Raw genomic sequence first — 112,104 nt, forward strand, 5'->3', positions numbered from 1 at the left:
GCGTCGAACTCCCTCGGCGAGGCCTATCAGGTGGCCGAGCACCTCGGCGGCGCGGCGGGCGACGCCCTGCACCAGGCGGCCCGGCACGCCTTCGTGCACGGTCTGCACGTCACGCTCTGCGTGAGCGCCGTGCTGCTGCTGGTGGGCGCGGTGATGGCGCGGCGACTGCCGCGGGTGATGGAGTGCCCGGCGGTGGAGACCGACGCGAAGGTGGCCGACGCGGTGGCCGGTGCGACGGTGACCGACGCGAAGGTGACCGGCGCGGTGGCCGGTGAGGTCCGTGCGTCCGACGAGGTCGCCGGGGCGATCGCTTCGGGCGGGGTCGCTGCGGCGGACGTGGCTGCCGGGTCCGCGGTGCCGCCGCGGGTGCCCGCGACCCGGGAAGCCGTCGAGCCCGCCGGCTCGGGACGCCCGGGGCACTGACCCGATTCCTCGGGTGGTGCCCGGCGGGCGGGAGGCCGACGGACCCGCTCAGCTCTGGTTGAAGAAACCGTCCTGTCGGCCGCGGCGGCTCTCTCCGCCGACGATCTGGGTGTCCGCGGGGGTGAGCAGGAAGACCCGCGTCGCCACGCGCTCGATCGAGCCGCGCAGACCGAAGGCGAGACCGGCGGCGAAGTCGACGACCCGCTTGGCGTCGTCCGGCTCCATCGCGGTCAGGTTCACGATCACCGGCACGCCCTCACGGAAGAGCTCGCCGATGCCCCGGGCGTCCCGGAAGCCGTCGGGGGAGACGGTGGCGATCCGACGGCCGTGTTCCTGGGCGGTGTCCGTGGCCACCCGGACCCGGGGGTCCGTCACCCACGGCTCGCCGGCGGTCTCGGGCCCGTCGGCGTACTCGTCGTCGTAGTAACGCTCGTCGTTGTCCTCGACGAGTCCCAGCCAGGCGCTCGCCTTGCGCACCGATCCCATGGACGCCTCCTTTCAGCGCGGTCACTTGTGGTTCCGCAATACCTATCGTCCTTCATGATGCGGATCGCGCGCCAAGTGGATAGTCGGCGCGCAGGGGTTTCGTGACGGTACTGGTGCACAACGTGAGGCCCGATTTCTGGCGATACGTCAGGAAACTTGCGGTCTGCGGGGCCTGACGGAGAGGTCCGCAACTTAAAATATGAAAGTCGGGCCAGAAGGGTGATGCTGGGCGCGTACGGGTGAACGAAACGGCTCGCTACGATGCCGTTCGCGCCGCACGGCGGCGCCGCGCACGGCTCACGGGGGGCACTTCATGTTCGGCATCGTCAGACCCTGCACGCACCGGCTCACGGAGGGCCTGAAGACCGCGTGGATGGCCCACCTCTGCGGCCTCTGCCTGGCACTTCGCGCCGACCACGGCCAGTTCGCCCGGGTCGTCACCAACTACGACGGGCTCATCGTCTCGGTCCTGACGGAGGCTCAGACCGGTGTGACCGAGGCCGGACGGCGCACGGCGGGACCCTGCGCGCTGCGCGCCCTGCGGACCGCGCCCGTCGCCCGGGGCGAAGGCGCCCGCCTCGCCGCCGCCGTCTCCCTCGTCCTCGCGTCGGCGAAGGTACGGGACCACGTCGCCGACCGGGACGGCCTGTTGGCCCGCAAGCCGGTCGCGGCCGCGGCCCGCCGGGTCGCCCGCTCCTGGGACAGGGCCGGGGCACGGACCGGCGCCGCGCTCGGCTTCGACACCGCCGTCCTCGTCGACGCCGTCGACCGCCAGGCCGGCATCGAGTCCCTCGCCGGAATCGGTACGCCCCTGCTCACGGTCACCGAGCCGACCGAGACCGCGACCGCCGCCGCCTTCGCGCACACCGCCGTCCTCGCCGGACGCCCGGCCAACGCGGCGCCGCTCGCCGAGGCCGGCCGGCTCTTCGGCCGCCTCGCCCATCTCCTCGACGCCGTCGAGGACCAGGCCGCCGACGCGGCGGCGGGCGCCTGGAACCCGCTCACCGCGACCGGCACCGCCCGCGAGGAGGCCCGCAGGCTCGCCGACGACGCGCTCCACGGCATCCGTCTCGCGCTGAAGGACGCCGAGTTCGCCGACGGCCGGCTCGTCCACGTCCTCCTCGCCCACGAACTCCGCACCTCGGTCGACCGCGCCTTCGGCACGACGAGCTGCGCGCACGGGACCCAGGCCTCGTGGCAGGGGCAGGGCCCGGTGCCGGGGAACCCGTACGCGACCCCCGGCGGCCCCGGTGGTCCCGGCGCGCCGCTCCCGCCCGAGCCGCCCAACCGGCGCGGTCTGATCGCCGGATGCGCCCTCTGGGTCGGCCTGGCCTGCACCTGCCAGATGTGCTGCGGCTCGTTCGAGGACCCCTGGAGCGGTCAGCGGCGCGACGGGCTGTGCCAGCAGTGCGACCCCGGCAGCTGCTGCGACTGCTGTGACTGCTGCAGCAACTGTTCCTCCTGCTGCGAGGGGGACGGCTGCTGCGGCGACTGCGGCTGCGACTGCAGCTGCTGACACCCCGTCGGGGAACCCGTACCCCGGCGCCGAACCCCCGGCCCCGCCCCCGTACCCGGTGCCGCTACTTCGTCGGCGCCGGGATCTCCGGCGGGGAGATCTGCGACTTCTCGATGCCCGAGGCCGTCACCCCCCACTTCTTCAGGATCCGGTCGTACGTCCCGTCGGCCTTCAGGCCGTTCACCGCCGCCTGGAAGGCGGGCGCGAGCGAGGTGCCCTTCTTGAAGGCGAAGCCCACGTCGAGTCGCCGGTACTCGTTGAGGAACTTGATGCCCTTCTGCTGCGTCACCGCGTACCGCACGCCGTTGATCGTGTTCATCACGACATCGGCGCGGCCCTGCTGGAGCGCCATCCAGACCGCGCCCGGCTCGCTGAAGACGTTCACCTCGTACGGCTGCTTCCCGGCCTCCGCGCACCGGCCCTTGTTCTGCTCCAGGGTCCGTTCGAAGGTGGTGCCCGCGCCCGTCGCGACCTTCAGGCCGCACAGCTGGGTCAGGTCGGTGACGGCCTTCAGCGAGGAGTCGGCACGGGCGGCGAAGCCCTGGCCGTCGTTGACGTACGTGACGAAGTCGAGGGTCTTGCGCCGCTCCTCGGTCACGCCGAAGTTGCCGGTGCCGACGTCGTACTTGCCGCTGCCGAGCGCGGGCAGGATCGCCTCGAAGCCGGCCACCTCGCGCTTCGCCTCCAGGCCGAGCGCCTTCGCGACGGCGTCCCCGAAGTCGACGTCCACTCCGGTCAGTGTCTTGCCGTCGGGCAGATAGGCCGAGCTGGGCGGGGCCCCCGCGGCGGAGGCGATCGTGAAGGAGCCGCGCTGCCGCACGTCGGCGGGGAGCAGCTTCGCCGCGGCCTCGTTCTTCTTCACGGCCGACACGACGTCCTCGGTGGGGAGCGTGCCCTTCGCCGCGCCGGACGCGCTCGCCCCGCCCGGGGCCGCGGCTCCGGCCGGCTTCGTCGCCGGCTCGCCTCCGGCGCAGGCGGTGAGGGTGAGCGCGGCGGTGGTGATGAGCGCGAAGGCGAGGGTGGTGCGGGTGGTGCCGGAGATCGTGCGTGTGCTCATGGTTTCGGGTTCTCCAGGAGTTTCTCGAACGGCAGCGGGCCGATCGACTCGGGGTCGACGGACACGTCGAAGAGCGGCCGGTAGCCGGTCGCCAGGTAGAGGCCCTTGGCCTCGGGCTGGCGCGGCCCGGTCGTCAGGTAGATGCGGGAGTAGCCGCGGGCGGCGGCCTCCCGTTCGAGCACGGTGAGGACGCGGCGGGCGAGCCCGCGCCGCCGGTGGGCCGAGTGGGTCCAGATCCGCTTGAGTTCGGCGGTGCGCTCGTCGTACCGGCGGTAGGCGCCGCCCGCCACCGGCCGGCCCTGCTCCAGGAGGAGCAGGAAGGCGCCGTGGGGAGGGGCGAACTCCTCGGACGGGTAGCGGTTCAGGTCCTCGGCGGTGCCGTACCGGGTCGTGTACTCGTGTGCCAGCTCGTCGAGGAGCGGGCGGGCCAGGGGGTCGGTGGTCGTGGTCCGGTGCACGGACAACGTGGAGGTCATGACAGCCCTTCAGGAAGGAAGAGGGCAGGGCAAGGCAGGGCAAGGCAGGGAAAGGCGGGTCAGGCAGGGCAAGGCGAGGGGAGGGGTGAGCTCAGCGCTCGGCGACCCGTGAGGGGTACGCGTGTGAAGGCACCGCGGTGGACAGGCGCGGTCAGGGCCCGAAGGGCCGGGGAAAAGCCGGGGAAAAGCCGTGGAGAGGCGGGACCGGTCAGACGTGACCGGGGCAGCGCAGGGGTCGGCTCAACAGGAAGAGGACCACACGCGACCGAAGTCGATGTGGGAGCGCGTGACCAGCTGCTGCGGATGCATGGCCCCAGTGGAACAGGCATCCGATCCCACGTCAACCACGATGAGACGCACGACTCACACTCTGGACACCCTTGACAGAGGCCGGTGTTGACCGCATAGCCTCGAAGGGCGGATCGGGCTGAGGGGCCCGGATCCGCGGCTCAGCTCAGTGCGCGTGAAGGCGCATCCCGTGTTCGATCCGTCGTCTTCCGGCATCCACGGAGCCTTCGCATGTCCGCGACCACCCTCGTCGAAACCGCCTCCCCGGCCCCGCCCGTCGAACCGCCGCCCCGTGTCGTCCCCGCCCGCCGCGCGGGTCAGTGGGCCGCCGCCGGCGTCGTCCTCGTCCTCCTCGTGCTCGGCCTCGTCTCCGTCGTCCGCAACAAGGCCTTCCAGTGGGACGTCGTCGCCGAGTACTTCACCTCCGCGTCCGTCCTGCGCGGCCTCGGCCTCACCCTGTGGCTGACCGCCGTCGTCATGGCCCTCGGCTTCGTCCTCGGCACCCTGCTCGCGGTCCTCCGCATGTCCGCCAACCCCGTTCTGCGCGCGGTCAGTTGGGGATACGTGTGGTTCTTCCGCTCCACCCCGATCCTGGTCCAGCTGCTCTTCTGGTTCAACGTCGGCGCGCTCTACCCGACCATCCTCGGCGTCCACACGGTCAACCTCCTCGGCCCGGTCTCCGTCGCCGTCATCGGACTCACCCTCCACGAGGCCGCGTACGCCGCCGAGGTCGTCCGCGGCGGCATCCTCTCCGTCGACCGCGGCCAGATCGAGGCCGCCCACTCCCTCGGCCTCGGCCGGTGGCGCCGGTTCGGCCGGATCGTGCTGCCGCAGGCGATGCGCGCGATCGTCCCGCCCGCCGGGAACATGCTGATCGGCACCCTCAAGGGCACCTCCATCGTCTCCGTCATCGCCGTGCAGGACCTGCTCTACTCGACGCAGCTCATCTACCACCGCACGTACGAGGTCATCCCGCTGCTCCTCGTCGCCACCCTCTGGTACGTCGCCGTGACCTCAGTCCTCAGCCTCGGACAGCACTACGTCGAGCGGTACTACGCCCGCGGGGCGGGGGGCGCGCGATGAGCGGACCCGAAGCGGTCACCCCCTCGGTCGTCATCGTCGGAGCCGGGCCGCGCGGCACCGGATTCCTCGAACGGCTCGCCGCCAACCTGCCCGAGCTGTACGGGGACCAGCCCCTCGACCTCCACCTCGTCGACCCCTACCCGCCCGGCCCCGGCCGGATCTGGCGCACCGCGCAGTCCCCGCTGCTCTGGATGAACTCCCAGGCCGAGGACGTCACCATGTTCACCGACGAGACCGTCCGCCTCGAAGGACCCGTGCGCCCGGGCCCCACCCTCGCCGACTGGGCGGGCATCGAGGGCCGCAGCTTCCCCAGTCGCCCCCGGCAGGGCGCCTACCTCCGCTGGGTGTACGAGCGGGCCCTCGCCGCCCTGCCCGCCTCCGTCACCGTCCACGAGCACCGCACCAGCGCGCTCCGCGTCGGCGGCCCCCGCGACGGACGCCAGCGGGTCTGGCTGGAGCGGGGCGTCGAGCCGCTCGACGCCGACGTCGTCGTCCTCACCGTCGGCCACCTCGGCGCCGAACCCGACCCGGAGCAGCGGGAACTCACCGCCTTCGCCGCCCGTCACCGGCTCCTCCACCTCCCGCCCGACTTCACCGCCGACACCGACCTCTCCGCCCTGCCCGCCGGCGAGCCCGTCCTCGTCCGCGGCTTCGGCCTCGCCTTCGTCGACCTGACGGTGCTGCTCACCGAGGGCCGCGGCGGGCGGTACGAGGGGGAGGGCGACGACCTCGTCTACGTACCCTCGGGGCGGGAGCCGGTGCTGTACGTCGGATCGCGGCGCGGCGTCCCGTACCACTCCAAGATCGGGTACGTCCTCGACGGCGAACGGCCCCCGCTGCCCCGGTTCTTCGGGCCCGAGCAGACCGACGGGATCCTCGCGGCGGCCGGGGACGGGCCGGTCGACGTGCGCCGCGACCTGTGGCCGCACATCCGCAAGGAGCTCGCCTGGGCCCACTACCACCGGCTCTTCGCCGCCCACCCCGAGCGGACCTCCCTCCCGTGGGACGTCTTCGAGAAGGCGTACGCGCAGGCCGCGCCGGACGGCCCCGAGATCGGCGCGCTCGTCGCCGACGCCGTACCCGACCCCGCCGACCGGATCGACCTCGACGCGCTCGACCACCCCCTCGACGGGATCCGCTACGGCTCCGCCGAGGAGCTCCAGGACGGGCTGCGCGGCTACATCACCGAGGACCTGACCCGCCGCCACGACCCCGCCCACAGCCCCGACGCCGCCGTCTTCGGCGCGCTCCTCTCCGTCTACGGGCAGCTCGCGCGGCTCGGCGACCGCGTCGACCCCGGCGGCTGGTGGCACGGCTTCTTCAGCTACCTCGCCTCCGGGCCGCCCGGACCCCGGCTGCACCAGCTCCTCGCGCTCTCCCGCGCCGGGATCGTCCGCTTCCTCGGCCCCCGGGTCACCGTCGAGGCCGACGAGACGCGCGGTGTCTTCCGGGCCGCGTCCGCCGCCGTACCGGGGGAGTGGACCGAGGCCCGCGCCCTCGTCGAGGCCCGGCTCCCCGACGCCACCGTCGAGCACACCGACAGTCCGCTGCTGCGCGCGCTCCACGAGGACGGGGCCCTGGCCACCGCCAGCGGGCTCCTCGTCGTCGACCCCGCCGACGGCCGGGTCGTCGAACGCGAGGAGGGCCCGCACCCGCGCCGCTTCGCGCTCGGCCCGCACACCACCGCCCGGGCCGGCGCGGCCTTCACCCGGCCCCGTACCGGCGGACTCGCCTTCGGCCAGAACGACTCCGCCGCGCGGGCTGCGCTCTCCTTCCTCCGGGAGGGGGCCTGTCGCCTCCCCGTCCCCCTGAGCGCCTGACCCGAGCGCCCTCCTGCCCGATCCGAGCGCCCGCCCGACCCGAGCCCTCTCCTGCCTGACCCGTTCCCGAGGAACCGCCATGTCTCTCACCAGCGATCCGCCCGTCACCCTCCCGGTGGCGAGAACCGAACCGGAGACGCTCGTCGTCGTCCCCGTCCGCCACCCCTGGCGCTGGGTGGCCGTCGCCGTCACCGTCGTGCTGCTCGCGCAGTTCGCCCACGGCCTCGCCACCAACCCCGGCTGGGAATGGGACGTCTTCGCCGCCTTCTTCACCACCGAGACGATCCTGCACGCCGTCCTGATCACCCTCCAGCTCACCCTGTACGGCACCGTCCTCGGTTTCGCGCTCGGCGTCGTCCTCGCCTTCATGCGGCTCTCGGCCAGTCCGTTCCTGCGCGCGGTCGCCTTCGGCTACATCTGGGCCTTCCGCTCCATCCCGCTCATCGTCCAGCTCCTCTTCTGGTTCAACCTGGCCTACCTCTACAAAGAGATCAGCATCGGCATCCCCTTCGGGCCCGGCTTCTTCGCCTTCGACACGATGGGGCTCGTCGGCGAGATGAGCGCGGCCGTCCTCGGACTGGCCCTGCACCAGGCGGCGTACGCGGCGGAGATCGTCCGGGGCGGTGTCCTCTCCGTCGACGAGGGCCAGCTGGAGGCGGCCTCGTCCCTCGGCATCCCGAAGGTCCGCCGGCTGCGCCGGATCGTGCTGCCGCAGGCGATGCGGTCGATCCTGCCCAACGCCGCCAACGAGATCATCTCGCTCTTCAAGGGGACCTCGATCGTCTCCGTCATGGCGATCGGCGAACTCTTCTACCAGGTCCAGGTGATCTACGGCCGCAACGGCCGGGTCGTCCCCCTCCTGATGGTCGCCACCGCCTGGTACGTCCTGCTCACCACCGCGCTCTCCGTCGTCCAGCACTACGTGGAACGCCACTACGCGAAGGGGAGCACTCGATGAGCTCCGCCACCCCCGTCCTCGACACCGCCCCGGTCGCCGACGACACCGCCAAGGTGCGGATCCGTTCCGTCCACAAGCACTTCGGGCAGCTCCACGTCCTGCGCGGCATCGACCTCGACGTCCGCGCCGGCGAGGTCACCGTGATCCTCGGCCCCTCGGGCTCCGGCAAGTCCACCCTCCTGCGGACCGTCAACCACCTGGAGAAGGTCGACAGCGGCACGGTCAGCGTCGACGGCGTCCTCGTCGGCTACCGCCGCTCCGGGAACAAGCTGTACGAGCTCCGCGAGCGCGAGATCCTCAAGCAGCGCACCCGGATCGGCTTCGTCTTCCAGAACTTCCACCTGTTCCCGCACCTCACGGTCCTCGCCAACATCGTCGAGGCGCCCATCTCCGCCCTCAAGCGCCCCCGCAAGGAGGCCGAGGCCGCCGCCCGCAAGCTCCTCGAACGGGTCGGGCTCGCCGACAAGGCGGACGCGTACCCCAAGCAGCTCTCCGGCGGACAGCAGCAGCGGGTGGCCATCGCCCGCGCGCTCGCCCTCGAACCGGGGCTGCTCCTCTTCGACGAGCCGACCTCCGCGCTCGACCCCGAGCTGGTCGGCGAGGTCCTCGACGTCATCAAGGACCTGGCGGCCTCCGGTACGACCATGATCGTCGTCACCCACGAGATCGGCTTCGCCCGCGAGGTCGCCGACACGGTGGTCTTCATGGACGAGGGCCGGATCGTCGAGCAGGGCCCGCCGGCCGAGGTCCTCGACAGCCCGCGCCACGAGCGCACCCAAGCCTTCCTCTCCAAGGTCCTCTGACCCCTCCGTTCTCCCTTCTTCCCTTCGGCCTTTCCTCCCTTCTCACGCACAGGAGCACTGCCATGACCGCCCGCCGTACCCTCCTCACCGCCCTCGCCTCACTCACCGCCCTCGGGCTCCTCACCGCCTGCGGAGAGGGGGACGCCTCCAGCGCCATCACGTCCGGGACCTCCGACCAGAAGAAGGAGGGCGGCCTCAACCTGGGTCCGGAGCAGAACCGCGTCCACACCGCCAAGGTCGACGCCCTCGCGGCCAAGCTGCCCGAGGCCGTCCGCAAGAGAGGGACGCTCGTCCTCGGCGTCTCCTCGGGCGGTGCCGCGCCGCTGAACTTCCGCGCCACCGACGACAAGACGCTCATCGGCGTCGAGCTGGACCTCGCCACCCTGGTCGCCGACGCCCTCGGCCTGAAGCCCGAGTTCAACGCGGTCTCCTGGGAGAACCTCTTCGTCGGTCTCGACAGCGGCAAGTACGACGGGGTCTTCTCCAACGTGACGGTCACCGAGGAGCGCAAGGACAAGTACGACTTCGCCACCTACCGCCTCGACGACCTCGCCTTCGAGGCGAAGAAGGGCTCCGGCTGGAAGGTGAAGGGCCCCGAGGACGTGGCCGGGAAGACGATCGCCGTCGACTCCGGCACCAACCAGGAGAAGATCCTCGTCGACTGGTCCGCGCAGAACGAGAAGGCCGGCCGCAAGCCCGTGGACATCAAGTACTTCCAGACGCCCTCGGACTACTACCTGGCGCTCCAGTCCGGCCGGATCGACGCCTACCTCGGCCCGAACCCGGTCGCCGCCTACCACGTGCTCTCGGCCGGACAGAGCGAGATCGTCGGCAAGCTCTCGGGCGCGGGCGACAAGCTCCAGGGCAAGATCGCGGCCACCACGAAGAAGGACAGCGGTCTCGTCGAGGCCTACGCGGGGGCGATCGACCACATCGTCGGGAACGGGACGTACGCGCAGGTCCTCAAGCGGTGGGGTCTTGACAGCGAGGCGGTGCCGAAGTCGGAGATCAACCCGCCGGGCCTGCCCCGCACCAAGAACTGACGCGCCGTCGTACGTCGGGCTCCCCGGGCCCGTATGGAAAGGTGAAAACCATGAGCACGGATCCCCAGCAGGACTGGCAGCACTGGCACGAGCAGCGTGAGGCCGCGGTCGCCTCGCCGTACGGGCCGCTCTCCCTCACCGGCACCCACTGGCTCGCGGACCACCCCGAGGGTCGCGTTCCCGCCATTCCCGGTGAGTGGCGGGAGGACGGCGACGAGGTGGTCCTGACGGCGGACGCCGGGGACGCGATCACCGTCGACGGCAAGCCGCTGATCGGCACGGTCCGGCTGACCGCCGACCACGGTCCGATCCACGAGTCCCGGGTCGAGTCCGCCGGGCGGCGGCTCGTCGTCCTGAGCCGCGAGGGTCTCTGGGCGGTACGGGACTTCGACCCCGACTCGCCCGCGCGCCGCGCCTTCGCGGGCATCGACGCCACCCCGTACGACGAGCGCTGGGTCGTGCCCGGCGTCTTCCGGCCGTACGGGGAGCGGCGCAGCGTGCGCGTCGAGAACGCGGACGGCAAGGAGCGCGGGCTCGGGCTCGCCGGGGAGCTGGTCTTCGAGCTGAACGGCGGCGAACAGGCGCTCCAGGTGGCCGTCGAGGACGACGGTTCGCTGTGGGCGGTCTTCGCGGACGGCACCAGCGGCCGGGACAGTTACCGCTTCCGCTTCCTGCGGCCCGAGGCGCCGGCGGCCGACGGCTCGGTGACGGTGGACTTCAACCGCGCGCTGCTGCCGCCGTGCGCCTTCGCGGACCACTTCATCTGCCCGTTCCCGCCGCCGGGGAACACGCTCGACACGTCCGTCCCGGCGGGGGAGCGGCTGCTCAACCCGGTGTGACCTGGGCTTTCTTCGTGAGGGGCGCCCCCGGCCAGGACAGCCGGGGGCGCCCGTGCGTGCGGCGGTCTTGTGCGCGTGCCTCCGGAGGGCCACTATCACTGGCGGTGCATGTCAGGGACACGTCACCTGATGGCGCCTCACGGGCCCGCCACCCCCGGGCCCCTCCGTTTTCCGGAAAGGAGAACTGTGAGGAACCTTCGCACTCGTCTGCTCGCCGTCGCCGCCGGTATCGCCGCCGTCACGGCCCTCGGACTCCCCGGCGCCCAGGCGGCCCCCACCCCCGGCGCTGCCGCGGCCGCCCAGCTGGCCCGCGCCGACGCCGCCGTCGACGCCGCCGGAGTCGGCGGCACCGCCTGGTACGTGGACAAGGCGGCGGGCAGGATCGTCGTCACCGCCGACTCCACCGTCACCGAGGCGGGGATCGCGAAGATCCGTGCGGCGGCCGGTGCCGACGCCGGCGCCCTCCGCGTCCAGCGCACCCCCGGCGTCTTCACGCCCCTGCTCGGCGCGGGCGACGCCATCTACGGAGGCGGCTACCGCTGCTCCCTCGGCTTCAACGTGCGCAGCGGCTCCACGTACTACTTCCTCACCGCCGGCCACTGCGGCAACGCGGTGAGCACCTGGTACACCAGCTCGGCGCAGTCGACGCTCATCGGCGCCACCGTCGGCTCCAGCTTCCCGGGCAACGACTACGCCCTGGTCCGCTACGACAACACCTCGCTCTCCCACACCGGCGGCTACACCGCCGCCAACGCCTACGTGGGCGAGTCCGTCAAGCGCACCGGCTCCACCACCGGCACCCGCGGCGGCACGGTGACCGGGCTCAACGCCACCGTCCGCTACTCCGGCGGCGGCACGGTCAAGGGGCTGATCCAGACCAACGTCTGCGCCGAGCCCGGCGACTCCGGCGGCGCGATGTACGACGGCACCAAGGCGCTCGGCCTGACCTCCGGCGGCAGCGGAAACTGCTCCACCGGCGGCACCACCTTCTTCCAGCCGGTGCCCGAGGCCCTCGCCAAGTACAACGTCACCCTGCTCTGAGCACGTACGTTCCGACCTTCCCCCGTCCTCCCCAGCCACCCCCCACGCCAGGAGGAGCACGAAGTGAAGATCACGAAGAAGCTGTCCCTGCTCGCTCTCACCGCCGTTGTCGCAGCGCTCGGCGTCCCGTCCGCGAACGCGGACTCCGCCGGGACGTACAGCGCATCCGAGCTCACCGCCGCGAGCGAGGCCGTCCTCGCCGCCGACGTCGCCGGCACCGCCTGGCGCGTGGACGGCGCCACGGGCCGGGTCGTCGTCACCGTCGACTCCCGGGTCTCCCCGGCCGACATCGCGAAGATCAAGCGGCAGGCGGGCGCCGACGCCGGCGCGCTGCGCGTCGAGCGCACCCCCGGCCGGTTCACCAAGCTGATCTCGGGCGGCGACGCCATCTACGCGAGCGGCTGGCGCTGCTCGCTGGGCTTCAACGTCAGGGACGGCGCGGGCAACTACTACTTCCTGACCGCCGGGCACTGCACCGACGGCGCCGGAACGTGGTGGTCCAACTCGGCGCGCACGACCGTGCTCGGTTCCACGGCCGGGTCGAGCTTCCCGACCAACGACTACGGCATCGTGCGCTACACGAACAGCTCGGTGACCAAGTCCGGCACGGTCGGCAGCGTCGACATCACCAGCGCCGCCAACGCCACCGTCGGCATGTCCGTCACCCGCCGGGGCTCGACCACGGGCATCCACAGCGGCTCGGTGACCGGGCTGAACGCCACCGTGAACTACGGCGGCGGCGACATCGTCTACGGCATGATCCAGACGAACGTCTGCGCCGAGCCGGGCGACTCCGGCGGCCCGCTCTACTCCGGCAGCAAGGCGATCGGCCTCACCTCGGGCGGCAGCGGCAACTGCTCCTCGGGCGGGACGACCTTCTTCCAGCCGGTGACCGAGGCGCTGAGCGCGTACGGCGTGAACGTCTTCTAGCCCTTCCGCGCACGGGGAAGTCCCTTTGTGAAAGCTTTCACAAAGGGACTTCCGACCCCTCCCCGCAGGTCCTTTTCCGATCCTTTTCGCAGGTCATCGGGTGTCGAATGGAGACATCAGAGACATAGGGATCCGATAAAAGGAGAGCCTGCGATGGACGCCAAGGAGATGGTCGACGGACTGGTCGAGAGGGCCCTCGCGGCGCTCACCCGGTTCGAGACCCTCGACCAGGAGCAGGTCGACCACATCGTCAAGAAGGCCTCGCTGGCCGCGCTGAGCGCCCACGGAGAGCTCGCGAAGCTCGCCGTCGAGGAGACCGGCCGCGGCCTCTTCGAGGACAAGGCCGTCAAGAACCTCTTCGCCTGCGAGCACGTCACGAACTCGATGGCCGGCCTCAAGACCGCCGGAGTCATCCGCCGCGACGAGCTGAACGGCATCACCGAGATCGCCGAGCCCGTCGGCGTCGTCTGCGCGATGACCCCGGTCACCAACCCCACCTCGACGACGATCTTCAAGGCGCTGATCGCCCTGAAGACCCGCAACCCCATCGTCTTCGCCTTCCACCCCTCCGCGCAGAACTGCTCCGCCGAGGCCGCCCGGATCGTCCGCGACGCCGCCGTCGCCGCCGGTGCCCCCGCCGACTGCGTGCAGTGGGTCGAGGAGCCCTCCATGGAGGCCACCGGCCTCCTCATGAACCACGAGGGCGTCTCCACCATCCTCGCCACCGGCGGAAACGCGATGGTCCGCGCCGCCTACTCGTGCGGCAAGCCCGCCCTCGGCGTCGGCGCCGGCAACGTCCCCGCGTACGTCACCAAGAGCGGCAAGCTCCAGCGCGCGATCCACGACATCGTGCTCTCCAAGGCCTTCGACAACGGCATGATCTGCGCCTCCGAGCAGGCCGTCATCCTCGACAAGGAGGTGTACGAGGAGGGCATCGCCGAGTTCGAGCGGCTCGGCGCCTACGTCGTCACCGCCGCCGAGAAGACCAAGCTGGAGGAGTACGTCTTCGGTACCACGGCCTACGGCAGCAACTGCGGCGGCGCCAAGCTCAACGCGGCCGTCGTCGGCAAGTCCCCCCAGTGGATCGCCGAACAGGCCGGCTTCGAGGTCCCCGAGAACACCTCGATCCTCCTCGCCGAGTGCGCCGAGGTCGGCGAGTCCGAGCCGCTCACCCGCGAGAAGCTCTCCCCGATCCTGGCCGCCCTCAAGGCCGACTCGACCGAGCACGGCCTCGAACTCTCCGCCGCCATGGTCGAGTTCCACGGGCTCGGCCACAGCGCCGCCATCCACACCGAGGACGAGGAGCTCGCCGAGGAGTTCGGCAAGCGCGTCAAGGCGATCCGCGTCATCGTCAACGCCCCCTCCACCTTCGGCGGCATCGGCGACGTCTACAACTCCTTCCTCCCCTCGCTCACGCTCGGCTGCGGCTCGTACGGACACAACTCCGTCTCCAACAACGTCACCGCGGTCAACCTGATCAACGTCAAGCGGATCGGACGGCGCAACAACAACATGCAGTGGTACAAGATCCCGCCGAAGATCTACTTCGAGCGCAACGCCATCCGCTACCTCGGCGAGATGGACGACGTCCACCGGGTCACCATCGTCACCGACAAGACCATGGGCGCCATCGGCTTCGTCCAGAAGGTCACGGACATCCTCAACGGCCGTCAGGAGCCGGTGACCATCCAGGTCATCGACAACGTCGAGCCCAACCCGGAGCTCTCCACCGTCCAGGCCGGCGCCGCCGCCATGCGGGACTTCCGCCCGGACACCATCGTCGCCCTCGGCGGCGGCTCCCCGATGGACGCCGCGAAGATCATGTGGCTGATGTACGAGCGGCCCGAGGTCGAGTTCGCGGACACGAAGGAGAAGTTCTTCGACATCCGCAAGCGCGCCTACCGCTTCCCGCAGCTCGGCGAGAAGGCCAAGCTCGTCGCCATCCCGACCACCTCGGGCACGGGCAGCGAGGTCACCCCCTTCGCGGTGATCTCCGACCCCGAGGCCGCGCAGAAGTACCCGCTCGCCGACTACGCGCTCACCCCGAACGTCGCCATCGTCGACCCGGTCCTCCCGCTCGACCTCCCGGCCACCGTCACCGCCGACTCCGGCTTCGACGCCCTGACCCACGCCACCGAGGCGTACGTCTCCGCCTACGCCAACGACTTCACCGACGGCCAGTGCCTCCAGGCCATCAAGCTGATCTTCGAGAACCTGGAGACCTGCGTGAAGGAGGGCGGCAAGGCGCCCGAGGCCCGCGAGAAGATGCACAACGCGTCCACCATCGCCGGCATGGCCTTCGCCAACGCCTTCCTCGGCCTGGTCCACGCCATGGCCCACACCCTCGGCAACACCTTCCACGTCGCCCACGGCCGCACCAACGCGCTGCTGCTCCCGCACGTGATCCGCCACAACGGCACCGTCACCCACAAGGCCGTGCCGTGGCCGAAGGCCGAGGTCTACAAGGCCCCGGAGCGCTTCCAGGAGATCGCGAAGATGCTCGGTCTGCCGGCCGCGACCCCGGAGGAGGGCGTGGAGTCCTACGCCCGCGCGGTCGAGGAGCTCCGCACCCGCTGCGGCATCCCGGCCTCCTTCCAGGAGGAGGGCGTCGACGAGGCGGCCTTCCTGGAGGCCCTCCCGCAGCAGGCGATGAACGCCTACGCCGACCAGTGCGCGCCCGCCAACCCGCGGATGCCGATGATCGACGACATGAAGGCGCTGATGACCCGGGCGTACTACGGCAAGTAAGCCGCACGACGTCCGTACGAGACACGAAGAGGGCCCCCACGGCCGGTGGGGGCCCTCTTCGGCGTACGCGTGCGTTCTCTCAGGCCTTGGCCTCGTCCAGCTCGGCGGCGAGCGCGCTCTCCTCGATCTTGGGCTTCAGCGAGGACATCACCAGGGTGACGGCGGTGCCGAGGACCGCCCAGGCCGAGAGGACCAGCATCGAGGCGGTCATGTCGTTGCCCTTGAAGTACGCGATCGAGCGCGCCGCCCAGGTGCCCGCGCCCGGCGGCAGGGCGGGGCCGATCGCCTTCCAGAACGGCGGGAGCATCGGCAGCGGGAAGGCGCCGCCGGCGCTCGGGTTGCCCGCGACGACGATCAGCAGGATCGCGAGGCCGATGCCGACGATCCCGAAGACCGACTGGAGGGCGAGGGTGGCGGCGCCGACGGCGAAGACCACCAGGGTGCCCAGGCCCCACAGGGCGGCGATGCTGCCGGGCAGGGCGTTCAGGATCGGGCCGACGATGATCGCGCCGCCGAGGCCGCCGAGGGCGGAGTAGAGCGCCAGGACGCCGAGGCGGATGACCGCGCGCTCGCGGTTCGCGGGCCGGGAGCCGGCGCTGATCGCCAGGATGGCGGCGCAGATGTAGCCGCCGACGCACCAGCCGACGACCAGGTAGAAGGCGGAGAGCCCGTCGAAGTCCTCCGGCGACGCGGGCGCCACGTCGACCGTCTTCACGGTCCGCTGCTGCGTGGCCTCCACCTTGGTGAAGATCTGTTCGAGTGCGCTGGACAGCACGGTGCCGCCGCCGGAGGCGACGAGCAGGGTGTCGGTGCGGCCGGCCGGGTCGACGATCAGGGCCCCGTCGATGTCCCGGTTCAGGATCTGCTTCCGCGCCTCGGCCTCGTCGGTGACCGCCCGGGTGTCGAGCGGATCGCCCGGGAGCTTCTCCAGCTGCCCGACGAGCTGCGCCGAGACCTGTTGCGGGGCGACGACGCCGAACGGCACGTCGGTCGGCTTCGGATGGTGCAGGGCCCCGACGTACGAGGTGATGAACAGCAGCTGGAGGGCGAAGACGCCGACCACGAGCAGGGCGGCTCGGGGGGTGACGGCGCTTTTCAGTTCATCGACGAGGCTCATGCCCCCCAGGTTCCGGGGGAGGGGGTGTTTCCGCAGGTGGGAGGGGGCCGAACGGGTTATCGCACGAACGTTCGAAAGTAGGCTACGCTGGGTTTCGCGGGGTGGGAACGTGTGTACGAATACGAGAGCGGGCGCGAGAAGCGGGAAGGCGGAGATGGGCCATGCCGGGATTCACGCACCTCCACACCGCCTCGGGCTTCTCCCTGCGGTACGGCGCCTCCCACCCCGAACGACTGGCCGCACGCGCCGCCGAGCGGGGCATGGACGCACTGGCCCTGACCGACCGCGACACCCTCGCGGGCGCGATCCGCTTCGCCAAGGCCTGCGCGAAGGAGGGCGTCCGCCCGCTGTTCGGAGTGGACCTGGCCTACGAGGAGGGCACCGGCCCCGCCGGCGCCCCGCCGGGCGGGAACCCGGCACGCCGGGGCGCGTCGGGCGCGGGGGCGCCCGGCGGGGGCGTGTCCGGCTCGGGGACGCCCGGCGCGGGTTCGTCCGGCCGGGGGCCGTCCGGCCGAGGCCTGTCCGGCACGGGTTCCTCCGGTCAGGGGTCGTACGGCCTGGGTTCCTCTGCTCCGGGTTCGTCCGGCTCGGGCTTCTCCGGTCAGGGGCCGTCCGGCGCGGGTTCCTCTGCTCCGGGTTCGTCCGGCTCGGGTTCCTCCGCTCCGGGACCGTCCGGCCTGGGTTCCTCAGGCGTGGGCTCCTCTGCTCCTGATTCGTCCGGCGCGGGCTCCTCCGTTCCGGGGCCGTCCACCTCGGGCTCCTCCGCTCCGGGACCGTCCGGCCTGGGTTCGCCAGGCGCGGGTTCATCCGGCTGCCCTGGTGTGTCCGGCCCTGATGTGTCCGGCTCGGGTGTGTCCGGCCCGCGCGGGTCTGGCTCGGACGGGTCCGGCTCGGGCGTGTCCGGCCGGGGTCCGTCCGGCTCCGGACCGTCCGGGCTCGGCCTGTCCGGTCCGGGCTCGGCCGGGTCAGCCGGCTGGGCCAGTTCGGCCAGTTCGGCCAGTTCGGCCAGTTCGGCCAGTTCGGCCAGTTCGGCCAGTTTGGCCAGTTCGGCCGGGTGGGCTGGGTCGGCCGGACCGGCCGGGATCGGGCGGAGTGCGGCCAGGCAGGGGGCCGTGCGGCGGGTGCCCGTGCGAGGTGGGGCCTTTGTCGACGAGTCCGCGCCCCGTGTCCTCTTTCTCGCCCGCTCCCGCGCCGGCTGGGCCGCGCTCTGCGCGCTGGTCACCGCCGCCCACGCCGGGGGAGGGGCGCGGCCCGTGCTGCCCTGGTCCGCCCTGGACGGCAGTGGCGCCGACGACCTGTTCGTCCTCCTCGGCCCCGACTCCGACGTCGGCCGTGCCCTCGCCGCCGGCCGCCCCGACCGGGCCGCCCGCCTGCTCGCCCCCTGGCGCGAGCGGTACGGCGACGCGCTGCGTCTGGAAGCCGTCCACCACGGGCGCCCCGGCGCGGGCCCCGGCTCGCTGCGGCTCGCCGCCCGTACCGTCGGCTTCGCCGCCGAGCAGGGCGTCCGGCCCGTCCTCGCCCACGCCGTCCGCTACGCCGACCCCGGCCAGGGGCCCGTCGCCGACGTCCTCGACTCCGCCCGGCGCCTCGTCCCGATCGACCCCCGCAAGGGCCTCGACAGCGGGGAGGCCTGGCTCAGGGGCGCCGACGACATGCGCGCCGCGGCCGAGCGGATCGTCGAGGCCGCGGGCTTCGGCCGGGCCGCCGCCCGCCGCCTGCTCGAACAGACCGCGGCGGTCGCCGAGGCCTGCCGCGTCGACCCCGAGGACGACCTCGGCATCGGCTCCGCGCACTTCCCGGAGCCGTACCTCGTCGGCGCCGGGCACCGCACCGCCCAGCGGGTCCTCGCCTCGCGGGCCGCCGCCGGGATGGTCCTCAAGGGGTACGAGAAGCGGCGCGCCTACTGGGACAGGATGCACCGCGAGCTGGACATCATCGCCCACCACGGCTTCGCCACGTACTTCCTGACGGTCGCCCAGGTCGTCGACGACGTGCGGGGCATGGGGATCCGGGTCGCCGCCCGGGGTTCGGGCGCCGGCTCCCTCGTCAACCACCTCCTCGGCATCGCCCACGCCGACCCGGTCGAGCACGGCCTGCTCATGGAGCGCTTCCTCTCCAAGCGCCGTACCGCCCTGCCCGACATCGACATCGACGTGGAGTCCGCCCGCCGCCTGGAGGTCTACCGGGCGATCGTCGACCGCTTCGGCACCGAGCGGGTCGCCGCCGTCGCCATGCCCGAGACCTACCGGGTCCGCCACGCGGTACGGGACGTGGGCGCCGCCCTCTCCATGGACCCGGCCGAGATCGACCGGATCGCCAAGTCCTTCCCGCACATCCGCGCCCGGGACGCGCTCGCCGCCCTGGAGGAACTGCCCGAGCTGCGCGAACTCGCGGGCGAACGCGAGAGGTTCGGTCGTCTCTGGGAGCTGGTCGAGGCTCTCGACGCGCTGCCCCGCGGCACCGCCATGCACCCCTGCGGGGTCCTCCTCTCGGACGCCTCGCTGCTCACCCGTACCCCTGTGGTCCCCACCAGCGGCGAGGGGTTTCCCATGTCCCAGTTCGACAAGGACGACGTGGAGGAGCTCGGGCTGCTCAAGCTCGACGTCCTCGGCGTGCGGATGCAGTCCGCGATGGCCCACGCCGTCGCCGAGGTCGAACGCGCCACCGGCACCCGGCCGGACATCGACGCGGTCCCGGACGGCGACCCCGAGACGTACCGGCTCATCCGCTCCACCGAGACCCTCGGCTGCTTCCAGATCGAGTCGCCGGGCCAGCGCGACCTGGTCGGCCGGCTCCAGCCGGCCACCTTCCACGACCTCGTCGTCGACATCTCGCTCTTCCGGCCGGGCCCGGTCGCCGCCGACATGGTCCGCCCCTTCATCGAGGCCCGGCACGGCCGCGCCCCCGTCCGCTATCCGCATCCCGACCTGGAGGGGACGCTGCGGGAGACGTACGGCGTGGTCGTCTTCCACGAGCAGATCATCGAGATCGTCCGGATCATGACGGGCTGCGACCGCGCCGAGGCCGACCAGGTGCGGCGCGGGCTCTCCGACCCCGAGTCGCAGGGCCGGATCGAGGTCTGGTTCGCGCGGCGGGCGGCGGAGCGCGGTTACGCCGCCGAGGTCGTCGCCCGTACGTGGGAGATCGTCGCGGCCTTCGGCTCGTACGGCTTCTGCAAGGCGCATGCCGTGGCCTTCGCCGTGCCCACCTACCAGTCGGCCTGGCTCAAGGCGCACCATCCGGCGGCCTTCTACGCGGGGCTGCTCACCCACGATCCCGGCATGTACCCCAAGCGGCTGCTGCTCGCGGACGCGCGGCGGCGCGGGGTGCCGGTGCTGCCGCTGGACGTGAACCGTTCGGCGGTCGCCCACCGTATCGAACTGGTGTCCGATGAACCGGCAGTGTGGGGCCTCCGCCTCGGCCTGACCGACGTCCACGGCATCGGCGAGACCGAGAGCGCCCGCATCGAAGCGGGACAGCCCTACGCCTCCCTGCTCGACTTCTGGGAACGGGCCCGCCCCCGCACCCCCGTCGCCGAACGCCTCGCCCAGGTCGGCGCCCTCGACGCCTTCGGCGCCAACCGCCGCGACCTCCTGCTCCACCTCACCGAACTCCGCCGCATCCACCGGGGAGCCGCCTCCCACGGCGCCCAACTCCCGCTCGCCCAGGGCGGGAAGACCGCCCCCGTCGGCCTGCCCGACCTCGACGAGTCCGAACGCCTCAGCGCCGAACTCGGCGTCCTCGGCATGGACGCCTCCCGCCACCTCATGGAGGACCACCACGCCTTCCTCCGCGAGCTCGGCGTCGTCTCCGCCCAGCGGCTGCGCTCCGCCGCCCACGGCCAGACCGTCCTCGTCGCGGGCGCCAAGGCCGCCACCCAGACCCCGCCGATCCGCTCCGGGAAGCGGGTCATCTTCAGCACCCTCGACGACGGTACGGGCCTGGTCGACCTCGCCTTCTTCGACGACGCCCACGAGGCCTGCGCCCACACCGTCTTCCACTCCTGGCTGCTCCTGGTCAGGGGCGTGGTCCAGCGGCGCGGCCCGCGCAGCCTCAGCGTGGTCGGCTCGGCCGCCTGGAACCTCGCCGAACTGGTCGAACTGCGGGCGTCCGGGGGCCTGGAGGCGGTCGGGGAGCGGCTGGCCGAGCACGCGCGGGAGACCGGACCGGCCGACCCCGGCCGGCGGATCACGATGCCCACCGGCTACGAGATGAACCCCTGGGCCGACCTCAGGCCGGCCGGGGAAGGCACCGCGACGCCGTCGCGGAAGCTCTGGCACAGCAGTCCGGGGAGCGCGGGATGATCCTCTGCGTACGGTTCGACGTCGACCCGGCGGGAGAATCGGTCCTGCCCCGACTGGTCGCCCTCCTCGGCGAGTTCACCCCGACGATCGAGACCGCCCCGCCCGGCGAACTGCTCGCCGACGTGCGCGGCGCGCTGCGCTACTTCGGCCGGAGCCCCGCCGAACTCGCCGCCGTGATCCGGGTCCGCGCGCTCGCCCTGTACGGCGTCGACTGCGTCATCGGCGCCGGGCCCAACCCGATGCTGGCCCGGATGGCGGCCCGCGAGGCCAGGCCCGGCGTCACCCTGGTCGTCGACGATCCGGCCGCCTTCCTGGGGGACCGGCCGGTCGTCGCGCTCGACGGCGTCGGCCGCGCCACCGCCCGCACCCTCTGCGGGTACGGGCTCGACTCCGTCGGCCGCGTCGCCGCCGCGCCGCTCGCCGTGCTCCAGCGGCTCGTCGGTGCCAAGACCGGCCGTGAGCTGTGGGAACGGGCGCGGGGCATCGACCGCACCCCCGTCGTCCCGAACGCGGCCTCGCGCGCGACGGCGGCCGAGCGCTCCTTCCCGTACGACGAGACCGACCGCGTCGAACACCGCCGGGCGCTCCTCTCGCTCGCGGACGAACTCGGCGCCCGGCTGCGGTCGGAGGGGCAGGTGTGCCGGGGGCTCGCGCTCACCGTGCGGTACGCGGACCGGAGTACGACGACCCGCACGCGTACCCTGCCCGAACCGACAGCCCACTCGGCGGCGTTGACCTCCCTCGCGTACGCGCTCCACGACTCCCTCGGCCTCCAGCGGGCCCGCGTCCGGGGCATCGCGCTCCGGGCCGAGGGCCTGACGGGCGCCGAAGGCGCCGCCCACCAGCTGTCCTTCGACCCGGCGGACGAGAAGGCGCGGCGGATCGAGGCGGTGGTGGACCGGGCGCGGGCGAGGTTCGGCCCGATGGCGGTACTGCCGGGCGCGCTGGCGAGCTCTGTGGCAGGTTCGGTGACAGGTTCGGTGACAGGTTCGGTGACAGGTTCCGCGGCGGCCTGACATCCCCACGACACTTCCGCACTTCTGCCGGACGACACTTTTTACCGACGCGTAACTTCCCACCGAAGCTACCGGTACGTAGCTTGGCGGGAGCGCGGCCCCACCGCGCATCCCCACTTGTGGTCCGGACCGCAGGGCACAGCACCCCCACCTTCCCCTTGAGCCGCAAGGAGATCGCCCGATGCTGCCCTGGAAGTCCCGCGCGTCACGTGCCGTCAGAGCCCTGTCCGTCAGAGCCCTGTCCGTCCTGGCGCTCGCCGCCGTCGCGACGCTCGCCCCCACCGCCTCCGCCTCCGCCCAGGCCGACACCCTCACCTCGACGAGCCGGGGCTGGAACGACTGGAACTGCAAGCCCTCCGCCGCTCACCCCCGCCCGGTCGTCCTCGTCCACGGCACCTTCGGGAACTCCGTCGACAACTGGCTCGTCCTCGCGCCCTACCTGGTCAACCGCGGGTACTGCGTCTTCTCGCTCGACTACGGTCAACTGCCCGGCGTACCGCTCTTCAACGGCCTCGGCCCGATCGCCGCGTCCGCCGGCCAGCTCGACACGTACGTCGACCGGGTCCTCGCCGCGACCGGCGCGCCCGAGGTGGACCTCGTCGGGCACTCGCAGGGCGGGATGATGCCCCGCTGGTACCTCAAGTTCCTCGGCGGCGCCGCGAAGGTGAACGCGCTCGTCGGGATCGCGCCCGACAACCACGGCACCACCCTGCTCGGCCTCACCAAGCTCCTGCCGCACTTCCCCGGCGCCGAGGACGTCATCAGCGCCACGACGCCGGGCCTCGCCGACCAGATCGCCGGCTCCGCCTTCATCACGAAGCTCAACGAGGGCGGCGACACGGTCCCCGGCGTCCGGTACCACGTCATCGCCAGCCAGTACGACGAGGTCGTCACCCCGTACCGCTCGCAGTTCCTCGTCGGCCCGAACGTCACCAACGTCCTCATCCAGGACAAGTGCGCGCTCGACCTCTCCGAGCACGTGGCCATCGGCACGGTGGACCGGGTCACCTTCCACGAGGTCGAGAACGCCCTCGACCCGGCCCACGCGACCCCGACCACCTGCCTGTCGGTGATCGGCTAGCACTCAGCCCCGGGCACGCCTCCGGACGGCCCCGAGAAGCAGCGCGGCACCGAGAGACAGCGCGGCGGCGCCCCCCACGGCGAAGTACGTCCGGGAGGCGCCGCCCCCGGTCTCGGCGAGCTCGACGCCGGGGGCGGTGGTGGCGGTGGGCTCGGTGGCGGCGGGCGCGGCCACGGTGGTGGAACCACCGGCCGGGACATGCGAGTTGCCCGCCTCGCTCTCCTCCTCGGCCCCGGTCTCCTCAGGCTCCGGCTCCGGCTCCGGCGCGGCGGACGTCTCCGCGTGGTGGTGCCCGGCGGTCGACTCGTCGCTCGGCTCGTCGCTCGGCGCGGAGGCGCTGGGCGCCGGAGTGGTCCCGGCGCCGCCTTCGGTTCCGAACACCACGTCCGAGCAGGAGTAGAACGCCTCGGGGGAGTCCGAGCGCTGCCAGATCGCGTAGATCAGATGGCGCCCGGACCTCGCGGGAACGGTCCCGTCGAAGACGTAGGCGCCGTTCTCCATCCTCGGATCGGTCACGGTCACGAACGGCTCGCTCTCCAGGTCCGACCAGGCGAGCGGCTTCGTCGGGTCGTACCCGTCCTTCGTCACGTACAGCGCGAAGGTGCCCTTGTGCGGGGCGGTTCCCTTGTAACGGAAGGTGTGGGCACCGGACTTCATCCCGCTCGCCGGCCAGTCGGCGCGGGCGAGGTCGAGCCCCCGGTACTTGTCGTTGCCCGCGCTGCACAGCTTGCCGTCCGGGATCAGCTGCCGGTGCTTGCCCGCGGCGGCGGCGATGTTCACCGCGTTCCAGTCGTAGAACGCCTGCGGCCCGCTCGCCGCCACCGCCGCCTGGCAGGCCGCCGACTTCGGCGCCTCGGGCCCCTCCGCGTAACAGGCGGCGACCCGGCTCACGGGATCCGTCATCGACCCGTGTGCGTGCGCGGGCGAGACGGCGAGCCCGGACAGACCGAGCAGGGCGACGGCGGTGACGGCCGGGGCCGTACGGCGAGAGGTCATGGGGGACAACTCCTTCACGAGGGTGAGGGTGTGGGGGGTTGCCCAGAAACTAGCCCGCCCTCTCCGTGAAAAAGCCGCCGATGAGCGGCAGTCGAGGATCCTTAGGACCGCTTTAAGGCGCCTCTAAGCGGTGCCTCAGGAACTACCATCCGCGGACATGTCAGCTACCGTGATCACCGTCGCCCTGGCCTTCGTCGGCTACCTCGTCACCTACCTCAACGGCCTCAGGCTCGCCCAGCGTCAGGAACGCCTCGCCCGGGTGAACCGGCAACTCGGCGAGTTCTACGGCCCCTTGTACGCCCTGACGGCGACGAACCAGCGGCTGTTCCGCGCGTTCATGGCCGGCCACGCCCGTCCGAACGGGCTGTCGCCGTTCCGCGACGACGTACCGCCGACGGACGAGGAGAAGGCGGAGTGGCGGCTCTGGGCGACCACGGTCTTCCTGCCGAACATCCGGGCCATGCGCGACGTGGTCGTGCGCCACGCGGACCTGCTCGACGAGCCGGGGCTGCCGCCCGTCCTGCTGGAGCTGTACGCGCATGTCGCCGGGTACGAGGTGACCTTCGCCCGCTGGGAGAGCGGCGACTTCGACGAGCACCTCTCCGTCGTCCCCTTCCCGGCCGGCGGGATAGGCCGGTACGCGGAGGAGGGCTTCCTCCGGCTCCAGGGGGAGCAGCGTGCCCTGCTGGGGCGCCGCAAGCGGCGTCGTACCGTGGCGGTATGACAGACGTACTGATCCGTCCGGCGGTCGCCGTCGACGTGCCCGCCGTGAAGGGTGTCATCGACGCGGCCTTCCATCACTACATCGAGCGCATCGGGCTCGTGCCGTCCCCGATGGAGGGGGACCACGCGGCGAACGTCGCCGGGGGGCTCGTGTTCGTCGCCGAGGCGGGCGGAGTCGTGCGGGGGGCCGTGGTCGTGCTGCCCGAGGCGGACCACCTGTACCTCGACGCCGTCGCCGTCCACCCCGACGCCCAGGGCACCGGCGTCGGGCGGGCCCTCATGGCGTGGGTGGAGGAGCGGGCGCGGGAGCTCGGGCTCGGTGAGGTGCGGCTGCTGACCAACGCGATGATGTGGGAGAACCAGAAGCTGTACGAGCGGTACGGCTACGAGGTCGTCGAGCGGCGGCTCGACGGTGCATACGATCGTGTCCATTATCGGAAGGTCCTGCCGGAGGCGCTCAACTCGCCCCCGATGGGGTGAGTTTCGGACATCGGGCGGCTTGATCCGGTATCCCTGGCGGGCAGCACCACACACCCCCCACCCCGAAGGGACCCCCGTCCATGCGCGTCCGTACCGCCCTCGCCGCAGGCGTCCTGCTCGCCGCCGCCTTCGCCCCCCTCGCGTACGCGGGAGAGGGCGACGGGCTCTCCGTCGACGGGCACGGCACCGTCGCCGCCGACAGCACGGTCACCCTCTCCGGCCAGTACCGCTGTGTCGACGACAGCCAGGGCCCGGTCTTCGTCAGCTCCACCCTCGTCCAGGGGGAACGTTCCACCGGGATCGGCGGCACCCGGGCCGTCTGCGACGGGCAGGTCCACGAGTGGGTCAACTCGGCCGTCGTGAAGGACCCCGCCTACACCCCGGGCGAAGCCCATGTGCAGGCCGGCCTGATGCAGCTCACGCCCACCGGCGAGATGGAACTGCCGACGCCCGGCTTCCTCGCCCGTGAGGAAGCCGACGTCGAGCTGCACTGACCCCCGACAGCGGGGGCTCAGGCCAGCAGGTCGCGCAGGCCCTCGCGGCCCAGCGCCTCCAGCTCGTCGAGCGCCACGACCGCCCGGGCCGCCGCCTCCGGATCGGAGGCGGCGAGCCCGCTCGCCGCGAACTCGTCCTCGTCGAGCCGCAGCACCTCGCTGCCGTCCGCCGACACCCACAGGTCCAGGTCCAGGTCCTCGACGACCACCTCGGCCCCGCCGATCTCGGCCGGCCGGGTGATGTCGCAGTACCAGCCCTTGAGGGTGGCGTCGGCGGACCACACCTCCTTGACCGTGTACCAGCGGTCGGCCCAGTAGTGCTCCACGAAGACGTCCCCCGGCTCGAACCGCACGAAGCCGAAGTCCCGTACGCCCTCCGCCGCCCACGGCGCGCGGACCGACAGCCGGCCGCCCCGCTCCGCGAGGACCTCGGCCGGGTAGCGGATCTTCGTCCTGCCCGCCTTCGTCAGGGTGACCTCAACCGATCGTCCGGACATGCCGTACCTCCGTCGCCGCGATCTCGTACCCGAACCACTTGTTGACCGCCAGCATCGGCCCGTTGCCGGCGTCGTTCCCCGTGAACGCCACCGTGTGGCCCGCCTCCCGGGCCCGGTGCAGCGACGCGGTCTTCACCAGCTTCGCGAGCCCGCGGCCGCGGAACCCGGGCGCCGTGCCCGTCATCCCCGTGCGGTACCGGCCCTGGCGGTCAGACTGCGCCGCCGTGAACGCCGCCGGCACCCCGTCCACCACCGCGACCGTCGTCAGCGACCGGTCGTGGATCGGGTGGTCCCAGGTGGTCGCCCGCCAGTGGTCGAAGTCGTCCAGGTCGAAGGCGACGTCGCCCGGCTCGTCGGCGGTCGTCAGCGCGTCCAGCTCGAAGAGCGGCCGCGGGTCCGCCGCGAAGTCCTCGCCCGTCCGCAGCTCCACGCCGTCCGGCAGCTCGCCGAGCGGCGGCAGTTCGGCACCGGCCAGATCGAGCCGGAGGAAGTACGCGGAACGGCTCGGCGCGTACCCGCGCCGCTCGGCCCACGAGCGGTTCGACGGCTCGTCGAGGACCCAGCTGAACAGGGTGTGCGCGCCGTGCGCGGCGAGGTGCTCCTCCGCCGCGCCCAGCAGCGCCGCCCCCGCGCCGAGGCGCCGGTGGGCCGGGTCCACGTACACGTTGGCGTAGCCGAGGCCGGGCTCGGTCGCGTCGTGGGCGATCCCCACCTGCGCGGTCCCGACGACCGTCCCGTCCCCGGCCACGGCCATGAGCGGCCGGTAGTGGCCGTCCGGGTGGGTGTGCGCCCAGTCGAAGGCGAGCTGTTCGGCGGTCACGAGCATGAAGGGCAGCACGGCCCGGCGGGCCCGGGCGAACGCCTCGGCGTCCCCGGCCTCCGCGGCACGGATGATCAGAGTCATATGCACGGACGCTACGGGCGGAGGACCGACCCGCGCCTCCCATTTTCCGGTGGGGTGGGGGCAGAATCGGAGGGGTGACACTCACCATCGCCGTGGACCACGAATCCACCACCGCTCCGTACGAACAGCTGCGTGCCCAGATCTCGGAGCGGGCCCGGTCGGGCAGACTGCCGGTCGGATACAAGCTGCCGACGGTACGGGGGCTCGCGGAGCAGCTGGGGCTCGCCGCGAACACCGTCGCCAAGGCGTACAAGGCGCTGGAGTCCGACGGGGTGATCGAGACCCGCGGGCGCCACGGGACCTTCGTCGCGGCGGCCGGCGACGCGGCTACCCGCAGGGCCGCCACCGCCGCCGCGCAGTACGCCGAGGAGGCCCGCCGCCTCGGACTCAGCCGCGAGGCGGCCGAGTCCGCGATGAACGAGGCGCTGCGGGCGGCGTACGACGTCTCCTAGCGGGACGGTGCCCTGCAGGTAGAGCTACAGACAGAGCTGCAGACAGAGCTACAGACAGAGCTACAGATAGAGGCCCGCCCCCGCCGTACGGGGTTCCGGGAGGTCCGCCGGGGGCGTGCCGCGGCGCAGCGCGAAGAGCTCCGCCAGCGTCGCGCCCTCGTGCGGCACGTCCGCCTCGTGGCCGAGCCACGCCGCCGACTCGGCCCGGGTCAGCGGTCCGACCTCGATACGGGCCAGGCAGCGCCCCGGCCTGACCACCGCCGGGTGCAGCCGCTCCAGGTCCTCGTTGGTGGTGACGCCCACGAGGACGTTGCGCCCCTGCCCGAGCAGCCCGTCGGTCAGGTTGAGCAGCCGGGACAGGGCCTGTCCCGCCGTGTGCTTGGCCTCGCCGCGGATCAGCTCGTCGCAGTCCTCCAGGAGCAGCAGCCGCCAACGGCCCTTCGCCGAGCCCTCGTCCTCGCCGATGGCGATGTCCATCAGGTACCCGACGTCGTTGAAGAGCCGCTCCGGGTCGAGGACGCAGTCCACCTGGCACCACTCGCGCCAGGACCGGGCCAGGGTCCGCAGCGCCGAGGTCTTGCCGGTGCCGGGCGGCCCGTGCAGCAGCAGGAGCCGGCCGGAGATGTCCTCCGGGGTCATCCGCATCAGCCGGTCCATGGACGTGGCCACCGGCGCCGAGTAGTGGTGCCGCACCTCGTCCCAGGTCCCGGCGCTGATCTGACGGGTGGTCCGGTGCGGGCCGCGCCGGGGCGACACGTACCAGAACCCCATCGTCACGTTCTCCGGCTGCGGTTCCGGCTCGTCCTTCGCCCCGTCGGTCGCCTCCTTCAGGATCCGCTCGGCGAGTTCGGCGTCGGCGGCCGTCACCGTGACGTCCGCGCCCCGGTTCCAGCGGGAGACGAGCAGGGTCCATCCCTCGCCCTCGGCGAGCACGGCGCTGCGGTCGTCGTCCTTCGCGGCCCGCAGGACCCTCGCGTCCGCCGGGAGGAGCGTCGCGTCGGGCTTCACCCGGTCCAGGGTGGTGCTGTGCGCGTGCGGCTGCTCGCCGGTCGCGAAGCGGCCGAGGAAGAGCGCGTCGACGACGTCCGAAGGGGAGTCGCTGTCGTCGAGGTTGAGCCGGATCGGCAGCGCGCGCTGCGGCTCGGACGGTGCCGGTGCCGGAGCCGGTGAGGGTGCCGGTGGGGTGTCAGCCATGGCGCCCATGATCCGGCAACCGGGCAGGCCGCGCACGGTGTTTTGCCCCGGGGTGTTCCCTGGCTGGAACTCGACGGTGGAAGTGGGGGTTTCGACGGCACTCCACCCCCAGTTTTGTCATGGACACTTCCGGTCTCTCGAGTCCGCTGCTACTACCTGGTAACGCAGAGATCCTGCTACAGGGAGGTTCCATGAGACTGTCCCGCATCGCGGCTCTTTCGTCCTCACTCCTGCTCGGCGCGGTCCTCGCCCTCACCGGGGCGAGCGCCGCCCAGGCGGCCGAGACCGCCGCCCTCGACTACGTGGCGCTGGGGGACTCGTACTCCTCCGGTGTCGGCGCCGGCAGCTACGACAGCGCCAGCGGCGACTGCAAGCGCTCCACGAAGGCCTACCCGGTGCTGTGGAAGAACGCGAACGCCCCCTCCTCGTTCGCGTTCACCGCCTGCTCGGGCGCCCGAACGGGTGATGTGACCGCCAATCAGCTCGGCCCCCTGTCCGCCGCCACTGACCTGGTCTCCCTCACGATCGGGGGAAATGACGCCGGTTTCGCCGACGTCATGACGACCTGTGTGCTCCAGTCCGAATCCACCTGCATCAACCGTGTGAATCAAGCCAAGGCGTACGTCGACTCCACGCTCCCCGGCAAGCTCGACTCCGTCTACACGGCCATCCGCAACAAGGCCCCCGCCGCCCACGTCGTCGTCCTCGGCTACCCGCGCTTCTACAAGCTCGACGGCACCTGCATCGCCGGCCTGAGCGAGGCCGAGCGCCGTGCCATCAACGGCGCCTCCGACTACCTCAACGCCGCCATCGCCAAGCGCGCGGCCGACCACGGCTACACCTTCGCCAGCGTCGTCCCGCCCTTCACCGGCCACGAGATCTGCTCCGGCTCGGCCTGGCTGCACAGCGTCAACTGGCTCAACATCGGCGAGTCGTACCACCCGACCGCCTCCGGACAGTCCGGCGGCTACCTGCCCTCCTTCAACGGGGCGGTGTAGCGGACGTCCCCCCGCTCCCGGCCGGGGTGACGGTGCTCGTCACCCCGCCCCGCCCGGGACCGGTGTCCTCGTTCCCCTCCCGTACGTACTCGTACGTCAACGCCCCCGCGAGCAGCACGGCCCCGACGACCCCGGCCATCAGCACCGGGCCCCGGCGGGGCCGCGCCGAACGCCGGGGCGGCCGCGCGCCCCGGCCGGGCGTGCCCGGACGCCCGGAACCGTCGCCCGACGGGTCGGTCCGTACGGACGCGGGCGGAGACGAGGCACTCCGCCTCGCCTCGCCCCTCACCTCGCCCCTCGGTCCGCCCGAGGCCAATCGCCGCAGCGCGCTCTCCATCTGATCGGCCGTGGGGGGAGCGTCCCCGCGGAGCCCGTCCAGGGCGGGGCTCAGCGCGCCGGCCCCGCCGTCCGTCGCCGCGTCGAGGAGCGCGCCGAGATCCCGCAGCTCGGCCTCCGGGGCAGGTGCCTCGTCACCCGTGCCGCCCGCGCCGAAGCCCGTACCGAAGCCCGTGACGACGACCCGGCCGTCGTTGGCGAGCAGGACGTGCCCCGGGCTCACGCCCCGGTGCGGCGCGCCCGCCGCCCGCGCGGCCCGCAGCGCGGCGAGCACCTCGGCGCCGATCCGCGCGGCCTCGGCGGGCGGCAGCGGGCCGCCGGCCTCCAGGGTCTCGGCGAGGGTGAGGCCGCGGACCAGCTCCATGACCACCCACGGCCGGCCGTCCTCGGTGGCCACGCCGTGCACGGTCACCACCGAGGGGTGGGAGACGCGGGCGGCGGCGCGCGCCCCGCGCTCCAGGCGCGCGTACAGGAGGGGGAGTTCGTCGGCGGGGACCCCGTCGGGGGCGCGGAACTCCTTGAGGGCCACCTCGTGGACGCGCGTCTCGTCGAGCGCACGCCAGACGGTCCCCGTCGCGCCTTCCGCAAGCACGTCCAGAAGCCGGTAACGACCCGCGATCACCGTCATGGATCCACGGTAACCGAGCGGCTCGTCCTTGGCTCCGGCGCGTACGGGGCGCGTGCGCGACGTGCGCGCGACGCACGCGCGACGCGCGCGGGAACGATCATGGTGGCGGAGATCACATCATCCTCCGTACGGGGAGGTGGCGGTCCTGGGTGCAGGATGGTTCATGACGGTTCGGCAGGTGTTCGAGCCCTGTCCAACTCGCCCTGGAATCAGATGGATTCGCACGGTGACCGTCAACCCTCGTACGGGTGCGGTGAATCCCGACGGCGGGATACACGAGTGTGACAGTGGAGCGATAGGGTTAACCTGCCCGGGCCGGGTGCCCTCGTACGGGTGGGGAGTGACATGGAACAGATAGCAATGCGCAGCAGGCCGCGAGTGCCTGCAATCACCTGCGGGAGCAGCGCGACCAGTTCGCGGCTCGACCGCCATCTCGCGGTGCTCGGCGGACCCGCCGTGCCGCAGCGAGAGGTGGCCGAGGCGACCCTGCTGATGCGGGAACTGACGACGCGTCCGCGCGAGGTGCCGGTGCACAGCCACCGCAGCCGCAGTGCGAGGGTCTCGCTCTTCGCCCCGCTCCGCCGCCTGCGTCGCTCGCTCTTCGGCACCCGCCGCTAGCAGACCGGGCGCCGGGCAGCGCACCCCGAGGCCACCCGCCCGCTTCCGCCCGGCAGCCCCGGTCTCCCGTACCACTCCGCCGACGAGAACGCCGGACGTGTCTCCCCGCCCGTCCGGCGTTTCGTCATGCCCGGGCGCCCTTCCGCCTCCCGCCTCCCGCCTCCCGCAGGGGATCCGCGGGGGCGTCAGGCGACCACGCCCGCGCCCCTGAGCTCCTTGACCTCCGCCGCGGGCACCCCGAGCTCGTCGAGGACGGCGTCCGTGTCCTGGCCGAGGGCGGGGATGCGTTCCATCCTCGGCTCGGGCCCGTCGGGGAAGACGACGGGCGGCAGCAGCGAGCGCAGCGGACCCACCGGCGAATCCACCATCCGCCACCGGTCACGGGCCGTCAGCTGCGGATGGTGCGCGAGCTCCGCGACCGAGTTGAGCCGGGCGCAGGCGATGCCGGCCGCGTCGAGCCTGGCCAGCGCCTCGGGGGCCGTCAGCGGCGCCAGGGCCTGCGCCACCGCCCCGTCCGTCGCCGCCCGCCCCGCCACCCGGGCCGCGTTCGTCGCGAAGGCCGGGTCGTCGGCGAGGCCGGGCCGCCCGAGCACCTGCTCGGCGAGCCGCCGCCACTCGCGGTCGTTCTGCACGGAGAGCAGCACCAGGCCGCCGTCGGCCGTCGGATAGGCGTCGTACGGCGCGATCACCGCGTGCGCGAGCCCCGTGCGCGCCGGGGCCTCGCCACCGTGCGCCCCGTGGTGCAGCGGGTGCCCCATCCACTCGGCGAGCGCGTCGAGCAGCGAGACCTCCACGGGGCCGCCGCGCCCGGTCGTGCCGCGCCGGACGAGCGCGGCGAGGACGCCCGAGAACGCGTACATCCCGGCCGCGATGTCGGCGGCCGGGATGCCGGACTTGACCGGCCGGTCCGGGGTGCCCGTCACCGACACGAGTCCGGCCTCGCACTGGACGAGCATGTCGTAGGCCCGCTTGTGCGCGTACGGCCCGTCCGGCCCGTACCCCGAGACGTCCACGGCGATCAGGCGCGGGTGCGCCGCGCACAGGGTGGCGGCGTCCAGGCCGAGGCGGGCGGCGGCGCCCTGCGCCAGGTTCTGCACGAAGACGTCGGCGCCGGCCACCATGCGCCGGACGAGCGCCAGGCCCCGCGAGTCCTTCAGGTCGATCGCGACCGACTCCTTGCCGCGGTTGCACCACACGAAGTGCGAGGCGAGGCCGCGCGCGGCGGTGTCGTAGTCCCGGGCGAAGTCGCCCCCGTCGGGGCGCTCGATCTTCACGACGCGGGCGCCGAGATCGGCGAGCTGCCGGGTGGCGAAGGGGGCGGCGACGGCCTGCTCGACGGCGACGACCGTGATCCCTTCGAGGGGCAGCGGCTGGGCGTCGCGGGGGTCTGGCTGAGTGCTCATGACCCCCCTGCCTACCGCTCCCGGCGTGCTCCTGTCATCAGGACGTGCGTCACGGCGGGCCGTCACCCGCGCGCGTAGCGCCGTACCGCGAGCGGGGCGAAGACGGCGGTCAGGCCGAGCGACCAGAGCAGCGCGCCCGCGACCGGGTGCGCCACCGGCCAGGCCGCGTCCGCCGGGACGGCCGCGTTCCCGAAGAGCTCCCGCACGGCCGTGGTCACCGCCGAGATCGGGTTCCACTCGGCGACCGTCCGCAGCCACCCCGGCATGTCGTCGGTCGGGATGTACGCGTTGGAGAGCAGCGGCAGCATGAAGGTGGCGCTGCCGAGCTGACCCGCCGCCTCCTCGCTCTTCGAGGCGAGGCCGAGGAGGATGCCGACCCAGGTCGTCGCGAAGCGGAAGAGCAGCAGCAGACCGAAGGCGGCCAGGGCCTCGGGGAGCGTGCCCTCGATCCGCCAGCCCATGGCGAGGCCGACGAGGAGCAGCGGGACCGTGCCGACGGCGCTCGCGAGGAGGTCGGCGAGGGCCTGTCCGAGGGGGACGGCGGCGCGGCTCACCGGCATGGTCCTGAAGCGGTCCATGACGCCCCGGTGGGAGTCCTGCGCGGCCTGGAACATGCCGGTCATCAGGCCGCCCGCCGCCGTCGCGACCAGCATGCCGGGCACCAGGAAGGCCCGGTACTCGGCCCCCGGGGCGGCGAGCGCGCTGCCGAGGACGTACCCGAAGAAGAGCAGGAAGACGATCGGCATCGTCTGGGTCATGACGGTGATCGCGGGCGCGTGCCGGATCCGCAGGAGGTGGCGGCCGAGGACGGCGGTGCCGTCGTGGGCGAGGGCGAGGGCGCTCATGTGACGAGCTCCTTCCGGTCGGTGGGCCGGTGCGTGAGGCGCAGGAAGACCTCGTCGAGGGTGGGCGGGCGCAGCGAGGCGTCGACGAGGAGGACCCCGGCGGCGTCGATCTCGCGGACCAGGCGGGGGAGGGTGAGCGTGGGGTCCGTGGTGCCCGCGCCGGCCGTGCGGCGCTCGACGTCCAGGACCGGAGCCGAGCCGGTGAGCCGGTCGAGGACGGCGGCGGCCGCTTCGAGGGAGGCGGGGTCGGCCACGACGACCTCGGCATGGCTGCCGACGAGCGCCTTCAGCTGGGCGGGGGTGCCGCGCTCCGCGACCCGCCCCTCGTCGATCAGGACGATGTCGTCGGCGAGCCGGTCGGCCTCCTCCAGGTACTGCGTGGTCAGCAGCACGGTGGTGCCCCGCCCGGCCAGCTCCCGGACGGCCTCCCAGATCCCGTTGCGGCTGTGCGGGTCGAGCCCGGTCGTCGGCTCGTCGAGGAAGAGCACCTTCGGCTCCACGATCAGGCTCGCCGCGAGGTCGAGGCGCCGCCGCATGCCGCCGGAGTAGGTGCGGGCGGGCCGGTCGGCGGCCCCGGTCAGGCCGAACCGTTCCAGGAGCTCGTCGGCGCGGGAGCGCGGGGCGCGCAGGAGCCGGGCGAAGAGCCGGAGGTTCTCGGCGCCGGTGAGGTCGCCGTCGACGGAGGCGTACTGCCCGGTGACCGCGATCCGCTTCCGTACCCCGGCCGGATCGCGCACCACGTCGTGGCCCGCGACGCGCGCGCTGCCCGCGTCGGGCGCCACCAGGGTGGTGAGGACGCGGACGGCGGTGGTCTTCCCGGCGCCGTTGGGGCCGAGGACGCCGCAGACGGTGCCCTCGGGGACGGCGAGGTCGAGGCCCTGGAGCGCGTGGACGTCGCCGTAACGCTTCCGCAGACCTTCACTAAGTACAGCGTACGTAGTTGTCATGAGGCGACCATAGCTCACTACGTACGGCGTACGTAACTACGATGGTGAGCGAGGTGATGATCGATGGCGGGCCGAGCGGCCGAACCGGAAGTGATCTGGGCGCGGCCCGAGCGCGCGGGCCGCGGCCCGAAACCGGCGTACAGCCGGCGGGACGTCGTGGACGCGGCCGTCCGCATCGCCGACGCCGACGGCATCGACGCGGTCTCCATGCGCCGCATCGCCGCCGAACTCGGCTGCGGCACGATGTCGCTCTACAACTACGTCCCCCGCAAGGAGGACCTGTACGAGCTGATGGTCGACGCGGTCAGCGGCGAGTACGAGCTCCCCGAGGAGCCCAGCGGGGACTGGCGCGCCGACATGACCGCGATCGCCCACCAGACCCGCGCGATCATGTACCGGCACCCGTGGCTGCCCCGGGTCATGACCACCGCCTACGGCTTCAGCCCCAACGCCCTGCGTTTCCTGGAGTGGTGCCTCGGCTGCCTCGTCCCGCTGGACGTGCCCGCCGGGCTGAAGATGCAGCTCATCGCCATGGTCAACGGCACGGTCATGGCGACCGTCGCCAACGAGCAGGCCGTCGCCGAACGGGCCCGCGGCCTGCCCTGGAGCGAGGCGGAGGAACAGGCGGTGCGCGGTGCCTACCTCATGGGACAGCTGGCGAGCGGGCGTTACCCGCACCTCGCGGGGCTGATCGCCGAGGCCCCCGCCGCGCCGGTGGACGCCGACGAGATCTTCGCGCTGACGATCGCGCGGCTCCTGGACTCGTTCGACACCCCGGGAAGCGTCCTCACAGAAGCATGAACTGCCCCTCCGGGCCCTCCTCCTGGTGGTCGAGGACGGAGGCCGGGCGGCGGGCACGGTCCGGTACGGGCAGGACACCCGCCGCCCGCAGCTCCTCCCGGCCCGCGGCGGGTACGGCGGCGAAGGCGGCGCGCTCCCGTTCGCGCACGCCGAGCAGCGCGAGGACCGTGATCAGGTCGAGGAGCTCCGAGGTCCACTCCTGCGGCCACGCGGCCGGGCCGATCGCCTCCAGGGAGCCGGGCTCCGCCCGCGCCGTCCGGTGCGCGAACCACTGCTCCAGGACCCGCACCCCGCCGACCCGGTACTCCCAGGCCTCCGCCGGTACGGGCGACACGCGGCCCTCGCCGACGGCCAGGGCCTCGTCATCGGCCTCGTACACCAGCTCCTCGGGGCGCGCCGGGACGGCGGCCCGCACGTAGGGGCGGCGGCCGCCCGGCAGCCGGGGCTTCGAGCCGCTCTCCGCGCCCCGCAGCTGCACGTCGGCGAGATCCCGGCCCAGCGCCACGCCCGCCGCCCAGACCTCCGGGTCGGCGGGGAGCGGGACGCGGCAGCCGGCGGGGGAGGGGCGGGCGGCGGCGAGGGTCCAGGCGAGCCACTCCCGGGCGTCGACCTCGTGCCCGTACCGCCCGGAGAGGAAGGGCAGGAGACCGGGGGCGAGGTTGGGCTCCTCGCCGCCGGGGCGGCGGAACAGCGGGCGGATCCGGCCCGGGCGGCCGGCTGGGGAGCGGCCCTCGGGGAGCGCCGCCGTCACGAGGAGGGCGGGGCCCTCGGCGCCGGGGACGTACCCCTGCTCGACGGCGAAGAGCTGCGACGCGTCGGCGACCCGCCACAGTTCGGGGCGGGCGGTGTCGATCAGCCGGTGGTCGGGGAGCAGCCACTGCTCGTCGAACGGCCCGAGCGCGACCCGTACCGGCGCGGGGCACGGGCCCGACTCGCGGGCGAAGCGGCCGGTCCCCGTGCGCTGGCCGGGCAGGGCGGCCACGGCGCTCGACGGGGTACGGGCCCGGCTCGGCCGGAACAGGGCCTCGCGCTCGGGGCCCTCGGCCGCGGTCAGCCGGTCCCAGCGGGCCCGCAGGGTACGGGGGTCGGGCGCCACGACCCAGGACCGGCCGAAGCGCAGCGGCGCGACGGACCAGGGCATGAGCTCGTCGAGGAGCGGCGCTTCAGGCGCGTCGCCGGTGCTTCCGGGGGCTTCCGTCACGCCCCGCATGCTAACGACCGCCCACGGTCAGTGCGCTTCCACCGTCACCGTGAAGGAGAACCGGTCGCCGCGGTACCGGATGCGGGCCACGTCCACGACCCGGCCGTCCTCGTCGTACGTCACGCCGGTGTAGTGGAGGATCGGCGAGAGCAGCGGGACCTGGAGCAGCGCGGCCGTCTCGGGGTCGGCGAGGCGGGCCTCGACCGTGTCCGTGATGCGGCTGATCCGGACGCCGACCACGTCCCGCAGCACCTTCGTCATCGGCCAGCGCTCCAGGTCGGCCGGGTCGATCGCGGCGGCGAGCTCGGGACGTACCGCGTTCTCCGCCCAGTTCGTCGGCTCGTCGCTCTCGCCGTCACGGCGCAGCCGCCGGTACGTCACGACCTCCGTCGCGTCGGGGAAGTACTCCAGGAGCTCGCCCGGCACCGGCTCGGCTCCGTGGCCGAGGACCGTCGTCCGCTCGCCCGACTGCTGGGCCACGATCGCGTCGATCGAGCCGAGCAGCCGGCGCGGGGTGGAACGCCGGGCGCCCGGCTCGATGAAGGTGCCGCGCCGCCGGTGGCGGCTGATCAGCCCCTCCTCCTCCAGCTCCTTGAGGGCCTGGCGCATGGTCAGCACGCTCACGCCGTAGTGGGTGGCGAGCTGCTCCTCGGTGGGCAGCCGCAGCGATGCGTCGGGCGTGCGGCCCAGTATCGAGGCGCGCAGCGACTGCGAGACCTGATACCAGAGCGGCAGCTTGCGGTTCAGGACCAGCGAGTCGGGTGCGAAGGCGGTCACGGGTTCTCCGTACGGGGGCTACGGCTTACGGCTTACGGCCGAGACACTACGGCCGGAAGTGGCGCTCCAGACCCTGCCATACGTCGTCGTATCCCCGCTGAAGGTGGTCGGCGTCCCGCGCCTGGGGGGTCAGGGACACCGGCCAGCGGGTCTCGAACATGAAGGCGAGGCCGTCGTCGATCTTCTGCGGCTTCAGCTCGGCGGCACTGGCCCTGTCGAAGGTCTCCCGGTCGGGGCCGTGCGCGGACATCATGTTGTGCAGCGAGCCACCGCCCGGGACGAAGCCCTCCGCCTTGGCGTCGTACGCGCCCTCGATGAGGCCCATGTACTCGCTCATCACGTTCCGGTGGAAGTACGGCGGACGGAAGGTGTCCTCGCCGACCAGCCAGCGCGGGGCGAAGACGACGAAGTCGACACCGGCGAGCCCCGGGGTGTCGGAGGGCGCCGTGAGGACCGTGAAGATCGACGGGTCGGGGTGGTCGTAGGAGATCGTCCCGATGACGTTGAAACGGCGCAGGTCGTACACGTACGGCGTGTGGTTGCCGTGCCAGGCGACGACGTCCAGCGGCGAGTGGCCGTACGTCGCCGACCAGAGGTGGCCGCAGTACTTGTTGACGACCTCGACCGGGCCCTCGACGTCCTCGTAGGCGGCGACGGGGGCGCGGAAGTCCCGGGCGTTGGCCAGGCCGTTGGCGCCGATCGGGCCGAGGTCGGGGAGCTGGAAGGGCGCGCCGTAGTTCTCGCAGACATAGCCGCGGGCGGTCTCGTCGAGCAGCTCGACGCGGAACCGGACACCGCGCGGGATCAGCGCGACCTCGCCGGGGCGGGCCGCGAGCAGGCCGAGCTCGGTGCGCAGGAGGAGGCCGCCGTGCTCGGGGACGATGAGGAGCTCGCCGTCGGAGTCGCCGAAGACCCGCTCCATCGAGGCGTTCGCGTGGTAGAGGTGCACGGCCATGCCGGTGCGCTGGGTCGCGTCGCCGTTGCCGCCGAGGGTCCACAGGCCGGCGAGCCAGTCCGTGCCGGGCGCCGGCGCGGGCAGCGGGTTCCAGCGGAGGCGGTTGGGGTCGGGGACGGTCTCGGCGAAGGGGGCGCCGCGCAGCGCGCCGTCCTCGACGCGGGTGAACGGCGGGTGCGCGGCCGAGGGGCGGATCCGGTAGAGCCAGGAGCGGCGGTTGTGGGCGCGCGGCTCGGTGAAGGCGCTGCCGCTGAGCTGCTCCGCGTACAGCCCCAGGGGCGCGCGCTGCGGCGAGTTGCGGCCGTCCGGCAGGGCGCCGGGGACCGCCTCCGAGCTGTGCTCGTTGCCGAATCCGGTGCTGTAGGTGAGCGCCTCGGCCGTCTTCCTGGCCTGCTCCGTGGTCATCCGCCCGCTCCTGTCCTGGGCCCGCGCGGGGTGTGCGCGGGGTCTGTACGGGGTGTGTACGCGGTTCCGCGAGGAATCCTATGGATGACCGTAGGATTCCGCGCCGCTCCCGTCAACGGGGACGGACCGCGCGAGACGGGCCAAAGGGTGGGAGGGGTACGGACGGGACCGGAATCGATGCCGGAATCGATACCGGTATCGGCAGGGGAATCGATACCGGCTCGATACCTGCACGAGGGGGCCGGAAAAGATGAACAATGCTCTACTCTCTCGCGCATGTCCTGGTCCCGAAGACTTCTCCTCGCGCTCTCGGCCGTGCTCGCGGCCCTCGCCGCCACCCTCCTCACCGCCCCCGGGGCCCAGGCCCACGAAGAGCGGCCCGTCACCTTCCCCGACGGCTCGGGCAGCGTCCCGAAGCTCCGCTCGGGCGAGCCCGACCTCCTCGTCTGCAAGACCGACCGCGCCGACTTCGCGCGCCGGATCGCCGCCTTCCCGGCCGGCCTCAAGGCCCGGAACCTCGCCCTCCTCGACCGCTGCGCGCGCGAGGGATACCGCCACCTCCAGGAGGCCGTCGACGCCGTCGACCGGCCCGGGATGACGATCGCGATCCTCCCCGGCCTCTACGAGGAGGAGCCCTCGCTCCCCAAGCCCACCGGGGAGTGCGCCTCGCTCAAGGCGCCGAACTCCTCGCTCGGCTACCAGATCCTCAGCTACGAGCAGCAGGCGAAGTGCCCGCACAACCAGAACCTCGTCGCGATCCTCGGCAAGAAGAACCTCCAGGTCGAAGGCACCGGCGCCACCCGCCTCGACGTGATCATCGACGCCAAGTACCAGAAGCTGAACGGCATCAGGGCCGACGGCTCCGACGGCGTCTACTTCCGCAACTTCACCGCCCAGCGCACCACGTTCAACTCGCTGTACGTCCTCGCCGCCGACGGCTTCGTCATCGACGACGTCCTCACCCGCTGGAACGACGAGTACGGCTTCCTCACCTTCGCCTCGGACCACGGCCTCTACAAGAACTGCGAGTCCTACGGCAACGGCGACTCCGGCATCTACCCCGGCTCGGCCTCGAACATCAACGACGGCCGCGGCTACGACGTCCCCCGCTACTCCATCGAGATCACCAACTGCCGGAGCCACCACAACATGGTCGGCTACTCGGGCACCGCCGGTGACTCCGTCTACGTCCACGACAACGAGTTCGACCACAACATGGGCGGCGCGTCCATGGACTCCGCCTTCCCCGGCCACCCCGGTCTGCCCCAGAACCACGCCCGCTTCGAGCGGAACCTGATCCACGACAACAACGAGGACTACTACCGGTACGTCGCCGACGGCACCTGCGCCAAGCCGCCCGTCGACCGCGGCTACGAGCGCGGCGTCGTCTGCCCGCAGATCTCCATGCCGCCCGGCTCCGGCATCATCACCGCCGGAGGCAACTGGAACCTCTACGAGGACAACTGGATCTACGGCCACCAGCGCACCGCCTTCTACCTGAACGCCGTCCCCGCCTTCATCCGCGGCGAGTCCGCCTGGGCCAAGCAGTTCGACACCTCCCACGACAACCGTTACGCGGGCAACCGCCTCGGCGTCGACAAGGCCGGGAACTCCCGCCCCAACCGCACCGACGTCTCCTGGGACGGCCAGGGCAGCGGCAACTGCTGGCAGTCCGACGCGGGCGCGTCCAGCCCCGGCGCCCTGCCCGAGTGCGGCTCCCGGCGTGGCGACGTCTCCGGCGACGTCGACCGGATCGTCGGCGAACCCGTCAAGCTCGCCCAGCTCCTCGTCTGCGCCGACTACAACGTCCAGGCCCGCCGCCTCCCGGCCGGCTGCGACTGGTACGGCGCCCGCGGCCTCCAGCGCGTCGAGACCCAGATCGCCCTCGGCGCCGCCCTCGTCCTCGCCCTCACCGGCTTCGCCCTCTGGTGGCGCCGCCTGCGCGGCAACCGCCTCGCGGGCCTGGCCACCCTCGCCGGCCTCGCCGGCCTGGCCCTCGACGTCGCCGGCTCGACCCTCGCGCTCACCCCGACCGTCGTCCCGGCCCTCGGCCTGCTGCTCACCGGTGTGTGGTGGACCGTCATCGGCCTCGCCCTCCGTCCCTCCCGTCCCGTCTTCGCCTGGACCACGGTGGTCCTCGGCGCCCTCACCCTCCTCGACGCCTTCGACAAGGCCGTCCTGATGGTCCCGGGCATCCCCCTCAGCCCGGCCTGGTTCCGCCTCGTACTCGGCGTCGTCTGGGTGCTCTGGGCGGTCATCGCCGCAGGCGCCCGCACCCAGGAACCCGCGGACCCGGAGACGGACCCGGAGACGGACCCGGAGGCCGCCCACGAGTCCGAGCCCGAGGCCGAGTCCGCCCAGGACTCCGGGACCGTCCACGAGTCCGAGCCCAAGGCCGAGGCCGCGTCGGGCGAGGCGCGGGCGCGAGAGGAGGGGACGGCGTGACCCGTCCGCTCCGGGGGACGCCCCTCGTCTCCCTGGTGTTCGTCCTGGCCGCCGCGCTGCCCCTCGCGGGCTGCGGCGGCCGGGCCGCCACCCACCACAAGCCCGGCACCAGCCACGAGCAGGCCACCGGAACCAGCGGCACCCTGCTCGACGCCCGCGACGAGACCGGCCACCGCCTCCGGGAACTCCCCGCGGCCACCGCACCCACCGTCCGGGTCGAGAGCCGCCCCGACACGGAGGGCGGCTGGAACGTCCACCTCACGGTGGAGAGGTTCCGCTTCACCCCCGACAGCACCGGGGGAGCCGCCCTTCCGGGGCGCGGCCACGCCCGCCTCCTCGCCGACGGCAAGGAGATCTCCCGCCTGTACGGCACCTGGGGCTACGTACCGCCCGGCGTCCGCACCCTGACCGTCCGCCTCCACGCGGACGACCACACCGTCTGGGCCGTCGCCGGCGCCCCCGTCCAGGCAACCGTCCGCCTGGGCGCCGCCGCCTCCGCCTCAGCCACAGCCCCCGCGGCCCCGAGCTCGCCGCCGTCGGCGTCCGCCGCGACCTCCGCCCCGACGGTCCCGACGGCCGTGCCGACGTCCACCCCGTCCGCCGACGCCGGACGGACCGTGACCCTCTCCATCACCGGCAAGACCGTCCAGCCACCCCCTTCCCGCATCGAACTGAAGAAGGGCGAGCGCCTCACCCTCCGCATCACCGGAGACCGCGCCGACACGGTCCACGTCCACGGCTACGACCGTGAAGTCCCCCTCTCTCCCGGCACCCCCGCCACCCTCACCCTCACCGCCGACCGCACCGGTCTCTTCGAGGTCGAGACCCACGAGTCCGGACTCCTCCTGACCCAACTGGTCGTCCGGTGACCGGCGTCCCGGCCCCGGGCCTCGGCCTTCCCCTCGCCCACGGCGTGGGCTCCCGCCACGACCTCCCCCTCTCGCCCTTCTACGCCTACGCGGGCGCCTTCGCCGCGCTCCTCGTCTCCTTCCTCGCCCTCGGCCTGCTCTGGTCCTCGTCCCGCTTCCGCGGCGACGAGGCCGGGCGGCCCCTCCCGATGTCCGTCCAGCGGGTGGCCGACGCGCCGGCCACCCGCACGGCCCTCCGCCTCCTCGGCGCCGCCGTCGCCCTCTTCTTCCTGCTCCACCTCCTCCTCGGCCCCGACGACCCCGACCGCAACCCCGCGGCCGGCGCCCTCTACGTCCTCCTCTGGGTCGGACTCGTCCCCGCCTCCCTCCTCCTCGGCCCCGTCTGGCGCCTCCTCAACCCGCTCCGCGCCCTGCACGCGCTCCGTCCGCCCCGGAACCCGCGCCCGCTGCCCGCCGCCGTCGGCATCCGCCCCGCGGCCGCCGGTCTCCTCCTCTTCACCTGGCTCGAACTCGTCGCCCCCGACAACACCGCCACCACCACCCTCCTCGCCGCCCTCGCCGTCCATCTGGGCGTCCAACTCCTCGGCGCCGCCCGCTACGGCGACCGCTGGTTCGCCCACGCCGACCCCTTCGAGGTCTACTCCTCCCTCCTCGCCCGTCTCTCACCCCTCGGCCGCCGCGCCGACGGCCGGCTCGTGCTGCGCTCCCCCTTCCACGGCCTCGACTCCACCCCGGGGACCCCCGGCCTGGTCGCCACCGTCTGCGTCCTCCTCGGCTCCACCGCTTACGACGGTCTCTCCGACAACCCCCGCTGGATCACCACCCTCCAGACCTCCTCCCTCGGTCCCACCGTCACCGCCACCCTCGGTCTCCTCGCCGTCGTCGCCCTCGCCGCCGCCTGCTACGGGCTCTGCGCCGGCGCCCTCCGTCTGATGGACCGGTCCCTCACCACGCCCCTCACCTCCTTCGCGCACTCCCTCCTCCCCATCGCCCTCGGCTACCTCGTCGCCCACTACTTCTCACTTTTCGTCACCGAAGGACCACGTACCGTCATCATGGCAGGGGGCACTGACAACGCCCTCGCACCCGCTCCACCACTGGGCCCCGGCGGCCTCGCGACCCTCCAGGTCGCCGCGATCGTCACCGGCCACGTCCTCGGAGTCGTCGCCGCGCACGACCGGTCCGTCCGCCTCTTCCCGCCCGCCCGCGCCGTCGCGGGGCAACTCCCGCTGTTCGTGCTGATGATCGCGTACACCCTCGGAGGCATCGGCCTGCTCATCGCCTGACCCGACCGGAGCGGCATCATGGTCCCCGTGCCCCACAACAGCCCCCACAACAGTTCCCGCGGCGGCCCGCGTTCCGCTCCGGCGCTCCGGCGCGCCCCCGTGCAGCAGCGCAGCGCGGAGCGGCTCGCCCGGATCCTCGACGCCTGCGCCGCGCAGCTCGACGAGACCGGCTACGAGCAGCTCAGCACCCGCGCCGTCGCCGCCCGCGCCGGAGTCCCCATCGGCTCCGTCTACCGGTTCTTCGGCAACAAGCGGGCGATGGTCGCCGCGCTCGCCCACCGCAATCTCGACCGGTACACGGAGCGGATCTCCGCCCGCTTCGCGGAGTCGCCGCACCTCGACGCGTACGGGGCCATCGACGGCGTCCTCGACGAGTTCATCGCCATGAAGCGGACCGTCCCTGGCTTCGCGCTCGTCGACTTCGGCGTCCCGGCCGCGACGTCAGGAGAGCCGTCGGAGTCGCCGGAGTCGCCGGAAGGCGCTCCGGTGGCTGAGGAGTCCGCGTCCGCGCCCGACGCCGACGCCGCCGTGGACGACCCCAACCTCCTCGTCGCCGAGAGGATCTGCGGCCTGCTCGCCGCCCACCTCGGCCACACCGCCGACGAGACCCTGCGCCGCAAGGTCCGTGTCGGCGTCGAGACCGCCGACACGCTGGTCCGTCTCGCCTTCCGGGCGGACCCGGAGGGCGACCCCGCCCTCGTCGACGAGACCCGCCAGCTCCTGTACGCCTACCTCACGCCGGCCCTCGCGAGCTCGTCGCCTTCGACATTGCCACAGTCCTGACCTGGGCTTTTGCTCGTATTGCTCACACGTCAACGTCTTGTTAACGCCGAAAGGGGGCACCTAGCGTCATCCGCACCGCCGCTCGGCGGGAGTTCAAGGGTGAACGTGAGGTGTCCTCCATGCTGACCGTCCTCGGCTTCGCCATGATCGCGACCTTCCTGGTCCTGATCATGACGAAGAAGATGTCGCCGATCGCGGCGCTCGTACTGATTCCCGCGCTCTTCTGTGTCGCGGTCGGGCAAGGGGCCCAGCTCGGCGACTACGTCATCGAGGGGGTCGGCAAGCTCGCGCCGACCGCCGCGATGCTGATGTTCGCGATCGTCTACTTCGGCGTCATGATCGACGTCGGCCTCTTCGACCCGATCGTCCGGGGCATCCTGCGCTTCTGCAAGGCCGACCCCGTCCGCGTCGTCGTCGGTACGGCGGTGCTCGCCGCGATCGTCTCCCTGGACGGCGACGGCTCGACCACCTTCATGATCACCGTCTCGGCGATGTATCCGCTGTACAAGCGGCTCGGCCTGAGCCTGGTCGTCCTGACCGGTGTCGCCGCCACCGCCAACGGCGTCATGAACACCCTGCCCTGGGGCGGCCCCACGGCCCGCGCCGCGACCGCGCTGAAGCTGGACGCCGCCGACATCTTCGTACCGATGATTCCCGCGCTCGGCGTCGGCCTGCTCTTCGTCTTCGCCCTCGCGTACGTCCTCGGCCGCCGCGAGCGCAAGCGGCTCGGCTACCTCACCCTCGACGAGGCGCTTGAGCCGGAGACCGAGACCGTCCTGGTCGCGGCAGGAGGCGGCAGCACCGCCGGCGCCGCCGCAGGTACGGGTACGGGTACGGGTTCGGGTGTGGGCACGGGTGGGGGCGCCACCGCCGGCGCCGTCGACGGATTCCAGGGCCTCGACCCGAACCGCGCGACGCTGCGCCCCAAGCTGTACTGGTTCAACGCCGGTCTCACGGTCCTGCTCCTGACCGCGATGATCCTCGAACTGCTGCCGATCCCGGTGCTCTTCCTCCTCGGCGCCGCGCTCGCGCTCACCGTGAACTACCCGAACATGGCCGAGCAGAAGGCCCGGCTCGCCGCTCACGCGGACAACGTCCTCAACGTCTCCGGCATGGTCTTCGCCGCTGCCGTCTTCACCGGCGTCCTCACCGGCACGGGCATGGTCAAGCACATGGCCGACTGGCTCGTCGACGCGATCCCCGCGGGCATGGGCCCGCACATGGCCGTGGTCACCGGCGTCCTGAGCCTTCCGCTCACCTACTTCATGTCGAACGACGGCTTCTACTTCGGCGTGCTGCCGGTCCTCGCCGAGGCGGGCGCGGCCCACGGGGTGTCTCCGCTGGAGATCGCGCGGGCCTCGCTGGTCGGCCAGGCGCTGCACATGTCGAGCCCGCTGGTCCCGGCCGTGTACGTCCTCGTGGGCATGGCGAAGGTGGAGTTCGGCGACCACACCCGGTTCACGGTGAAGTGGGCGGCCCTGACCTCGCTGGTCGTTCTCGCGGCGGGAATCCTCTTCGGGATCATCTGAGGCCCGGGGGCCTGTGCCGGACGGGGACCCCGCCGGACGGGGGCCTGCGCCGGACGGGCGACTTCGGAGGGTGGCGACGCATGTCGCCACCCTCTGTATCGGTTTCGTCACGGATAGTCGCATTATCGGTTGAACTGTCCGACGCGCTCTTCCGGAGGAACCCCGCATGGCTGCACGCCTCATCCGCCCGCTCGCCGCCACCGCCGCCGCCACCCTGGCCTTCGGCGGCCTCGCCCTCACCGGCGCCCCGTCGGCCTTCGCCGCCCCCGGCGACAACGGCGACGTCAAGATCCACGAGGTCGGCACCGACCCCGACGACCAGAGGGACGAGCCGAAGGTCTGCGACTTCTACCTCGCGGCCTTCAACTTCGACACCCTCCAGGAAGTCGACTGGGAGATCACGCCCCAGCCACCCAAGGCCGACGATCCGAACCTCAGCGGCCACATCACGCTCACCAGCGGCAAGGGACACACCGGCCCGCTGTCGCTGCCCGACGGCATGTACAAGCTCGTGTGGACCTTCGAGGGGGAGAACGGCGCCGGCAAGCAGAAGGTCTTCAAGGTCGACTGCCCCGACACCAACCCGACCCCGACCCCCACCGCCACCAACGGCAACGGCGGTCCCGGCGGAGGCCCGGGAGGCCCCGGCGGTAACGGCCACGGCAAGCCCCCGCACGGCCCGGTCGGCGCGGGCGGCGGCGGCAGCGCGCCGATCGCGGCGGAGGACTCCTCGGCTTTCGGTATCGGGGCCGCCGTCGCGGCAGGCCTCGCCGGTACGGCCGGACTGGTCCTGATCCGTCGCTCGCGCCGCCGCGACAATGGCGCCGCGTAGGTCCCGCCTCACGACCGGGCCCCGTCCCGCGCCCCCGCTCCGCCCCGTGCGCCGATCCCGTCTCGCGCGCCGGCGGAAACGGCTCCTCCGGCTCACCAGGACTGTCACGGTCACGTGCGTCCTGGTGGCCGGGGTGGCCTGGTGGGCAGGCGACGGGGAACCCGCCGGTCCGCCGCTCGCCGCCGGTCAGGTCGCGGCGGGAGCGGCGGCCGGCGCCCCGGCCGCCCTCGACCACAAGGCCAGCGACCTGCGGACCGCCGGCGTCAAGGCCGCGTCCCGGGCGCTCGCCAAGCCCAAGCCCCCGCCCAAGCCGGCACCCCCACCCGCACCGCTGGCCCGCTCGCGTCCCACGGTGCTCGCCGTCCCCGCCATCACCATCGAGGCACCGGTCACCACGCTCGGACTCGACGGCGACGGCCGGCTCGCCACCCCGCCCGTCGACAACCCGCGGATCGTCGGCTGGTACGGGAAGGGCGCCACGCCCGGGGAGCGCGGCACGGCCGTGGTCGTCGGCCACCGCGACACGCTCAGCGGCCCCGCCGTCTTCCTGAACCTCGACTCGCTCAGCGCCGGCAACACCGTGCGCGTCGGGCGCGCGGACGGCAAGGTCGCCGTCTTCACGGTCGACCGGGTCAAGACGTACGCGAAGGACGCGTTCCCCGACAAGGAGGTGTACGGCCCCACAGGGCGGCCCGAACTACGGCTCCTCACCTGCGGCGGAACGTTCGACCGCAAGAAGGGGTACGAGGCGAACATCGTCGTCTTCGCCCACCTCACCGACGTCGACCGGGAGATCTGACGGTCGGACCGACGGGAGGGCGGCGGGGCCCAGCCGCCCTCGCCGCCCTCCACCACCCCTCGACATTCCCACCCCTCGGCATTCCCCTGCTCAGTCCCCTGCGCGGGCGCCCGCGACCCGGCGCGCACCCGCCGGGTACGGCAGGGCCACCGACAGGGCCGCCGCCCGGTCGAAGCCCTCGGCCGCCTCCCCTTCGCGGCCGAGGGCGGCGAGGGCGGCGGCCCGTACCGTTCGGGCCTCGACCTCCGCGAGCCGCTCCCCGGCCCGCTCCGCCCGGTCGACCTCGGCTCCCGCCACGTCGGCGGCCTCCCCGGCCCGCCCGCAGGCCAGCAGCGCCCACGCGCGCAGGTGGGCCGTCCCGGCCTCCCGGTAGCCGTCGAGCAGCGCCAGCGCCTCCTCGGGCCGGCCTTCCCGTACCGCCAGTTCGGCGCGCGCCGACCTGACCTCGTACAGCGCCTGGTGGTCGCCCTGGGCCAGGGCCGTCCGCTCGGCCGGGTCGAGGAGCTCGCCGCCGCCCGGCTCCTCCTCCCGCATCCGCACGCGCGCGCGTGCCACGAGGGCGTAGGGCGCGCACCAGGCCGTCGGCGGCTCCGCGTCCCGTACGGCCGTCTCGGCGAGCTCGCGGGCCTCCGTCACCTCCTCCATCAGAAGGTGGAGCTCGGCCAGGTTGGCCCGCTCGAAGACCGTGGCCGTCGAATCGCCCGAGCGCTCCGCGAGCGCGAGGGCCCGGCGGCCCGTCGCGATCGCCTCGCGCAGCCGCCCGCTGCGGCGGGACGTCTCGCGCAGGACCGAGAGGACCGAGCCGAGCAACTGCGGATCGCCGTACGCCTCCGCGTGCGGAAGCGCGCGGTCCGCGACCGGGCGCGCCTCCCCGAACCGGCCCGCGAGACCCAGCGAGGTGGCCCGCAGGGCCAGCGCCCTGGCGAGCAGCCCGCGCCGCTCGGGTCCCGTCGCCGCCCGCGCCGCGTCCTCCGCGGACCGCGCGGCGACGACCCCGTCCTCGTACCGGCCGGTGACGAAACACAGCACCGCGCGCGCGAGATGGTGCGCGCTGGCCACGGCGGGCGGGGTGGCGGGGCCGGGCGGGGAGGCGTCGAGGAGCCGGAAACCCTCCTCCGTGCCGCGGGTCTTCGGCATCAGCTCCGCGAGCCGCGCCGCCGCCAGGACCCGGCCGTCCGCGTCCCCGCGCCGGGTCAGCTCCTCCAGGGCCTCGCCGAGCAGCCGCGCCGCCTCGTCGAAGCGGCCGAGGCGGCGCAGGACGGCACTGCGGTCGACACGGGCCCGCGCGGACTCGGCGGCGAGCGCGTCGAGCCGGTCGGTGAGCTCGGCGTAGTAGCGGTCGGCGGTGTCGTTCGCGTACAGCGCGGCGGCGCGCTCGGCGGCCTGGCGCAGGTAGTCGGTGGCGCGCGGGTCGTCGGCCCGGGTCAGATGGGTCGCGAGCGCGTCCACGGCGTCGGGGCGGCGGCGGAGCACGGCCTCCGCGTACGCCGAGTGCAGGAGCCGGCGACGGGCGGCCGAGAGGCCGTCGTAGCAGGTCAGACGCACCAGGGGGTGACGGAACACGAGCCCGGCGACGGGCCGTCCCTCGCAGACCACCGGCCGTTCCTCGACGACCGAGGCGGCGACCGCCGCCTCCACGCCCTCCGTCGCCTCGGCCGCCGAGAGTCGCGGGTGCCCGCCGCGGCGGGCGACGTCGAGGACCTCGCCGAGGGCGGCGTCCTGCCCGGCGACGGCGACCGCGTCGACGACCCGGCGGGCCGCCGGCCCCAGCCGGGCCAGGCGCTCGGCCACCAGCTGCCGTACGCCTTCCGGGGCACTCGGCCGCCCGTCGCCGTCGCGCACCGCGCGGGCCAGTTCGAGGGCGAAGAGCGGATTGCCGAGCGACAGCTCCCACACCCGCTCCGGTACGTCTCCGTCGGCGCCCAGCGCGTCCGCCGTGAGGGCCAGAGAGGCCTCGCGGGAGAGCCGGGGCAGTTCGACCCAGGCGGCCAGGGACTGACGGAGCAGCAGGTCGAGGGCCTGGCGGCGGGGGTCGGACGCGGGAAGTTCCTCGGGACGCACCGTGGCGAGAAGTCGCCAAGGCCTTCCGCCCTCCCTCGCCCGTCGCGCAAGATGGCTGAGGAGCTGGAACGAGCCCGCGTCCGCCGCGTGGAGGTCGTCCAGCACCACCATCACGGGCCGCTCCGCCGCCAGTTCCCCGAGCAGCCCCGCCGTCGCCCGGAACAGCCGGTCCCGCTCCTCCTCGGGACTCCGTCCGCTCTCGGGGCGCACCCGCCCCAAGGACGGCAGCAGCGAAGCCAGTTCGGGATACTCCGCCCCCGCCCTGGCCCGCTCCGCGGTCGGCCGGTCCGCCAGCCAGCCGTCCAGCGCCTCGGCGAACGGGCCGTACGGCGTGTGCCCCTCCGCGTCGTGGCCCGCACCCCACAGCACGGCCGTACCCTCCGCGGCCGCCCGCCGGGCGGCCTCCCCGGCAAGGCGCGTCTTGCCGAGGCCCGCCTCGCCCGTGAGGAGGAGGACGGGCGGGGAGCCGGCGGCGAGCAGCCGGGCGAGCAGGTCGTCCCGGCCGCGCAGCGGGGCGGTCGGCGGCTGCCGCACCACCGCCGGCAGCGCCGGTCCCACGGAGCGGGGGGCCGGGACGGGCGCCGCGAGGGCCGCGCGGTGCAGCCGCTCGGTCTCCCGGCCCGGGCGGACGCCGAACTCGGCGTCCAGCGCCTCGCGGCACAGGTGGTACTGGGCGACCGCCCGGCGCCGCAGGCCCTGGCGGACGTAGGCCCCGATGAGGATCCGGTGCGCCTCCTCCTCGGCGGGGGACGCCGCGAGGACCTGCTCGGCCGCCGGGATCGCCTCCTCGGGGGCGCCCGCGGCCAGGTGGGCGGAGGCGAGGGCGAGCAGGGTGCGCTCGCGGAGTGCGGTCAGCCGTTCGCGGCGGGGCTGGGCCCAGGGGGCGTAGCGGTCTTCGGGGAGCAGTTCGCCCGTGAAGGCGGCCAGGGCGGCGGCGAGCTCGGCGCGCCCGCCGAGGGCCAGTGCCGCCTCGGCGAGGGCCTCGGCCTCGTCGGCGTCGATCCGTACCGTGCGCGGATCGAGACGGAGAAGGGAGCCCTCACTGGTCAGATAGGAGGAGGTGGAACGAGGTGCCAGTTCGGGTTCGATCGCCCGGCGGGCGGCGTGCAGCGCCACCCGCAGGCTGCCGAGGGCTGCCTGCGGATCGGCGTCCGGCCAGCAGATCTCCATGGCCTGCTCTCGGTGGAGGCTGTGGCCGGGGGCGACCGCGAGCAGCTTCACCAGCGTCCGGGCGCTCGGGCGCGGCCACCGCTCGGAGAGCGGCGGCCCGCCGTCCCTGTCGACCCGGAACCCGCCGAAGAGTCGCACGCGCAGCGTCGTCGCCGCGCCCGCTGGTATGTCTGCGCTCATGAGGGCGCCCACTGTAATGGGTGCCCCGAGCAACGGAATGGTGCGTCCGGAAAGCGGACGCGACGGCCCCCGCCCGGTCGGGACCGGACGGGGGCCGTCATGAGGGGGGCAGCGGCCCCGGGGATCAGGAGGCGGTCAGCCGGCCCGTCACCATGCCGTGCAGCTGGTTGTCCTGGACGAGGTAGCGTCCGCCGTTCAGCTCGATCGTCCGGTCGAAACCGGTGTCGTCCTTGCCCAGGCCGACGAACTCGTCCACCCCGTCGCCGTCGAGGTCGGCGACGACCAGGTTCTGGCTGGCGTAGCCGGTCAGCTTGGCGAGGTGGTCCGGGTAGTTGCGGCCGGCGGAGAGCACGGCCGGGTCCCAGAGGTACGTGGCGCCCTCGGTGCCGCCGACGATCAGGCGTCGGCCGCCGGGGCCGTTCGCGAACTCCGCCCGGTGCAGGGTCGGCAGGGTGAAGACGCTGTACTGGGAGCCGTCCTTGGCGTACTGGCGCAGCGAGGCCGTTCCGGCGAGGACGAGGCCCTCGTCGGCGCCGGTGAACCAGTTGCCGACCGTCCAGACGCCGCCGCCGACCGAGGTGCGCACGACCTCGCCGGTGCGGACGTCACGGAACTCGAAGTACGTCACGAGGTTGGCGCCCTGTCGCACGATCCAGGAGTAGACGGCCGCGTGCCCGTCCGCGTACGGGATCTCGGGCGAAGCGTACACACCGTGGTAGAGCTGGGCGCCGTAGATCGTGGTGTCCGCGTCTCCGGTCCAGGTCGGGTCCGCCGACCAGAGGGCCTTGCCGGTGCGGCCGTCGAGGGCGGTGCCGCCGACCGTGCCCGTGCCGTCGAGCACGTCGGGCGTCTGGTACGAACCCAGGACCTTGCCCTCCGTGACGGCCAGGTCGGAGAAGGCGAGGCCGGGGGCGGGGGAGTACTTCCACAGGAGCCGGCCGTTGCCGCCGTAGGCGCGTACCGCGTCGGTCGGGACGAGGATCTCGTCGTCGCCGTCCCGGTCCAGGTCACCGACCGTCACGGAGCGGACGAACGCGCCGCCGCCGTCGATGGTCTGACGGACCCGGCCGGTGCGGGCGTCGACGACCGCCGTCGCCGTGTCGGCCGCCACGACGAGGTCGTCACGACGACCGTCGCCGTCGGTGTCGGCGATCCGGATGTCCCCCTGCACGGAGCCGGGGAGGGTCGTCTGCCACAGCACGCGGGGCTTCCCCGACGCCAGCGACGGGCCGTCGTAGGCCCACAGGCCCTGGGACTGGCCGCCGACGACCACGTCCTTGAAGCCGTCGCCGTTCACGTCCGCCGCGAGCCCGGTGCTCAGGTCGCCCTGGAGGGGGTCGACGGAGGCCTGCTTGCCGTTGCCGAGCCGGTAGGAGCGGATGTTCTGGTCGCTGTCGACGGTCCGCACCCGCCACTCGTCGCCCGCCCGGTACGGCTCCGCGTAGACCGGGGAGGCGACCGCGCCCTTCTGCTGCCAGCGCACCTCGCCGCTCCGGCCGTTCAGCGCGGTCAGGGTGCCGTAGCGCCCGGCGCCCGGGTTGGCGGCGGTCTCGACGCCCTCGGTGGTGACGTACGAGGCCAGGACCTTGCCGTCCACGACCCTCAGGCCGAGCGCCGAGTCGCCGTCCTTGAAGTTGTCGGCGGCCCGCTTGACGGTGTGCGCCCACAGTTCGGACGCGTCGTCGCCGTTCACCGCCCGAACCATGGAGGCGTTGATCCACAGGTTCTCGTCGAGCGTGGACTCGCTGAGCACGTACTCCGGTGCCGCGTCCCCGCTCACCTGCCCGATCCGCAGCCCGATGCCGAGCGCGTTGACCCGGGTGTCCAGGACCGCGCGGGTGCCGTCGGCCGGGTCGTAGGCGACGAGCTCGTACCGTACGCCGTCCCGGGAGTCCGCCTGCTCCAGGGCGACCAGGCGTCCGCGTGCCGCGTCCTGGGCCAGCTGGCGGGAGTAGAGGCCGGCGTCCGTCGTCCACGCCACCGAACCGTCGGCGGTGTCGAGGACGAGCGTGTGGCCGGCGGCCGGGGCGGTCGCGGTCTTCCGCACGTACCAGGAGACGGCGACCCGCCCGTCCCCGAGCGGCAGGGTGGAGCCCCACCGCCCGTCGCGCTGCCCCGTCTCGTACGACCAGACGGTGGTCGCCGCGAGCTTCCCCTCGGCGTACGAGAAGCGGAACGCCTGGAGGGAGGCGGTCGCGGTCTTCGGGGCGTTGACGTTGGTGGACGGCTGGTCGCCGACGAGGAGGGTGTCGCCGACCAGCGTGACCTGCTGGGCGTCGGCGAAGATCCTGGACCACAGGGTCCGGCCCGTCGCGCCGTCGAGGACGGTGACGAAGGTGCCGGTGGTGAGGGTCGAGCCCGGCGAGGTGAACGGGCGGTACGGGCTGGTGCCGACCTCGGCGGTGAAGACGACGTCCGCGACCCCGTCCCCCGTCAGGTCGCCCTGCGTCCAGCCCCGGTCGGAGCTGTCCGCGTACGGGCTGTTGGCGTGGAAGCCGGTGGTGATCCGCGCCGGGTACGCCTCGGTCTGCCACGGCCGGATGTTCTTGACCTGCCAGTCCGCGTACAGGGAGGCGTTGTCCCGCTTCCAGACCGTGCGGCCGTCCTCCGTGAGACGGGTGACGGTGCCGAGGCTGTGCACGGCGAGGAAGTCGCCCCGCCCGCCGCCGAGCTGGGCGGTGTCGGCCAGGCCTCGGTAGGTCTCCAGGGCGGAGGTCTGGGTGACGGTCAGGCCGGCGGCGGTGGTCCCGGCGGTGTCGGAAGCGCCCTCGGCGCTCTGGAGCGAGGCCCCCGACTCCTGCGAGGCGCCCGGCCCCTGCGGGGTGACGTCGAGCGGCGCGGCCGGTTCGGCGCGCTGCTCCAGGGCGTCGGCCTGGGCGTCCGTGAGGACCCGTCCGAGGGGTTCGTCGTCGGCGTACGCCGTGGTGGCGGGCAGCGCGGTGAGCGCGAGGCCGGCCGCGACGAGGGCGGAGGCGAGGCGCAGGCCGCGCTGGGAACGGTGGGTCATCACGCCGCCTTCGGGGAGCTCGGGAGGATCCGGATGGCCGAACGGTCCGTGAGGACCGACTGGTTGAAGGAGTACGGGAGGGCGTCCGTGCCCGCCTGGTTCTCGATGCCGACGGTCGCGCTGCCGCCCGCTTCGAGGGCGTTCGCTCCGATCGACTGGTACTGGAGGACGATCGCGCCGGTCGCCTCCTCGAAGACCGCCTCGAAGGTGACGCGCTTGGAGGTGTCGGCGACGAGGGCCGCGTTCTCCCAGACGATCGCGAACCGCCGCTGGCCGGCCGTGCCGCTGACGGCGGTCTTGACCGAGGCCTTGGAGTCGAGGGTCAGGTCGTCCCAGTACGCGGCGAGGATGCCGTTGGGCTGGCCCGGCGAGGGCAGCGCGGTGTTGGCGTAGTCGCCGAGGCGCGGGGACAGGAAGTTGACCAGGCCGTTGGTGGTGACGCTCGCCTGGCTGTAGTTCACGCCGTAGAAGGAGACGGGGAACGGCAGGGCGATCGTCTTCGCGTTCTCGTCGCCGGACAGGGCCAGCTTCGTCGACGCGGAGGTCCAGGCGTAGGTGGCCGGCCGGCAGGAGTTCCCGGCGGCGTCGGTACGGGCGGGCAGCGCGGCCGTCACGGTCTCGGCGGCGTCCACGGCGAGGACGGCGCTGTAGACGCCGTTGCAGAGGACGGGGGCCGCCGGGGTGGCGGTGAGGGTGAACGAACCCTCGGCGACGGCCGGGAAGCGGAAGGCTCCGGCGGCGTCGGTGACGACCGTGCCGAGCGGGGCGTCCGTGAGGCGGACGGTGGCGCCCTTGAGCGGCTTGCCCGTGACGTCGAGGACGGTGCCGCCGACGGCGTGCGTGGGGACGGCGTCCAGACCGAGGTCGTGGGAGAGGGTCTGGCCGGTGGTGAGCGCGAGCCCGTCCGCGACGACGTCGCGGTAGCCGTAGCCGCTGCCCCGGAGGGTGTACGTGCCGGCGGGGAGCGTGAGGCGGTACGCGCCGGAGGCATCGGTGGTCACCGAGCGGCGGGACTCGCCGGCGGTGGCGGAGACGGAGATCCCGGCGAGCGGGGCGCCGGTCGCGCGGTCGGTGACCGTGCCGGAGAGGGTGGCCGCGGTGTGCGGGGCGCGGTCGACGGCGGTGAGGATGTCGAGCTTGCCCTCGCCCCAGACGTTGTTGGCGGCGGCGGTGCCGCCGCAGTGGGTGTCGTCGACGTCACGGGCCGAGCCGTTGAGTGCGGCGCGGGTGCCCTCGATGTCGCCGATGAGCGAGGGGGCCGAGGACCAGAGCAGGGCGACGGCTCCGGCGACGTGCGGGGTCGCCATGGACGTACCGGAGATGGCGCTGTAGGTGCCGCCCGGCCAGGAGGAGCGGACGTCGACGCCCGGGGCCGAGATGTTCGGCTTCATCGAGCCGTCGACGAGGGACGGGCCGAAGCCGGAGAACGAGGCGATCTTGCCGTTCACGTCGTAGGCGCCGACGCCGTAGGCCGGGGCCTGGGCGCCGGGGGCCTCGGTGGTGGAGCAGGAGGTGCCGTTGCCCGCGTTGCCGGCGGCGAAGGCCTCGAAGATCCCGGCGGCGTTCCAGGAGGTGATGATGTCCTGGTAGAAGGTCGTGTTCCCGCCGCCCCAGGAGTTGTTGACGATGTCGGGGGCGAGGTCCGGCCGCGGGTTCTGCCCGGTGCGGTCGGTCGGCGCCAGGATCCACTGGCCCGACTTGAGCAGCGAGGAGTCCGAGCAGCTGCGGGCCTCGCAGCCCTTGGCGGCGATCCAGGTGGCGCCGGGGGCGACGCCGATGCCGCCCGCGCCCGCGATCGTGCCCATGGTGTGGGTGCCGTGGCCGTTGTTGTCGCAGGGCACGCCGCCGGTGCACTGCCCGGTCGGGTCGTACCAGTTGTAGTCGTGGCTGAAGGTGCCGTCGCCGAGGTTGCCCCGGTAGTTGCCCTTCAGGGCCGGGTGGTCGAACTGCACGCCGGAGTCGATGTTCGCGACGACGATGCCCTCGCCGCGGTTGTCGTACTGGGACCAGACCTGGTCGGCCTTGATGTCCTTGACGCCCCACTCGGCGGTGGTGGAGTCCTCGGCAGTGGTGGGGTCCTCGGCGGCCGCCGTCGCGCTCGCCTCGACCGTGTCGAGGGCGTAGTGGCGCTCCTGGCGGAGGGAGGCCACGTCCGGGCGGGCGGCGAGCCGCTCGACGAGTTCCTTGCCGCCGGTGACCTTGACGGCGTTGGCGATCCAGTACGACTCGTAGCCGACCTTGGCCCGGTCGAGGAAGCGGGTCAGGGAGCTCTGGCTTCGGGTGGCCTCGGTGCGCAGCGCGTCGAAGGCGGCGCGGGCCTTCCGCTCGTGGCCGCGCTCGGTGCGGGCCTTCGCGAGGTCGGCGCGGTCGGCGAGGACGACGAAGAAGGTCGCCTCGCCGCCGGCCTCGACGGTCGCGGTGACGGCGGGGTCGACGGTCGCGCCGGGCGCCTTGGCAGAGGGTGCCGCGGACGGCGCGGCGGCCACGGCGGGGGCGACGAGCAGCGCCGTGAGCGTGGCGGCGGCGGTGGCCCAGGCGGTGGTTCCGCGCCGGATCGGTGAGCGGGGCAGGTGCATGTGAGTGGCTCCTCCAACGCTGGTTCTGGGGGGAAGCCGACGCCCCGCCACCCCCATGCGGGTGGCCCGGGGGAAGGGCCTGGAGGGGCGGGGCGGGCTCGGTCGGCGACGCTAGGACCAGGGCGTTACTGAGGAATTACCGAAGGGCGGGGGAGCCGGGGCGCGGCCCCGGGTACGCCGGGCGGGGCGGGGGCAAGGTGACTTCCGCCAGATCCGGAGCCGTACGCCTGTACGGGACATCCGTGGACACTTCGCTTCCGGAACGGCACGATCGGCGTGACCGGTCCGGCCCGCCCGCACCCGGCGCGGCGGAGCCCGTACGAGACCCAGGGCACTCCCGCCGACCCTGGCGCCAGAAAACTAACGGCGCTAGTTTGGGTGCGGACGACGAACCCGTCGGTAACGTGAGGAGACAGCGGATGAAGGCCCACGACGCGATGTACATCGGCGGGGAGTGGCGTCCCGCCTCCTCGACGGAGACCATCCCCGTGATCAACCCCACCGACGAGCAGGTCATCGGCCATGTCCCGGCCGGTACGGCCGAGGACGTCGACGCCGCCGTACGCGCCGCCCGCGCCGCCCGCGCCGCCCTCCCCGGCTGGGCCACCACCCCGCCCGCCGAGCGGGCCGCCCGCATCGCCGCCCTCCGCGACGCGCTCGCCGCCCGCGCCGACGAGATCGCCGCCACCGTCACCGCCGAGCTCGGCGCCCCGCCGCAGCTCGCCGCCGCCGTCCACGCCGGACTGCCGATCGCCGTCGCCGGGACGTACGCCGAACTCGCCGCCACCCACCCCTTCGAGGAGAAGGTCGGCAACTCCACGGTCTACGCCGAGCCGGTCGGCGTCGTCGCCGCGATCACCCCCTGGAACTACCCGCTCCACCAGATCGTCGCCAAGGTCGCCCCGGCGCTCGCCGCCGGCTGCACCACCGTCCTCAAGCCCGCCGAGGACACCCCGCTCACCGCCCAGCTCTTCGCCGAGGCCGCCCACGAGGCCGGCCTGCCCGCCGGCGTCTTCAACCTCGTCACCGGCCTCGGCCCGGTCGCCGGACAGGCGCTCGCCGAGCACCCGGACGTCGACCTCGTCTCCTTCACCGGCTCCACCGCCGTCGGCCGCCGCATAGGCGCCCTCGCGGGCGGCGCCGTCAAGCGGGTCGCCCTCGAACTCGGCGGCAAGTCCGCCAACGTCATCCTGCCGAGCGCCGACCTTCCCAAGGCCGTCGCCGTCGGCATCGCCAACGTCATGTCCAACTCCGGCCAGACGTGCAGCGCCTGGACCCGGATGCTCGTCCCCGCCGAGCGGTACGAGGAGGCCGTGGCGCTCGCCGCCGAGGCCGTCGCCAAGTACGTCCCCGGCGAGCGCGTGGGCCCCCTCGTCAACGCCAAGCAGCAGCAGCGCGTCCGCGGCTACATCGAGAAGGGCATCGAGGAGGGCGCCCGCCTCGTCGCCGGCGGCCCCGAGGCCCCCCGCGAGACCGGCTACTTCGTCTCCCCGACCGTCTTCGCCGACGTCACCCCCGAGATGACCGTCGCCCGCGAGGAGATCTTCGGCCCGGTCGTCTCGATCATCCGGTACGAGGACGAGGCCGACGCCCTGGCCATCGCCAACGGCACCGAGTACGGCCTCGCCGGAGCCGTCTGGGGCGAGCCCGAGGCGGCCGTCGCCTTCGCCCGCCGCATGGAGACCGGCCAGGTCGACATCAACGGCGGCCGCTTCAACCCGCTGGCCCCCTTCGGCGGCTGGAAGCAGTCCGGCGTGGGCCGCGAGCTCGGCGCGCACGGCCTGGCCGAGTACCTCCAGACGAAGTCCCTCCAGTTCTGACAGCTCTGGCAGTTCAGCCAGTTCAGCCAGTTCAGCCAGTTCAGACCGCTCTGACAGTTCCCAGTCACGAGGAGCACAGCACGTGAGCCTGATCCGCGCCGCCGTCCTGCCCGCCGTCGGCTCCCCCCTGGAGATCACCGGCATCGAACTCCCCGAGCCCGGCCCCGGCCAGGTCCGGGTCCGGCTCGCCGCCGCCGGGGTCTGCCACTCCGACCTGTCGCTCTCCAACGGCACCATGCGCGTGCCGGTCCCGGCCGTCCTCGGTCACGAGGGCGCCGGGACGGTGGTCTCCGTCGGCGAGGGCGTCACGCACGTCGCCCCCGGCGACGGCGTCGTCCTCAACTGGGCGCCGTCCTGCGGCGACTGCCACCCCTGCTCGCTCGGCGAGGTCTGGCTCTGCGCCAACGCCCTCGCCGGGTCGGCGAACGTCCACGCCCGCACCGAGGACGGCACCGAGCTCCACCCGGGCCTCAACGTCGCCGCCTTCGCCGAGGAGACGGTCGTCGCCGCGAACTGCGTCCTGCCCGCCCCCGACGGCGTCCCGCTGACCGACGCGGCCCTCCTCGGCTGCGCCGTCCTCACCGGCTGGGGCGCGGTCCACCACTCCGCCCGCGTCCGCGAGGGCGAGACGGTCGCCGTCTTCGGTGTCGGCGGCGTCGGCCTCGCCACGCTCCAGGCGGCCAGGATCGCGGGCGCGTCGACGATCGTCGCCGTCGACGTCTCCCCGGAGAAGGAGGCGCTGGCGAGGGCGGCGGGAGCCACCGAGTACGTCGTCGCCTCCGACACGACGGCCAAGGAGATCCGGAAGCTGACGGGCGGACACGGGGCCGACGTGGCCGTGGAGTGCGTCGGCCGCGCCGTGACCATCCGTACGGCCTGGGAGTCCACCCGGCGCGGCGGCCGCACCACGGTCGTCGGCATCGGCGGCAAGGACCAGCAGGTGAGCTTCCACGCCCTGGAGCTCTTCCACTGGGGCCGTACGCTCTCCGGCTGCGTCTACGGCAACTCGAACCCGGCCGTCGACCTCCCGGTCCTCGCCGAGCACATCAGGGCCGGACGCTTCGACCTCGGCGCGCTCGTCACCGAGCGGATCACCCTCGACGGCATCCCCGGGGCCTTCGACAACATGCTCGCGGGCAAGGGCGGCCGGGCCCTGGTCGTCTTCCCGTAGGGCGTCCGGTAGGCCGGTTTCCGCGAGAACGGGAACGAGAACGGGAACGAGAACGGGAACGAGAACGGGAACGAGAAGGCCGCGCCACCCGGGGGGAGGGCGCGGCCTTCCTCGTACGCGTCAGCGGGCCGTCTCGGCCGCCACCGCCCGCGGGCGCGACCGAGACACCGCCACACCCGCCAGGCACAGCGCGCCCCCGGCGAGGGTCAGCGCGCCCGGCAGCTCGCCCAGGAACACCCAGGCCAGCAGCACGACCAGCGCCGGTACGGCGTAGGTCGTCGCGCCCATCCGCCCCGCCGTCGTACGGGCCAGGGCGTAGGCCCAGGTCGTGAACGCGAGCGCGGTCGGGAACACGCCCAGGTAGATCATGTTCAGGGTCGCGCTCAGCGGCGCCCGCCCCGCCTCCTCGACCAGCTGTCCCGCGAACGGCAGGCAGGCCGCCGCGCCCACCAGGCACCCGAAGGTCGTCACCTGGAGCGCGCTGCCGTGGGCCAGCGCCGGCTTCTGGGCGACGACCCCGCCCGCGTACGCCACCGCCGCGACCAGGCAGAGCAGGACGCCGAGCACCGAGGCGTGCCCCTCGCCGGACATCGACAGGCCGACCGTCACCGCGCCCGCGAAGGAGACGGCCATGCCCGCGAGCAGCCGGGGAGGCAGCGACTCCTTCAGGAAACGGGCACCGAGCAGGGCGATGAGGATCGGGCCGATGTTCACGATCATCGCCGCCGTGCCCGCGTCGACCTCCTGCTCGCCCCAGTTGAGGACCACCATGTAGACCCCGAACCAGAGCAGCCCCGAGGTCAGGATCCCGGGCCAGGCGGCCCGGGGAGGCAGGCCCTCGCGCCGGACGACCAGGACGGCGACGAGGACCAGGGCCCCGGCGAGCAGCCGCCCGAGGGCGAGCGCGCCGGGGGAGTAGGCGGCCCCGGCGCTGCGGATGGAGACGAAGGCGGACGCCCACAGGACGACGGTGACACCGGCGGCGGCGAGGGCGAGACGAGCGGATCGGTTCTGCATGCCCCGACGGTAGGCCGAGAACCCTTCGGCGCTCACCGCAATATCCGCGGGCCGCTGCCCACGGGTTCCTATGCCAGCGCCCCCGCCTCGATCCCCAGCGTCTCCCGCAGCGCCCTCTCGCCCTCCGCCGTCACCTTCACCGCCCGTTCCGACCCGATCCGTACGCACCAGCCGGCCTCCAGCACGTGCGCGCACAGCGCCGCGCCCGCGACCCCCGCCAGATGCGGCCTGCGCTCGGTCCAGTCGAGGCAGGCGCGGGCCAGGGGCCGGCGGCCCTTCGGCACGACGGCGATGCCGAGGTCCTCGAACCAGCCGAGCCCCCGGTCCGTGAGCGCGAAGCCGGTGTCCTGGCGCAGGAGCCCACGCGCGGTCATGGCCTCGGTGACGGCGATGCCGAGCCGCCCGGCGAGGTGGTCGTAGCAGGTACGGCCCCGGGCCATCGCCGCCCCCGCGTTCGCGGCCCGCAGCGAGCGGGGCGGCGCGGGCGTCGCAGGCTCGGAGCGCGCGGCGAGGTCCTCGACGAGGTGGGCGACCCCCGGGTCGGCGAGGCGCACGTACCGGTGCCTGCCCTGCCGCTCCTCGGTCAGCACCCCTCCCGCGACGAGCTTCCCGAGGTGCTCGCTCGCGGTGGACGGCGCCACGCGCGCGTGGCGGGCGAGTTCCCCGGCGGTCCAGGCGCGCCCGTCGAGCAGGGCGAGGACGAACGCGGCACGGGTCTCGTCCGCGAAGAGCGCCGCGAGAGCGGCGAGGTCACTGGCAGCCATGCGTCCAGCCTGCCGCACTCACCCTTCGGCGGCGGCCGAACTCTCCGTGGTCGAACCCTCCGTGGCCGAACCGCCCGCCGAACCCTCCGCCCCCGGACCCTCCGGGCGCGGGAACTGCGCCGCAAGCCCGTCGAGCAGCGCCCGCAGCCCCGTCTCGAAGGCGCGGTCGTCGACCTTCTGCCGGTGCTCCGAGAGGAGGTGGGCCTGACCGAGGTGGGGGTAGTCGGCGGGGTCGTACGCCGCCTCGTCGTCGACGAATCCGCGCGCGAAGGAACCGAGGGCGGAGCCGGTGATGAAGTACCGCATGAGCGCGCCGATCGAGGTGGCCTGGGCGGGGGGCCAGCCCGCGCGGACCATCGCGCCGAAGACCGCGTCGGCGACCTTGAGGCCCGCCGGGCGGCGGCCGGGGCCCTGGGCGAGCACCGGGACGATGTGCGGGTGGTCGGCGAGGGCCGCGCGGTAGGAGACCGCCCAGTCGCGCAGCGCCGTGCGCCAGTCGCGCCCGTCGGCCTCGTCGAACATCGTCAGGTCGATCTTCGCGCTGACCGCGTCCGCCACCGCGTCGAGGATCTCGTCCTTCGTGCGGAAGTGGTTGTAGAGGGACGGGCCGCTGACCCCGAGTTCGGCCGCGAGCCGTCGGGTGGAGAGCGCGGCGAGCCCCTCCGCGTCGACGAGGGCACCCGCCGTTCCGACGATGCGGTCACGGCTGAGCAGGGGCTTGCGCGGTCGGGCCATGGCGCACATAGTAGGCGTGGCACAAAAAACTAGCAGTGGTAATTAATTGCGAGTGGGGTGGCACGGGCATGAATCTGGAGCTGAGCGAGGAGCAGGAGGCCGTACGGCGGCTCGCCGAGGAGTTCGTGGCCCGCGAGGTCACCCCGTACTCCACCGCCTGGGACCGAGCCGAGGAGGTCGACCGGTCGATCGTGAAGAAGCTCGGCGCCGTCGGCTTCCTCGGGCTCACCATCCCGGAGGAGTACGGCGGTTCGGGCGGCGACCACCTCGCGTACTGCCTCGTCACCGAGGAGCTCGGACGCGGCGACTCCTCCGTGCGCGGCATCGTCTCCGTCTCCCTCGGCCTGGTCGCCAAGACCCTCGCGAGCTGGGGCACCGAGGAGCAGAAGCAGGCGTGGCTGCCCCGCCTCGCCTCCGGCGACGCGCTCGGCTGCTTCGGCCTCACCGAGCCCGGCACGGGCTCCGACGCGGGCAACCTGACCACCCGCGCGGTCCGCGACGGCGACACCGGGGACTACGTCGTCAACGGCACCAAGATGTTCATCACCAACGGCACCTGGGCCGACCTGGTCCTGCTCTTCGCCCGGACCAACGACACCCCGGGCCACAAGGGCGTCTCCGCCTTCCTCGTCCCCACCGACACCCCCGGCCTCACCCGTCGCACCATCCACGGCAAGCTCGGCCTGCGCGGCCAGGCCACCGCGGAACTGGTCTTCGAGGACGTCCGGGTCCCCGCCTCCGCGATGCTCGGCCCCGAGGGCAAGGGCTTCGCCGTCGCCATGTCCGCCCTCGCCAAGGGCCGTATGTCGGTCGCCGCCGGCTGCGTCGGCATCGCGCAGGCCGCCCTCGACGCGGCCCTGCGGTACGCGGGGGAGCGCGAGCAGTTCGGGAAGTCCATCGCCTCGTACCAGCTCGTGCAGGAGCTGATCAGCGACATCGCCGTCGACGTGGACGCGGCCCGGCTGCTGACCTGGCGGGTCGCCGACCTGATCGACCGGGGGCAGGACTTCGCCACCGCCGCCTCCAAGGCGAAGCTGTACGCCTCCGAGGCCGCCGTCCGCGCGGCGAACAACGCCCTCCAGGTCTTCGGCGGGTACGGCTACATCGACGAGTACCCCGTCGGCAAGCTGGTCCGCGACGCCCGCGTCATGACGCTCTACGAAGGCACCAGCCAGATCCAGAAGCTCATCATCGGCCGCGCGCTGACGGGGGTCTCCGCCTTCTGAGCGCTGGATCTCCCGGTCGTCTGAGTACGCGACTGAGTATCCGGGCGGATGTGGCCCCGGCCACATCCGCCCGATGCTGTCCGGCATGAGCGACACACCGGTCAAGCAGCAGAACACCGCCGCCTACTACACGCAGGCCGTCATCTCCTTCGGCATCGCCCTCGCCGCCGTGGCCGTCGGCATCTACCAGCTGGAGGCCAGCGGCTGGGTGCGGGCCTTCCTCGCGATCGCGGTCCTGTACCTCACGACCTCGGCCTTCACGCTCGCCAAGGTGATCCGCGACCGCCAGGAGGCCGGCCAGATCGTCAGCCGGGTCGACCAGGCCCGCCTGGACAAGCTCCTCGCCGAGCACGACCCCTTCCACAAGCTCTAAGCGCTTGCTCACCCTCGTTGTATGGTGTTCGTCCTGACGGGGTCGAGAAGGAGTGTGGGATGAGCGTGGCGGAGGAGACGCCCGGGCACGAGGACGTGCCCTGGGCCGAGGTCACGCCCGAGGCGGCCAGACGGCTGCTCGTGGCCGCCGTCGACGCGTTCGCCGAACGCGGCTACCACGCGACCACTACCCGGGACATCGCCGGCCGCGCCGGCATGAGCCCGGCCGCGCTCTACATCCACTACAAGACCAAGGAAGAGCTGCTCCACCGGATCAGCCGCATCGGTCACCGTCGCGCCCTGGAGATCCTCAGTGCCGGGGCCGACGGCGAGGGCACCGCCGCCGAGCGGCTGGCCGACGCCGTCCACTCCTTCGTCCGCTGGCACGCCGAGGGCCACGCCACCGCGCGCATCGTCCAGTACGAGCTGGACGCCCTCAGCCCGGAGCACCGGGCCGAGATCGTCGAGCTCCGCAAGGAGTCCGACGCCGCCGTGCGGCGGATCATCGAGGAGGGCGTCGCGGCGGGCGAGTTCGACGTGCCGGACATCCCCGGCACCACCGTCGCCGTGCTCTCGCTCTGCATCGACGTCTCGCGCTGGTTCACCACGCAGGGCCGCAGGACGGCCGACGAGGTCGGCGCGCTCTACGCCGACCTCGTCCTCCGCATGGTCGGAGGGGCCCGGAAGTAGCCGGACCCCCGACCGTCGTTCCGGCTCGGAAGTGGTTCAGAAGTAGTAGCGGGAGACCGACTCGGCGAAGCAGACGGGCTTCTCGGAGCCCTCGCGCTCGACGGTCACCGCCGCCGTGACCTGCACGCCGCCGCCGGCCTCCTCGACCTTCGTCAGGACGGCCGTGGCGCGCAGCCGCGAGCCGACCGGCACGGGAGAGGGGAAGCGGACCTTCTCGGTGCCGTAGTTGAGACCCATCTTCATGCCTTCGACCCGCAGGATCTGCGGGACGAAGAGCGGCAGCAGCGAGAGCGTCAGGTAGCCGTGCGCGATCGTCGCGCCGAACGGGCCCTCGGCGGCGCGCTCCGGGTCGACGTGGATCCACTGGTGGTCGCCGGTGGCGTCGGCGAAGAGGTCGATGCGCTTCTGGTCGATCTCCAGCCACTCGCTGTACCCCAGCTGCTCGCCGACCCCCGCGCGCAGCTCGTCGGCGGAGGTGAAGATCCTCGGCTCGGCCATGTTCCCGCTCCCTCAGATGGACTCGTCTACTACTCGGACTAAGCGCTTGCTCAGCATTGTGGTGCGAGCGGTCTCCTGTCAACGGACGTAGGTAGGGTTCGGGGAGTGGCGCAGCTTCCAGAGAAGATCAACGAACTGACCGTCGGCCAGCTCTCGGCCCGCAGCGGGGCCGCCGTCTCCGCCCTGCACTTCTACGAGGCCAAGGGGCTCATCCGCAGCCGCCGCACCCCGGGCAACCAGCGCCGCTACAGCCGCGACACCCTCCGCCGGGTCGCCTTCGTCCGGGCCGCGCAGCGCGTCGGCATCCCGCTCGCCACGGTCCGCGAGGCCCTGGCCCGGCTCCCGGAGGAACGCACCCCGACGAAGGAGGACTGGGCGCGGCTCTCGGCGGCCTGGCGCACCGAACTCGACGAGCGCATCCGGCAACTGGGCCGCCTCCGCGACCACCTGACGGACTGCATCGGCTGCGGCTGTCTCTCCCTGGACAACTGCGTCCTGTCCAACCCCGACGACGTCATCGGCGACCGGATCGTCGGCTCGGTCCTCATGCCGGTCCGCCGCCCCGGCGAGGACAGCTCGCCCTAGGACGGAAGAATCCGGAGGTACGAGCTCCGCTCCGCGCCGCCCGCCGAGGGGCCACGTCCCTCGGGGCGGCGCGCTGGGTCCCGCGACCCCGCCGGGCCCGGGGAGCCGTACCGCCCTACTCGTCCCCCCTCGTCGGACCGCCCGATGCCGGCGGAGACCATGCCGGGCCGCCCCTCGGGGGAGCGCGATGCTTCCGAGCCGGCAGGGCCGGAGGAGGCCACCGTCACCGGGCCGCGCCTCAGGCCGCTGGTCGTACCGTCGGCCGTACCGCGGTCCGTACGGCGGGGTCTCCGAGCCGTGGCTCAGGCCGTCAGGTCGTGACTCAGGCCGCCGCCGAGGCCAGTGGGCGGTGTCCGGCCCGTGCCCGGGCCAGTGCCCCGGAGGTCAGCGCCGCGCGCGGGACGCCGACACCGCAGTCCCCGCACACCGGGCCGAGCCGTGTCTCGTACGCGTCCCCCGACCCGCTCCGCCACTCGATCCGGGGTCCCTCGCACACCGGACACCGGTCGCCCGGACCGTCCTCCAGGGCGGTGACCAGACGACGGATCACCTCCGGCAGCGGGTCCGAGGGGTGCACCTCCGGGTCGCCGCACCGCACCACCCCGTTGCCGCCCCAGACGCGCCGGTGCCAGTCGTCGACCGCGCCGAGCCGCCGCAGCCCCTCGTGCTTCTCGCGCCGCCGCCGCGCGGCGAACTGCTCCTCGTACGCGAGCCACACGGCCCGCGCCTCCTCCAGCTCGTCCAGAGCGGCCACCAGCCGCCCCGGGTCGAGCTCCCGGTCCTCGGGCCCGAACCTGTGCCTCCGGCACAGATGGTCCCAGGTCGCCCGGTGCCCGTAGGGTGCGAACCGCTCCAGGCACTTGCGCAGCGAGTACCTGCGCAGCGCCGTGTCGCACCCGGGATCGCGCACCTGTCTCGCGAGACTCCGGAAACCGGCCATCTCTCGCCACCTCCGTCGCTGGTCCTACCGCGGTATCAGGTGGACGAACGAGCGGCCCGCCGTGTTCCGGCGACACGCGGGAAAGCGTCAAAGTCCCGCCCGGGCCGCCGCCACGACGATCCGGGCGAGTTCCGGGCGGCGGATCTCGCCGTGCGAGCGGACCACCTCGGCCGCGTCGACGCTCACGCACCCCGCGCCCGGCACCCCGTCGCGCAGCGCCTCCGCCAGGGTCAGCGCCATCGTCCCCGGCACCGCGAGGACGCCGTCGTACCCGATCGCGCCCCAGCGCGGATCCCGCGCGCCGAGTATCCCGGCCGGAGAGAGGGCGGCCGGAGCCGCCACCGGGCCCGCCATCGGACCCGCCACCGACTCCGCGTCGCCCGCCAGCCGCGACGCCAGCGGGTACATGACCCCGAGCGCCGTGTCGTGCCGCGAGTAGCAGGCCACCACGGGCCCCCGCACCCGGTCCTGCGTCCCGCGGAGCGCGCCGGGGCGGCCCGGGTCGTGCGGCAGGCGCGGAGCGAAGGCGTAGTGCGAGAAGGCACCCTGAAGCAGGGTCACGGAGGCCACGGGCCGGGTCCCCGCCGGCAGCCCCCGCAGCGCGTACGCGACGAGCCGGGCGCCCATGCTGTGCCCCACCAGGTGGATCCGCAGACCGGGAGCCGCGCGGGCCACCTCGCCGAGCAGCGGTCCGAGCCCCGCCTCGCCGACCCGCCCGGCCCGCCGCTTCATCACGTAGTACGTGGCCTGGCGCAGCACCTCCTTGGCGCCCTTCCAGTACCGGCCGATCCCGCCCCCGAAGCCTGGGTCGAGCCCCGGACCGAAGCCGGGACCGAGGGGGGTCTCGCCGGTCTCCTCCAGCGCCTCGGTGAACACCGCGCAGACCTCCACCGGATCCGCGACCAGGAACTCCGGCACGGACGCCCCGCCCCCCACCAGGCCCTCCCCGTCCCCGGGCACGTCCGTCAGCTCCCGCAGCAGCTCCCCGAACTCCGCGAACGCCGCCTCCTCCGGCGGCGCCAGCGAGAGCAGCTCCGTGATCCGCCCGATGACCGCCTCCTTCTCCGGGAGGGCCGTCACGAGCGCCCGGTAGTCGCGCACCGGCTCGTCCGCGAAGATCATCGAGGGCCACATCACCCCCGCGTACCCGGCCTCGACGCCCGGCCCGAAGAGCCCGGGGAAGGGGGCGAAGAAGTCCGAGCAGAGCCGGGTGGCACCGGAGGGGGAGTTGTTCCATCCGTGCGCGAGCAGGACGAGGTCCGTCACCCCCTGCCGGGCCAGCGCGACCAGGGTCGCGGACTGCCCCGCGGGCCCGTCGCCGTCCTTGTCGAAGGTGAGCTCCCGGTGCGGCTCCACACTCATCCCGGTCACGGCACGACCCGCCCCTCCACGTCGAGGTGGCCGCGCGCGGCGGCTCCCTGGCAGCATGCCCGCGCCGGGCCCCGCCCAGACCTGTGACGGGGACGGGCCGTCAGCGGTAGAGCAGGTACGCGCTCCGCACCGCCCGGAAGGCCGCGAGCCCGGGCTCCCAGGCCCCGACGACCTCGTCGGTGTCCGCACCCGCGTCGATCAGGGTCCGTACCCGCGTCGAACCGGTCAGCTTGTCGATCCACTGGTCGGCCCGCCAGGCGAAGCCCGGCCACGAGCCGCGGGCCGTGACGAGGAGTCCGATCCCGGTCCGCACCGGGTCGAAGGCCTTCCGGTCGTCGACGTGCAGCTGGACCCCGCCCACCGTCCTGCCCTGGAACTTCGAGAACGTCGGCGCGAAGTACGCCTCGCGGAAGTGGACCCCCGGCAGCCCGAGCGCGTTCGCCGCCTCCGCCCACCGGCGGTCGATCCCCTCGGCGCCGAGCAGTTCGAAGGGCCGGGTCGTGCCCCGCCCCTCGGAGAGGTTCGTCCCCTCGAAGAGGCAGGTGCCGGAGTAGACGAGCGCCGTGTCGGGCGTCGGCATGTTGGGGCTCGGCGGCACCCAGGGCAGTCCGGTCGCGTCGAAGAACTCCCCGCGCCGCCACCCCGCCATCCGGACCGTCTCCAGCTCCACCGGTTTCGCCAGGAACTCCGCGTTGAAGAGCAGCGCGAGCTCGGCCACCGTCATGCCGTGCGCCTGCGCGATCGGCTCGCGCCCGACGAAGGTCGCGAACGCCCGCTCCAGGACGGGCCCGAGCGCGGCGCGCCCGGTGACCGGGTTCGGCCGGTCGAGGACCACGAACCGCTTCCCGGCGAGCGCGGCCGCCGCCATGCAGTCGTACAGCGTCCAGATGTACGTGTAGAAGCGCGCGCCCACGTCCTGGATGTCGAAGACGACGGTGTCCACGCCGGAGGCGGTGAAGACGTCCGCGAGGGCCTGCCCGCTCTTGAGGTAGGTGTCGTGGACGGGGAGGCCGGTGGCGGGGTCGTCGTACCGGCCCTCGGAGCCGCCGGCCTGGGCGGTGCCCCGGAAACCGTGCTCGGGGCCGAAGACGGCGACGAGGTCGACCCGGTCGTCGGCGTGCATGACGTCGACGACGTGCCGGGCGTCGGCGGTGACGCCGGTCGGGTTGGTGACGATCCCGACGCGCTCGCCCGCGAGGAGCGCGTACCCGTCCGCCGCGAGCCGCTCGAAGCCGGTCCGCACCCGGCCGTGACCGGGCGGCGGGGAAGAGGCGGACGCGGTGGACGTGGTGGAGGCGGTGGCCACCACCGCCCCTCCCGCGGCCAGCAGACTCCGTCGCGACAGACCCATGGGACCTCCTCGGAACGACCGGGGTGACATGCGCACGCACGCTAGCGCCCGGCGGCGCTCCGGGGAACGAGGCATGCGGAAGAGGCCTTCCGCACCGCCATACCGACCGGTTAGTCTGCCCGCGTCGACGCGTCGGAAAGCCGACCGGCCGATCAGGGGAAGGCAGGCAGGCCCATGGAGAAGGAACACCGCCTCGAAGGCACCCGCGTCGTCGTCACCGGCGCCGCCGGCGGGATCGGCGCGGCCCTCGCCCGCCGCTTCGCGGCCGAGGGCGCCCGCGTCGTCGTCAACGACCTCGACCCGGCCCGTACCGCCGCCATGGCCGAGGAGATCGGCGGCCTCGCCGTCCCGGGCGACGCCTCAGCCGTCGTCGAGGAGGCCCGCGAGGCCCTCGGCGGATCCGTCGACATCTGGTGCGCCAACGCCGGGCTCTCCTCGCCGGGCGACGCCTTCGCCGACGAGGACGTCTGGGCCGCCGCCTGGGACGTCAACGTCATGGCCCACGTCCGCGCGGCCCGCGCCCTGCTCCCGGAGTGGCTGGAGCGCGGCGAGGGCCGGTTCGTGTCCACGGTTTCCGCCGCCGGGCTGCTCACGATGATCGGCGCGGCCCCGTACAGCGTCTCCAAGCACGGCGCGTACGCCTTCGCCGAATGGCTCTCCCTCACCTACCGCCACCGCGGTCTCCGGGTCCACGCGATCTGCCCGCAGGGCGTCCGTACGGACATGCTCACCGCCGCCGGATCGGCCGGCGAGCTCGTCCTTGCCCCCACCGCCATCGAGCCCGAGGACGTCGCCGACGCCCTCCTCGACGCCATCGCCGCCGACCGCTTCCTCGTCCTGCCCCACCCCGAGGTCGCCGGCTACTACCGCAACCGCGCCACCGACCCGGAGCGCTGGCTCGGCACGATGAACCACGTGCAGCGGGCCTGGGAGACGGGCACCCGCTGATCGGGTGGGAAGATGAGCGCACAAGTACGTCACGAGGGAAGGCGGCGGAGCATGGCCAGGACGACGGACGAGAGCGAGGCGCCCGTCCCGCAGAGGCTGCTCGCCGCCGCCACCCGCCTCTTCGCGGAGCAGGGGTACGACCGCACCTCCGTCCAGGAGATCGTGGAGGCCGCCGGGGTCACCAAGGGCGCGCTCTACCACTACTTCGGCTCGAAGGAGGACCTCCTCCAGGAGGTCTACGCCCGGGTCCTGCGCCTCCAGCAGGAGCGGCTCGACGCCTACGCGGATTCCGACGCGCCCATCGAGGACCGGCTGCGCGGAGCCGCCGCCGACGTCGTCGTCACGACCATCGAGAACCTCGACGACGCCGCCATCTTCTTCCGCTCCATGCACCACCTCAGCCCGGAGAAGAACAAGCAGGTGCGGGCCGAGCGGCGCCGCTACCACGAGCGCTTCCGCGCCCTGGTCGAAGAGGGCCAGAGCTCCGGCGTCTTCTCCTCGGCGACCCCCGCCTCGCTCGTCGTCGACTACCACTTCGGCTCGGTGCACCACCTGTCCACGTGGTACCGCCCGGACGGCCCGCTGACCCCGCAGCAGGTCGCCGACCACCTGGCCGACCTCCTGCTGCGGGCCCTGCGCCCGTGAGGTCTCACAGGTAGCGCTTCAACTCCCGCCGCGCCAGCGACCGCTGGTGCACCTCGTCCGGGCCGTCCGCCAGCTTCAGGGTCCGCGCGGCGGCCCAGAGTTCGGCGAGCGGGAAGTCCTGCGAGACCCCGCCGGCGCCGTGCAGCTGCACGGCCTTGTCGATGATGTCGACGATCGCGCGCGGGGTGGCGATCTTGATGGCCTGGATCTCGGTGTGCGCGCCCCGGTTGCCCACGGTGTCCATGAGCCAGGCCGTCTTGAGGACGAGCAGCCGCAGCTGCTCGATCGTCACCCGAGCGTCGGCGATCCAGGTCTGGACGACGCCCTGCTGGGCGAGCGTCTTCCCGAAGGCGGTACGGGAGACCGCGCGGCGGCACATCAGCTCGACCGCCCGCTCAGCCATGCCGATGAGCCGCATGCAGTGGTGGATGCGGCCGGGGCCGAGCCGGGCCTGCGCGATGGCGAAGCCGCCGCCCTCCTCGCCGATGAGGTTCGAGGCAGGGACCCGTACCCCGTCGAAGACCACCTCGGCGTGGCCGCCGTGGTAGTGGTCCTCGTACCCGTACACCGTCATCGCGCGCCGCACCTCGACGCCGGGGGTGTCGCGCGGCACGAGGATCATCGACTGCTGGCGGCGCGGGTCCGGGTTGTCGGGGTCGGTCTTGCCCATGACGATGAGGATCCGGCAGTCGGGGTTCATGGCCCCGGAGATGTACCACTTGCGGCCGTCGACGACGTACGCGTCCCCGTCCCGCCGGATCCGCGTCTCGACGTTGGTCGCGTCGGACGAGGCCACCTCGGGCTCCGTCATCGCGAAGGCGGAGCGGATCTCGCCCGCGAGGAGCGGCTCCAGCCACTGCTTCTTCTGCGCCTCGTCGCCGAACTGGGCGAGCAGCTCCATGTTCCCGGTGTCCGGGGCCGCGCAGTTGAGGGCGGTCGGGGCGAGCTGGGGGCTGCGGCCGGTGATCTCGGCGAGCGGGGCGTACTGGAGGTTGGTCAGGCCCGCCCCGTACTCCGCATCGGGAAGGCTGTGCTGGTCTACGAAGAAGAGATTCCACAGACCCTGCCGCTTCGCCTCCGCCTTGAGGTCCTCCACGATCTGCGGGGTGTCCCACGGGGAGGCGAGCAGCGCGCGCTGCCCCTCGGCGACGGCCTCGGCCGGGTACACGTGCTCGTCCATGAAGGCCAGGAGCCGGGTCCGGAGCTCCTCGGTGCGGGCGTCGTACGCGAAGTCCATGGGGGATCAGCCTTCCTGAAGGGTCGTGAGGCCGTGCTCGATGAAGACGGGGACGAGCTCGCCGATCCGGTCGAAGCCCGCGCCGACCGTCTGTCCGAGGGTCCAGCGGTAGTGGATGCCCTCCAGGATCACGGCGAGCTTGAACCAGGCGAAGGCCGTGTACCAGGCGAGGGCGGAGGTGTCGCGGCCCGAGCGGGCGGCGTACCGCTCGACCAGCTCGGCGACGGCCGGATGGCCGGGGGCCGTGGCCGTGGTCGAGATGGGGGAGTCGGGGAGGTCGAGCGGCGTGCTGTACATCGCGAGGAGGCCGAGGTCGGTGAGCGGGTCGCCGAGCGTCGACATTTCCCAGTCGAGGACGGCCCGGATGCGGTCGTCGGGACCGATGAGCACGTTGTCGAGCCGGTAGTCGCCGTGGATCACGGTGGACGCGGGAGAGGCGGGCAGCGCCCGGCCGAGCGCGGCGTGCAGCTCGTCGATCCCGGGCAGTTCCCGGCCGCGCGAGGCGTCGAGCTGCTTGCCCCAGCGGCGCAGCTGCCGGTCGAGGAAGCCCTCGGGGCGCCCGAAGTCGCCGAGGCCGACCGCCGCCGGGTCGACGGCGTGCAGGTCGACGAGGGTGTCGACCAGGCCGAGGACGGCGGCGCGGGTGCGCTCGGCGCCGAGCGGCGCGAGCTCCTCGGCCGAGCGGTACGGCGTCCCGTCGACGTGCTCCATGACGTAGAACGGCGCGCCGAGCACCGACTCGTCCTCGCACAGCACGAGCGCCTCGGGGACGGGGACGTCGGTCGCGTGGAGGGCGCTGATGACGCGGTGCTCGCGGCGCATGTCGTGCGCGGTGGCGAGGACGTGGCCGAGCGGCGGGCGCCGGACCACCCAGCGGCCGGTGCCGTCGGTCACGACGTACGTGAGGTTCGACCGGCCGCCCTCGATGAGGCGGGCGTCGAGCGGGCCGGCCACCAGACCGGGCCGCTCGCTGTCGAGGAAGCGGCGCAGCCGCTCGGGGTCGAGACCTGGCGGCGGCGGGACGGGACTCATCGTGGACGTACCTCCGTGTCGGCTGCGGCTGTCGTTCATGATGACCGACCAGTCGGTATGTCGTCCAGAGGGGTTTGCGGCGGACGGAAATCGGGGGCCACGCGCGCGCGTGGCCCCCGGCTCCCCTGCTCGATCAGGCGTGGCAGGCCACCGGCACCCCGCCGTTCATCGCCGCCATGTCCCCGAAGACCGTCACCGGGTTCAGCGGGTGCCCCTCCGGCAGGCCCTCCAGCTCCGCGTACGCCCGGTGCAGGTTCGCGACGAGCCGCTCGCTCTCGCGCCACGCGGCGAACTCCCCGAGCTCCGCGCGCCGCGCCGTCTCCAGCGGGCCGTCCCCCTTCGCGTACCCCTCCGAGGCCAGGTCGAGGACCCAGCGCAGGTACCGCTCCGTCGCGTCGTACGCCGAGGGGTCCGTCACGGGACCGTGGCCCGGCACCACCGTGGGCGCGTCGAGCGAGCGCAGCAGGTCGAGCGCGCGCAGCGAGCCGGCCAGCGAACCCATCGGCAGGAACGGCGTCCCGCCCTGGAAGACGAGGTCGCCGGTGAAGACGACGCCCTGCTCGGGGAGGTGCACGATCGAGTCGCCGGTGGTGTGCGCGGGACCCGGGTGGACGACCCGCACCTCGATCTCGCCGACGTACAGCGTCAGCCGCTCGCGGTAGGTGAGGGAGGGCGGCAGGATGTCGACCTTCCCGAAGTCGGTCCCCGGCCACAGCAGGTGGAGTTGGTGCCCGGCGTCGAGCTGCTCGGCCCGGCAGTTCTCGTGGCCCACGACCCGGGCCTCCGGCTGGAACACGCCGTTGCCGTAGGTGTGGTCGCCGTGATGGTGGGTGCTGACGATCGTCCGGGGCAGCGGCAGCCCCTCCGCGAGCACCGCCTCGCGCAGCAGCCGGGCCCGGCGCTCGGTCGCGGCGGTGTCGACGAGGAGCGACTCGCGGGCGTCGCCGAGGAATCCGGCGTTGTTCAGGCACCAGCCGCCGTCGGGCTGGACGTAGGCGTGGACGTTCGGCGCGAGTGCGACCACGTACGGGTCGGTTGCGGACAAAGCTGTTCCCCCGGCTAGGAGTTCGACTGACAGGGGAAGAGTGCCAGGCGGCCCGGGGCCGGGGGAATGCCGAACCGGTCGTTCAGCAGGGTCGGTGGTTCGGGATCAGCGGTTCAGGATCAGTGGTCGTCCCAGTGTCCGTCGTGCGGCGCGTGCCGGTGCCCGTCGTGCACGTAGTCCACGTGGTCCCCGTGGGTCACGGCCTCGTGCCCGCACTCCGGCCCGTGCTGGTGCGCGTGCTCGCCGTGGGAAACGTGCTCCGTCGTCTCGCACTCGTCCCAGTGCCCGGAGTGCTCGCGGTGCAGATGGCCGTCGTGCGCGTAGTCGACGTGGTCCCCGTGCTCCACGGCCTGGTGCCCGCAGGCGGGGCCGTGGACGTGGGCGTGCGTGGGGTGCTCTTGGTGCAGGAGGGTCATGACCTGTGCCTCTGTGCGGGGGCGGGGGCGACTGACCCCTTCAGGCTAGTCCCGTATGCCCGACTCGTCCTGATCGGTGCGGGCGCCACGCGTCCGCGCTCACCCTGCTCACCCCGCTCACCCTGCTCACCAGATGACGGCCGCCCCGAAGACGGCCAGCGCGATCGTGCACCCCGCGGCGAGCAACGCCCCCCGGTGGGAGAGCGGGGCGGGGCGCGCGGTGTCCAGGGAGCGGATCCGCCGATGGGCGACGGCGAGGAAGGCGATCCAGACGAGGGCCGTCAGCGCGAAGGCGGTCACCGCGACCGCCGAGACGGACTCGTCGAAGGTCAGCTTCAGGGCCAGCACGGCCGCGACCGTGCAGGACAGGGTCGTACGCCGCCACGCGAGCCGCGTCCGCTCGGGCTGGAGCCCGGGGTCCCTGACCGCTTCCGCGTCCACTACCCGGCCCAGCCGAAGACCACGACCACGACCATCGCGATCGCCACGACGGCCACCACCAGGCTGAGCACGGCCGGGAACCGGGACGACGGCAGGTCCTCGCCGCGCCGCATCGCCCGCTCGCAGCGCACCCAGTGGTTCACGGCCCGCAGCGCGCACAGCACACCGGCCGCGAGCAGGGCGAGCGAGAAGCCGACCCGGATGCCCCAGCGCAGGTCCGGCAGGAACTGGTCGACGGCGAAGCCGCCGCCGACGAGGGCGAGCGAGGTGCGGATCCAGGCCAGGAAGGTCCGCTCGTTGGCGAGGGAGAAGCGGTAGTCGGGGGTCTCGCCCTCGTCCCGGATGCGCTGGGGCGCGAACCACAGCCGCAGGCTCTGCACAAAATCGCTCACACGTGCACCCTAGCGGCCGTGTGTTCGCCCTGCCCGACGCGTCAGGGGGGGTGAACGCCCGTGCTCAGCGGTCCCGCAGCCGCTCGTACGCGGCCAGCCCGTCGGGCACCCACTCCCAGGTCCCGAGCCGCTCGGCCAGCTCCTCCTCCGTCAGGAAGGCGTGCCAGGCGACCTCCTCGACCTGCGGGTCGACCGGCCCGTCCCAGCGGGCCTCGTAGACGGCCGACCACCACTTCCCCTCCGAGCCCCCGTCGAAGAGGAACGTCAGGACCGGCTCCGGCCGGGGCAGTCCGGAGACCCCGAGCTCCTCCTCGGCCTCGCGCAGCGCGGCCTCGTCGTAGGACTCGCCCGTGCCGACGACACCGCCGACGAACATGTCGTACAGGGAGGGGTACGAGAGTTTCGTCGCCGTCCTGCGATGGACGAAGGTCCGCCCCTCGGCGTCCCGGACCCGGATGAAGACGCAGCGATGGATCAGGCCCCGCGCGTACACCTCGCCGCGCGGAGCCTGCCCGATCACCCGGTCGTTCTCGTCGACGACGTCAAGGATCTCTTCAGCGCTCATGCGCCCATGAAATCACCGCCGTACTCGTACGACGGACGAGCTCTACTGCCCCATGACGTACTTGACCGTCGGACCGGTGGTCCAGCCGCCGTCCACCGCGAGCTCCGCGCCCGTCACGTACGAGGCGGCGTCCGAGAGCAGGAAGACGACCGCGCCCGCGATCTCGTCGGCCTCGCCGACCCGGCCCATCGGCGTGTTCGGGTACTTGCCCTCGCCGCGCTCGATGCCGACGGAGGCGGTCATCGGGGTGTACGTCATGCCCGGGTGGACGGAGTTGACGCGGATCCTCGACGTGCCGAGCTCCACCGCGCCGATCTTCGTCAGGCCGCGCACGCCCCACTTCGAGGCGCCGTAACCGGCGGTCAGGGCCAGGCCCATGAGGCCGGCGGCCGAGGAGATGTTGACGATCGAGCCGCCACCGGCCTCCTTCATGGCCGGGATCGCGGCCTTCATGCCGATGAAGACGCCGGTCAGGTTGATGTCGAGGACCTTGCGGAAGTGCTCGACGGACTCGGTCTCCAGGAAGGCGCCGGTGGAGATGCCCGCGTTGTTCACCAGGCCGTGCAGCCCGCCGAACTCCGCCACCGCGTAGGCGACGGCCTCCGCCCAGCCCTCCTCGGAGGTCACGTCGTGGTGGAGGAAGCGCGCGCGCTCGCCGAGCGCCTCGGCGGTGGCCTTGCCGTCCTCGTCCAGGACGTCGGTGATGACGACGTTGGCCCCGGCGGCCACGGCCTGCCGGGCGGCCTCGGCGCCCAGGCCGCGGGCGCCGCCGGTGATCAGGACGGTCTTGCCGGTGAGGTCGTTCATGAAAGGGGTCCCTTCGAACAGCTGATGATCTTCAGACGCTCCGGGGCTGTGCGGCCCGGAGAAGCGCGGTGGTCGTCTCGACCAGGTCGGCGAGGAAGAGCGGCTCGTCCGTGAGCGGCTCGACGCCCGCCAGGTACTGCCGGGCCCGGTCCGCCATCGCCGCGCCGACCACGGTCAGCGCCAGGTCGAGGCGCTCCAGGAGCAGTGGCTCGGGGAGGCCGTCGGCGGCGAGCCGGCCGGCGATCCGCTCGATCAGCCGCCAGTAGACGGTCCCGGCGAGCGTGGGGTGGGGGGTGCGGGCGCGGACTCCGCTCTCGTGGCTGAGCTGCGCGGAGATCCGCAGGCAGCGCCGTCCCCGGTCGTCGGTCAGCTCGCTGGCCTCGGCGGTGACGAGGGCGGCGACCAGCTCGCGGAGGTCGTCGCCGGCCCGCTCGAAGAGGGGCGCGAGGACCTTTTCCGTACGGGCCTGGCGGCCGGCCATGACCGCGTCGAGGAGTCCGGCGCGCGAACCGAAGTGGTACTGCACGGCCGAGGGGTTCGCCTGTCCGGCGAGGGCCACCACGTCCCGCAGCTGGGCGCCGTCGACGCCCTGGGCGGCGAAGAGTTCCTCGGCCGCTCGGATCAGTTTGTCCCGGGTCTCGGGCCCTGACGTCCTTGCCATACGACCATATTAATGCTCGACATTAGAAAACGGGAGGGGGGTGAGGTCTGCACCGGATGGACGAGGTCGGCGAGGTCGACGAGGCGAAACGGTTGACTGGATACATCCGTGTATCCAAGATGCGATCCATGTCCTACGACGCTGACGTGATCGTCATCGGGGCCGGCCTCGCCGGTCTCGTCGCCACCGCCGAGCTGGTCGACGCCGGCCGCACCGTGATCCTCCTCGACCAGGAGCCCGAGCAGTCCCTCGGCGGCCAGGCCCACTGGTCCTTCGGCGGGCTCTTCCTCGTCGACTCGCCCGAGCAGCGCCGGATGCGCGTCAAGGACAGCCACGCCCTCGCCCTCCAGGACTGGTACGGCACCGCCGGCTTCGACCGCACCGAGGACCACTGGCCGCGGAAGTGGGCGGAGGCGTACGTCGACTTCGCCGCCGGCGAGAAGCGTTCCTGGCTGCACGCGCGCGGGGTGCGGTTCTTCCCCGTCGTCGGCTGGGCCGAGCGCGGCGGCTACGACGCCAACGGCCACGGCAACTCCGTCCCCCGCTTCCACATCACCTGGGGCACGGGCCCGGGCCTCGTCGCCCCCTTCGAGCGCAAGGTCCGCGAGGGCGTCGCCCGCGGCCTCGTCCAGCTCCGGTTCCGTCACCGCGTGACCGGCCTCGGCCGCACCGCCGGAGCCGTCGACACCGTCTCCGGCGAGATCCTGGAACCCTCGGCCGTGCCCCGGGGCACCGCGTCCGGCCGCGAGGCCACCGGCGCCTTCGAGCTGCGCGCCCAGGCCGTGATCGTCACCTCGGGCGGCATCGGCGGCAACCACGACCTCGTCCGCGCCCAGTGGCCCGCCCGGCTCGGCACCCCGCCCGCCCGCATGCTCTCCGGGGTCCCGGCCCACGTCGACGGCCTCATGCTCGGCATCGCCGAGAAGGCCGGCGCCCACCACATCAACCGCGACCGGATGTGGCACTACACCGAGGGCATCGAGAACTGGAACCCCATCTGGGCCCGGCACGGCATCCGCATCCTCCCCGGCCCGTCCAGCCTCTGGCTGGACGCCACCGGCAAGCGCCTGCCCGTGCCGCTCTTCCCCGGCTTCGACACCCTCGGCACGCTCGAACACATCATGCGCACCGGGTACGACCACACCTGGTTCGTCCTCGACAAGCGGATCATCGGCAAGGAGTTCGCCCTCTCGGGCTCCGAGCAGAACCCCGACCTCACCGGGAAGTCCGTCCGCGACGTCCTCGGCCGCGCCCGCGCCGACGTCCCCGCCCCGGTCCAGGCGTTCATGGACAAGGGGGTCGACTTCGTCGTCGAGAACGATCTGTCCGCCCTGGTCAGGGGCATGAACGCGCTCACCGAGGAGCCTTTGGTCGACGAGGCGGCGCTGCGCCGCGAGATCACCGCGCGGGACCGCGAGATCGCCAACCCGTTCACGAAGGACCTCCAGGTCACGGCGATCCGAGGGGCGCGCAAGTACCTGGGCGACAAGCTCATCCGTACGGCGTCGCCGCACCGGATCCTCGACCCGAAGGCGGGCCCGCTCATCGCGGTCCGCCTCAACATCCTCACCCGCAAGTCCCTCGGCGGCCTGGAGACCGACCTCGACTCGCGCGTCCTCACGGAGAGCGGCGAGCCCCTGGAGGGCGTGTACGCGGCGGGCGAGGCGGCCGGCTTCGGCGGCGGCGGCGTCCACGGCTACCGCTCGCTCGAAGGCACCTTCCTCGGCGGCTGCGTCTTCTCGGGACGGGCCGCGGGCCGGGCGGCGGCGAAGGCGGTCAGCTGACCCTGGGCGGGCGGGGCGGCACCACCGTACGCATCAGGGAGAGCCGCTCCACCACCCGGAACCGCTCCACGACCACCATCGTCGAGTCGTCGACGGTGAAGTGCGGGTCCCCGAGGCCCTCCCGCATCTCCTCGCTGTGCCAGAACCGCTCGTGCGCCTCCCGCCACTGGGCCACCGACGTGTACCCCTCGCCCTCGTCGAGCGCGAGGCGCAGGTCGGCCTCGCCGAGCGGCAGGACGGCGACCTCGGTCACCTCGACGACGGCGACCTCGCGGCCGTCGGAGTCGATCAGCGCGGAGCGCTCGCCCGCCTCCGGCAGGTCCTCGTTCTCGACCCGCCACTCCGCGAGGAGACCGGTCGTGGCGACCTTCTCCCCGGCGAGGACGGCGGCGACCAGACGGTCCCGCAGCGGGCCGGGGTAGGCGAGGAGCAGGGGCTTGAGCGCGTGAGGGCCGGTCATGGCGACAGTCTGTCAGCCACGACCGGCCCGCACCGGGTTACGCCACTCGGGTCACAGCACCAAGGAGAGCAAGAGCACGAAGACGATGCCCACGACCGAGATGATCGTCTCCATCACCGACCACGTCTTGATCGTCTGGCCGACGTTCATCCCGAAGTACTCCTTCACCAGCCAGAACCCGGCGTCGTTGACGTGGCTGAAGAAGAGCGAACCCGCGCCGATCGCGAGGACGAGCAGCGCCGTGTGGCTCGTGGACATGCCCTCCGCGAGCGGGGCCACGAGCCCCGCCGCCGAGATCGTCGCCACGGTCGCGGAACCGGTCGCGAGCCGGATGGCGACCGCGATCAGCCAGGCGAGCAGCAGCGCGGGGATCGACCAGCTCTCGGAGAAGTCGAGGATCATCTGACCCACGCCGATGTCGATGAGGGTCTGCTTGAAGCCGCCGCCCGCGCCGACGATCAGCAGGATGCCGGCGATCGGGGCGAGGGACTTCTCGACGGTCGAGGAGATCCGCTCCTTGGTGAAGCCGGCCGCGCGGCCCAGGGTGAACAGGGCGACTATGACGGCGGCGAGCAGCGCGATCAGCGGCGAGCCGATCACGTCGGTGACCTTCTGGAGGCCGTTCTCCGGGTCGTCCACGACGATGTCGACGAGCGCCTTCACCAGCATCAGGACGACGGGGAGCATCACGGTCGCCACGGTGGCGCCGAAGCCGGGACGCTTGTCCAGCTCCTGGGAGGGCCGCGTGGGGATCATGTTCTCGGGGGCCGGGATGTCCACCCAGCGGGCGGCGTACCGGGAGAAGACCGGACCGGCGATGATCACGGTCGGGACGGCGACGACCAGGCCGAGGGCGAGGGTGACGCCGAGGTTGGCGCCGAGCGCGTCGATGGCGACGAGCGGACCGGGGTGCGGCGGGATCAGGCCGTGCATCACGGAGAGGCCGGCCAGGGCCGGGATGCCGATCCGCATCAGCGAGTAGTTGCCGCGCTTGGCGACGAGCAGGACCACCGGGATCAGCAGCACGATGCCGACCTCGAAGAAGAGCGGCAGGCCGATCACCGAGGCGATGAGGACCATCGCCCAGGGCATGGCCCGCCCGCTCGCCCGCGCCAGGATCGTGTCGACGATCTGGTCGGCGCCGCCGGAGTCGGCGAGCAGCTTGCCGAGGATCGCGCCGAGCGCGATGAGCACGCCCACGCCGGCCACCGTGTTGCCGAGACCGGTGGTGAAGGACTTGATGGTGTCCGCGAGCGGGGCACCGGCGAACGCGCCGAGCGCGAGCGACCCGATGGTCAGCGCGAGGAACGCGTGCAGCTTGAACTTCGTGATGAGCAGGACGATGACGGCGATGCCGGCGAGTACGGCGATCCCGAGCTGGGCGTTGCCCGCCGAGGTGATCGGTTCGGCGGCGTCCGCTGCCAGGATCTCGACGCTGAGACTGGTCACGGTGGGTCCTTGGGGAGTCAGTGGGCGAGCCGGCGCAGCGCGGCGACGGCCCGGGTGGCGATGTCTTCGGGGGTGCCGGCGACGTCGACGGCGACACCGGCCTCGTCGTCGGCGAGCGGCTGGAGCGTGGCGAACTGCGAGTCGAGGAGCGCGGTGGGCATGAAGTGCCCCTTGCGCGCGGCCATCCGCCCCTCGATGAGCTCCCGGTCGCCGGTCAGGTGCAGGAAGACGACCCCGGGGGCGGCGGCGCGCAGCCGGTCCCGGTAGCTCCGCTTCAGCGCGGAGCTGCTCACCACCCCGCCGTGCCCGGCGCGCCCGGCCGCCCAGGCGCCGATCGCGTCGAGCCAGGGCGCGCGGTCGGCGTCGTCCAGGGGGATGCCGGCCGACATCTTGGCGACGTTGGCGGCCGGGTGGAAGTCGTCGCCCTCGGCGTACGGGACGGCGAGGGCCTCGGCGACCAGGGGGCCGATCGTGGTCTTGCCGGTCCCGGCGACGCCCATCACGACGACGACCTGCCGTGTCTCGGGCTGGGGGGTGGTGCTCATGAGGTGGTGCCTCGCTGTCTTCGTCGACATCGATCCGTCGCGCCCATGAAACCCATTGGGTACGACGTATTCAAGAGGCTGTGACGTAAAAGTAGTACTTTTAATTCCCGAGGTGATCATTGACGCGGCCCCGCCTAGGCTGGCCCTCATGACGACACCGGCCCAGGGGCTCCACTCCCACGTCCTCGCCGCCCTGGGTCTCGCGATCACCGCGGGGGAGTACCCGCCGGGCACCGTGCTCCGCACCGACGAGATCGCCCAGCGCTTCGACGTCTCCCGGACCGTGATCCGCGAGGTCGTGCGCGTCCTGGAGTCCATGCACCTCGTGGAGTCCCGCCGCCGCGTCGGCGTCACCGTCCTCCCCACCGCCAGCTGGAACGTGTACGACCCCCAGGTCATCCGCTGGCGACTGGCCGGCGCCGACCGCCCCCGCCAGCTGCGCTCCCTCACGGTGCTCCGCTCGGCCGTCGAACCGGTCGCCGCGGGCCTCGCCGCCACGCACGCCACCCCCGAGCAGTGCCGCGAGCTCACCGAACAGGCCCTCGGCATGGTCGCCACCTCCCGCGGCCGGCGACTGGAGGAGTACCTCGTCCACGACATCGCGTTCCACCGGGTCGTCCTCACCGCCTCGGGCAACGAGATGTTCGCCCGTCTCGGGGACGTCGTCGCCGAGGTCCTCACCGGCCGCACCCACCACCACGTGATGTTCGAGGACCCCGACCCGGCCGCCGTCACCCTCCACGTCCAGGTCGCCGAGGCCGTACGGGAACGGGACGCGGCCCGCGCCGAGGAACTCACCCGCCGCATCGCCGTCGGCGCCCTCAAGGAGCTGGACGTCCTGGCTCCGTGAAGCCGTGGCGGTGAAGCACGGTGAAGCTCTGAACTAGCTCAAATAAGGGCGTTCAGTGACATCCGCCACAGTCATCCGCCGCTCGTGACGTGAGGATGTGCGCGGGCCGCGTCCGGGGACACCCCCCGAGCCGCGACCGCTCCACCCCTCCCCCCCCCCACGAAGGCGAACAACTCCATGACTGACCGCGTCACCGCGGCCGAGCCGCTGTCCGCCGCACCGGCGAACACGGCCGCCACCCCCCACGTCGACGCAGGCGACGCCGGCTACCGCAAGGACCTCAAGTCCCGCCACATCAACATGATCGCCATCGGCGGCGCCATCGGCACCGGCCTCTTCCTCGGCGCCGGCGGCCGGATGTCCCAGGCGGGCCCGTCCCTCTTCCTCGCCTACGCCGTCTGCGGCGTCTTCGCCTTCTTCGTGGTGCGGGCCCTGGGCGAACTGGTCCTCTACCGCCCCTCATCCGGCGCGTTCGTCTCGTACGCCCGCGAGTTCATGGGCGAGAAGGGCGCCTACACGGCCGGCTGGCTGTACTTCCTCAACTGGTCGACCACCGCCGTCGCCGACATCACCGCCGCCGCCACCTACGCCCACTTCTGGTCGATGTTCAGCGACGTCCCGCAGTGGATCCTCGCCCTGATCGCCCTCGCGGTCGTCCTCGCCGCCAACCTCATCTCCGTGAAGTACTTCGGCGAGATGGAGTTCTGGTTCGCGATCATCAAGGTCGCCGCCCTGGTCGCCTTCATGCTCGTCGGCATCTTCCTGATCGTGACCTCGCACGACGTCGGCGGCTCCACCCCCGGCCTCGCCAACATCACGGACAACGGCGGCATCTTCCCCAACGGCGTCATGCCGATGCTGCTGCTCGTCCAGGGCGTCGTCTTCGCCTACGCCTCCGTCGAGCTCTGCGGCGTCGCCGCCGGCGAGACCGAGAACCCCGAGAAAATCATGCCGAAGGCGATCAACTCGATCATGTGGCGCGTGGGCCTCTTCTACGTCGGCTCCGTGATCCTGCTCGCGCTGATCCTCCCGTACACCGCCTACTCCGCCGACCAGAGCCCCTTCGTCACCGTCTTCGACAAGCTGGGCATCCCCGGCGCCGCCGGCGTGATGAACCTCGTCGTCCTCACCGCCGCCCTCTCCAGCCTCAACTCCGGCCTGTACTCCACCGGCCGCATCCTGCGCTCCATGTCGCTGGCCGGCTCCGCGCCGAAGTTCACCGGCGTCATGAACAAGGGCGGCGTCCCCTACGGCGGCATCCTCCTCACCGCGGGCTTCGGCGTCCTCGGCGTCGCCCTCAACTACGTGATGCCCGGCGAGGCCTTCGAACTGGTCCTCAACTTCGCCTCCATCGGCATCATCGGCACCTGGGCCATGATCATGGTCTGCTCGCTCCTCTTCTGGCGCGCGGCCCAGCGGGGCAAGGTGACCCGCCCCGGCTACAACCTGCCCTGGGCCCCGTACACCCAGATCGTCACCCTCGGCTTCCTCGCCTCCGTCCTCGTCCTCATGTGGCTGGACGGCGGCATCGGCCGCACCACCGTGAACTGCCTCCCGCTCATCGCGGCCGCCCTCGTCGGCGGCTGGTTCCTGGTCCGCGGCCGGGTCCGCAGCACCTCCGCGGCCGACCGCGACTGACCCCCACCGATCTCCCCCCACGGGAGCCGCGAGACCCCCGCAGGCAGCACCTGCGGGGGTCTCGCCTTTTGTCAGGAGATAGTGGTACCCAAGAGGCTTACAAGATCCGGGCGGAGGAATCCGTTCGGAGGAAGGGAAGTTCGCGATGCCGCAGCACGTCCAGGGGGTCATCGCCCCCGGCAGGAACGAACCGGTACGGGTCGAGACCATCGTCATCCCCGATCCCGGCCCCGGCGAGGCCGTCGTGAAGATCCAGGCGTGCGGCGTCTGCCACACCGACCTGCACTACAAGCAGGGCGCGATCAACGACGAGTTCCCCTTCCTCCTCGGCCACGAGGCCGCCGGCGTCGTCGAGTCCGTCGGCGAGGGCGTCACCGACGTCACGCCCGGCGACTTCGTCGTCCTCAACTGGCGGGCCGTCTGCGGAACCTGTCGCGCCTGCGAGCGAGGCCGCCCCTGGTACTGCTTCGCCACCCACAACGCGAAGCAGAGGATGACCCTCCTCGACGGCACGGAGCTCTCCCCGGCCCTCGGCATCGGCGCCTTCGCCGAGAAGACCCTCGTCGCCGCCGGCCAGTGCACCAAGGTCGACCCCACCGTCGCCCCCGAGGTCGCGGGCCTCCTCGGCTGCGGCGTCATGGCCGGCATCGGCGCCGCCATCAACACCGGGAACGTCGGCCGCGGCGACACCGTGGCCGTCATCGGCTGCGGCGGCGTCGGCGACGCGGCGATCGTCGGCTCCCGCCTCGCCGGAGCCGCGAAGATCATCGCCGTCGACATCGACGACCGGAAGCTGGAGACGGCGAAGGGCATGGGCGCCACCCACACCGTCAACTCCCGCTCCACCGACCCCGTCGAGGCGATCCGCGAGCTCACCGGCGGCTTCGGCGCCGACGTCGTCATCGAGGCCGTCGGCCGCCCGGAGACGTACGAGCAGGCCTTCTACGCCCGCGACCTCGCCGGCACCGTCGTCCTCGTCGGCGTCCCCACCCCGGAGATGAAGCTCGAACTGCCCCTCCTCGACGTCTTCGGCCGCGGCGGCTCCCTCAAGTCCTCCTGGTACGGCGACTGCCTGCCCTCCCGCGACTTCCCGATGCTGATCGACCTGCACCAGCAGGGCCGCATCGACCTCGCCGCCTTCGTCACCGAGACCATCGGCCTCGGCGAGGTCGAGAAGGCCTTCGCCCGCATGCACGAGGGCGACGTCCTCCGCTCGGTGGTGGTGCTGTGATGAGCGCCCGCATCGACCACCTCGTCACCTCCGGCACCTTCAGCCTCGACGGCGGCACCTGGGACGTCGACAACAACGTCTGGATCGTCGGCGACGACACCGAGGCCGTCGTCATCGACGCCGCCCACGACGCCGAGGCCATCCTCGCCGCCCTCGACGGCCGCGCCCTGCGCGCCATCGTCTGCACCCACGCGCACGACGACCACATCGACGCGGCCCCGGCGCTCGCGGCCGCCACCGGAGCCCGCATCCTGCTCCACCCCGCCGACCAGCCGCTCTGGAAGCTGACCCACCCGGACCACAGCCCGGACGGCGACCTCGCCGACGGCCAGGTCCTCACCATCGCCGGCATCGACCTCACGGTCCTGCACACCCCGGGACACGCCCCCGGCGCGGTCTGCCTGTACGCCCCCGAGCTCGGCACGGTCTTCACCGGGGACACCCTCTTCCAGGGCGGCCCCGGCGCCACCGGGCGTTCCTTCTCGGACTTCCCGACGATCGTCGACTCGATCCGCGAGAAGCTCCTCACCCTGCCCCCGGAGACGGAGGTCCGCACCGGCCACGGCGACCCGACCACGATCGGCGCCGAGGCCCCCCACCTTCAGGAATGGATCAACCGGGGCCACTGAGGCCACTGAGGCCTTCGAGAGTCAGCCGGCTCTCGAACCGCATCTCCCCGCCCGTGACCGGGTCGGTGAACTCCAGCGTCCGCGCGAGCAGTTGCAGCGGACGCGAGAAGTCCTCCGGCCCGTCCTCACGCACCACCGGATAGACCGGATCGTGCAGGATCGGCAGCCCCAGCGCGTTCATGTGGACCCGCAGCTGGTGCGTCCGCCCGGTCACCGGCACCAGCCGGTACCGCCCGAGCCCGCCCCGCCGCTCCACCAGCTCGATCCGGCTCTCCGCATTCGGCTCGCCCGGCACCTCCCGGGCGGCCATCACGCCCCGCTCCTTCTCGATCCGGCTGCGCACGGTGACGGGCAGCTCGACGGCCGGATCGTACGGCGCCACCGCCTCGTACGCCTTCCGCACGGCCCGGTCCCGGAACAGCGTCTGGTACGCCCCCCGGTCCTCCTCCCGTACGACGAAGAGCACGAGCCCCGCCGTCAGCCGGTCGAGCCGGTGCGCGGGCTGGAGCCGCGGCTCCCCGAGCTCCCGCCGCAGCCGCGCCATCGCGGTCTCGGTCACGTGCCGGCCGCGCGGCATGGTCGCCAGGAAGTGCGGTTTGTCGACCACCACGATCCGCTCGTCCCGGTGGACCACCCCGATCCCGAACGGCACGGGCGTCTCGGCCGGAAAATCCCGGTGGAACCAGAGATGCCGCCCCACCGCGTACGGCTCGGAGCCGTCGACCGGCCCTTCGACGGCCACGAACCTGCCGTCCCGCAGCATCTCCCCGACCCGCCCGACGCCGATCGCCGCCCCGTACCGGTCCCGCAGATGATCGCCGACGGTCGCCCAGGCCCCCTCGGGATCCTCCGGCAGCCGCACCCGCACCGCGTCGATCCCGTCCCGCTGGGGGAGGGGCGAGGAAGGGGCCTTGACTCTGCGTCGCACCGGTCCCACCGCCGTATCGCCGTAAACGAGAAGGACCCCACAAGATGTGGGGTCCTTCGCTGGTGTCCGAGGGGGGACTTGAACCCCCACGCCCGATAAAGGGCACTAGCACCTCAAGCTAGCGCGTCTGCCATTCCGCCACCCGGACAAGGTGTCTTGTCTTCCGGGCCGCTCGGCCCTTCCGACGAGGAAAACAATAGCAAACATCTGAGGTGGTCGATCACCACCCCCGTCCCGCCCTCCCCACGGGCCCCTCGTGTGTGTCGGCGGCATGTCGTCCGGCGGTCGCCCTTGGGAGAGGAGGGGGCCACGCGGGAGGATGGGGTGATCACAGGAACCGCGTGGGCACCGAGTGGGAGGAAGCAGCGTGAGCGAGTCGAGCACGGCCCGGAGGATCACCGGTGAGGACGAGGTGGTCGACCTCTGCCGCGACCTCATCCGCATCGACACCAGCAACTACGGAGACCACTCGGGCCCGGGCGAGCGGGCGGCGGCGGAGTACGTCGCCGAGAAGCTCGCGGAGGTCGGTCTCGAACCGAAGATCATCGAGTCGCACAAGGGGCGGGCCTCCACGGTCGCCCGCATCGAGGGCGAGGACCCGTCGAAGCCGGCCCTCCTCATCCACGGCCACACCGACGTCGTCCCGGCCAACGCCGAGGACTGGACCCACCACCCGTTCTCGGGCGAGGTCGCCGACGGGTGCGTCTGGGGCCGCGGCGCCGTCGACATGAAGGACATGGACGCGATGACCCTCGCGGTCGTCCGCGACCGCATGCGCAGCGGCCGCAAGCCCCCGCGCGACGTCGTCCTCGCCTTCCTCGCCGACGAGGAGGCCGGCGGCACGTACGGCGCCCGCCACCTCGTCGACCACCACCGCGACCTCTTCGACGGGGTCACCGAGGCGATCGGCGAGGTCGGCGGCTTCTCCTTCACCGTCAACGAGAACCTGCGGCTCTACCTGGTCGAGACGGCCCAGAAGGGCATGCACTGGATGCGCCTCACCGTCGAGGGCACGGCCGGTCACGGCTCGATGACCAACAACGACAACGCCATCACCGAGCTCTGCGAAGCCGTCGGCCGCCTCGGCCGCCACCAGTGGCCGGTCAGGGTCACCAAGACCGTGCGGTCCTTCCTCGACGAGCTCTCGGACGCCCTCGGCACCCCGCTCGACCCCGAGGACATGGAAGGCACCCTCGCCAAGCTCGGCGGCATCGCCAAGATGGTCGGCGCCACCCTCCGCAACTCCGCCGCCCCGACCATGCTCGGCGCCGGCTACAAGGTGAACGTCATCCCCGGCCAGGCCACCGCCCACGTCGACGGCCGCTTCCTGCCCGGATACGAGCAGGAGTTCCTCGCCGACCTCGACCGCATCCTCGGACCCCGCGTGAAGCGCGAGGACGTGCACGGCGACAAGGCCCTGGAGACCAGCTTCGACGGCGCCCTGGTCGACGCCATGCAGCTCGCGCTGCGCGCCGAGGACCCGATCGCCCGCGCCGTGCCGTACATGCTCTCCGGCGGCACCGACGCCAAGTCCTTCGACGACCTCGGCATCCGCTGCTTCGGCTTCGCGCCGCTCCAGCTGCCGCCGGAACTCGACTTCGCCGGCATGTTCCACGGCGTCGACGAGCGGGTGCCGGTCGACGGCCTGAAGTTCGGCGTCCGGGTCCTGGACCGCTTCCTCGACGCCTGCTGAGCCGCCGAATTCGCCCGCCCTTTCGTATGTGACCGGAAAGAGTGAATGAACTCGGGGGCTCGTAGCCCCCTCCCTTCCCCCTCGTTACAGGTGGTGCGGTCCGCGGCTGGGATCGCATTGCCAACAAGGAGGAATAATGATCAAGAAGGTCGTCGCTGCTGCGGCTGCCACTGGCGGTCTCGTTCTCGCGGGTGCGGGCATGGCCGTTGCCGACGCCGGCGCCCAGGGTGCCGCCATCGGTTCCCCCGGTGTCCTCTCGGGCAACGTCGTCCAGGTGCCCGTCCACGTTCCGGTGAACGTGTGCGGCAACACGGTCTCCGTGATCGGGCTGCTGAACCCCGCCTTCGGCAACACCTGCGTCAACGCCTGACGTTGTGCCTCGCCCCGTGAGGGTGTGAGCCGGTCCGGCCCCGGAGTGCGTGCCATGCACTCCGGGGCCGGTGGCCATTTCCGCCCCGGGCTCATCCCCCGGTGGCCCTCTTTTTCGAAGCCGAGAAGGCGACAGGCCGAGAAGGCAGGCAGTAAAACATGCGACAGGTCACACGCAAGGGTCTTATCACCGTCGCGGCGGCGGGCGGCGTTTTCGCCGCCGTCGGTGGCGGTTACGCGCACGCCGGTTCCGGCGCGAGCGGCACGGCCTCGAACTCCCCGGGCATCGCGTCCGGCAACACCGTCCAGGCCCCGGTGCACGTCCCGGTGAACGCCTGCGGGAACACGGTCAACGCCGTCGGACTCCTGAATCCGTCGGTCGGCAACAAGTGCGCCAACACCTCGACGCCCGGCGGCTCCGCCGCGAGCGGTCACGCGAGCGACTCTCCCGGCATCGCGTCCGGCAACACGGTCCAGGTCCCGGTAGAGGTCCCGGTGAACGTGTGCGGCAACAGCGTCACGGGCGTCGGCCTGGGCAACCCGGCCGCGGGCAACGACTGCGGCAACACGAACGGGGGAGGGGACACGGGCTACGGCGAGGAGACGCCGGAGACCCCCGGTACGCCGGGAACGCCCGGCACCCCTGGCACTCCCGGGACGCCCGGCACTCCTGGGACCCCGGGCACGCCCGGTACTCCGGGCACGCCCGGCACCCCTGGCACCCCGGGCACGCCCGGTACTCCCGGGACGCCTGGGACCCCCGGTACTCCGGGCACGCCCGGCACCCCGGGTACGCCCGGCACCCCCGGTACCCCGAGCACGCCCGGTACGCCTGGCGGTCCGGGCGGTGACCACGGCTCGTACACGCCCGGTGGGAACACCCCCGGCGCGCACGAGGGCACCCCGCCCCGCGCCGGAGAGGAGCTCGCCGAGACCGGCTCCGGGCCGCTCGGCCTGATCGTCCCGGCCGGCGCCGGGCTGCTCCTCGCCGGCTCCCTGATCTACCGTCGCGCGCGCGGCGCCGCCTGATCACCGCACCGCACGCACCGCACGCACCGCACGCACCGCACGCACAAGGGCCCCGCACACGGCGGGGCCCTTTCTCGTCTACCAGGTCGCCCGGATCTGGCGGATGATCCGCCGCTTCAGCCGCACTCTGCGGCTGCCGTCCCGGTGCAGGCTCAGGCGGTCCAACTCCCAGTGCCCGTACTCGGCATGGTCGGTCAGGAGCCGCGTCGCCTCCTTGCGGGAGACACCGCGCGGCACGTACACGTCGACAAATTCGTATTCCGGCATCGCATCTATTGTGCGGGCACGGGCCCGGTACGGATAGCGTCTGTCCCATGTCTGATGCTGCGCAGCCCACCGCTGCCGAGGTACGAGCCGCCGCCGAGGCGGTCAAAGCCGCACTGGACCGTCACCTTGCGGCGGTCGAACGCCGCACGGGGGACGACGACAAGGCCGTCTACGAGGCGTTCAACGCCCTCGCCGCGGCCGCCGAGGAGTACGACGAACTCCTCTACGACCGGTACGACGAGGTCACCCCCTTCGAGATCCCCGGTGCGGACGACGCCCTGCCCCCCTACGCCGGACCTGACGAACCTCACGCCCTCAGCCTGTTGATTCGGCGCGACTACGCGGTGGCGGATCCGCAGCGGCTCTTCGCCCAGGCGCGCCGGGTGGCCGAGGCCGAGGGCGAGGACGACCGGGCCGCCGGGGTGGCGGCCAGGGCCGGTGTCTCGCCGCTCGCCGCGCTCGGGGTCCTCTTCGGCGAGTACGAGCCCGACGAGATCGCCTCCCGGCACGCGGAGTTCGGCCTCGAGGAGGGCGACTCCACGCTCTGGGTGACCGCCGCCGACGAGCTGCCCGAACCGGGGGAGTGGCTGGACGCCCCCTTCGAGCACGCGGACCCGGAGCGGATCGTCTGCCGCTTCGACGTCAGCTCCGTCTTCGACGAGCACCACGACGGGGACGACGAGGACGGGCACGGGGGCCCGGACAGCGACGACTGAGCCCGAGGACACCGAGGGCACCGAGAACGACGAGGACACGAGGGAGGGCCGGAACACCCGCACGGGGTGTTCCGGCCCTCCCTCTTCCGTCCTCGTGTCCCCGCGCGCTACCGCTCCTCGGGCGTGGCCAGGAGCCCTTCCAGGAGCGGCCGGAGCCGCGTGGTGCGCTCCGGGGTCACCCCCTCCGCCACCGCGCGGGCCAGCGCCTGGTCCACACCGTGCACGACCGACAGGTGGCGCTCCGCCCGGCCGAAGGCCGTGTAGACCCACGCCCGGCTCAGACCCGCCGCCGCGTCGCCCGGGAGCACCACGACCACGGCGGGCCAGCGGGCCCCGGCGGCCTGGTGCGCGGTGAGCGCCCAGCCGTGCCGCAGCGCCGACTCCACCCGGTCCTTCGGTACGAGGACCTCGTCGTCACTGCCACCGCCGTTGCCGCCGCCGCTCGTGCAGCGCAGCCGCAGACCCTCGGCGTCGGCGCCCAGGACCGTGCCGGTCACCGTGCGGCCCGGCACCGGCGCGTACGCCACCCGGTCCCCGGGGTCGTAGCCGCCGAAGCGGCCGGGACCGGGGTTGAGCCGCTGCTTGAGAGCCGCGTTCAGCGCGCGCGTGCCCGCCGAGCCGCCGTGGCCGACCGTGACCACCTGGGTCTGCTCGGACGGCACCCCGATCGCCCGGGGCACCGAGTCGGCGACCAGCTGGACCGTACGGTGCACGGCCTCGCCCGCGTCCCGCACGGGGACGATCACGACCTCCTTGCCGGGTGCCTCGACCTGGTTCAGCTCGCCGACGCCGATCCCCGAGACGAGCTCGCCCAGCGGGCCCGGGTCGGGCAGGCGCGAGGCGATCCGGGGACAGACCCGGGCCGCGAGCGCGTCGTCGAAGACCCGTCCGGCGCCCGGCGCGCCCAGGACCTCCGGGTCGCCGCTCAGGACCAGCCGGCAGCCGTCCGGGAGCGACTCCACGAGCATCGCGGCCGTCTCCACGTCCAGCTGCGGGGCGTCGAGGACCGCGAGCAGGTCGAGGGCGAAGGCCCCGTCCTCGTCGCGGCCCGGCCCGGCCGCGCCGGAGAGCAGCGCGGCGACCGTGACCGCGTCCGTGCCTGCCGGGCCGAGCGCCCGGCGGCCGGTCTCGCCGTGGACGGCGACCAGGGCCCGCAGCCCGCGCGCGCGGGCCGCCGCGACGAGCGCGACCGGTTCGGCACGGGCCGCCTCGCCGCCGGTGTGCAGGACGAGACCGTGGGCGCCCGCGGCCCGTTCGAGCTCGGGGCCCTCCCAGGTGTCGGCGGTCGCCGTCCTGACCAGCCGGGCGAGACCGTCGGCGAGGCTCTCCTCCGCCAGGGCGTACCGGTCGAGCCCGAGCAGCACGGGCGCGGCCGGCTCCTCGCTGGGCGCGGCCTCCGCCGCTTCCTCTTCGTCCTCGCCGGCCTCCTCGCCGGACTCGTCCGCCGTCTCCTCGTGGAAGACGAGGACCGCGCCCCCGGAGACCGCCACCTCGACGGCCTTCTCCGGGTCGGGCACGTGGTGCCGGGCGAGACCGGCGCGTACGGGTTCGAGCTCCAGCGCCGTGTGGCCCCGCAGCGCGGCCTGCTCCAGGAGCCAGACCGTCAGCGCGACGGCCCGTCGCGGGTCGTCGGGGCCGCAGTCGGCGCCGAGCAGCGCCCGCGCGAAGCCGTCGGCCTGCTCCGGTCGCACCCCGGGCACGGCGAGGAGCTGCCACGGGTCCTCGGCGAGGGCCCCGGCCGCGCCCTCGCCGAGCGCGGCGGCGACCTGTCCGGCCAGCGACTCGGGGGCGCCGCCCCGGGCCAGTACCTCCCGCACGGCCTGCGTGGTGCCGGGCGCGGGGGCCGGGGCGGCGGCCTGGACGGGGGGCCGCACGGTCACGGCGGGAGCGGCCTCGGCCGCGGGCCGTCGGGGCGCGGGCTCCGCGCTCTCGTAGAACGCGCTGCCCTTGGCCGCGCCGCCCTCCACGGCCCGCACGGCGGCGAGCAGATCGGCCGCCGTGCCGCTCAGCTTGGCCCCGCTCGCCAGGGGCCCTTCTTTCTCGGCCTTCCGCGCCTCGATCCGCGCCCGCAGCTCCCGCTGCGCGGCCAGCTCGGCCTGCGCCTCACTGACCTGGGCCGCACCTTCCCCGTCCCCGGCCTGCCCCTCGCCCCCTGCGGCGCCCTCGCTTCCGCCCTCGGCAGTGCCCTCGCCTTCGGCGGCGCTCCCGCTGCCGGCAGTGCTCTCGCCTTCGGCCCCGGCACCGGCTGCGCCTTCGACCTCGACGGCGCCCTCGCCTTCGGCTCCGGCGGTGCCCTCGGGCCCGGCACCGGCTTCGCCTTCGTCTCCTGCCCCGGCCTCGGCCCCGGCCCCGGCCCCGGCCTCGAACTCGGCCCCGGCCCCGGCCCCGAACTCGGCTTCGGCCTCGGTGCCCGGACCTGCGTCCTCGCGTACGTCCTCGCCGGACTCGGTGGCGACCCCCTCCTCAGGCGTCTCAGGGGCCTCGGACGCCTCGGGTGCGGTCTCCCCGGCAGGCTCGGTCACAGGGTGCTCCAGTCGTGATCCGGATAGCGGTGCACGGGCGCCGACACGTCGTCCAGCGCCCTGCAGATCTCGTCAGGAAGACTAAGGCTCTCCACTGACAAAGCGGCCGTGAGCTGCCGCGCCGTGCGCGCGCCGACGATCGGCGCGGTCACGCCGGGCCGGTCGCGGACCCAGGCGAGCGCGACCTCCAGAGGGGTCGTCGCCAGCCCGTCGGCGGCCGTGGCGACCGCGTCGACGATCCGGCTCGCGGGGTCGTCGAGGTACGGCTCGACGAACGGCGCCATCGTCTCGGAGGCGCCCCGCGAGTCCGAGGGGGTCCCCGTGCGGTACTTGCCCGTCAGGACCCCGCGGCCGAGCGGCGAGGAGGGCAGCAGACCTATCCCGAGGTCGAGCGCGGCGGGCAGGACCTCCCGCTCCACGCCCCGCTGGAGCAGCGAGTACTCCAGCTGCGCGCCCGCGAGCCGGGTCCGGTCGCCGGCGAGCTGCCAGGTGCCCGCCTTGGCCAGCTGCCAGCCGCAGAAGTTCGCCACGCCCGCGTACCGCGCGCGCCCGCTCCGTACCGCGATGTCGAGGGCCTGGAGGGACTCCTCCAGGGGCGTGTGCGGGTCGAAGGCGTGCAGCTGCCACAGGTCGACGTGGTCGGTGCCGAGCCGGGCGAGGGAGGCGTCGAGCGCGGCGAGCAGATGTCCGCGCGAGCCGTCCGTGCGCCGGTCGGGGTCCGGCACGCTGCCCGCCTTGGTGGACAGGACGAGGTCCTGTCGGGGCACGAGGCGGTCGAGGAGCTGCCCGAGCACGTACTCGGCCTCGCCGCCGCCGTACACGTCGGCGGTGTCGACGAGCGTGCCGCCCGCGTCCCAGAACGCCTTCAACTGTTCGGCCGCGTCGTGCTCGTCGGTGTCCCGCCCCCAGGTGAGCGTGCCGAGTCCGATGCGCGACACGCGCAGGCCGGTACGTCCGAGATGCCTCTGCTCCATGGCCGCGAGATTACTGGCCGTGGCGCGACCCGGAGTGACCCTGTGGACAACCAGCCCCTGACGGATGCCGGGACCGCGCGCTAGAGTCCGGCACACAGGGACGTTACCGATGGGTAAGGGGTGTGTGGAATGCGGCTCGGCATCAACCTCGGCTACTGGGGCGCCGGCATGGACGGCGACAACCTCGCCGTCGCCCAGGAGGCGGACCGCCTCGGCTACGACGTGTGCTGGGCCGCAGAGGCGTACGGCTCCGACGCCCCCACCGTCCTCGCCTGGGTCGCGGCCAAGACGGAGCGCATCGACGTCGGCTCGGCGATCATGCAGATCCCGGCCCGGCAGCCCGCCATGACGGCGATGACCGCCGCCACGCTCGACTCGCTCACCGGGGGCCGCTTCCGCCTCGGCCTCGGCGTCTCCGGCCCGCAGGTCTCCGAGGGCTGGTACGGCGTGAAGTTCGACAAGCCGCTCGCCAGGACCCGCGAGTACGTCGAGATCGTCCGCAAGGCGATGACCCGCGAGCGCCTCAGCTACGAGGGCGAGCACTGGACGCTGCCGCTGCCCGACGGGCCGGGCAAGCCGCTCAAGCTCACCGTCCACCCGCAGCGCGAGCACATCCCGCTGTACATCGCCGCGATCGGCCCGAAGAACCTGGAGCAGACCGGCGAGATCGCCGACGGCGCCCTGCTGATCTTCCCCTCCGCCGAGCACCTGGAGGACACCGCGCTCCGGCACCTGCGCGCGGGCCGGGAGAAGGCCGGGCTGACGATGGAGGGCTTCGACGTCTGCCCGACGCTGCCGCTGGCCCTCGGCGACGACGTGAACGCGCTCGCCGACGTCTTCCGGCCGTACACCGCGCTGTACGTCGGCGGGATGGGCAGCCGCAAGCAGAACTTCTACAACCAGCTCGCCTGCCGCATGGGGTACGAGAAGGAGGCCGCCCAGGTCCAGGACATGTACCTGGCCGGGGACAAGACGGGGGCCGCGGCGGCCGTCCCGCACTCGCTGATCGACCAGACCACGCTGCTGGGCTCCGTCGAGCGGATCTCCGAGCGGATGACGGCCTACGCGGAGGCCGGGGTCACGACCCTCACCCTCGCTCCGGCCGGTTTCACCCTCGACGAGCGGCTCGCGGCCCTGCGGGCGGGCGTCGAGGCGGCGGAGCGCGCGGGACTGGCGTAGCCGACGAGGAAAGTCTGCGGCCGTGGTGGGGGCTCGGGGGTCTTCCCCGCCACGGCCGTCACGCTGCACAACGCTCAGGGACGGCCCCCGGTTACGCCCTCGGACTCACTCTTTCGGCCGACCCCCGCGGGCCCTCCTGTTGCCCCTCGCCCCGTACCGGACTTGACTCGTTCTTCCCGGACGTACCCGAGCGAGGGTGTCCGCACGGAGGTGGCGGCGATGCTCACGGCCAGGAGCCTGTTCCAGGAGATCATCGACGACGACGAGTCGTTCCGGCTCTTCTGTTCGATCGCCGCGAGCGGCGAGTCCCAGGGCGGTTGGGAGAACGCGCGGATCGCGGCCCTCGTCGCCCCCGGCATGAGCGCGCTCGCGCCGAAGATCACGCGGCACGGCGCCGACGAGGACAAGCACGGCCGCATCTTCCACGCGCTCCTGCGCAAGCGGGGCCTCGAACCCTGCCCCGTACCGCCCGAGACCGACTACACGATGCTGCTCGAACAGCGCGGCATCGGCCTCGCGCACGAGAAGCTCCGCCGGGACGCGCCGCTGACCGAGGAGGACGTCGTCGTCTACCTCGCCCACAGCCGCGTCACCGAGCAGCGGGCCGCCGACCAGATGGCCCTGCTCGTCCGGTACTTCGGGGACCATCCCGAGCTCGGCAAGGCCATCCGGATGATCGACAACGACGAGGCCAACCACCTCGCCTACTGCCACGAGGAACTGCTCCGCCTCGCGCGCGCGGGCCACGGCCGCCTCATCCAGCGCACCCTGCGCGAGTCGGCGCTCGCCGAGATCCAGGTCTACCGGGACGTCAGCCTCGCCGTCATGGGCCACATGGGCCGCATCCTGGGCTGGCCGAAGGCCAAGGCCGCCGCGCTGGCCGCCGGGATCCACGGCGTGTACGCGTACGAGCGTGCCGCCGGCTGGCACAAGATGGTCGGCCTGCGGATGCCGGAGCGGCGCGACGCGCTGGGCGGCCCCGCGACGCCCGTACCGGCGTTCTGACGCCCGTACCGGCCTTCTGGCGCCCCCGGCGGTCTCAGAGCCAGCCGCGCCGCTTGAAGGTCCGGTGCAGGAGTATGACCGTCCCGGTCATCAGCAGGATCACCGCCGGGTACGACCACGCCCAGTGGAGCTCCGGCATGTGGTCGAAGTTCATGCCGTAGATCCCCGCGATCATCGTGGGGACCGCGGCCATCGCCGCCCACGCCGAGATCTTCCGCATGTCGTCGTTCTGCCGTACGCCCATCTGCGCGAGATGGGCCGAGAGCATGTCGGACAGCAGCCGGTCGAGCCCCTCCACCTGCTCGTTGGCGCGCAGGAGATGGTCGTTGACGTCTCGGAAGAACGGCTGGGCCTGCTCGTGCACGAAGGGCACCGAGCCGGTCGCGAGCCGGGCCATCGGACCGATCAGCGGGCCGGCGGCCCGCCGGAACTCCAGGACCTGCCGCTTCGCCGTGTAGATCCGCTCCGCGGTGTTCGGCGAACCGCCCCCGGTCGGGGCGAACACCTCCGACTCCAGTTCCTCCAGGTCCACCTGGAGTTCGCCCGCCACGTCGAGGTAGTGGTCCACGACCGCGTCGCTCACCGCGTACAGCACCGACGTCGGCCCGTGCCTGAGCACCGCGGGCTCCGCCTCCAGGCGCTTGCGGACCGCCACGAGCGGCGCGCCCTCGCCGTGCCGGACGGTCACCACGAAGGAGTCGCCGAGGAAGAGCATCAGCTCGCCGGAGCTGACCCGGTCGCTCTCCGGCTCGTAGACGACCGGCTTCAGGACGGCGAACAGCGAGTCGTCGTAGACCTCCAGCTTGGGCCGCTGATGGGCCTTCAGGGCGTCCTCGACGGCCAGCGGGTGGAGCGCGAACTCGTGGGAGACATGGGCGAACTCCTCCTCCGTCGGCTCGTGCAGGCCGACCCACAGGAAGGCGTCCCCCGTCGCCCGCGCCTCGGCGAGCGCGTCCGACAGGTCGGCGGGCATCGGCAGCCGGCGCCCGTCCCGGTAGATGGCTGAGTCGACGATCACGGGCCGTATTCTCCCCCGAGGTCCGCCCCCACGCACGCGCGTGGCGATCTAGGCTGGCCCGTATGGCCACCCTGATCCTCGTCCGGCACGGACGTTCCACCGCCAACACCTCCGGGGTACTCGCCGGGCGGCTGCCCGGGATCGCGCTCGACGAGCGCGGGGCGGCGCAGGCCGCGGCGCTGCCGGGGCGGCTCGACGGCGTGCCGCTCGCCGCCGCCGTCAGCAGCCCCCTCCAGCGCTGCCGCGAGACCCTGAGCCCGCTCCTCGACGCCCGCCCCGGGCTGCCGCTCCACGTCGAGGAGCGGATCAGCGAGTGCGACTACGGCGACTGGTCGGGCCGGAAACTGGGCGAGCTGAGCGACGAGCCGCTCATGGAGGTCGTCCAGAACCACGCCTCCGCCGCCGCCTTCCCCGGCGGGGAGTCGATGCGCGCGATGCAGACGCGCGCCGTCGAGGCCGTGCGGGACTGGAACGCCCGGATCGAGGCCGAGCACGGCGAGGACGCCACCTACGTCATGTGCTCGCACGGGGACGTCGTGAAGTCGATCGTGGCGGACGCCCTCGGCCTCCACCTGGACCTCTTCCAGCGGATCCACGTCGACCCCTGCTCGGTCACCGTCATCCGCTACACGCGGCTGCGTCCCTTCCTCCTCCGCCTCGGCGACACGGGCGACTTCGCCGGACTCGTCCCCCGGGAGACCCCCGGAGACAGCGGTGCGGCGGAGGTAGGGGGCGGTGCGGGCGCACCGTGATCCCTTCGCGCAGTAGGGTGGTTGCGCCGCTGTAAGTACGACTGTCGAGACTCAAGGGAGCCGAGAACGTGTCCCGTCAGGTGTTCCTCTACGACCCACCGGAGCGTTTCGTGGCCGGCACGGTCGGGCTGCCTGGCCGCCGTACGTTCTTCCTCCAGGCGTCCGCGACCGGCCGGGTCACCAGCGTCGCCCTGGAGAAGACCCAGGTGGCCGCTCTCGCCGAGCGCATCGACGAGCTCCTCGACGAGGTCGTCCGCCGCACCGGGGGCAACGCCCCTGTGCCGTCCGTCGCCCCCGCCGACATCGCCGACACGGCCCCGCTCGACGCGCCCGTCGAGGAGGAGTTCCGGGTCGGCACCATGGCGCTCGCCTGGGACGGCGAGGAGCAGCGCCTGATCGTCGAGGCGCAGGCGCTCGTCGAGCTCGACGTGGACTCCGAGGAGGACCTCGCCGAGGCCGAGGAGCGGCTGCTCCAGGACGAGGAGAACGGCCCGCCGATGCTCCGCGTCCGCCTCACCGGCGCCCAGGCGCGGGCCTTCGCCAAGCGCGCCCTGGACGTCGTGAACGCGGGCCGCCCGCCGTGCCCGCTGTGCAGCCTGCCGCTCGACCCCGAGGGGCACGTCTGCCCGCGCCAGAACGGATACCGTCGCGGAGCATGAGCAGCAGCCCCGAGACCCTGCCGATCGCCGAGCTGCTCGCCCGCGGTGAACTGACCGTGCGCGGCCGGGTCGGGGAGGCGTCCAACGCCGTGCTCTACTGCTCCGTCGCCCACGAGGGTGTCGACGCCGCCTGCGTCTACAAGCCGGTCGCCGGGGAGCGGCCCCTGTGGGACTTCCCCGACGGCACGCTGGCGCAGCGCGAGGTCGCCGCGTACGAGATCTCCGAGGCCACCGGCTGGGGCCTGATCCCGCCGACGGTGCTGCGCGACGGCCCGTACGGGGAGGGCATGGTCCAGCTGTGGATCGAGCCCGATCCGGAGGCCCGGCTGCTCGCCCTCACCGAGGACGAGGAGGCGGGGGAGGGCTGGAAGGCGGTCGGGCCCGCGCAGATCGACGAGGAGCGCACCGCGCTGCTCGTCCACGCCGACACGCCCGAGCTGCGCCGTCTGGCGGTCCTGGACGCCGTCATCAACAACGGCGACCGCAAGGGCGGCCATCTGCTCCCGGCGCCCGACGGGCGTCTGTACGGCATCGACCACGGGGTCACGTTCCACGTCGACGACAAGCTGCGCACGCTCCTGTGGGGCTGGGCGGGCGAGGAGCTGCCCGGGGAGGCGGCGGCGGTCCTGGAGGCCCTGGACGGCTCCCTGGCGCCCGGAGCGCCCCTCGCGGAGCGGCTCGCGGAGCTGCTGACCGAGGCCGAGGTGGCGGCGGTACGCGCGCGCGTGGCGGCGCTGCGGGCGAGCGGACGGCATCCGGCGCCCTCGGGCCAGTGGCCGGCGATCCCCTGGCCGCCGGTCTGACCGAGGCGCGCGACCGATGATTTTCGGCCACGGCCGCGGAGGCCGCCGCACCCCTCGGGGGTATGCATGTACGCCTCCGACATGCAAGAGCGCCTAATAGGTCAAGATCCCGGATCCGGTTCGTATCCGGAACACCTGTCCGGTTACGCTCGGGGCATGCATGCCTGGCCCGCTTCTGAGGTCCCCGCCCTTCCCGGCAAGGGCCGCGACCTCCGGATCCACGACACCGCGACCGGCGGGCGAGTGACCCTCGCCCCCGGCCCCGTCGCCCGTATCTACGTCTGCGGCATCACGCCGTACGACGCGACCCACATGGGTCACGCGGCGACCTACAACGCGTTCGACCTCGTTCAGCGCGTGTGGCTCGACACCAAGCGGCAGGTGCACTACGTCCAGAACGTGACGGACGTGGACGACCCGCTCCTGGAGCGCGCCATCCGCGACGGCGTCGACTGGGTCGGCCTCGCCGAGCGCGAGACCGCCCTCTTCCGCGAGGACATGACCGCCCTGCGGATGCTGCCCCCGCAGCACTACATCGGCGCGGTCGAGGCCATACCGGGCATCATCCCGCTCGTCGAGCGCCTCCGTGACGCGGGCGCCGCGTACGAGCTCGACGGCGACATCTACTTCTCCGTCGACGCCGACCCGCACTTCGGCAAGGTCTCGAACTACGACACCGAGCTGATGCGCCACCTCTCCGCCGAGCGCGGCGGGGACCCCGAGCGGCCCGGCAAGAAGAACCCGCTCGACCCGATGCTCTGGATGGCCGCCCGCGAGGGCGAGCCGAGCTGGGACGGCGGCTCCCTCGGCCAGGGCCGGCCCGGCTGGCACATCGAGTGCGTCGCCATCGCCCTCGACCACCTCGGCATGGGCTTCGACGTGCAGGGCGGCGGCTCCGACCTGATCTTCCCGCACCACGAGATGGGCGCCTCCCACGCCCAGACCCTCACGGGCGAGTTCCCGATGGCCAAGGCGTACGTCCACGCCGGCATGGTCGGGCTCGACGGCGAGAAGATGTCGAAGTCCCGGGGCAACCTCGTCTTCGTCTCCGCGCTCCGCCGCGAGGGCGTCGACCCGGCCGCCATCCGGCTCGCGCTCCTCTCGCACCACTACCGCGCCGACTGGGAGTGGACCGAGCAGGTCCTCCAGGACGCCGTGGAGCGTCTCGACCGCTGGCGCGCGGCCGTCTCGCGCCCCGACGGTCCGTCCGCCGACGCACTGGTCGAGGAGGTCCGCGAGGCCCTCTCCGACGACCTCGACGCCCCGGCGGCCCTCGCGGCCGTCGACCGCTGGGCCGCGCTCCAGGAGGCCGGGGGCGGCACCGACGAGTCCGCGCCCGGTCTCGTCTCGCGCACCGTGGACGCGCTCCTCGGCGTCGCCCTGTAGGGGCACGCGCAGGGGAGGGAAGTCAACAACTCCCTTTCGGGCAACCGCCCTTGGACTTCTCGACGAAGTCCGGGGGCGGTTCCTTTTTGTCCTGTCGCCATGCTCGGTTCTGCGCTAAACAGGCGCCATGCAATCATCAACGCGCATGAGAGCTGCAGTCGTCGGTGCGCTGCTCGGCTTCCTCGCCACCCTCGGGGGACCGGGTACCACCGCCACGGCCGCACCGACCGACACCACCGTCGGCTCCGTCACCGGCTTCACCGCCGAGGGCGCCGTCTACAAGCTGACCGCCGGCCGGTCCCAGGCCCGCGTCTCCTTCGTGACCGCCGACACCTTCCGCATCGAACTCGCCCCCGACGGCAGGTTCACCGACCCCACCGGCACCGACATCGTCCTGCCCCAGGGCCCGCCCCCGGCCACCACCTGGCGCGACCTCGGCGACCGGTACGAGCTGGGCACCGGCCAGGTGACCCTGCGGGTCACCAAGTCCCCGCTGCGCTTCGCCGCCGTGCGCGCCGACGGCACCCCGCTCTGGTCCGAGACCAAGGGCCTCAGCTGGAACCGGGACAGCACGGTCCAGACCCTCGCGCGCGGCGCCGACGAGCAGTTCTACGGCGCCGGCATGCAGAACGGACGCGGCAACACCTCCCACCGCGGCAAGACCGTCGAGGTGTCCGTCGACTACAACTGGGACGACGGAGGCCACCCCAACTCCGTGCCGTTCTACCTCTCCTCGGCCGGCTACGGCGTCTACCGCAACACCTACGCGCCCAACACCTACGCCTTCAACGAGCCCGTCACCGCCTCCGCGAAGGAGAAGCGCTTCGACGCCTACTACTTCGCCGGCACGGGCAGCGACGCCCTCAAGGACGTCATAGGCCAGTACACCCGCCTCACCGGCAAGCCCTTCATGCCGCCCGTCTACGGCCTGGAGATCGGCGACGCCGACTGCTACCTCCACAACGCCAACCGGGGCGAGCGCCACACCCTCGACGCGCTGAAGATCGCCGACGGGTACGTCGCCCACGACATGCCCAACGGCTGGATGCTCGTCAACGACGGCTACGGCTGCGGCTACGAGAACCTCGCCGAGACCTCCACGGGCCTCGGTGAACGCGGCACCAAGCTCGGTCTGTGGACCGAGAACGGCCTCGACACCCTCGCCGAGCAGGTCAAGGCCGGCCAGCGGGTCGCCAAGCTGGACGTCGCCTGGGTCGGCGACGGCTACAAGTTCGCCCTCGACGGCTGCAAGAACGCCTACGCCGGCATCGAGGCCAACAGCGACGCCCGCGGCTTCACCTGGGCCCCCGAGAGCTGGTCCGGCGCCCAGCGCTGCGGCGTCCAGTGGTCCGGCGACCAGACGGGGAACTGGGAGTACATCCGCTGGCAGATCCCGACCTACGCCGGTGCCTCCATGTCCGGCCTCGCCTACACCACCGGCGACGTCGACGGCATCTTCGGCGGCAGCGCCGAGACGTACACCCGCGACCTCCAGTGGAAGACCTTCCTGCCGGTCACGATGACCATGGACGGCTGGGCCCCCATGGACAAGCAGCCCTTCCGGTACGGCGAGCCCTACACCTCGATCAACCGCGCCTCGCTCAAGCTGCACGAGGCCCTGCTCCCGTACATCTACAGCCACGCCCACCGCGCGACCCAGAGCGGTGTCGGCCTCGCCCGGCCGCTCGCCCTGGAGTACCCGAACGACCCGAAGGCCGCGACCGACGCCGCGAAGTACGAGTTCCTCAGCGGCGAGGACTTCCTCGTCGCCCCCGTCTACCAGGACGCCACCGAGCGCGACGGGATCTACCTCCCGGCCGGCACCTGGATCGACTACTGGACCGGACGCGCCTACCAGGGCCCGAGGACCGTCGACGACTACAGCGCCCCGCTCGACACCCTGCCGCTCTTCGTCCGGGCCGGTGCCGCCGTCCCCATGTGGCCCGGTGACATCCGCTCGTACACCGACCGCGCCCCCGGCGACCCGATCGCCTGGGACGTCTACCCGCAGGGCAGCTCCTCCTTCGAGCTGTACGAGGACGACGGCGTGACCCGCGAACACCGCACGGGCCGCTTCGCCACCCAGCGCGCCGACGTCACCGCCCCGGCCGCGGGCCCCGGCGACGTCACCGTCCGGATCGGCGCCAGCCAGGGCACGTACACCGGCAAGCCCACCGCCCGGCCCTACTCCTTCACCGTCCACACCGGCGACGCCCCCGCCGCCGTGGGGCTCGACGGCGGCCAGCTGCCCGCCCTCACCTCCCGCGCCGCCTTCGACGCGGCCACCCAGGGCTGGTGGTACGACCGCGACGAGCGCGGGGGAGTGGTCCGCGTGAAGACGGCGGCCCTGCCCACCGACCGCGCCTTCGAGCTGCGGCTGACCGACACCAGCGCGGTCGGCGGCGCCGTCCCGGGCGCCACGGCCGTCGTCACGGCGCGGGGCGGCCAGACGCTCGGCCAGGGCACCCCCGGCACGGTCGCCGTGGACGTCACCGCGGGCACCCAGGACGCCACGAACGTCCAGGTCGCCCTCGGCGTCCCGGCCGGCTGGCAGGTCGCCCAGCCCGCCGGCGTCGACCGCGTCCCGGCCGGCACCACCCGCCGGGTCCAGGTCGCCGTCACCCCCGCCGCCGGTGCCAAGCCCGGGGACGACGTGGCCCTCACCGCCACGGCCCGCTACCAGGCCGCGGGCACCGACCGGACCGCCGTCCAGCGGTTCGCCGTCGGGATCACGAGCGCCCCGCCGACCGCCGACAGCTGGGCGAGCGATCTCGCCTGGCTGACCTCCACCAACGGCTGGGGACCGGCTGAACGGGACACCTCCAACGGCGAGTCCGCCGCCGGTGACGGCCGGACACTCACCCTGGCGGGGAAGACCTACGCGAAGGGGATCGGCGCCCACGCCGACTCCGACATCGAGGTCCACCTCGGCGGGCGCTGCACCGCCTTCACCGCCGACGTCGGCATCGACGACGAGATCGCCGGCTACGGGGACGTGGCCTTCTCCGTCGAGGCGGACGGCCGGGTCCTGTGGACCTCGCCCCGGGTCACCGGAGCCTCCGCGACCGTGCCCGTGCACGTCGACGTGACCGGAGCCCAGCGCGTCCGGCTCAAGATCACGGACACCGACGGGTCCAAGAGCGGCGACCACGGCGACTGGGCGGCGGCCCGCTTCGCCTGCGCCTGAGCGAAGACGGGAGGGGCGGCCACGGCCGCCCCTCCCGTCACGCTTCCCGCGTCCTACTCCTCGGCGGCCTGGCCGCCGGGAGTCCCGTTGTCCGGTGCATCGCCCGGACCGGCATCCGGCCCGGCGTTCGGCGCGTCGCCCGGACCGGCATCCGGCGCGGCATCCGGCCCGGCGTCCTGCGCGGCACCCGGGGAATCGTCCGCGGACGCGTCCGTCGTGCCCGGGACCGTCTCCGGACCCGGGGACTCGGGCTTCGGCGGCCGGGTCCGCGCGCTCCCGGGGTCCCTCAGGAACGGCGAGTCGCCGCCCTCCGTCGCCAGGCCGGGACCCGGACCCGCGCCCGGCTCGCGCCGCCGCAGATAGCGCTCGAACTCGCGCGCGATGGCCTCGCCCGAGGCCTCCGGCAGCTCCGCCGTGTCCCGCGCCTCCTCCAGCGTCTGCACGTACTCGGCGACCTCGCTGTCCTCGGCGGCCAGCTGGTCCACGCCCAGCTGCCAGGCCCGCGCGTCCTCGGGCAGCTCGCCCAGCGGGATGCGCAGCCCGATCAGGTCCTCCAGGCGGTTGAGCAGCGCCAGCGTCGCCTTCGGGTTCGGCGGCTGCGACACGTAGTGCGGCACCGCGGCCCACAGGCTCACTGCCGGCACACCCGCGTGCGTGCACGCCTCCTGGAGGATGCCGACGATGCCCGTCGGGCCCTCGTACCGGGTCTCCTCCAGGTCCATCGTCCGCGCCAGGTCCGGATCGGAGGTCACCCCGCTGACCGGGACCGGCCGGGTGTGCGGGGTGTCGCCGAGCAGCGCGCCCAGGATCACCACCATCTCCACGCCCAGCTCGTGCGCGAAGGCGAGCAGCTCGTTGCAGAAGGAGCGCCAGCGCATCGACGGCTCGATCCCGCGCACGAGCACCAGGTCGCGGGGCTTCTCGCCGCCGACCCGGACCACGGACAGCCGGGTCGTCGGCCAGGTGATCTTCCGGACACCGTTGTCCAGGAAGACCGTCGGGCGGTTGACCTGGAAGTCGTAGTAGTCCTCGGCGTCGAGAGCCGCGAAGACCTCGCCCTTCCATTCCCGGTCGAGATGGGCGACCGCGGTGGAGGCGGCGTCGCCGGCGTCGTTCCAGCCCTCGAACGCGGCCACCATGACCGGGTCGATCAGCTCGGGTACCCCCTCGAGCTCGATCACCCAGCGCCTCCTTTTCGAAGTTCCTGTCGTACGGCCCCACCTTACGGGTTTCCGGTGGTCCGCCCGCAGCCCGCGGACGTCCCCGAAAACCCGTGCGGCCTTGATCGGCTACCCAGGAACCCGCCTCCGCACACAGCTCTTCCGCACCTGCCTCACGCCTCTTCCCAGAGCGTGCTCGGCGCCTCCCTCCGCACGACCGGCGCGATCTCCTCGGCGAAGCGCTGGAGGGTCTCCCGCTGCTCCTCGGTGGACTGGTTGAACGTGTCGACGGTCACCGACTGGAGGTCGTGTCCGTAGTGCTCGTGCCAGCCGAGGATCTTGTCGATGATCTGCTGTGGCGAGCCGATCAGCTGGGGGCCGTCCGCGATGGCGTCCTCGATCGTGCGGAACGGGGTGTTGTACCCGGCCTTCCCCGCCAGATGCGGTTTGAAGGTCTGCCGCACCTTCGTCTCGTACAGCTCCTTGTACCTGCTCACGGCGTCCTGGCTGCTGTCGGCGATGAGCAGCCCACCGGAACCGGCCGCCACGCGCGCGCGTGCGGGGTCGTGGCCGTACTCCTCGAACTTCTCGCGGTAGTGGGTGATGAGCCGCGCGTACGCCTCGCGGGGCTGGATCGCGTTGGCGGTGAAGAGCGGGTCGCCGTGCTTCGCCGCGAGGTCGGGGGAGTTGAGGCTCGTGGCCGAGCCGTGCCAGACACGGGGCGCACCGGCGTACGGACGCGGGACCGTGGTCACGTTCTTCAGCGGCGGCCGGAACTCGCCCTCCCAGTCGACGCCCTCCTCCGTCCAGAGACGGCGCAGGAGCTCGTACTTCTCCCGCTGGAGGTCCCACTGCCGCTCCTCGTCGAGGCCGAAGAGGTCGAAGTGGCCGGCCTCCGCGCCCTTGCCGACGACGAGTTCGAGCCGTCCCCGGGAGAGCTGGTCGAGGGTCGCGTAGTCCTCCGCGACCCGGACGGGGTCGAGGATCGCGACCACGGTGACGCCGGTGAGCAGCCTGATCCGGGTGGTGCGGGCGGCGAGGGCGGCGAGGAGCACGGTCGGCGCCGAGGAGAGGAACGCGCCCGCGTGCCGCTCGCCGACCGCGTACGCGTCGAAACCGAGCTGCTCGGCGGTCTCGCCGAGCGTGACGACCTGCTCCAGCCGGTCGGTGGCGGACAGGAGTTCGCCGGTGAGCGGGTGAGGGGAGTGGTGGACGATCGAGAGCACCTGAAACTTCATGCGTTCCACTCTGCGGGCCGAGTGTTGCGGCGGTGTGGCGGCAGCGTGGCACGCGCGAAGGGCGGTCCCTCCGGGGAGGAACCGCCCTTTCGCATCGGGGACTTACTTGCGGAGCATCTGCTCGACGCCGGCGCGGATCTCGTCCGTCGCCAGGCCTCGTATCGTCAGCGTGGTCCGGCGGCGCAGGACGTCGTCCGCCGTCTCGGCCCACTCGTGGTCGCGGGCGTAGGCGACCTGCGCCCAGATCTCCGGGGCGTCCGGGTGGATCCGGCGGGCGAGCTCGGGGTTCTCGTTCGCCATGCGGGCGATGTCGAAGGAGAGCGAGCCGTAGTGCGTCGCCAGGTGCTTGGCGGTGTCGGCGGACATGCGGGGGCCGGGGGCCGGGCCGTCGACGAGCAGGCGGTGGGCGACCGCGTTCGGGTTGGCGATGCCGGGGAGCGGGAGGCGCTTCGGCAGCGCGGAGACCGGCTCGTAGTCCTCACCGAGCGGGTGGCCCGGCAGGGACTCCAGCTTCTTCATGATCGTCCGGCCGATGTGGCGGAAGGTCGTCCACTTGCCGCCGGCGACCGACAGCATGCCGCCGCGGCCCTCGGTGACGACGGTCTCGCGCTTCGCCTTCGAGGTGTCGCCGGGACCGCCCGGGAGCACCCGCAGACCGGCGAAGGCGTAGGTGATCAGGTCGCGCGAGAGCTGCTGGTCGCGGATGGAGAAGGCGGCCTCGTCCAGGATCTGGGCGGTGTCCTTCTCGGTGACCTCGACCTGACCGGGGTCGCCCTCGTACTCCTCGTCGGTGGTGCCGAGGAGCAGCATGTCCTCCCAGGGGAGGGCGAAGGTGATGCGGTACTTGTCGATCGGGGTCGCGAGCGCGGCCTTCCACGGCGAGGTCCGCTTGAGGACCAGGTGCGCGCCCTTGGAGAGGCGGATGGAGGGGGCCGCGTTCGGGTCCTCCATCTTCCGCAGGTGGTCGACCCAGGGGCCGGTCGCGTTGAGGACGAGACGGGCGGTGACGCCGAACTCGTCGCCGCTCGTCCGGTCCTTCAGCTCGGCGCCGGTGACCCGGCCCCGGGTGAAGCGCAGGCCCGTGACCTCGGCGTGGTTGAGGACGACGGCTCCTGCGTCGACGGCCGCGCGGACCGTCATCAGCGCCATGCGGGCGTCGTTCATCTGGTCGTCGCCGTAGACGGCCACGGCCTTCAGGTTGTCCGTACGGAGCTCGGGGACGTCCTGGGCGGCCTTGGCGGGCGAGAGGAGGTGCCCGACGCCGTCGCCGAAGGCGGAGAGCGCGGAGTACGCGAAGACGCCGGCGCCCAGCTTGGCGGCGCCGTGCGGGCCGCCCTTGTAGACGGGCAGGTAGAAGGTGAGGGGGTTGGCGAGGTGCGGTGCCACCTGACGGGAGACCGCACGCCGCTCGAAGTGGTTCTCCGCGACCAGCTTCACCGCGCCGGTCTGCAGGTAGCGCAGACCGCCGTGGAGGAGCTTGGAGGAGGCGGAGGAGGTGGCGCCGGCGAAGTCGCCGGCGTCCACCAGGGCCACCCGCAGACCGGACTGCGCGGCGTGCCAGGCGGTGGAGATGCCCAGGATGCCGCCGCCGATGACCAGGAGGTCGTACGTCGCCTTGGAAAGCTGTTCCCGGGTCTCGGCGCGGCTCGGGAGGGAGCCGGAGGCCGGGTGCGTCCCGAGGGCAGGGACGCTCTGCAGGGTGGTCATGTCGTATTACTCCTCGTCCTCGATCCAGCCCATGGTCCGCTCCACGGCCTTGAGCCAGCTCTTGTACTCGCTGTCACGCTTGTCGGCGTCCATGCGAGGGGTCCATTCCGCCGCCCGGCGCCAGTTGGCGCGCAGCGCGTCGGTGTCCGGCCAGAAGCCGACGGCCAGACCGGCGGCGTAGGCGGCGCCGAGGCAGGTGGTCTCGGCGACCATCGGACGCACGACGGGCGCGTCCAGGAAGTCCGAGAGGGTCTGCATCAGCAGGTTGTTGGAGGTCATGCCGCCGTCGACCTTGAGCGCGGTCAGCTCGACGCCGGAGTCCTTCGTCATGGCGTCGGTGATCTCGCGGGTCTGCCAGGCGGTGGCCTCCAGGACGGCGCGGGCGATGTGCGCCTTGGTGACGTACCGGGTGAGGCCGGCGATCACACCGCGGGCGTCGGAGCGCCAGTACGGGGCGAACAGGCCGGAGAAGGCCGGCACGAAGTAGGCGCCGCCGTTGTCCTCGACCGAGGACGCGAGGGTCTCGATCTCGGCGGCGGACTTGATCAGGCCCATCTGGTCGCGCATCCACTGCACCAGCGAACCGGTGACGGCGATCGAGCCCTCCAGGGCGTAGACCGGCTTGGCGTCGCCGATCTGGTAGCCGACGGTGGTCAGCAGGCCGCTGTAGGAGTTGATGATCTTGTCGCCGGTGTTCATCAGCATGAACGTTCCGGTGCCGTACGTGGACTTGGCCTCGCCCTCGGCGAAACAGGTCTGGCCGAAGAGGGCGGCCTGCTGGTCGCCGAGCGCGGAGGCGACCGGGATGCCGTCGAGGACGCCGCCCTTGACGACGCCGTACACCTCGGCGGAGGAACGGATCTCCGGCAGGACGGCGGCCGGGATGTCCAGCGAGTGCAGGATGCGCTCGTCCCAGGCCATGTCGTGGAGGTTCATCAGGAGGGTGCGGGAGGCGTTGGTGACGTCCGTGACGTGGACGCCGCCGTCGACGCCGCCGGTCAGGTTCCAGATGACCCAGGAGTCCATGGTGCCGAAGAGGATCTCGCCGCGCTCGGCGCGCTCGCGCAGGCCCTCGACGTTGTCGAGGAGCCAGCGGACCTTGGGGCCGGAGAAGTAGCTCGCCAGCGGCAGGCCCGTCTCGCGGCGGAAGCGGTCCTGGCCGACGTTGCGGCCGAGCTCCTTGCAGAGGGCGTCGGTGCGGGTGTCCTGCCAGACGAGCGCGTTGTGGACGGGCTCGCCGGTGTTCTTGTCCCACAGCAGCGTGGTCTCACGCTGGTTGGTGATGCCGATGGCCTTGACGTCGGCCGCGGTGATCTCGGCCTTGGCGAGGGCCCCGGCGACGACCTCCTGGACATTGGCCCAGATCTCGGCGGCGTCGTGCTCGACCCAGCCCGGCTTCGGGAAGATCTGCTCGTGCTCCTTCTGGTCGACGGAGACGATCCGGCCGTCCTTGTCGAAGACGATGCAGCGCGAGGAGGTCGTGCCCTGGTCGATGGCGGCGATGAAGGGGCCGGACGTGTGTGCGTCGGTCACGGTGTGCTCCAAAGGTCTGGAAGAAGGACGGCTCAGGCGAACGCGATGTTGTAGATACCCGCGGCGAGGGCGCCACCGATCAGCGGACCGACGACGGGAATCCAGGCGTAGCTCCAGTCGGAGCCGCCCTTGTTCGGCAGCGGGAGCAGGGCGTGCACGATGCGCGGGCCCAGGTCGCGGGCCGGGTTGACGGCGTAACCGGTCGGGCCGCCGAGCGAGAGGCCGATCGCGACGACGACGAAGGCGGTGATGAGGCCGCCGATGACGCCGAGGCCCTTGCCGCTGTCGTTGAGGCCCTGGGTGAGGACCGCGAGGACGAGCACGACGGTGGCGATGATCTCGGTGGCCAGGTTCTGCCAGACGTTGCGGATCTCCGGGCCGGTCGAGAAGACGCCGAGCACGGGGCCGGGGCCCTCGACCGGCTTCTCGCCGACGGTCTCCGGGTCCGTGAGGTGGGCCAGGAACTGGCCGTAGTACGCGACCCAGACCAGTGCCGCGCCGATCATGGCGCCGAGCAGCTGGCCGGCGAGGTAGACGGGCACGTCGCCCCATTCACCGCTCTTGACCGCGATGCCGACCGTGACGGCGGGGTTCAGGTGGGCGCCGGAGAGGGAAGCCGTCGTGTACACGGCCGTCAAGACGGCGAAGCCCCACCCGAAGGTGATCGCGAGCCAGCCCGCGCCGCGGGCCTTGGAGCTCTTCAGCGTGACGGCGGCGCAGACGCCGCCGCCGAGCAGGATGAGTACGGCGGTACCGATGGTCTCGCCGAGGAAGATGTCGGAGCTGGACACCCGCGACTCCTTTGTCCTTCGTCCAGGGGAAGGCGGACCCCGGGTCCCTCCGGAGGTCCGCGCCCTCGTGTGAGGGCGTTGCCGGCCCTTGGCAGTGCCACACTCTAGCGCTTATTGCCGTTAGGTGTTCGACAATGCCGACCGATGAACGGAAGTTTTGCCCCCGGTTCAACCGCGCGTCAAGGTCTGGGGATGCGAAAAACCCGCCGATAACGGGATCGTTACCGACGGGTAGATCGTGGGGCGGGGGAGACGGGGGCGACCGTCAGAAGCGGCCCGCGCCCAGGTCGCGGGAGACCGCGCGGGCGCAGTCCCGCACCGCGGCGACCAGCTCGGGGCGCAGCTCCCCGTCCGGGCGGAGCCGTTCCACCGCGCCCGTGACCGCCACCGCGCCGACCGGCATCCTGCGCCGGTCGTGGATCGGCGCCGCGACCGAGGCGACACCCTCCCAGGTCTCCTCCGCGTCCGCGGCCCAGCCCCGGGCCCTGGTCATGTCGAGGAGCGCCTCGAACTCGGCGAGGTCCGTGGTCGTCCGCGGGGTGAACGCCTCCCGCTCCACCTCCACCGCCTCGCTGTGGGCCACCGGGTCGTACGCCGAGAGGACCTTGCCGAGCGCCGTGGAGTGCAGCGGCTGCATGGCCCCCACCTCCAGGACCTGCCGGCTGTCGTCCGGGCGGAACACGTGGTGGATGATCAGGACGCCCTGCTTGTGCAGCACGCCCAGGTGGACGCTCTCGCCGCTGGACCGCGCCAGGTCGTCCGTCCAGACCAGGGCCCTGGCCCGCAGCTCGTGCACGTCCAGGTAGCTGTTGCCGAGCCGCAGCAGCTCGGCCCCCAGCTGGTAGCGGCCCGAGGCCGCGTCCTGCTCCACGAAGCCCTCCGCCTGGAGCGTGCGCAGGATGCCGTGGGCGGTCCCCTTCGCGAGTCCCAGCGAGGACGCGATGTCGGACAGGCCGAGCCGGCGCTCGCCGCCCGCGAGCAGGCGCAGCATCGCGGCCGCACGTTCAAGCGACTGGATGTTCTTCGCCATCGCCCGACCTTTCTTTCTCATGCTGTTCGACAATGCTGAACACTATCGGTCGATGCCGACCTCGCGTCACAAGGACAGTGTCCGTCACGAACGAGCCATACCGGGAGTCCCCGCACACAGGATGCCGTCCGGCCCGTGGGACGCCATGTCCACCCCGGCTCAAGCACGGTTAGGCTGACCCCGTGCATGCTCCGCCGAGTGTGCAAAGCCGACAGCCGTCGCATCCCAGGGAGCTCATCCATGGCCTCGTCGCCGACCCCTTCCGCTGACACCCGGACCCGTGCCGCAGCCCTCCGCGAGGCGCTCGCCACCCGAGTCGTCGTCGCCGACGGAGCGATGGGCACGATGCTCCAGGCGCAGGACCCCACCCTCGAGGACTTCCAGAACCTCGAAGGCTGCAACGAGATCCTCAACGTGACCCGGCCCGACATCGTCCGCTCGGTCCACGTGGAGTACTTCGAGGCCGGCGTCGACTGCGTCGAGACCAACACCTTCGGCTCCAACCACTCGGCCGCCGGCGAGTACGAGATCGCCGACCGCATCTTCGAACTCTCCGAGGCGGGCGCCCGCATCGCCCGCGAGGTCGCCGACGAGTTCGGCGCCAAGGACGGCCGCCAGCGCTG

Annotated in this window: 100 protein-coding genes, 1 tRNA gene and 2 pseudogenes (2 of these 103 cut by a window edge); 54 read left to right on the forward strand and 49 right to left on the reverse strand. The window is 72.9% G+C overall.

The window, feature by feature from the left end:
* On the forward strand, positions 1-423 hold the final stretch of the coding sequence (locus ACFC0Z_RS27590; RefSeq protein WP_376443280.1) for an MFS transporter. The gene continues 1,347 nt to the left of window position 1, outside the view; only the last 423 of its 1,770 coding nucleotides appear in the window; its start codon lies beyond the left edge, outside the window; its stop codon occupies positions 421-423.
* A 48-nt stretch (positions 424-471) separates the two neighbouring features.
* Here the strand turns inward: ACFC0Z_RS27590 and ACFC0Z_RS27595 are convergent, their stop codons facing one another.
* Complete coding sequence (locus ACFC0Z_RS27595; RefSeq protein WP_376443283.1) at positions 472-909, reverse strand: cell division protein SepF; 438 nt, start codon at positions 907-909, stop codon at positions 472-474.
* A gap of 313 nt (positions 910-1,222) precedes the next feature.
* Here ACFC0Z_RS27595 and ACFC0Z_RS27600 point away from each other — a divergent pair, with 313 nt between their 5' ends.
* Positions 1,223-2,425: a DUF5685 family protein gene (locus ACFC0Z_RS27600; RefSeq protein ID WP_376443286.1), complete on the forward strand. Its 1,203-nt coding sequence runs from the start codon at positions 1,223-1,225 to the stop codon at positions 2,423-2,425.
* 64 nt (positions 2,426-2,489) lie between these two features.
* On the opposite strand, the gene ACFC0Z_RS27605 is transcribed toward ACFC0Z_RS27600, so the two are convergent.
* Together ACFC0Z_RS27605 and ACFC0Z_RS27610 are read right to left on the reverse strand one after the other, a co-directional pair.
* On the reverse strand, positions 2,490-3,482 hold the full coding sequence (locus ACFC0Z_RS27605; protein WP_376443288.1) for an ABC transporter substrate-binding protein: 993 nt from the start codon (positions 3,480-3,482) through the stop codon (positions 2,490-2,492).
* Positions 3,479-3,958, reverse strand: coding sequence for a GNAT family N-acetyltransferase (locus ACFC0Z_RS27610; RefSeq protein ID WP_376443291.1), 480 nt, complete (start codon positions 3,956-3,958; stop codon positions 3,479-3,481). Before ACFC0Z_RS27610 ends, ACFC0Z_RS27605 begins: the two co-directional genes overlap by 4 nt.
* Positions 3,959-4,477: 519 nt before the next feature.
* On the opposite strand from ACFC0Z_RS27610, the gene ACFC0Z_RS27615 reads away from it, so the two are divergent.
* From ACFC0Z_RS27615 to adhE, 9 genes are all read left to right on the forward strand, one after another.
* Positions 4,478-5,329 carry an amino acid ABC transporter permease gene (locus ACFC0Z_RS27615; protein ID WP_376443294.1) on the forward strand — a complete coding sequence of 284 codons (852 nt, stop codon included), beginning with the start codon at positions 4,478-4,480 and terminating at the stop codon, positions 5,327-5,329.
* Complete coding sequence (locus ACFC0Z_RS27620; protein WP_376443297.1) at positions 5,326-7,149, forward strand: FAD/NAD(P)-binding protein; 1,824 nt, start codon at positions 5,326-5,328, stop codon at positions 7,147-7,149. The genes ACFC0Z_RS27615 and ACFC0Z_RS27620 overlap by 4 nt, the downstream gene beginning before the upstream one ends.
* Positions 7,150-7,228: 79 nt before the next feature.
* Positions 7,229-8,107 carry an amino acid ABC transporter permease gene (locus ACFC0Z_RS27625; protein ID WP_376443299.1) on the forward strand — a complete coding sequence of 293 codons (879 nt, stop codon included), beginning with the start codon at positions 7,229-7,231 and terminating at the stop codon, positions 8,105-8,107.
* Complete coding sequence (locus ACFC0Z_RS27630) at positions 8,104-8,910, forward strand: amino acid ABC transporter ATP-binding protein (protein WP_376443301.1); 807 nt, start codon at positions 8,104-8,106, stop codon at positions 8,908-8,910. Before ACFC0Z_RS27625 ends, ACFC0Z_RS27630 begins: the two co-directional genes overlap by 4 nt.
* A gap of 62 nt (positions 8,911-8,972) precedes the next feature.
* Positions 8,973-9,953, forward strand: a complete 981-nt coding sequence (locus tag ACFC0Z_RS27635) for an ABC transporter substrate-binding protein (RefSeq protein ID WP_376443303.1) — start codon at positions 8,973-8,975, stop codon at positions 9,951-9,953.
* A 50-nt stretch (positions 9,954-10,003) separates the two neighbouring features.
* A complete protein-coding gene (locus ACFC0Z_RS27640) occupies positions 10,004-10,792 on the forward strand; it encodes a DUF1684 domain-containing protein (RefSeq protein WP_376443305.1) in 789 nt (262 codons plus the stop codon).
* 186 nt (positions 10,793-10,978) lie between these two features.
* Entirely contained in the window at positions 10,979-11,833 is an 855-nt protein-coding gene (locus ACFC0Z_RS27645) for a S1 family peptidase (RefSeq protein ID WP_376443308.1), read from the forward strand.
* 63 nt (positions 11,834-11,896) lie between these two features.
* The gene (locus ACFC0Z_RS27650; RefSeq protein WP_376443310.1) at positions 11,897-12,763 is read left to right on the forward strand and encodes a S1 family peptidase; all 867 of its coding nucleotides are present in this window, start codon (positions 11,897-11,899) and stop codon (positions 12,761-12,763) included.
* Between the two features lie 153 nt (positions 12,764-12,916).
* Positions 12,917-15,511 carry a bifunctional acetaldehyde-CoA/alcohol dehydrogenase gene (adhE, locus tag ACFC0Z_RS27655; RefSeq protein WP_376443312.1) on the forward strand — a complete coding sequence of 865 codons (2,595 nt, stop codon included), beginning with the start codon at positions 12,917-12,919 and terminating at the stop codon, positions 15,509-15,511.
* A gap of 79 nt (positions 15,512-15,590) precedes the next feature.
* Here the strand turns inward: adhE and ACFC0Z_RS27660 are convergent, their stop codons facing one another.
* Positions 15,591-16,628, reverse strand: a complete 1,038-nt coding sequence (locus ACFC0Z_RS27660) for a DUF3533 domain-containing protein (protein WP_376443314.1) — start codon at positions 16,626-16,628, stop codon at positions 15,591-15,593.
* Between the two features lie 161 nt (positions 16,629-16,789).
* Between ACFC0Z_RS27660 and ACFC0Z_RS27665 the strand changes: the two are divergent.
* The 4 genes and pseudogenes from ACFC0Z_RS27665 to ACFC0Z_RS27680 form a co-directional block, all read left to right on the forward strand.
* Positions 16,790-17,032 (forward strand): annotated as a pseudogene (locus ACFC0Z_RS27665) (PHP domain-containing protein); the annotation flags it as partial.
* A gap of 711 nt (positions 17,033-17,743) precedes the next feature.
* A pseudogene (locus ACFC0Z_RS27670) lies at positions 17,744-20,932 on the forward strand (DNA polymerase III subunit alpha); the annotation flags it as partial.
* Positions 20,929-21,948: a hypothetical protein gene (locus ACFC0Z_RS27675; protein WP_376443316.1), complete on the forward strand. Its 1,020-nt coding sequence runs from the start codon at positions 20,929-20,931 to the stop codon at positions 21,946-21,948. The pseudogene ACFC0Z_RS27670 and the gene ACFC0Z_RS27675, both read left to right, overlap by 4 nt.
* 181 nt (positions 21,949-22,129) lie before the next feature.
* Positions 22,130-23,029: an esterase/lipase family protein gene (locus ACFC0Z_RS27680; RefSeq protein ID WP_376443318.1), complete on the forward strand. Its 900-nt coding sequence runs from the start codon at positions 22,130-22,132 to the stop codon at positions 23,027-23,029.
* 3 nt (positions 23,030-23,032) lie between these two features.
* On the opposite strand, the gene ACFC0Z_RS27685 is transcribed toward ACFC0Z_RS27680, so the two are convergent.
* A complete protein-coding gene (locus tag ACFC0Z_RS27685) occupies positions 23,033-24,025 on the reverse strand; it encodes a lytic polysaccharide monooxygenase (RefSeq protein WP_376443320.1) in 993 nt (330 codons plus the stop codon).
* Positions 24,026-24,182: 157 nt separating this feature from the next.
* Between ACFC0Z_RS27685 and ACFC0Z_RS27690 the strand changes: the two genes are divergently transcribed.
* The 3 genes from ACFC0Z_RS27690 to ACFC0Z_RS27700 all read left to right on the forward strand — a co-directional run bounded on the left by ACFC0Z_RS27690 (position 24,183) and on the right by ACFC0Z_RS27700 (position 25,722).
* Positions 24,183-24,749 (forward strand): hypothetical protein, encoded by a 567-nt coding sequence (locus ACFC0Z_RS27690; RefSeq protein ID WP_376443323.1) that lies wholly within the window; start codon positions 24,183-24,185, stop codon positions 24,747-24,749.
* The gene (locus ACFC0Z_RS27695; RefSeq protein WP_376443326.1) at positions 24,746-25,228 is read left to right on the forward strand and encodes a GNAT family N-acetyltransferase; all 483 of its coding nucleotides are present in this window, start codon (positions 24,746-24,748) and stop codon (positions 25,226-25,228) included. The genes ACFC0Z_RS27690 and ACFC0Z_RS27695 overlap by 4 nt, the downstream gene beginning before the upstream one ends.
* An 80-nt stretch (positions 25,229-25,308) precedes the next feature.
* Entirely contained in the window at positions 25,309-25,722 is a 414-nt protein-coding gene (locus ACFC0Z_RS27700) for a DUF6299 family protein (RefSeq protein WP_376443328.1), read from the forward strand.
* A gap of 17 nt (positions 25,723-25,739) precedes the next feature.
* Here the strand turns inward: ACFC0Z_RS27700 and ACFC0Z_RS27705 are convergent, their stop codons facing one another.
* Positions 25,740-26,219 (reverse strand): DUF402 domain-containing protein, encoded by a 480-nt coding sequence (locus ACFC0Z_RS27705; protein WP_376443331.1) that lies wholly within the window; start codon positions 26,217-26,219, stop codon positions 25,740-25,742.
* Positions 26,200-27,123: a GNAT family N-acetyltransferase gene (locus ACFC0Z_RS27710; protein WP_376443334.1), complete on the reverse strand. Its 924-nt coding sequence runs from the start codon at positions 27,121-27,123 to the stop codon at positions 26,200-26,202. Before ACFC0Z_RS27710 ends, ACFC0Z_RS27705 begins: the two co-directional genes overlap by 20 nt.
* A 74-nt stretch (positions 27,124-27,197) precedes the next feature.
* Between ACFC0Z_RS27710 and ACFC0Z_RS27715 the strand changes: the two genes are divergently transcribed.
* Positions 27,198-27,575 carry a GntR family transcriptional regulator gene (locus ACFC0Z_RS27715; protein ID WP_376443337.1) on the forward strand — a complete coding sequence of 126 codons (378 nt, stop codon included), beginning with the start codon at positions 27,198-27,200 and terminating at the stop codon, positions 27,573-27,575.
* A gap of 60 nt (positions 27,576-27,635) precedes the next feature.
* On the opposite strand, the gene ACFC0Z_RS27720 is transcribed toward ACFC0Z_RS27715, so the two are convergent.
* A complete protein-coding gene (locus ACFC0Z_RS27720) occupies positions 27,636-28,778 on the reverse strand; it encodes a DUF5925 domain-containing protein (protein ID WP_376443339.1) in 1,143 nt (380 codons plus the stop codon).
* A gap of 182 nt (positions 28,779-28,960) precedes the next feature.
* Between ACFC0Z_RS27720 and ACFC0Z_RS27725 the strand changes: the two genes are divergently transcribed.
* The gene (locus ACFC0Z_RS27725) at positions 28,961-29,767 is read left to right on the forward strand and encodes an SGNH/GDSL hydrolase family protein (RefSeq protein WP_376443342.1); all 807 of its coding nucleotides are present in this window, start codon (positions 28,961-28,963) and stop codon (positions 29,765-29,767) included.
* Here the strand turns inward: ACFC0Z_RS27725 and ACFC0Z_RS27730 are convergent.
* Positions 29,751-30,731 (reverse strand): protein kinase, encoded by a 981-nt coding sequence (locus ACFC0Z_RS27730; protein ID WP_376443345.1) that lies wholly within the window; start codon positions 30,729-30,731, stop codon positions 29,751-29,753. The genes ACFC0Z_RS27725 and ACFC0Z_RS27730 overlap by 17 nt on opposite strands.
* A gap of 345 nt (positions 30,732-31,076) precedes the next feature.
* Between ACFC0Z_RS27730 and ACFC0Z_RS27735 the strand changes: the two genes are divergently transcribed.
* Positions 31,077-31,349: a hypothetical protein gene (locus tag ACFC0Z_RS27735; protein WP_360807218.1), complete on the forward strand. Its 273-nt coding sequence runs from the start codon at positions 31,077-31,079 to the stop codon at positions 31,347-31,349.
* 185 nt (positions 31,350-31,534) lie between these two features.
* Here ACFC0Z_RS27735 and ACFC0Z_RS27740 read toward each other — a convergent pair whose 3' ends face one another.
* The 3 genes from ACFC0Z_RS27740 to ACFC0Z_RS27750 form a co-directional block, all read right to left on the reverse strand.
* Positions 31,535-32,752, reverse strand: coding sequence for a CaiB/BaiF CoA transferase family protein (locus ACFC0Z_RS27740; RefSeq protein WP_376443349.1), 1,218 nt, complete (start codon positions 32,750-32,752; stop codon positions 31,535-31,537).
* Between the two features lie 62 nt (positions 32,753-32,814).
* Positions 32,815-33,597, reverse strand: coding sequence for an ABC transporter permease (locus ACFC0Z_RS27745; protein ID WP_376443352.1), 783 nt, complete (start codon positions 33,595-33,597; stop codon positions 32,815-32,817).
* On the reverse strand, positions 33,594-34,544 hold the full coding sequence (locus tag ACFC0Z_RS27750; protein WP_376443355.1) for an ATP-binding cassette domain-containing protein: 951 nt from the start codon (positions 34,542-34,544) through the stop codon (positions 33,594-33,596). Before ACFC0Z_RS27750 ends, ACFC0Z_RS27745 begins: the two co-directional genes overlap by 4 nt.
* Positions 34,545-34,607: 63 nt before the next feature.
* On the opposite strand from ACFC0Z_RS27750, the gene ACFC0Z_RS27755 reads away from it, so the two are divergent.
* Complete coding sequence (locus tag ACFC0Z_RS27755) at positions 34,608-35,345, forward strand: TetR/AcrR family transcriptional regulator (protein WP_376443358.1); 738 nt, start codon at positions 34,608-34,610, stop codon at positions 35,343-35,345.
* On the opposite strand, the gene ACFC0Z_RS27760 is transcribed toward ACFC0Z_RS27755, so the two are convergent.
* The 3 genes from ACFC0Z_RS27760 to hmgA are packed head-to-tail and all read right to left on the reverse strand — an operon-like array spanning position 35,332 to position 38,683.
* On the reverse strand, positions 35,332-36,555 hold the full coding sequence (locus ACFC0Z_RS27760; RefSeq protein ID WP_376443361.1) for a type ISP restriction/modification enzyme: 1,224 nt from the start codon (positions 36,553-36,555) through the stop codon (positions 35,332-35,334). The genes ACFC0Z_RS27755 and ACFC0Z_RS27760 overlap by 14 nt on opposite strands.
* An 18-nt stretch (positions 36,556-36,573) precedes the next feature.
* Positions 36,574-37,323 carry a GntR family transcriptional regulator gene (locus ACFC0Z_RS27765; protein WP_376443364.1) on the reverse strand — a complete coding sequence of 250 codons (750 nt, stop codon included), beginning with the start codon at positions 37,321-37,323 and terminating at the stop codon, positions 36,574-36,576.
* Between the two features lie 46 nt (positions 37,324-37,369).
* Positions 37,370-38,683 carry a homogentisate 1,2-dioxygenase gene (gene hmgA / locus ACFC0Z_RS27770; protein ID WP_376443367.1) on the reverse strand — a complete coding sequence of 438 codons (1,314 nt, stop codon included), beginning with the start codon at positions 38,681-38,683 and terminating at the stop codon, positions 37,370-37,372.
* Between the two features lie 276 nt (positions 38,684-38,959).
* On the opposite strand from hmgA, the gene ACFC0Z_RS27775 reads away from it, so the two are divergent.
* The 7 genes from ACFC0Z_RS27775 (at position 38,960) to ACFC0Z_RS27805 (ending at position 47,226) form a co-directional block, all read left to right on the forward strand.
* Entirely contained in the window at positions 38,960-41,128 is a 2,169-nt protein-coding gene (locus ACFC0Z_RS27775) for a right-handed parallel beta-helix repeat-containing protein (RefSeq protein WP_376443370.1), read from the forward strand.
* Positions 41,125-41,997 (forward strand): hypothetical protein, encoded by an 873-nt coding sequence (locus ACFC0Z_RS27780; protein ID WP_376443373.1) that lies wholly within the window; start codon positions 41,125-41,127, stop codon positions 41,995-41,997. Before ACFC0Z_RS27775 ends, ACFC0Z_RS27780 begins: the two co-directional genes overlap by 4 nt.
* Complete coding sequence (locus ACFC0Z_RS27785) at positions 41,994-43,283, forward strand: hypothetical protein (protein WP_376443376.1); 1,290 nt, start codon at positions 41,994-41,996, stop codon at positions 43,281-43,283. Before ACFC0Z_RS27780 ends, ACFC0Z_RS27785 begins: the two co-directional genes overlap by 4 nt.
* Before the next feature lie 18 nt (positions 43,284-43,301).
* Entirely contained in the window at positions 43,302-44,066 is a 765-nt protein-coding gene (locus tag ACFC0Z_RS27790; protein ID WP_376443379.1) for a TetR family transcriptional regulator, read from the forward strand.
* Between the two features lie 119 nt (positions 44,067-44,185).
* Positions 44,186-45,595, forward strand: coding sequence for a CitMHS family transporter (locus ACFC0Z_RS27795; RefSeq protein ID WP_376443382.1), 1,410 nt, complete (start codon positions 44,186-44,188; stop codon positions 45,593-45,595).
* A gap of 166 nt (positions 45,596-45,761) precedes the next feature.
* Entirely contained in the window at positions 45,762-46,427 is a 666-nt protein-coding gene (locus ACFC0Z_RS27800; protein WP_376443385.1) for a hypothetical protein, read from the forward strand.
* Positions 46,428-46,560: 133 nt separating this feature from the next.
* Positions 46,561-47,226, forward strand: coding sequence for a class F sortase (locus tag ACFC0Z_RS27805; protein ID WP_376443387.1), 666 nt, complete (start codon positions 46,561-46,563; stop codon positions 47,224-47,226).
* Between the two features lie 90 nt (positions 47,227-47,316).
* Here ACFC0Z_RS27805 and ACFC0Z_RS27810 read toward each other — a convergent pair whose 3' ends face one another.
* The 3 genes from ACFC0Z_RS27810 to ACFC0Z_RS27820 all read right to left on the reverse strand — a co-directional run bounded on the left by ACFC0Z_RS27810 (position 47,317) and on the right by ACFC0Z_RS27820 (position 56,220).
* Positions 47,317-50,637 (reverse strand): AAA family ATPase, encoded by a 3,321-nt coding sequence (locus ACFC0Z_RS27810; protein WP_376443389.1) that lies wholly within the window; start codon positions 50,635-50,637, stop codon positions 47,317-47,319.
* Positions 50,638-50,761: 124 nt separating this feature from the next.
* Positions 50,762-53,644 (reverse strand): hypothetical protein, encoded by a 2,883-nt coding sequence (locus ACFC0Z_RS27815; RefSeq protein WP_376443392.1) that lies wholly within the window; start codon positions 53,642-53,644, stop codon positions 50,762-50,764.
* The gene (locus tag ACFC0Z_RS27820) at positions 53,644-56,220 is read right to left on the reverse strand and encodes a S8 family serine peptidase (RefSeq protein ID WP_376443394.1); all 2,577 of its coding nucleotides are present in this window, start codon (positions 56,218-56,220) and stop codon (positions 53,644-53,646) included. The genes ACFC0Z_RS27815 and ACFC0Z_RS27820 overlap by 1 nt, the downstream gene beginning before the upstream one ends.
* 419 nt (positions 56,221-56,639) lie before the next feature.
* Here ACFC0Z_RS27820 and ACFC0Z_RS27825 point away from each other — a divergent pair, with 419 nt between their 5' ends.
* Both ACFC0Z_RS27825 and ACFC0Z_RS27830 read left to right on the forward strand, forming a co-directional pair.
* The gene (locus ACFC0Z_RS27825; protein ID WP_376443396.1) at positions 56,640-58,040 is read left to right on the forward strand and encodes an aldehyde dehydrogenase family protein; all 1,401 of its coding nucleotides are present in this window, start codon (positions 56,640-56,642) and stop codon (positions 58,038-58,040) included.
* 88 nt (positions 58,041-58,128) lie between these two features.
* The gene (locus ACFC0Z_RS27830) at positions 58,129-59,211 is read left to right on the forward strand and encodes a Zn-dependent alcohol dehydrogenase (protein ID WP_376443620.1); all 1,083 of its coding nucleotides are present in this window, start codon (positions 58,129-58,131) and stop codon (positions 59,209-59,211) included.
* A gap of 120 nt (positions 59,212-59,331) precedes the next feature.
* Here the strand turns inward: ACFC0Z_RS27830 and ACFC0Z_RS27835 are convergent, their stop codons facing one another.
* The 3 genes from ACFC0Z_RS27835 to ACFC0Z_RS27845 all read right to left on the reverse strand — a co-directional run bounded on the left by ACFC0Z_RS27835 (position 59,332) and on the right by ACFC0Z_RS27845 (position 61,727).
* Complete coding sequence (locus ACFC0Z_RS27835; protein WP_376443398.1) at positions 59,332-60,228, reverse strand: DMT family transporter; 897 nt, start codon at positions 60,226-60,228, stop codon at positions 59,332-59,334.
* A 68-nt stretch (positions 60,229-60,296) separates the two neighbouring features.
* Entirely contained in the window at positions 60,297-60,992 is a 696-nt protein-coding gene (locus ACFC0Z_RS27840; protein WP_376443400.1) for an ArsR/SmtB family transcription factor, read from the reverse strand.
* Positions 60,993-61,010: 18 nt separating this feature from the next.
* Entirely contained in the window at positions 61,011-61,727 is a 717-nt protein-coding gene (locus ACFC0Z_RS27845; protein ID WP_376443402.1) for a TetR/AcrR family transcriptional regulator, read from the reverse strand.
* A 68-nt stretch (positions 61,728-61,795) separates the two neighbouring features.
* Here ACFC0Z_RS27845 and ACFC0Z_RS27850 point away from each other — a divergent pair, with 68 nt between their 5' ends.
* The 3 genes from ACFC0Z_RS27850 (at position 61,796) to ACFC0Z_RS27860 (ending at position 64,015) form a co-directional block, all read left to right on the forward strand.
* Positions 61,796-62,953, forward strand: coding sequence for an acyl-CoA dehydrogenase family protein (locus ACFC0Z_RS27850; RefSeq protein WP_376443405.1), 1,158 nt, complete (start codon positions 61,796-61,798; stop codon positions 62,951-62,953).
* Positions 62,954-63,038: 85 nt separating this feature from the next.
* On the forward strand, positions 63,039-63,326 hold the full coding sequence (locus ACFC0Z_RS27855; protein ID WP_376443408.1) for a YiaA/YiaB family inner membrane protein: 288 nt from the start codon (positions 63,039-63,041) through the stop codon (positions 63,324-63,326).
* 59 nt (positions 63,327-63,385) lie between these two features.
* The gene (locus ACFC0Z_RS27860) at positions 63,386-64,015 is read left to right on the forward strand and encodes a TetR/AcrR family transcriptional regulator (protein ID WP_376443410.1); all 630 of its coding nucleotides are present in this window, start codon (positions 63,386-63,388) and stop codon (positions 64,013-64,015) included.
* A gap of 36 nt (positions 64,016-64,051) precedes the next feature.
* Here ACFC0Z_RS27860 and ACFC0Z_RS27865 read toward each other — a convergent pair whose 3' ends face one another.
* Complete coding sequence (locus tag ACFC0Z_RS27865) at positions 64,052-64,513, reverse strand: MaoC family dehydratase (protein ID WP_376443412.1); 462 nt, start codon at positions 64,511-64,513, stop codon at positions 64,052-64,054.
* Between the two features lie 105 nt (positions 64,514-64,618).
* On the opposite strand from ACFC0Z_RS27865, the gene soxR reads away from it, so the two are divergent.
* Positions 64,619-65,098 carry a redox-sensitive transcriptional activator SoxR gene (gene soxR / locus ACFC0Z_RS27870; RefSeq protein ID WP_376443414.1) on the forward strand — a complete coding sequence of 160 codons (480 nt, stop codon included), beginning with the start codon at positions 64,619-64,621 and terminating at the stop codon, positions 65,096-65,098.
* Positions 65,099-65,420: 322 nt separating this feature from the next.
* On the opposite strand, the gene ACFC0Z_RS27875 is transcribed toward soxR, so the two are convergent.
* The 3 genes from ACFC0Z_RS27875 to ACFC0Z_RS27885 all read right to left on the reverse strand — a co-directional run bounded on the left by ACFC0Z_RS27875 (position 65,421) and on the right by ACFC0Z_RS27885 (position 68,760).
* Positions 65,421-66,038 (reverse strand): hypothetical protein, encoded by a 618-nt coding sequence (locus tag ACFC0Z_RS27875; protein ID WP_376443417.1) that lies wholly within the window; start codon positions 66,036-66,038, stop codon positions 65,421-65,423.
* 87 nt (positions 66,039-66,125) lie between these two features.
* Positions 66,126-67,400, reverse strand: a complete 1,275-nt coding sequence (locus ACFC0Z_RS27880; RefSeq protein ID WP_376443420.1) for a serine-threonine protein kinase — start codon at positions 67,398-67,400, stop codon at positions 66,126-66,128.
* Positions 67,401-67,509: 109 nt separating this feature from the next.
* Positions 67,510-68,760, reverse strand: coding sequence for an exo-beta-N-acetylmuramidase NamZ domain-containing protein (locus tag ACFC0Z_RS27885; RefSeq protein ID WP_376443423.1), 1,251 nt, complete (start codon positions 68,758-68,760; stop codon positions 67,510-67,512).
* A 174-nt stretch (positions 68,761-68,934) separates the two neighbouring features.
* On the opposite strand from ACFC0Z_RS27885, the gene ACFC0Z_RS27890 reads away from it, so the two are divergent.
* Together ACFC0Z_RS27890 and ACFC0Z_RS27895 are read left to right on the forward strand one after the other, a co-directional pair.
* Complete coding sequence (locus ACFC0Z_RS27890) at positions 68,935-69,708, forward strand: SDR family oxidoreductase (protein ID WP_376443425.1); 774 nt, start codon at positions 68,935-68,937, stop codon at positions 69,706-69,708.
* Between the two features lie 51 nt (positions 69,709-69,759).
* Positions 69,760-70,353: a TetR/AcrR family transcriptional regulator gene (locus tag ACFC0Z_RS27895; protein WP_376443428.1), complete on the forward strand. Its 594-nt coding sequence runs from the start codon at positions 69,760-69,762 to the stop codon at positions 70,351-70,353.
* Between the two features lie 4 nt (positions 70,354-70,357).
* Here ACFC0Z_RS27895 and ACFC0Z_RS27900 read toward each other — a convergent pair whose 3' ends face one another.
* The 9 genes from ACFC0Z_RS27900 to ACFC0Z_RS27940 all read right to left on the reverse strand — a co-directional run bounded on the left by ACFC0Z_RS27900 (position 70,358) and on the right by ACFC0Z_RS27940 (position 76,949).
* The gene (locus ACFC0Z_RS27900) at positions 70,358-71,590 is read right to left on the reverse strand and encodes an acyl-CoA dehydrogenase family protein (RefSeq protein ID WP_376443431.1); all 1,233 of its coding nucleotides are present in this window, start codon (positions 71,588-71,590) and stop codon (positions 70,358-70,360) included.
* A 6-nt stretch (positions 71,591-71,596) separates the two neighbouring features.
* A complete protein-coding gene (locus ACFC0Z_RS27905) occupies positions 71,597-72,622 on the reverse strand; it encodes a phosphotransferase family protein (RefSeq protein WP_376443434.1) in 1,026 nt (341 codons plus the stop codon).
* A 133-nt stretch (positions 72,623-72,755) separates the two neighbouring features.
* A complete protein-coding gene (locus ACFC0Z_RS27910; protein ID WP_376443437.1) occupies positions 72,756-73,667 on the reverse strand; it encodes an MBL fold metallo-hydrolase in 912 nt (303 codons plus the stop codon).
* Positions 73,668-73,786: 119 nt separating this feature from the next.
* Positions 73,787-74,083, reverse strand: coding sequence for a hypothetical protein (locus tag ACFC0Z_RS27915; protein ID WP_376443440.1), 297 nt, complete (start codon positions 74,081-74,083; stop codon positions 73,787-73,789).
* Between the two features lie 126 nt (positions 74,084-74,209).
* Entirely contained in the window at positions 74,210-74,524 is a 315-nt protein-coding gene (locus ACFC0Z_RS27920; RefSeq protein WP_376443442.1) for a DUF202 domain-containing protein, read from the reverse strand.
* On the reverse strand, positions 74,524-74,916 hold the full coding sequence (locus ACFC0Z_RS27925) for a YidH family protein (RefSeq protein WP_376443445.1): 393 nt from the start codon (positions 74,914-74,916) through the stop codon (positions 74,524-74,526). Before ACFC0Z_RS27925 ends, ACFC0Z_RS27920 begins: the two co-directional genes overlap by 1 nt.
* 64 nt (positions 74,917-74,980) lie before the next feature.
* A complete protein-coding gene (locus ACFC0Z_RS27930; RefSeq protein ID WP_376443447.1) occupies positions 74,981-75,481 on the reverse strand; it encodes an NUDIX hydrolase in 501 nt (166 codons plus the stop codon).
* A 42-nt stretch (positions 75,482-75,523) separates the two neighbouring features.
* Positions 75,524-76,288, reverse strand: a complete 765-nt coding sequence (locus ACFC0Z_RS27935; protein ID WP_376443450.1) for a glucose 1-dehydrogenase — start codon at positions 76,286-76,288, stop codon at positions 75,524-75,526.
* Positions 76,289-76,319: 31 nt separating this feature from the next.
* Positions 76,320-76,949, reverse strand: coding sequence for a TetR/AcrR family transcriptional regulator (locus ACFC0Z_RS27940; protein ID WP_376443453.1), 630 nt, complete (start codon positions 76,947-76,949; stop codon positions 76,320-76,322).
* A 128-nt stretch (positions 76,950-77,077) separates the two neighbouring features.
* Here ACFC0Z_RS27940 and ACFC0Z_RS27945 point away from each other — a divergent pair, with 128 nt between their 5' ends.
* Entirely contained in the window at positions 77,078-78,733 is a 1,656-nt protein-coding gene (locus ACFC0Z_RS27945) for an FAD-binding dehydrogenase (RefSeq protein ID WP_376443456.1), read from the forward strand.
* Here ACFC0Z_RS27945 and ACFC0Z_RS27950 read toward each other — a convergent pair.
* The 3 genes from ACFC0Z_RS27950 to ACFC0Z_RS27960 are packed head-to-tail and all read right to left on the reverse strand — an operon-like array spanning position 78,726 to position 81,187.
* Positions 78,726-79,193, reverse strand: a complete 468-nt coding sequence (locus tag ACFC0Z_RS27950; RefSeq protein WP_376443459.1) for an ASCH domain-containing protein — start codon at positions 79,191-79,193, stop codon at positions 78,726-78,728. The genes ACFC0Z_RS27945 and ACFC0Z_RS27950 overlap by 8 nt on opposite strands.
* 51 nt (positions 79,194-79,244) lie before the next feature.
* Positions 79,245-80,642 carry a GntP family permease gene (locus ACFC0Z_RS27955; protein ID WP_376443462.1) on the reverse strand — a complete coding sequence of 466 codons (1,398 nt, stop codon included), beginning with the start codon at positions 80,640-80,642 and terminating at the stop codon, positions 79,245-79,247.
* 17 nt (positions 80,643-80,659) lie between these two features.
* Positions 80,660-81,187 carry a gluconokinase gene (locus tag ACFC0Z_RS27960; protein WP_376443464.1) on the reverse strand — a complete coding sequence of 176 codons (528 nt, stop codon included), beginning with the start codon at positions 81,185-81,187 and terminating at the stop codon, positions 80,660-80,662.
* 148 nt (positions 81,188-81,335) lie between these two features.
* Here ACFC0Z_RS27960 and ACFC0Z_RS27965 point away from each other — a divergent pair, with 148 nt between their 5' ends.
* The 4 genes from ACFC0Z_RS27965 (at position 81,336) to ACFC0Z_RS27980 (ending at position 85,535) form a co-directional block, all read left to right on the forward strand.
* Positions 81,336-82,037: a FadR/GntR family transcriptional regulator gene (locus ACFC0Z_RS27965; protein WP_376443467.1), complete on the forward strand. Its 702-nt coding sequence runs from the start codon at positions 81,336-81,338 to the stop codon at positions 82,035-82,037.
* A gap of 177 nt (positions 82,038-82,214) precedes the next feature.
* Complete coding sequence (locus tag ACFC0Z_RS27970) at positions 82,215-83,675, forward strand: amino acid permease (protein WP_376443470.1); 1,461 nt, start codon at positions 82,215-82,217, stop codon at positions 83,673-83,675.
* Positions 83,676-83,820: 145 nt separating this feature from the next.
* Entirely contained in the window at positions 83,821-84,906 is a 1,086-nt protein-coding gene (locus ACFC0Z_RS27975) for an S-(hydroxymethyl)mycothiol dehydrogenase (protein ID WP_376443471.1), read from the forward strand.
* Positions 84,906-85,535 carry an MBL fold metallo-hydrolase gene (locus ACFC0Z_RS27980; protein ID WP_376443474.1) on the forward strand — a complete coding sequence of 210 codons (630 nt, stop codon included), beginning with the start codon at positions 84,906-84,908 and terminating at the stop codon, positions 85,533-85,535. The genes ACFC0Z_RS27975 and ACFC0Z_RS27980 overlap by 1 nt, the downstream gene beginning before the upstream one ends.
* Here the strand turns inward: ACFC0Z_RS27980 and ACFC0Z_RS27985 are convergent.
* On the reverse strand, positions 85,519-86,463 hold the full coding sequence (locus ACFC0Z_RS27985) for an RluA family pseudouridine synthase (protein ID WP_376443476.1): 945 nt from the start codon (positions 86,461-86,463) through the stop codon (positions 85,519-85,521). The genes ACFC0Z_RS27980 and ACFC0Z_RS27985 overlap by 17 nt on opposite strands.
* 60 nt (positions 86,464-86,523) lie before the next feature.
* A tRNA-Leu gene (locus ACFC0Z_RS27990) sits at positions 86,524-86,611 on the reverse strand.
* A 219-nt stretch (positions 86,612-86,830) separates the two neighbouring features.
* Between ACFC0Z_RS27990 and ACFC0Z_RS27995 the strand changes: the two genes are divergently transcribed.
* The 3 genes from ACFC0Z_RS27995 to ACFC0Z_RS28005 all read left to right on the forward strand — a co-directional run bounded on the left by ACFC0Z_RS27995 (position 86,831) and on the right by ACFC0Z_RS28005 (position 89,554).
* A complete protein-coding gene (locus ACFC0Z_RS27995; RefSeq protein WP_376443478.1) occupies positions 86,831-88,156 on the forward strand; it encodes a M20/M25/M40 family metallo-hydrolase in 1,326 nt (441 codons plus the stop codon).
* Between the two features lie 136 nt (positions 88,157-88,292).
* On the forward strand, positions 88,293-88,526 hold the full coding sequence (gene chpH, locus ACFC0Z_RS28000) for a chaplin ChpH (RefSeq protein ID WP_015032475.1): 234 nt from the start codon (positions 88,293-88,295) through the stop codon (positions 88,524-88,526).
* Between the two features lie 158 nt (positions 88,527-88,684).
* On the forward strand, positions 88,685-89,554 hold the full coding sequence (locus ACFC0Z_RS28005) for a chaplin (protein ID WP_376443481.1): 870 nt from the start codon (positions 88,685-88,687) through the stop codon (positions 89,552-89,554).
* A 78-nt stretch (positions 89,555-89,632) separates the two neighbouring features.
* Here the strand turns inward: ACFC0Z_RS28005 and ACFC0Z_RS28010 are convergent, their stop codons facing one another.
* Positions 89,633-89,821 carry a DUF5703 family protein gene (locus tag ACFC0Z_RS28010; protein ID WP_017241661.1) on the reverse strand — a complete coding sequence of 63 codons (189 nt, stop codon included), beginning with the start codon at positions 89,819-89,821 and terminating at the stop codon, positions 89,633-89,635.
* Between the two features lie 47 nt (positions 89,822-89,868).
* On the opposite strand from ACFC0Z_RS28010, the gene ACFC0Z_RS28015 reads away from it, so the two are divergent.
* Positions 89,869-90,537, forward strand: coding sequence for a hypothetical protein (locus ACFC0Z_RS28015; RefSeq protein WP_376443482.1), 669 nt, complete (start codon positions 89,869-89,871; stop codon positions 90,535-90,537).
* A 107-nt stretch (positions 90,538-90,644) separates the two neighbouring features.
* On the opposite strand, the gene ACFC0Z_RS28020 is transcribed toward ACFC0Z_RS28015, so the two are convergent.
* Both ACFC0Z_RS28020 and ACFC0Z_RS28025 read right to left on the reverse strand, forming a co-directional pair.
* Positions 90,645-93,059 (reverse strand): helix-hairpin-helix domain-containing protein, encoded by a 2,415-nt coding sequence (locus ACFC0Z_RS28020; protein WP_376443485.1) that lies wholly within the window; start codon positions 93,057-93,059, stop codon positions 90,645-90,647.
* Entirely contained in the window at positions 93,056-94,033 is a 978-nt protein-coding gene (locus ACFC0Z_RS28025) for an aldo/keto reductase (RefSeq protein ID WP_376443488.1), read from the reverse strand. The genes ACFC0Z_RS28020 and ACFC0Z_RS28025 overlap by 4 nt, the downstream gene beginning before the upstream one ends.
* 129 nt (positions 94,034-94,162) lie before the next feature.
* Here ACFC0Z_RS28025 and ACFC0Z_RS28030 point away from each other — a divergent pair, with 129 nt between their 5' ends.
* Together ACFC0Z_RS28030 and ACFC0Z_RS28035 are read left to right on the forward strand one after the other, a co-directional pair.
* Positions 94,163-95,212, forward strand: a complete 1,050-nt coding sequence (locus tag ACFC0Z_RS28030) for an LLM class F420-dependent oxidoreductase (RefSeq protein ID WP_376443490.1) — start codon at positions 94,163-94,165, stop codon at positions 95,210-95,212.
* 219 nt (positions 95,213-95,431) lie between these two features.
* On the forward strand, positions 95,432-96,217 hold the full coding sequence (locus ACFC0Z_RS28035) for a ferritin-like domain-containing protein (RefSeq protein WP_376443493.1): 786 nt from the start codon (positions 95,432-95,434) through the stop codon (positions 96,215-96,217).
* 34 nt (positions 96,218-96,251) lie between these two features.
* On the opposite strand, the gene corA is transcribed toward ACFC0Z_RS28035, so the two are convergent.
* Positions 96,252-97,244: a magnesium/cobalt transporter CorA gene (corA, locus tag ACFC0Z_RS28040; RefSeq protein WP_376443623.1), complete on the reverse strand. Its 993-nt coding sequence runs from the start codon at positions 97,242-97,244 to the stop codon at positions 96,252-96,254.
* A 53-nt stretch (positions 97,245-97,297) separates the two neighbouring features.
* On the opposite strand from corA, the gene ACFC0Z_RS28045 reads away from it, so the two are divergent.
* From ACFC0Z_RS28045 to ACFC0Z_RS28065, 5 genes are all read left to right on the forward strand, one after another.
* Entirely contained in the window at positions 97,298-97,987 is a 690-nt protein-coding gene (locus ACFC0Z_RS28045; RefSeq protein WP_376443496.1) for a histidine phosphatase family protein, read from the forward strand.
* Positions 97,988-98,055: 68 nt separating this feature from the next.
* Positions 98,056-98,646 (forward strand): DUF3090 domain-containing protein, encoded by a 591-nt coding sequence (locus ACFC0Z_RS28050; protein WP_360807320.1) that lies wholly within the window; start codon positions 98,056-98,058, stop codon positions 98,644-98,646.
* Positions 98,643-99,449, forward strand: coding sequence for an SCO1664 family protein (locus ACFC0Z_RS28055; RefSeq protein ID WP_376443499.1), 807 nt, complete (start codon positions 98,643-98,645; stop codon positions 99,447-99,449). The genes ACFC0Z_RS28050 and ACFC0Z_RS28055 overlap by 4 nt, the downstream gene beginning before the upstream one ends.
* A 156-nt stretch (positions 99,450-99,605) precedes the next feature.
* A complete protein-coding gene (gene mshC / locus ACFC0Z_RS28060; RefSeq protein ID WP_376443502.1) occupies positions 99,606-100,835 on the forward strand; it encodes a cysteine--1-D-myo-inosityl 2-amino-2-deoxy-alpha-D-glucopyranoside ligase in 1,230 nt (409 codons plus the stop codon).
* Positions 100,836-100,962: 127 nt separating this feature from the next.
* Positions 100,963-104,022, forward strand: a complete 3,060-nt coding sequence (locus ACFC0Z_RS28065) for an NPCBM/NEW2 domain-containing protein (protein ID WP_376443504.1) — start codon at positions 100,963-100,965, stop codon at positions 104,020-104,022.
* A gap of 53 nt (positions 104,023-104,075) precedes the next feature.
* On the opposite strand, the gene ACFC0Z_RS28070 is transcribed toward ACFC0Z_RS28065, so the two are convergent.
* The 6 genes from ACFC0Z_RS28070 to ACFC0Z_RS28095 all read right to left on the reverse strand — a co-directional run bounded on the left by ACFC0Z_RS28070 (position 104,076) and on the right by ACFC0Z_RS28095 (position 111,481).
* Positions 104,076-105,203, reverse strand: coding sequence for a PAC2 family protein (locus ACFC0Z_RS28070; RefSeq protein ID WP_376443506.1), 1,128 nt, complete (start codon positions 105,201-105,203; stop codon positions 104,076-104,078).
* A gap of 152 nt (positions 105,204-105,355) precedes the next feature.
* A complete protein-coding gene (locus tag ACFC0Z_RS28075; protein ID WP_376443509.1) occupies positions 105,356-106,420 on the reverse strand; it encodes an LLM class flavin-dependent oxidoreductase in 1,065 nt (354 codons plus the stop codon).
* A gap of 102 nt (positions 106,421-106,522) precedes the next feature.
* The gene (locus ACFC0Z_RS28080; RefSeq protein WP_376443512.1) at positions 106,523-108,127 is read right to left on the reverse strand and encodes an FAD-dependent oxidoreductase; all 1,605 of its coding nucleotides are present in this window, start codon (positions 108,125-108,127) and stop codon (positions 106,523-106,525) included.
* A gap of 6 nt (positions 108,128-108,133) precedes the next feature.
* Positions 108,134-109,660, reverse strand: coding sequence for a glycerol kinase GlpK (glpK, locus tag ACFC0Z_RS28085; protein WP_376443515.1), 1,527 nt, complete (start codon positions 109,658-109,660; stop codon positions 108,134-108,136).
* A gap of 32 nt (positions 109,661-109,692) precedes the next feature.
* Entirely contained in the window at positions 109,693-110,451 is a 759-nt protein-coding gene (locus ACFC0Z_RS28090; protein WP_376443518.1) for an MIP/aquaporin family protein, read from the reverse strand.
* A gap of 265 nt (positions 110,452-110,716) precedes the next feature.
* A complete protein-coding gene (locus ACFC0Z_RS28095; protein WP_376443521.1) occupies positions 110,717-111,481 on the reverse strand; it encodes an IclR family transcriptional regulator in 765 nt (254 codons plus the stop codon).
* Between the two features lie 240 nt (positions 111,482-111,721).
* Between ACFC0Z_RS28095 and metH the strand changes: the two genes are divergently transcribed.
* On the forward strand, positions 111,722-112,104 hold the beginning of the coding sequence (metH, locus tag ACFC0Z_RS28100) for a methionine synthase (RefSeq protein WP_376443523.1). The gene runs 3,127 nt beyond the window's last position; only the first 383 of its 3,510 coding nucleotides appear in the window; it begins with the start codon at positions 111,722-111,724; the stop codon falls past the right edge of the window.

The sequence above is a fragment of the Streptomyces sp. NPDC056144 genome, from assembly GCF_042264145.1.
Lineage (GTDB): Bacteria > Actinomycetota > Actinomycetes > Streptomycetales > Streptomycetaceae > Streptomyces.

Coding starts and splice junctions, on each gene's coding strand:
- ACFC0Z_RS28005 (WP_376443481.1), top strand. CDS start 88,685: ATGCGACAGGTCACACGCAAGGGTCTTATCACCGTCGCGGCGGCGGGC.
- hmgA (WP_376443367.1), bottom strand. CDS start 38,683: ATGACCACGGAGCAGGCCAGGAAGACGGCCGAGGCGCTCACCTACAGC.
- ACFC0Z_RS28025 (WP_376443488.1), bottom strand. CDS start 94,033: ATGGAGCAGAGGCATCTCGGACGTACCGGCCTGCGCGTGTCGCGCATC.
- ACFC0Z_RS27860 (WP_376443410.1), top strand. CDS start 63,386: ATGAGCGTGGCGGAGGAGACGCCCGGGCACGAGGACGTGCCCTGGGCC.
- ACFC0Z_RS27625 (WP_376443299.1), top strand. CDS start 7,229: ATGTCTCTCACCAGCGATCCGCCCGTCACCCTCCCGGTGGCGAGAACC.
- ACFC0Z_RS27945 (WP_376443456.1), top strand. CDS start 77,078: ATGTCCTACGACGCTGACGTGATCGTCATCGGGGCCGGCCTCGCCGGT.
- ACFC0Z_RS27725 (WP_376443342.1), top strand. CDS start 28,961: ATGAGACTGTCCCGCATCGCGGCTCTTTCGTCCTCACTCCTGCTCGGC.
- ACFC0Z_RS27900 (WP_376443431.1), bottom strand. CDS start 71,590: ATGGACTTCGCGTACGACGCCCGCACCGAGGAGCTCCGGACCCGGCTC.
- ACFC0Z_RS27640 (WP_376443305.1), top strand. CDS start 10,004: ATGAGCACGGATCCCCAGCAGGACTGGCAGCACTGGCACGAGCAGCGT.
- ACFC0Z_RS27980 (WP_376443474.1), top strand. CDS start 84,906: ATGAGCGCCCGCATCGACCACCTCGTCACCTCCGGCACCTTCAGCCTC.
- ACFC0Z_RS27850 (WP_376443405.1), top strand. CDS start 61,796: ATGAATCTGGAGCTGAGCGAGGAGCAGGAGGCCGTACGGCGGCTCGCC.
- ACFC0Z_RS27825 (WP_376443396.1), top strand. CDS start 56,640: ATGAAGGCCCACGACGCGATGTACATCGGCGGGGAGTGGCGTCCCGCC.
- ACFC0Z_RS27675 (WP_376443316.1), top strand. CDS start 20,929: ATGATCCTCTGCGTACGGTTCGACGTCGACCCGGCGGGAGAATCGGTC.
- ACFC0Z_RS27695 (WP_376443326.1), top strand. CDS start 24,746: ATGACAGACGTACTGATCCGTCCGGCGGTCGCCGTCGACGTGCCCGCC.
- ACFC0Z_RS27710 (WP_376443334.1), bottom strand. CDS start 27,123: ATGACTCTGATCATCCGTGCCGCGGAGGCCGGGGACGCCGAGGCGTTC.
- ACFC0Z_RS27755 (WP_376443358.1), top strand. CDS start 34,608: ATGGCGGGCCGAGCGGCCGAACCGGAAGTGATCTGGGCGCGGCCCGAG.
- ACFC0Z_RS27890 (WP_376443425.1), top strand. CDS start 68,935: ATGGAGAAGGAACACCGCCTCGAAGGCACCCGCGTCGTCGTCACCGGC.
- adhE (WP_376443312.1), top strand. CDS start 12,917: ATGGACGCCAAGGAGATGGTCGACGGACTGGTCGAGAGGGCCCTCGCG.
- ACFC0Z_RS27685 (WP_376443320.1), bottom strand. CDS start 24,025: ATGACCTCTCGCCGTACGGCCCCGGCCGTCACCGCCGTCGCCCTGCTC.
- ACFC0Z_RS27705 (WP_376443331.1), bottom strand. CDS start 26,219: ATGTCCGGACGATCGGTTGAGGTCACCCTGACGAAGGCGGGCAGGACG.
- ACFC0Z_RS27950 (WP_376443459.1), bottom strand. CDS start 79,193: ATGACCGGCCCTCACGCGCTCAAGCCCCTGCTCCTCGCCTACCCCGGC.
- ACFC0Z_RS27795 (WP_376443382.1), top strand. CDS start 44,186: ATGCTGACCGTCCTCGGCTTCGCCATGATCGCGACCTTCCTGGTCCTG.
- ACFC0Z_RS28015 (WP_376443482.1), top strand. CDS start 89,869: ATGTCTGATGCTGCGCAGCCCACCGCTGCCGAGGTACGAGCCGCCGCC.
- ACFC0Z_RS27730 (WP_376443345.1), bottom strand. CDS start 30,731: ATGACGGTGATCGCGGGTCGTTACCGGCTTCTGGACGTGCTTGCGGAA.
- ACFC0Z_RS28065 (WP_376443504.1), top strand. CDS start 100,963: ATGCAATCATCAACGCGCATGAGAGCTGCAGTCGTCGGTGCGCTGCTC.
- ACFC0Z_RS27630 (WP_376443301.1), top strand. CDS start 8,104: ATGAGCTCCGCCACCCCCGTCCTCGACACCGCCCCGGTCGCCGACGAC.
- ACFC0Z_RS27760 (WP_376443361.1), bottom strand. CDS start 36,555: ATGCGGGGCGTGACGGAAGCCCCCGGAAGCACCGGCGACGCGCCTGAA.
- ACFC0Z_RS27740 (WP_376443349.1), bottom strand. CDS start 32,752: ATGAGCACTCAGCCAGACCCCCGCGACGCCCAGCCGCTGCCCCTCGAA.
- ACFC0Z_RS27960 (WP_376443464.1), bottom strand. CDS start 81,187: ATGAGCACCACCCCCCAGCCCGAGACACGGCAGGTCGTCGTCGTGATG.
- ACFC0Z_RS27965 (WP_376443467.1), top strand. CDS start 81,336: ATGACGACACCGGCCCAGGGGCTCCACTCCCACGTCCTCGCCGCCCTG.
- ACFC0Z_RS27935 (WP_376443450.1), bottom strand. CDS start 76,288: ATGAACGACCTCACCGGCAAGACCGTCCTGATCACCGGCGGCGCCCGC.
- ACFC0Z_RS28080 (WP_376443512.1), bottom strand. CDS start 108,127: ATGACCACCCTGCAGAGCGTCCCTGCCCTCGGGACGCACCCGGCCTCC.
- ACFC0Z_RS28055 (WP_376443499.1), top strand. CDS start 98,643: ATGAGCAGCAGCCCCGAGACCCTGCCGATCGCCGAGCTGCTCGCCCGC.
- ACFC0Z_RS27680 (WP_376443318.1), top strand. CDS start 22,130: ATGCTGCCCTGGAAGTCCCGCGCGTCACGTGCCGTCAGAGCCCTGTCC.
- ACFC0Z_RS27885 (WP_376443423.1), bottom strand. CDS start 68,760: ATGGGTCTGTCGCGACGGAGTCTGCTGGCCGCGGGAGGGGCGGTGGTG.
- ACFC0Z_RS27880 (WP_376443420.1), bottom strand. CDS start 67,400: ATGAGTGTGGAGCCGCACCGGGAGCTCACCTTCGACAAGGACGGCGAC.
- ACFC0Z_RS27690 (WP_376443323.1), top strand. CDS start 24,183: ATGTCAGCTACCGTGATCACCGTCGCCCTGGCCTTCGTCGGCTACCTC.
- ACFC0Z_RS27595 (WP_376443283.1), bottom strand. CDS start 909: ATGGGATCGGTGCGCAAGGCGAGCGCCTGGCTGGGACTCGTCGAGGAC.
- chpH (WP_015032475.1), top strand. CDS start 88,293: ATGATCAAGAAGGTCGTCGCTGCTGCGGCTGCCACTGGCGGTCTCGTT.
- ACFC0Z_RS27840 (WP_376443400.1), bottom strand. CDS start 60,992: ATGGCTGCCAGTGACCTCGCCGCTCTCGCGGCGCTCTTCGCGGACGAG.
- ACFC0Z_RS27835 (WP_376443398.1), bottom strand. CDS start 60,228: ATGCAGAACCGATCCGCTCGTCTCGCCCTCGCCGCCGCCGGTGTCACC.
- ACFC0Z_RS27865 (WP_376443412.1), bottom strand. CDS start 64,513: ATGGCCGAGCCGAGGATCTTCACCTCCGCCGACGAGCTGCGCGCGGGG.
- ACFC0Z_RS27750 (WP_376443355.1), bottom strand. CDS start 34,544: ATGACAACTACGTACGCTGTACTTAGTGAAGGTCTGCGGAAGCGTTAC.
- ACFC0Z_RS28030 (WP_376443490.1), top strand. CDS start 94,163: ATGCGGCTCGGCATCAACCTCGGCTACTGGGGCGCCGGCATGGACGGC.
- ACFC0Z_RS27855 (WP_376443408.1), top strand. CDS start 63,039: ATGAGCGACACACCGGTCAAGCAGCAGAACACCGCCGCCTACTACACG.
- ACFC0Z_RS28075 (WP_376443509.1), bottom strand. CDS start 106,420: ATGAAGTTTCAGGTGCTCTCGATCGTCCACCACTCCCCTCACCCGCTC.
- ACFC0Z_RS28035 (WP_376443493.1), top strand. CDS start 95,432: ATGCTCACGGCCAGGAGCCTGTTCCAGGAGATCATCGACGACGACGAG.
- ACFC0Z_RS27660 (WP_376443314.1), bottom strand. CDS start 16,628: ATGAGCCTCGTCGATGAACTGAAAAGCGCCGTCACCCCCCGAGCCGCC.
- ACFC0Z_RS27790 (WP_376443379.1), top strand. CDS start 43,302: ATGGTCCCCGTGCCCCACAACAGCCCCCACAACAGTTCCCGCGGCGGC.
- ACFC0Z_RS27815 (WP_376443392.1), bottom strand. CDS start 53,644: ATGACCCACCGTTCCCAGCGCGGCCTGCGCCTCGCCTCCGCCCTCGTC.
- ACFC0Z_RS27635 (WP_376443303.1), top strand. CDS start 8,973: ATGACCGCCCGCCGTACCCTCCTCACCGCCCTCGCCTCACTCACCGCC.
- mshC (WP_376443502.1), top strand. CDS start 99,606: ATGCATGCCTGGCCCGCTTCTGAGGTCCCCGCCCTTCCCGGCAAGGGC.
- ACFC0Z_RS27970 (WP_376443470.1), top strand. CDS start 82,215: ATGACTGACCGCGTCACCGCGGCCGAGCCGCTGTCCGCCGCACCGGCG.
- ACFC0Z_RS27620 (WP_376443297.1), top strand. CDS start 5,326: ATGAGCGGACCCGAAGCGGTCACCCCCTCGGTCGTCATCGTCGGAGCC.
- ACFC0Z_RS27775 (WP_376443370.1), top strand. CDS start 38,960: ATGTCCTGGTCCCGAAGACTTCTCCTCGCGCTCTCGGCCGTGCTCGCG.
- ACFC0Z_RS27600 (WP_376443286.1), top strand. CDS start 1,223: ATGTTCGGCATCGTCAGACCCTGCACGCACCGGCTCACGGAGGGCCTG.
- ACFC0Z_RS27820 (WP_376443394.1), bottom strand. CDS start 56,220: ATGCACCTGCCCCGCTCACCGATCCGGCGCGGAACCACCGCCTGGGCC.
- ACFC0Z_RS28010 (WP_017241661.1), bottom strand. CDS start 89,821: ATGCCGGAATACGAATTTGTCGACGTGTACGTGCCGCGCGGTGTCTCC.
- ACFC0Z_RS27895 (WP_376443428.1), top strand. CDS start 69,760: ATGGCCAGGACGACGGACGAGAGCGAGGCGCCCGTCCCGCAGAGGCTG.
- ACFC0Z_RS27975 (WP_376443471.1), top strand. CDS start 83,821: ATGCCGCAGCACGTCCAGGGGGTCATCGCCCCCGGCAGGAACGAACCG.
- ACFC0Z_RS27940 (WP_376443453.1), bottom strand. CDS start 76,949: ATGGCAAGGACGTCAGGGCCCGAGACCCGGGACAAACTGATCCGAGCG.
- ACFC0Z_RS27845 (WP_376443402.1), bottom strand. CDS start 61,727: ATGGCCCGACCGCGCAAGCCCCTGCTCAGCCGTGACCGCATCGTCGGA.
- ACFC0Z_RS27915 (WP_376443440.1), bottom strand. CDS start 74,083: ATGACCCTCCTGCACCAAGAGCACCCCACGCACGCCCACGTCCACGGC.
- ACFC0Z_RS27800 (WP_376443385.1), top strand. CDS start 45,762: ATGGCTGCACGCCTCATCCGCCCGCTCGCCGCCACCGCCGCCGCCACC.
- ACFC0Z_RS27930 (WP_376443447.1), bottom strand. CDS start 75,481: ATGAGCGCTGAAGAGATCCTTGACGTCGTCGACGAGAACGACCGGGTG.
- ACFC0Z_RS27610 (WP_376443291.1), bottom strand. CDS start 3,958: ATGACCTCCACGTTGTCCGTGCACCGGACCACGACCACCGACCCCCTG.
- ACFC0Z_RS27745 (WP_376443352.1), bottom strand. CDS start 33,597: ATGAGCGCCCTCGCCCTCGCCCACGACGGCACCGCCGTCCTCGGCCGC.
- ACFC0Z_RS27810 (WP_376443389.1), bottom strand. CDS start 50,637: ATGAGCGCAGACATACCAGCGGGCGCGGCGACGACGCTGCGCGTGCGA.
- ACFC0Z_RS27605 (WP_376443288.1), bottom strand. CDS start 3,482: ATGAGCACACGCACGATCTCCGGCACCACCCGCACCACCCTCGCCTTC.
- ACFC0Z_RS27700 (WP_376443328.1), top strand. CDS start 25,309: ATGCGCGTCCGTACCGCCCTCGCCGCAGGCGTCCTGCTCGCCGCCGCC.
- ACFC0Z_RS28045 (WP_376443496.1), top strand. CDS start 97,298: ATGGCCACCCTGATCCTCGTCCGGCACGGACGTTCCACCGCCAACACC.
- ACFC0Z_RS27615 (WP_376443294.1), top strand. CDS start 4,478: ATGTCCGCGACCACCCTCGTCGAAACCGCCTCCCCGGCCCCGCCCGTC.
- ACFC0Z_RS27905 (WP_376443434.1), bottom strand. CDS start 72,622: ATGAGTCCCGTCCCGCCGCCGCCAGGTCTCGACCCCGAGCGGCTGCGC.
- ACFC0Z_RS28095 (WP_376443521.1), bottom strand. CDS start 111,481: ATGGCGAAGAACATCCAGTCGCTTGAACGTGCGGCCGCGATGCTGCGC.
- ACFC0Z_RS27735 (WP_360807218.1), top strand. CDS start 31,077: ATGGAACAGATAGCAATGCGCAGCAGGCCGCGAGTGCCTGCAATCACC.
- ACFC0Z_RS27875 (WP_376443417.1), bottom strand. CDS start 66,038: ATGGCCGGTTTCCGGAGTCTCGCGAGACAGGTGCGCGATCCCGGGTGC.
- ACFC0Z_RS27720 (WP_376443339.1), bottom strand. CDS start 28,778: ATGGGCGCCATGGCTGACACCCCACCGGCACCCTCACCGGCTCCGGCA.